Source organism: Vreelandella sp. F11, from assembly GCF_042466685.1.
Classification (GTDB): Bacteria; Pseudomonadota; Gammaproteobacteria; order Pseudomonadales; family Halomonadaceae; genus Vreelandella.
Window position 1 is genome coordinate 4,172,276 of sequence record NZ_CP170448.1, and the last position, 113,667, is coordinate 4,285,942.

Annotated in this window: 104 protein-coding genes and 1 riboswitch (2 of these 105 only partly in view); of the genes, 55 read left to right on the forward strand and 49 right to left on the reverse strand. The window is 56.0% G+C overall.

The features are described 5' to 3' along the window. The 3 genes in view from menD to ACFIOZ_RS19100 are tightly spaced (at most 28 nt apart) and all read right to left on the reverse strand, a layout consistent with a single transcriptional unit that may run on beyond the window. Positions 1 to 259, reverse strand: partial view of a 2-succinyl-5-enolpyruvyl-6-hydroxy-3-cyclohexene-1-carboxylic-acid synthase gene (gene menD, locus ACFIOZ_RS19090; RefSeq protein ID WP_386080478.1) — the 5' end (the start) only. The gene continues 1,493 nt to the left of window position 1, outside the view; 259 of the gene's 1,752 nt are visible here — the first part of the coding sequence; the start codon lies at positions 257 to 259; the stop codon falls past the left edge of the window. A 5-nt stretch (positions 260 to 264) separates the two neighbouring features. After that, positions 265 to 1,587 carry an isochorismate synthase gene (locus ACFIOZ_RS19095; RefSeq protein WP_386080479.1) on the reverse strand — a complete coding sequence of 441 codons (1,323 nt, stop codon included), beginning with the start codon at positions 1,585 to 1,587 and terminating at the stop codon, positions 265 to 267. Positions 1,588 to 1,615: 28 nt separating this feature from the next. After that, on the reverse strand, positions 1,616 to 2,119 hold the full coding sequence (locus tag ACFIOZ_RS19100) for a DoxX family protein (protein WP_386080481.1): 504 nt from the start codon (positions 2,117 to 2,119) through the stop codon (positions 1,616 to 1,618). A 142-nt stretch (positions 2,120 to 2,261) separates the two neighbouring features. Between ACFIOZ_RS19100 and menA the strand changes: the two genes are divergently transcribed. Together menA and ACFIOZ_RS19110 are read left to right on the forward strand one after the other, a co-directional pair. Next, entirely contained in the window at positions 2,262 to 3,188 is a 927-nt protein-coding gene (gene menA / locus ACFIOZ_RS19105) for a 1,4-dihydroxy-2-naphthoate octaprenyltransferase (RefSeq protein ID WP_386080482.1), read from the forward strand. Positions 3,189 to 3,402: 214 nt separating this feature from the next. After that, positions 3,403 to 4,998, forward strand: a complete 1,596-nt coding sequence (locus ACFIOZ_RS19110) for a hypothetical protein (protein ID WP_386080483.1) — start codon at positions 3,403 to 3,405, stop codon at positions 4,996 to 4,998. A 68-nt stretch (positions 4,999 to 5,066) separates the two neighbouring features. Here the strand turns inward: ACFIOZ_RS19110 and ACFIOZ_RS19115 are convergent, their stop codons facing one another. Beyond that, positions 5,067 to 5,369 carry an antibiotic biosynthesis monooxygenase family protein gene (locus tag ACFIOZ_RS19115; protein WP_088701944.1) on the reverse strand — a complete coding sequence of 101 codons (303 nt, stop codon included), beginning with the start codon at positions 5,367 to 5,369 and terminating at the stop codon, positions 5,067 to 5,069. Between the two features lie 150 nt (positions 5,370 to 5,519). On the opposite strand from ACFIOZ_RS19115, the gene ACFIOZ_RS19120 reads away from it, so the two are divergent. Then, positions 5,520 to 7,109 carry an FAD-binding domain-containing protein gene (locus ACFIOZ_RS19120; protein ID WP_386080485.1) on the forward strand — a complete coding sequence of 530 codons (1,590 nt, stop codon included), beginning with the start codon at positions 5,520 to 5,522 and terminating at the stop codon, positions 7,107 to 7,109. Between the two features lie 229 nt (positions 7,110 to 7,338). Here the strand turns inward: ACFIOZ_RS19120 and ACFIOZ_RS19125 are convergent, their stop codons facing one another. The 6 genes from ACFIOZ_RS19125 to ACFIOZ_RS19150 form a co-directional block, all read right to left on the reverse strand. After that, complete coding sequence (locus ACFIOZ_RS19125; RefSeq protein ID WP_088701946.1) at positions 7,339 to 8,064, reverse strand: sulfite exporter TauE/SafE family protein; 726 nt, start codon at positions 8,062 to 8,064, stop codon at positions 7,339 to 7,341. 5 nt (positions 8,065 to 8,069) lie between these two features. Beyond that, positions 8,070 to 9,002: a RimK-like protein gene (locus ACFIOZ_RS19130; RefSeq protein WP_088701947.1), complete on the reverse strand. Its 933-nt coding sequence runs from the start codon at positions 9,000 to 9,002 to the stop codon at positions 8,070 to 8,072. Next, a complete protein-coding gene (locus ACFIOZ_RS19135) occupies positions 8,999 to 9,202 on the reverse strand; it encodes a hypothetical protein (protein ID WP_386080487.1) in 204 nt (67 codons plus the stop codon). The genes ACFIOZ_RS19130 and ACFIOZ_RS19135 overlap by 4 nt, the downstream gene beginning before the upstream one ends. 358 nt (positions 9,203 to 9,560) lie before the next feature. After that, entirely contained in the window at positions 9,561 to 10,832 is a 1,272-nt protein-coding gene (gene gabT, locus ACFIOZ_RS19140; RefSeq protein ID WP_386080489.1) for a 4-aminobutyrate--2-oxoglutarate transaminase, read from the reverse strand. Between the two features lie 11 nt (positions 10,833 to 10,843). Next, entirely contained in the window at positions 10,844 to 12,295 is a 1,452-nt protein-coding gene (locus tag ACFIOZ_RS19145; protein WP_386080491.1) for an NAD-dependent succinate-semialdehyde dehydrogenase, read from the reverse strand. Between the two features lie 30 nt (positions 12,296 to 12,325). Then, entirely contained in the window at positions 12,326 to 13,741 is a 1,416-nt protein-coding gene (locus ACFIOZ_RS19150; protein WP_159177453.1) for an APC family permease, read from the reverse strand. 279 nt (positions 13,742 to 14,020) lie between these two features. On the opposite strand from ACFIOZ_RS19150, the gene ACFIOZ_RS19155 reads away from it, so the two are divergent. The 8 genes from ACFIOZ_RS19155 to ACFIOZ_RS19190 all read left to right on the forward strand — a co-directional run bounded on the left by ACFIOZ_RS19155 (position 14,021) and on the right by ACFIOZ_RS19190 (position 22,344). Then, the gene (locus ACFIOZ_RS19155; RefSeq protein WP_226246798.1) at positions 14,021 to 15,439 is read left to right on the forward strand and encodes a PLP-dependent aminotransferase family protein; all 1,419 of its coding nucleotides are present in this window, start codon (positions 14,021 to 14,023) and stop codon (positions 15,437 to 15,439) included. Positions 15,440 to 15,526: 87 nt separating this feature from the next. After that, entirely contained in the window at positions 15,527 to 16,207 is a 681-nt protein-coding gene (locus ACFIOZ_RS19160) for a lysozyme-like domain containing protein (RefSeq protein WP_386080493.1), read from the forward strand. A 31-nt stretch (positions 16,208 to 16,238) separates the two neighbouring features. After that, a complete protein-coding gene (locus ACFIOZ_RS19165; RefSeq protein WP_386080495.1) occupies positions 16,239 to 16,979 on the forward strand; it encodes a TSUP family transporter in 741 nt (246 codons plus the stop codon). 69 nt (positions 16,980 to 17,048) lie between these two features. Next, positions 17,049 to 18,236, forward strand: a complete 1,188-nt coding sequence (locus tag ACFIOZ_RS19170) for a M24 family metallopeptidase (protein ID WP_386080497.1) — start codon at positions 17,049 to 17,051, stop codon at positions 18,234 to 18,236. A 137-nt stretch (positions 18,237 to 18,373) separates the two neighbouring features. Next, complete coding sequence (locus ACFIOZ_RS19175) at positions 18,374 to 18,745, forward strand: hypothetical protein (protein WP_386080498.1); 372 nt, start codon at positions 18,374 to 18,376, stop codon at positions 18,743 to 18,745. A 172-nt stretch (positions 18,746 to 18,917) separates the two neighbouring features. After that, on the forward strand, positions 18,918 to 20,312 hold the full coding sequence (locus ACFIOZ_RS19180; protein WP_226246787.1) for a YfcC family protein: 1,395 nt from the start codon (positions 18,918 to 18,920) through the stop codon (positions 20,310 to 20,312). 18 nt (positions 20,313 to 20,330) lie between these two features. Then, on the forward strand, positions 20,331 to 21,032 hold the full coding sequence (locus tag ACFIOZ_RS19185) for a DUF1028 domain-containing protein (RefSeq protein WP_386080499.1): 702 nt from the start codon (positions 20,331 to 20,333) through the stop codon (positions 21,030 to 21,032). Between the two features lie 52 nt (positions 21,033 to 21,084). Further along, positions 21,085 to 22,344 carry an allantoate amidohydrolase gene (locus ACFIOZ_RS19190; RefSeq protein ID WP_386080500.1) on the forward strand — a complete coding sequence of 420 codons (1,260 nt, stop codon included), beginning with the start codon at positions 21,085 to 21,087 and terminating at the stop codon, positions 22,342 to 22,344. A gap of 20 nt (positions 22,345 to 22,364) precedes the next feature. On the opposite strand, the gene ACFIOZ_RS19195 is transcribed toward ACFIOZ_RS19190, so the two are convergent. Then, complete coding sequence (locus ACFIOZ_RS19195) at positions 22,365 to 23,120, reverse strand: FadR/GntR family transcriptional regulator (protein ID WP_027957091.1); 756 nt, start codon at positions 23,118 to 23,120, stop codon at positions 22,365 to 22,367. A gap of 182 nt (positions 23,121 to 23,302) precedes the next feature. On the opposite strand from ACFIOZ_RS19195, the gene ACFIOZ_RS19200 reads away from it, so the two are divergent. From ACFIOZ_RS19200 to ACFIOZ_RS19210, 3 genes are all read left to right on the forward strand, one after another. Then, positions 23,303 to 24,421 (forward strand): alkene reductase, encoded by a 1,119-nt coding sequence (locus ACFIOZ_RS19200; protein ID WP_386080501.1) that lies wholly within the window; start codon positions 23,303 to 23,305, stop codon positions 24,419 to 24,421. 131 nt (positions 24,422 to 24,552) lie between these two features. Continuing rightward, on the forward strand, positions 24,553 to 25,020 hold the full coding sequence (locus tag ACFIOZ_RS19205; protein ID WP_386080502.1) for a TspO/MBR family protein: 468 nt from the start codon (positions 24,553 to 24,555) through the stop codon (positions 25,018 to 25,020). 31 nt (positions 25,021 to 25,051) lie between these two features. After that, complete coding sequence (locus ACFIOZ_RS19210) at positions 25,052 to 25,651, forward strand: cell division protein ZipA C-terminal FtsZ-binding domain-containing protein (RefSeq protein WP_226246782.1); 600 nt, start codon at positions 25,052 to 25,054, stop codon at positions 25,649 to 25,651. Between the two features lie 29 nt (positions 25,652 to 25,680). Here ACFIOZ_RS19210 and ACFIOZ_RS19215 read toward each other — a convergent pair whose 3' ends face one another. Beyond that, the gene (locus ACFIOZ_RS19215; protein ID WP_386080504.1) at positions 25,681 to 27,270 is read right to left on the reverse strand and encodes an ABC-F family ATPase; all 1,590 of its coding nucleotides are present in this window, start codon (positions 27,268 to 27,270) and stop codon (positions 25,681 to 25,683) included. Positions 27,271 to 27,381: 111 nt separating this feature from the next. Continuing rightward, entirely contained in the window at positions 27,382 to 28,236 is an 855-nt protein-coding gene (locus tag ACFIOZ_RS19220; RefSeq protein WP_386080506.1) for a sirohydrochlorin chelatase, read from the reverse strand. A 127-nt stretch (positions 28,237 to 28,363) separates the two neighbouring features. On the opposite strand from ACFIOZ_RS19220, the gene ACFIOZ_RS19225 reads away from it, so the two are divergent. Then, positions 28,364 to 28,954 carry a gamma-glutamylcyclotransferase gene (locus ACFIOZ_RS19225; protein ID WP_386080508.1) on the forward strand — a complete coding sequence of 197 codons (591 nt, stop codon included), beginning with the start codon at positions 28,364 to 28,366 and terminating at the stop codon, positions 28,952 to 28,954. A 2-nt stretch (positions 28,955 to 28,956) separates the two neighbouring features. On the opposite strand, the gene ACFIOZ_RS19230 is transcribed toward ACFIOZ_RS19225, so the two are convergent. After that, positions 28,957 to 29,484 (reverse strand): HPP family protein, encoded by a 528-nt coding sequence (locus ACFIOZ_RS19230; protein WP_226246779.1) that lies wholly within the window; start codon positions 29,482 to 29,484, stop codon positions 28,957 to 28,959. A gap of 124 nt (positions 29,485 to 29,608) precedes the next feature. Then, on the reverse strand, positions 29,609 to 29,902 hold the full coding sequence (locus tag ACFIOZ_RS19235) for a hypothetical protein (protein ID WP_386084139.1): 294 nt from the start codon (positions 29,900 to 29,902) through the stop codon (positions 29,609 to 29,611). Positions 29,903 to 30,117: 215 nt separating this feature from the next. On the opposite strand from ACFIOZ_RS19235, the gene ACFIOZ_RS19240 reads away from it, so the two are divergent. The 7 genes from ACFIOZ_RS19240 (at position 30,118) to ACFIOZ_RS19270 (ending at position 38,223) form a co-directional block, all read left to right on the forward strand. Then, the gene (locus ACFIOZ_RS19240; RefSeq protein WP_386080510.1) at positions 30,118 to 31,791 is read left to right on the forward strand and encodes an isovaleryl-CoA dehydrogenase; all 1,674 of its coding nucleotides are present in this window, start codon (positions 30,118 to 30,120) and stop codon (positions 31,789 to 31,791) included. A 74-nt stretch (positions 31,792 to 31,865) separates the two neighbouring features. Next, a riboswitch (glycine riboswitch) is annotated at positions 31,866 to 31,967 on the forward strand. A 165-nt stretch (positions 31,968 to 32,132) separates the two neighbouring features. Next, positions 32,133 to 33,395 carry a D-amino acid dehydrogenase gene (locus tag ACFIOZ_RS19245; RefSeq protein ID WP_386080511.1) on the forward strand — a complete coding sequence of 421 codons (1,263 nt, stop codon included), beginning with the start codon at positions 32,133 to 32,135 and terminating at the stop codon, positions 33,393 to 33,395. Positions 33,396 to 33,462: 67 nt separating this feature from the next. Next, complete coding sequence (locus ACFIOZ_RS19250) at positions 33,463 to 34,389, forward strand: LysR family transcriptional regulator (RefSeq protein WP_386080513.1); 927 nt, start codon at positions 33,463 to 33,465, stop codon at positions 34,387 to 34,389. 126 nt (positions 34,390 to 34,515) lie between these two features. Then, the gene (gene dctP, locus ACFIOZ_RS19255) at positions 34,516 to 35,550 is read left to right on the forward strand and encodes a TRAP transporter substrate-binding protein DctP (protein ID WP_386080514.1); all 1,035 of its coding nucleotides are present in this window, start codon (positions 34,516 to 34,518) and stop codon (positions 35,548 to 35,550) included. A gap of 125 nt (positions 35,551 to 35,675) precedes the next feature. Next, positions 35,676 to 36,167: a TRAP transporter small permease gene (locus tag ACFIOZ_RS19260; RefSeq protein WP_386080516.1), complete on the forward strand. Its 492-nt coding sequence runs from the start codon at positions 35,676 to 35,678 to the stop codon at positions 36,165 to 36,167. Then, positions 36,164 to 37,438 carry a TRAP transporter large permease gene (locus ACFIOZ_RS19265; RefSeq protein WP_386080517.1) on the forward strand — a complete coding sequence of 425 codons (1,275 nt, stop codon included), beginning with the start codon at positions 36,164 to 36,166 and terminating at the stop codon, positions 37,436 to 37,438. The genes ACFIOZ_RS19260 and ACFIOZ_RS19265 overlap by 4 nt, the downstream gene beginning before the upstream one ends. A 20-nt stretch (positions 37,439 to 37,458) precedes the next feature. After that, positions 37,459 to 38,223 carry a M15 family metallopeptidase gene (locus ACFIOZ_RS19270; RefSeq protein WP_386080519.1) on the forward strand — a complete coding sequence of 255 codons (765 nt, stop codon included), beginning with the start codon at positions 37,459 to 37,461 and terminating at the stop codon, positions 38,221 to 38,223. Positions 38,224 to 38,252: 29 nt separating this feature from the next. On the opposite strand, the gene ACFIOZ_RS19275 is transcribed toward ACFIOZ_RS19270, so the two are convergent. The 4 genes from ACFIOZ_RS19275 to ACFIOZ_RS19290 form a co-directional block, all read right to left on the reverse strand. Then, complete coding sequence (locus ACFIOZ_RS19275) at positions 38,253 to 39,020, reverse strand: amino acid ABC transporter ATP-binding protein (protein ID WP_386080520.1); 768 nt, start codon at positions 39,018 to 39,020, stop codon at positions 38,253 to 38,255. Continuing rightward, complete coding sequence (locus ACFIOZ_RS19280) at positions 39,013 to 39,678, reverse strand: amino acid ABC transporter permease (RefSeq protein ID WP_386080522.1); 666 nt, start codon at positions 39,676 to 39,678, stop codon at positions 39,013 to 39,015. Before ACFIOZ_RS19280 ends, ACFIOZ_RS19275 begins: the two co-directional genes overlap by 8 nt. Positions 39,679 to 39,701: 23 nt before the next feature. After that, complete coding sequence (locus ACFIOZ_RS19285) at positions 39,702 to 40,343, reverse strand: amino acid ABC transporter permease (protein WP_022521643.1); 642 nt, start codon at positions 40,341 to 40,343, stop codon at positions 39,702 to 39,704. A 79-nt stretch (positions 40,344 to 40,422) separates the two neighbouring features. Continuing rightward, the gene (locus tag ACFIOZ_RS19290; RefSeq protein ID WP_386080523.1) at positions 40,423 to 41,280 is read right to left on the reverse strand and encodes a transporter substrate-binding domain-containing protein; all 858 of its coding nucleotides are present in this window, start codon (positions 41,278 to 41,280) and stop codon (positions 40,423 to 40,425) included. A gap of 290 nt (positions 41,281 to 41,570) precedes the next feature. Between ACFIOZ_RS19290 and ACFIOZ_RS19295 the strand changes: the two genes are divergently transcribed. Then, complete coding sequence (locus ACFIOZ_RS19295) at positions 41,571 to 43,058, forward strand: PLP-dependent aminotransferase family protein (protein ID WP_386080525.1); 1,488 nt, start codon at positions 41,571 to 41,573, stop codon at positions 43,056 to 43,058. Between the two features lie 8 nt (positions 43,059 to 43,066). On the opposite strand, the gene ACFIOZ_RS19300 is transcribed toward ACFIOZ_RS19295, so the two are convergent. Continuing rightward, positions 43,067 to 44,413: an aspartate aminotransferase family protein gene (locus ACFIOZ_RS19300; protein WP_386080527.1), complete on the reverse strand. Its 1,347-nt coding sequence runs from the start codon at positions 44,411 to 44,413 to the stop codon at positions 43,067 to 43,069. Between the two features lie 223 nt (positions 44,414 to 44,636). Here ACFIOZ_RS19300 and ACFIOZ_RS19305 point away from each other — a divergent pair, with 223 nt between their 5' ends. Then, positions 44,637 to 45,398 (forward strand): SDR family NAD(P)-dependent oxidoreductase, encoded by a 762-nt coding sequence (locus ACFIOZ_RS19305; RefSeq protein WP_386080529.1) that lies wholly within the window; start codon positions 44,637 to 44,639, stop codon positions 45,396 to 45,398. Here ACFIOZ_RS19305 and ACFIOZ_RS19310 read toward each other — a convergent pair. Genes ACFIOZ_RS19310 through ACFIOZ_RS19320 form a run of 3 tightly spaced genes read right to left on the reverse strand, consistent with a single transcriptional unit; the run spans position 45,395 to position 50,597 of the window. Then, positions 45,395 to 46,333: a GGDEF domain-containing protein gene (locus ACFIOZ_RS19310; protein ID WP_386080530.1), complete on the reverse strand. Its 939-nt coding sequence runs from the start codon at positions 46,331 to 46,333 to the stop codon at positions 45,395 to 45,397. The two genes, ACFIOZ_RS19305 and ACFIOZ_RS19310, sit on opposite strands and share 4 nt — an antisense overlap. 42 nt (positions 46,334 to 46,375) lie before the next feature. Further along, a complete protein-coding gene (locus ACFIOZ_RS19315; RefSeq protein WP_386080531.1) occupies positions 46,376 to 49,450 on the reverse strand; it encodes an efflux RND transporter permease subunit in 3,075 nt (1,024 codons plus the stop codon). Then, positions 49,437 to 50,597: an efflux RND transporter periplasmic adaptor subunit gene (locus ACFIOZ_RS19320; RefSeq protein ID WP_386080532.1), complete on the reverse strand. Its 1,161-nt coding sequence runs from the start codon at positions 50,595 to 50,597 to the stop codon at positions 49,437 to 49,439. Before ACFIOZ_RS19320 ends, ACFIOZ_RS19315 begins: the two co-directional genes overlap by 14 nt. A 101-nt stretch (positions 50,598 to 50,698) precedes the next feature. Here ACFIOZ_RS19320 and ACFIOZ_RS19325 point away from each other — a divergent pair, with 101 nt between their 5' ends. Continuing rightward, positions 50,699 to 51,349, forward strand: a complete 651-nt coding sequence (locus tag ACFIOZ_RS19325) for a TetR/AcrR family transcriptional regulator (RefSeq protein ID WP_386080534.1) — start codon at positions 50,699 to 50,701, stop codon at positions 51,347 to 51,349. 37 nt (positions 51,350 to 51,386) lie between these two features. Here the strand turns inward: ACFIOZ_RS19325 and ACFIOZ_RS19330 are convergent, their stop codons facing one another. From ACFIOZ_RS19330 to ltnD, 10 genes are all read right to left on the reverse strand, one after another. Further along, positions 51,387 to 52,259, reverse strand: coding sequence for an NAD(P)-dependent oxidoreductase (locus tag ACFIOZ_RS19330; protein WP_386080535.1), 873 nt, complete (start codon positions 52,257 to 52,259; stop codon positions 51,387 to 51,389). A 23-nt stretch (positions 52,260 to 52,282) separates the two neighbouring features. Continuing rightward, positions 52,283 to 53,743 (reverse strand): aldehyde dehydrogenase family protein, encoded by a 1,461-nt coding sequence (locus ACFIOZ_RS19335; protein WP_386080537.1) that lies wholly within the window; start codon positions 53,741 to 53,743, stop codon positions 52,283 to 52,285. Positions 53,744 to 53,793: 50 nt separating this feature from the next. Beyond that, complete coding sequence (locus ACFIOZ_RS19340) at positions 53,794 to 55,071, reverse strand: TRAP transporter large permease (RefSeq protein WP_386080538.1); 1,278 nt, start codon at positions 55,069 to 55,071, stop codon at positions 53,794 to 53,796. Beyond that, positions 55,068 to 55,631: a TRAP transporter small permease gene (locus ACFIOZ_RS19345; RefSeq protein WP_386080540.1), complete on the reverse strand. Its 564-nt coding sequence runs from the start codon at positions 55,629 to 55,631 to the stop codon at positions 55,068 to 55,070. Before ACFIOZ_RS19345 ends, ACFIOZ_RS19340 begins: the two co-directional genes overlap by 4 nt. Before the next feature lie 60 nt (positions 55,632 to 55,691). Continuing rightward, the gene (locus ACFIOZ_RS19350) at positions 55,692 to 56,711 is read right to left on the reverse strand and encodes a TRAP transporter substrate-binding protein (RefSeq protein WP_386080542.1); all 1,020 of its coding nucleotides are present in this window, start codon (positions 56,709 to 56,711) and stop codon (positions 55,692 to 55,694) included. 104 nt (positions 56,712 to 56,815) lie between these two features. Beyond that, positions 56,816 to 57,778: a D-erythronate dehydrogenase gene (gene denD / locus ACFIOZ_RS19355; protein WP_386080544.1), complete on the reverse strand. Its 963-nt coding sequence runs from the start codon at positions 57,776 to 57,778 to the stop codon at positions 56,816 to 56,818. Between the two features lie 44 nt (positions 57,779 to 57,822). After that, positions 57,823 to 58,620, reverse strand: a complete 798-nt coding sequence (gene otnI, locus ACFIOZ_RS19360) for a 2-oxo-tetronate isomerase (protein ID WP_386080546.1) — start codon at positions 58,618 to 58,620, stop codon at positions 57,823 to 57,825. A 43-nt stretch (positions 58,621 to 58,663) separates the two neighbouring features. Next, the gene (gene otnC, locus ACFIOZ_RS19365; RefSeq protein WP_386080547.1) at positions 58,664 to 59,323 is read right to left on the reverse strand and encodes a 3-oxo-tetronate 4-phosphate decarboxylase; all 660 of its coding nucleotides are present in this window, start codon (positions 59,321 to 59,323) and stop codon (positions 58,664 to 58,666) included. Then, positions 59,320 to 60,618: a 3-oxo-tetronate kinase gene (gene otnK, locus ACFIOZ_RS19370; RefSeq protein ID WP_386080549.1), complete on the reverse strand. Its 1,299-nt coding sequence runs from the start codon at positions 60,616 to 60,618 to the stop codon at positions 59,320 to 59,322. Before otnK (ACFIOZ_RS19370) ends, otnC (ACFIOZ_RS19365) begins: the two co-directional genes overlap by 4 nt. A gap of 4 nt (positions 60,619 to 60,622) precedes the next feature. Next, a complete protein-coding gene (gene ltnD / locus ACFIOZ_RS19375; protein ID WP_386080551.1) occupies positions 60,623 to 61,555 on the reverse strand; it encodes an L-threonate dehydrogenase in 933 nt (310 codons plus the stop codon). A 190-nt stretch (positions 61,556 to 61,745) separates the two neighbouring features. Between ltnD and ACFIOZ_RS19380 the strand changes: the two genes are divergently transcribed. Beyond that, positions 61,746 to 62,795, forward strand: a complete 1,050-nt coding sequence (locus ACFIOZ_RS19380; protein ID WP_386080552.1) for a LacI family DNA-binding transcriptional regulator — start codon at positions 61,746 to 61,748, stop codon at positions 62,793 to 62,795. 7 nt (positions 62,796 to 62,802) lie between these two features. Here ACFIOZ_RS19380 and ACFIOZ_RS19385 read toward each other — a convergent pair whose 3' ends face one another. Continuing rightward, on the reverse strand, positions 62,803 to 63,696 hold the full coding sequence (locus tag ACFIOZ_RS19385; RefSeq protein WP_386080554.1) for a LysR family transcriptional regulator: 894 nt from the start codon (positions 63,694 to 63,696) through the stop codon (positions 62,803 to 62,805). Positions 63,697 to 63,806: 110 nt separating this feature from the next. On the opposite strand from ACFIOZ_RS19385, the gene ACFIOZ_RS19390 reads away from it, so the two are divergent. Beyond that, positions 63,807 to 64,445: an NAD(P)-dependent oxidoreductase gene (locus ACFIOZ_RS19390; RefSeq protein WP_386080556.1), complete on the forward strand. Its 639-nt coding sequence runs from the start codon at positions 63,807 to 63,809 to the stop codon at positions 64,443 to 64,445. 510 nt (positions 64,446 to 64,955) lie between these two features. Next, positions 64,956 to 65,801 (forward strand): alpha/beta fold hydrolase, encoded by an 846-nt coding sequence (locus tag ACFIOZ_RS19395; RefSeq protein WP_386080557.1) that lies wholly within the window; start codon positions 64,956 to 64,958, stop codon positions 65,799 to 65,801. A gap of 93 nt (positions 65,802 to 65,894) precedes the next feature. On the opposite strand, the gene ACFIOZ_RS19400 is transcribed toward ACFIOZ_RS19395, so the two are convergent. Next, on the reverse strand, positions 65,895 to 67,190 hold the full coding sequence (locus ACFIOZ_RS19400) for an amidohydrolase (RefSeq protein ID WP_386080559.1): 1,296 nt from the start codon (positions 67,188 to 67,190) through the stop codon (positions 65,895 to 65,897). Positions 67,191 to 67,205: 15 nt separating this feature from the next. Continuing rightward, positions 67,206 to 68,075 carry a GNAT family N-acetyltransferase gene (locus ACFIOZ_RS19405; RefSeq protein WP_386080561.1) on the reverse strand — a complete coding sequence of 290 codons (870 nt, stop codon included), beginning with the start codon at positions 68,073 to 68,075 and terminating at the stop codon, positions 67,206 to 67,208. Positions 68,076 to 68,311: 236 nt separating this feature from the next. Between ACFIOZ_RS19405 and ACFIOZ_RS19410 the strand changes: the two genes are divergently transcribed. The 9 genes from ACFIOZ_RS19410 (at position 68,312) to ACFIOZ_RS19450 (ending at position 80,426) form a co-directional block, all read left to right on the forward strand. Next, positions 68,312 to 69,787 (forward strand): aldehyde dehydrogenase family protein, encoded by a 1,476-nt coding sequence (locus ACFIOZ_RS19410; protein WP_386080562.1) that lies wholly within the window; start codon positions 68,312 to 68,314, stop codon positions 69,785 to 69,787. A gap of 51 nt (positions 69,788 to 69,838) precedes the next feature. After that, on the forward strand, positions 69,839 to 71,170 hold the full coding sequence (locus ACFIOZ_RS19415; protein ID WP_386080564.1) for an NAD(P)/FAD-dependent oxidoreductase: 1,332 nt from the start codon (positions 69,839 to 69,841) through the stop codon (positions 71,168 to 71,170). Positions 71,171 to 71,338: 168 nt separating this feature from the next. Next, positions 71,339 to 72,013 (forward strand): haloacid dehalogenase type II, encoded by a 675-nt coding sequence (locus tag ACFIOZ_RS19420; RefSeq protein ID WP_386080566.1) that lies wholly within the window; start codon positions 71,339 to 71,341, stop codon positions 72,011 to 72,013. 34 nt (positions 72,014 to 72,047) lie between these two features. Beyond that, a complete protein-coding gene (locus ACFIOZ_RS19425) occupies positions 72,048 to 73,322 on the forward strand; it encodes an NAD(P)/FAD-dependent oxidoreductase (RefSeq protein WP_386080567.1) in 1,275 nt (424 codons plus the stop codon). Positions 73,323 to 73,485: 163 nt separating this feature from the next. Next, positions 73,486 to 75,126 carry an ABC transporter substrate-binding protein gene (locus ACFIOZ_RS19430; RefSeq protein WP_386080569.1) on the forward strand — a complete coding sequence of 547 codons (1,641 nt, stop codon included), beginning with the start codon at positions 73,486 to 73,488 and terminating at the stop codon, positions 75,124 to 75,126. A 265-nt stretch (positions 75,127 to 75,391) separates the two neighbouring features. Then, entirely contained in the window at positions 75,392 to 76,348 is a 957-nt protein-coding gene (locus tag ACFIOZ_RS19435) for an ABC transporter permease (protein WP_386080571.1), read from the forward strand. 14 nt (positions 76,349 to 76,362) lie between these two features. Next, a complete protein-coding gene (locus tag ACFIOZ_RS19440; protein ID WP_386080573.1) occupies positions 76,363 to 77,253 on the forward strand; it encodes an ABC transporter permease in 891 nt (296 codons plus the stop codon). Between the two features lie 4 nt (positions 77,254 to 77,257). Next, on the forward strand, positions 77,258 to 78,916 hold the full coding sequence (locus ACFIOZ_RS19445; protein WP_386080575.1) for an ABC transporter ATP-binding protein: 1,659 nt from the start codon (positions 77,258 to 77,260) through the stop codon (positions 78,914 to 78,916). Between the two features lie 49 nt (positions 78,917 to 78,965). Continuing rightward, the gene (locus tag ACFIOZ_RS19450) at positions 78,966 to 80,426 is read left to right on the forward strand and encodes an NAD-dependent succinate-semialdehyde dehydrogenase (RefSeq protein ID WP_386080576.1); all 1,461 of its coding nucleotides are present in this window, start codon (positions 78,966 to 78,968) and stop codon (positions 80,424 to 80,426) included. Positions 80,427 to 80,497: 71 nt separating this feature from the next. On the opposite strand, the gene ACFIOZ_RS19455 is transcribed toward ACFIOZ_RS19450, so the two are convergent. Beyond that, complete coding sequence (locus ACFIOZ_RS19455) at positions 80,498 to 81,424, reverse strand: 2-hydroxyacid dehydrogenase (RefSeq protein WP_386080578.1); 927 nt, start codon at positions 81,422 to 81,424, stop codon at positions 80,498 to 80,500. A 340-nt stretch (positions 81,425 to 81,764) separates the two neighbouring features. Here ACFIOZ_RS19455 and gabT (ACFIOZ_RS19460) point away from each other — a divergent pair, with 340 nt between their 5' ends. The 3 genes from gabT (ACFIOZ_RS19460) (at position 81,765) to ACFIOZ_RS19470 (ending at position 84,289) form a co-directional block, all read left to right on the forward strand. Continuing rightward, on the forward strand, positions 81,765 to 83,057 hold the full coding sequence (gene gabT / locus ACFIOZ_RS19460) for a 4-aminobutyrate--2-oxoglutarate transaminase (protein WP_386080579.1): 1,293 nt from the start codon (positions 81,765 to 81,767) through the stop codon (positions 83,055 to 83,057). Positions 83,058 to 83,088: 31 nt separating this feature from the next. Beyond that, entirely contained in the window at positions 83,089 to 83,733 is a 645-nt protein-coding gene (locus ACFIOZ_RS19465; protein ID WP_386080581.1) for a hypothetical protein, read from the forward strand. 67 nt (positions 83,734 to 83,800) lie between these two features. Then, on the forward strand, positions 83,801 to 84,289 hold the full coding sequence (locus ACFIOZ_RS19470; RefSeq protein ID WP_386080583.1) for an Lrp/AsnC family transcriptional regulator: 489 nt from the start codon (positions 83,801 to 83,803) through the stop codon (positions 84,287 to 84,289). 30 nt (positions 84,290 to 84,319) lie between these two features. Here ACFIOZ_RS19470 and ACFIOZ_RS19475 read toward each other — a convergent pair whose 3' ends face one another. Further along, positions 84,320 to 85,213: a LysR substrate-binding domain-containing protein gene (locus tag ACFIOZ_RS19475; protein ID WP_386080585.1), complete on the reverse strand. Its 894-nt coding sequence runs from the start codon at positions 85,211 to 85,213 to the stop codon at positions 84,320 to 84,322. 185 nt (positions 85,214 to 85,398) lie between these two features. Between ACFIOZ_RS19475 and ACFIOZ_RS19480 the strand changes: the two genes are divergently transcribed. Next, entirely contained in the window at positions 85,399 to 85,734 is a 336-nt protein-coding gene (locus tag ACFIOZ_RS19480) for a hypothetical protein (protein ID WP_386080586.1), read from the forward strand. An 88-nt stretch (positions 85,735 to 85,822) separates the two neighbouring features. Here ACFIOZ_RS19480 and ACFIOZ_RS19485 read toward each other — a convergent pair whose 3' ends face one another. Next, the gene (locus tag ACFIOZ_RS19485; protein WP_386080587.1) at positions 85,823 to 87,958 is read right to left on the reverse strand and encodes a PhoX family protein; all 2,136 of its coding nucleotides are present in this window, start codon (positions 87,956 to 87,958) and stop codon (positions 85,823 to 85,825) included. Positions 87,959 to 88,165: 207 nt separating this feature from the next. On the opposite strand from ACFIOZ_RS19485, the gene hemP reads away from it, so the two are divergent. The 4 genes from hemP (at position 88,166) to ACFIOZ_RS19505 (ending at position 90,125) form a co-directional block, all read left to right on the forward strand. Next, positions 88,166 to 88,351, forward strand: coding sequence for a hemin uptake protein HemP (hemP, locus tag ACFIOZ_RS19490; protein ID WP_386080589.1), 186 nt, complete (start codon positions 88,166 to 88,168; stop codon positions 88,349 to 88,351). 102 nt (positions 88,352 to 88,453) lie between these two features. Then, positions 88,454 to 89,509: a ChuX/HutX family heme-like substrate-binding protein gene (locus ACFIOZ_RS19495; protein WP_386080590.1), complete on the forward strand. Its 1,056-nt coding sequence runs from the start codon at positions 88,454 to 88,456 to the stop codon at positions 89,507 to 89,509. Next, positions 89,506 to 89,628 carry a hypothetical protein gene (locus ACFIOZ_RS19500; RefSeq protein ID WP_386080592.1) on the forward strand — a complete coding sequence of 41 codons (123 nt, stop codon included), beginning with the start codon at positions 89,506 to 89,508 and terminating at the stop codon, positions 89,626 to 89,628. Before ACFIOZ_RS19495 ends, ACFIOZ_RS19500 begins: the two co-directional genes overlap by 4 nt. Before the next feature lie 119 nt (positions 89,629 to 89,747). Then, complete coding sequence (locus ACFIOZ_RS19505) at positions 89,748 to 90,125, forward strand: YbaN family protein (protein ID WP_386080593.1); 378 nt, start codon at positions 89,748 to 89,750, stop codon at positions 90,123 to 90,125. A gap of 36 nt (positions 90,126 to 90,161) precedes the next feature. Here ACFIOZ_RS19505 and ACFIOZ_RS19510 read toward each other — a convergent pair whose 3' ends face one another. Both ACFIOZ_RS19510 and ACFIOZ_RS19515 read right to left on the reverse strand, forming a co-directional pair. Then, positions 90,162 to 91,427, reverse strand: a complete 1,266-nt coding sequence (locus ACFIOZ_RS19510) for a hydroxymethylglutaryl-CoA reductase, degradative (RefSeq protein ID WP_386080595.1) — start codon at positions 91,425 to 91,427, stop codon at positions 90,162 to 90,164. A 56-nt stretch (positions 91,428 to 91,483) separates the two neighbouring features. Beyond that, entirely contained in the window at positions 91,484 to 92,845 is a 1,362-nt protein-coding gene (locus ACFIOZ_RS19515; protein WP_386080596.1) for a tripartite tricarboxylate transporter permease, read from the reverse strand. Between the two features lie 398 nt (positions 92,846 to 93,243). On the opposite strand from ACFIOZ_RS19515, the gene ACFIOZ_RS19520 reads away from it, so the two are divergent. Next, positions 93,244 to 94,617, forward strand: a complete 1,374-nt coding sequence (locus ACFIOZ_RS19520) for a PLP-dependent aminotransferase family protein (protein ID WP_386080598.1) — start codon at positions 93,244 to 93,246, stop codon at positions 94,615 to 94,617. Positions 94,618 to 94,639: 22 nt separating this feature from the next. Here ACFIOZ_RS19520 and ACFIOZ_RS19525 read toward each other — a convergent pair whose 3' ends face one another. Then, a complete protein-coding gene (locus ACFIOZ_RS19525) occupies positions 94,640 to 95,341 on the reverse strand; it encodes a GntR family transcriptional regulator (RefSeq protein ID WP_386080600.1) in 702 nt (233 codons plus the stop codon). Positions 95,342 to 95,586: 245 nt separating this feature from the next. Here ACFIOZ_RS19525 and ACFIOZ_RS19530 point away from each other — a divergent pair, with 245 nt between their 5' ends. The 6 genes from ACFIOZ_RS19530 to otnC (ACFIOZ_RS19555) all read left to right on the forward strand — a co-directional run bounded on the left by ACFIOZ_RS19530 (position 95,587) and on the right by otnC (ACFIOZ_RS19555) (position 102,146). Further along, positions 95,587 to 97,011 (forward strand): NAD(P)H-dependent oxidoreductase, encoded by a 1,425-nt coding sequence (locus tag ACFIOZ_RS19530; protein ID WP_386080601.1) that lies wholly within the window; start codon positions 95,587 to 95,589, stop codon positions 97,009 to 97,011. A 50-nt stretch (positions 97,012 to 97,061) separates the two neighbouring features. Further along, positions 97,062 to 98,030 carry a Bug family tripartite tricarboxylate transporter substrate binding protein gene (locus tag ACFIOZ_RS19535; RefSeq protein ID WP_386080602.1) on the forward strand — a complete coding sequence of 323 codons (969 nt, stop codon included), beginning with the start codon at positions 97,062 to 97,064 and terminating at the stop codon, positions 98,028 to 98,030. A 113-nt stretch (positions 98,031 to 98,143) separates the two neighbouring features. Continuing rightward, positions 98,144 to 98,632, forward strand: a complete 489-nt coding sequence (locus tag ACFIOZ_RS19540; protein WP_386080604.1) for a tripartite tricarboxylate transporter TctB family protein — start codon at positions 98,144 to 98,146, stop codon at positions 98,630 to 98,632. A gap of 58 nt (positions 98,633 to 98,690) precedes the next feature. Continuing rightward, positions 98,691 to 100,181: a tripartite tricarboxylate transporter permease gene (locus ACFIOZ_RS19545; protein ID WP_386080605.1), complete on the forward strand. Its 1,491-nt coding sequence runs from the start codon at positions 98,691 to 98,693 to the stop codon at positions 100,179 to 100,181. Positions 100,182 to 100,203: 22 nt separating this feature from the next. Then, complete coding sequence (gene otnK / locus ACFIOZ_RS19550) at positions 100,204 to 101,490, forward strand: 3-oxo-tetronate kinase (protein WP_386080607.1); 1,287 nt, start codon at positions 100,204 to 100,206, stop codon at positions 101,488 to 101,490. Continuing rightward, the gene (gene otnC, locus ACFIOZ_RS19555; RefSeq protein ID WP_386080609.1) at positions 101,487 to 102,146 is read left to right on the forward strand and encodes a 3-oxo-tetronate 4-phosphate decarboxylase; all 660 of its coding nucleotides are present in this window, start codon (positions 101,487 to 101,489) and stop codon (positions 102,144 to 102,146) included. Before otnK (ACFIOZ_RS19550) ends, otnC (ACFIOZ_RS19555) begins: the two co-directional genes overlap by 4 nt. Here otnC (ACFIOZ_RS19555) and ACFIOZ_RS19560 read toward each other — a convergent pair. Beyond that, a complete protein-coding gene (locus ACFIOZ_RS19560; protein ID WP_386080610.1) occupies positions 102,143 to 102,652 on the reverse strand; it encodes an Lrp/AsnC family transcriptional regulator in 510 nt (169 codons plus the stop codon). The genes otnC (ACFIOZ_RS19555) and ACFIOZ_RS19560 overlap by 4 nt on opposite strands. Positions 102,653 to 102,862: 210 nt before the next feature. On the opposite strand from ACFIOZ_RS19560, the gene ACFIOZ_RS19565 reads away from it, so the two are divergent. The 3 genes from ACFIOZ_RS19565 (at position 102,863) to mgtE (ending at position 105,784) form a co-directional block, all read left to right on the forward strand. After that, a complete protein-coding gene (locus tag ACFIOZ_RS19565; protein WP_386080611.1) occupies positions 102,863 to 103,879 on the forward strand; it encodes a 1-aminocyclopropane-1-carboxylate deaminase in 1,017 nt (338 codons plus the stop codon). A 132-nt stretch (positions 103,880 to 104,011) separates the two neighbouring features. Beyond that, the gene (locus tag ACFIOZ_RS19570; protein WP_386080613.1) at positions 104,012 to 104,353 is read left to right on the forward strand and encodes a DUF6482 family protein; all 342 of its coding nucleotides are present in this window, start codon (positions 104,012 to 104,014) and stop codon (positions 104,351 to 104,353) included. 75 nt (positions 104,354 to 104,428) lie between these two features. Further along, positions 104,429 to 105,784 carry a magnesium transporter gene (mgtE, locus tag ACFIOZ_RS19575; protein WP_386080614.1) on the forward strand — a complete coding sequence of 452 codons (1,356 nt, stop codon included), beginning with the start codon at positions 104,429 to 104,431 and terminating at the stop codon, positions 105,782 to 105,784. 68 nt (positions 105,785 to 105,852) lie between these two features. Here the strand turns inward: mgtE and ACFIOZ_RS19580 are convergent, their stop codons facing one another. The 6 genes from ACFIOZ_RS19580 to ACFIOZ_RS19605 form a co-directional block, all read right to left on the reverse strand. Continuing rightward, entirely contained in the window at positions 105,853 to 106,974 is a 1,122-nt protein-coding gene (locus tag ACFIOZ_RS19580; protein ID WP_386080616.1) for a Gfo/Idh/MocA family protein, read from the reverse strand. Between the two features lie 74 nt (positions 106,975 to 107,048). Next, on the reverse strand, positions 107,049 to 108,551 hold the full coding sequence (locus ACFIOZ_RS19585) for a CoA-acylating methylmalonate-semialdehyde dehydrogenase (RefSeq protein WP_386080617.1): 1,503 nt from the start codon (positions 108,549 to 108,551) through the stop codon (positions 107,049 to 107,051). A 35-nt stretch (positions 108,552 to 108,586) separates the two neighbouring features. Then, entirely contained in the window at positions 108,587 to 109,489 is a 903-nt protein-coding gene (gene iolE / locus ACFIOZ_RS19590) for a myo-inosose-2 dehydratase (RefSeq protein WP_386080619.1), read from the reverse strand. A 31-nt stretch (positions 109,490 to 109,520) separates the two neighbouring features. Further along, positions 109,521 to 111,368: a 3D-(3,5/4)-trihydroxycyclohexane-1,2-dione acylhydrolase (decyclizing) gene (iolD, locus tag ACFIOZ_RS19595; protein ID WP_386080620.1), complete on the reverse strand. Its 1,848-nt coding sequence runs from the start codon at positions 111,366 to 111,368 to the stop codon at positions 109,521 to 109,523. 1 nt (position 111,369) lies between these two features. Next, on the reverse strand, positions 111,370 to 113,328 hold the full coding sequence (locus ACFIOZ_RS19600; protein ID WP_386080622.1) for a bifunctional 5-dehydro-2-deoxygluconokinase/5-dehydro-2-deoxyphosphogluconate aldolase: 1,959 nt from the start codon (positions 113,326 to 113,328) through the stop codon (positions 111,370 to 111,372). A 73-nt stretch (positions 113,329 to 113,401) separates the two neighbouring features. Beyond that, a protein-coding gene (locus ACFIOZ_RS19605; RefSeq protein ID WP_386080623.1) for a TIM barrel protein crosses the window boundary here: on the reverse strand, positions 113,402 to 113,667 show its end. It continues 532 nt past the right edge of the window; only the last 266 of its 798 coding nucleotides appear in the window; the start codon falls outside the window, past its right edge — the gene reads right to left on this strand; it ends in the stop codon at positions 113,402 to 113,404.

Genomic DNA, 113,667 nt, shown 5'->3' on the forward strand with positions numbered 1-113,667 from the left:
TAATCACCACCACGGGGCGATGACTGCCCCGGGCAATACCCAGTGCCATAAACCCCAGCCCCCGCTCGTCAAAATGGCAGTGGCAGCGTAGCCCGGCATGCTCGCTGGCGACCATGGTCAACGGCGATGAGCGAGAGCCGGGCGCCAGCACCACATCGCGCACGCCTAAGCGGTGGAGTTCTTCCAAAATCAGCGCCGCCCACACATGATTAAAGGTGGCATGCGCTTGCGCAAAACCGCTCGATGTAGAAGCTGTCATATGTGTTATCCCATCCCTAGCAGCGACATAATATCGGCGATTTTAGTATCCAGCTCCCGCCACTCTTCGTCCGGCTGGGAGCCCGCCACGATGCCCGCACCGGCATAGAGCCGGATCATTTCTGAATCGATATGGGCGCAGCGAATAGTCACGGCGAGGTCGCTACTGGCGTGGCTGATTCTCCCGAACACCCCGGAGTACCAACCGCGTTGATGGCGCTCATGCTGACGAATAAACGCTAGCGCTGACTCGCGAGGAACGCCGCCCACCGCCGGCGTCGGTGGCAGTGAGGAGAGCAAAGAGTGGTCGGTGACGCTATGGTGTAATTCGGCGTGGATCAGTCGGCGAATATGCTGCACCGAGCGCAGCTTAACAATATGCGCCTCGCCCATTTGGACTTGTGAAGAAAGCAGCTCCAGCTGGGTCAGGAGTTGCTGATAAACGCACTGGTTTTCCAGCGTGTTTTTCTTATCACCCAGTAGCTCAGCGGCAAGCGCTTGGTCTTGTGCGGCATCACGACCACGGCGTGTTGTACCCGCTAGCGCCTCGGTGGTTAAGTGCCTGCCTTTACGCTTATATAGCTGCTCGGGAGGGCAGCCAATGAATGCCTCGCTCGGTGTCAATTGGACGCCAAAGTGAAAGCAGTCGACAGCGCCCGACTGCCAGCGTGACAACAGCGCCCAGGGATTGGGGGGTTGCGGTGTGGTCAGCCGTGTTTCACGAGAAAGCACCACCTTGGGCGTATGCACTAGGTGGTCGGGGTTCGTCACCAGCCCCACCCAAGCCGCCCACTCCTGTTGGGAGGGGCGGTCTTCACGCTGGTAAACCAGAGGGTGCAGGCGAGGCAGCGGCTGCTCTGCTGCCAAGGCGTCTAAACAGGCATGAGCCTGGGCAATTTCGGCACTGGGGAAGCGGTCATCGAAACGTAGATTCAGTGACAGCGTCGCGACTCCTTGGTGACGTTTCAGCTCGATGCGCGGCAGCAAAAAGTGGCAGGCTGGAAAGTGCTCCCAACCCGGCGTGCCAGGGTCAAAGGCCATGCCGCCAAAAAAGTCGGGCTGATGGCCGCCAATATCGTTCAGCGCAACAAGATCAGCCTTCAATGCCGCTAGAGATTCAAAGGCGTTAACAGCCCCCAGCGTCGCATACTCAACGGCACCCACATCACGTGATTGCCAGTAGAGACGGGGATAAACGCGCTGCATGTTTAGCCACCCCATCATGTCGTTCACCTGACACGGGGTACTTAAGCGGATAACCCCTTTCTGGGCGGCATCACAAAGCGTAGCAAGCTGATGCCTGAGGGCTTCAATAGGGTTAGAGTGCATAGTTCGCCTGTTAGGCCAGCCTTTTCAATTACCTGCTGGCGACCGCTGGGTACCTTAAGCCTAGCTTCTTCTTGATATAGGGTAGCACCCAGCGATCGCCGCCAAGCCGACCGGCATTGGCGCCTGCTACCAGCAAAAAGAACGTCAGTGCAATCATCCATGGATTGGTAGACACCGTGCCCGCCATCAAAAAGGACATGTTCATCACAATGGCGAAAAACGCAGCAAACGAGGTCAACACACCAACGATTAAACCCAGGCCAACCAACACCTCCCCTAGCGGTATAATGACGTTAATAACATCCGCATAGGGCAGCGCGAAATTCTCAAGGAAGGCGACATAATTAGGGTAAACCGCGCTTCCTTCTCGCATCACGGGATTGGCCACGGCATTGCTTAGAAAGCCTTCAGCATTAAAACCACCGGTTATCTTTCCGATGCCAAGCGTCAGCCAAGTGATACCTAAATAGAGCCGTAGCAGTAACCAAACTACCGCCATATATTTGTTATGTCTAAATAAGTCGCCAATCATCGCGTAAACTCCTACTCAAGGGGTGCTTGCAGTGTGGGACAAGATGACGCGGCATATTTTGACGTAGATCTACTTTTTAGCAGTTAATCATACATTGCCGAATGTTTATTAAATGACAATGGTCAACAGGAATATCGACGTAATGGAACAAAACAGTAAGCGCCGCTACTACCAAGCATGGCTGTTAGCCGCACGCCCTCGCACGCTACCGCTGGCATGCGCTTCTATTCTTTTGGGTACTGGGCTAGCAGCGAGCGTGGATGCCTTTAATGGTGCGGTGCTTGTGCTCGCCCTGCTGACCGCCATTGCGCTCCAAGTGCTGTCTAATCTAGCCAACGATTACGGTGATGCCGCATCCGGCGCCGATGATGATCAGCGCATAGGCCCTGCACGGGCGGTCTCGTCTGGTTTGCTTAGCGCCGAAACAATGCGCAAAGGAATGGTGGTTGCGGCCCTCACTGCCGCGTTATTGGGGCTGTTATTACTGCTTGCCGCCTTCGGAAACCAGTGGGGGCAGATTCTCACCTTTATACTGCTAGGGGCGGCTGCGCTATTGGCAGCAGTCACCTACACCGTTGGGCTAGGCGGAACACCGTATGGCTACCGAGGGCTAGGTGATATTGCGGTCTTTGTGTTTTTCGGACTGCTCGGTGTGTTGGGCACCTACTACCTCCACGTACAGCACTTAAGCTGGCTGCCGTTGCTCCCCGCCGCCGCATGCGGGCTACTGGCGACCGCCGTGCTCAATGTGAATAACGTGCGCGATATTGAAAGTGATGCACGTAACGGCAAGATCACCCTGGCGGTGCGGCTAGGGCGCGCTAACGCGATTAACTACCACTGGGCGCTGCTGGGCATGACGCTGCTGCTTACCTTGATCTATTTGGTTGCCCTGCCGGTACCGCTGTTAGGGTGGAGCTGCCTGCTGGTGGCCAAACCGCTTTCTGATGCCGCCAGAACATTAAACCTTAGCCGTGATGGCGAGATTCTGACCGGCATGCTGAAGAAAACAGCCATTTCAACCCTGCTTTACAGCGTGCTGCTGTCTATTGGCTTGGCGCTGTTTTAAGTCTTAGTTAGCACTTAACAGCCGCCTAGCTCAAAACAGATCCACACTCTGGCGACCATGAAATCAGGTGCAGGGAAAATCCCAGCTTACTTAGGTAAACTAAGCCGCTCTAAATACGCCAACCGTACGAGTGTCTGCCTCAGTTGCCACTCTTCGGCACTAACTTTTGCAACACTTGTTGACAATATGCCTTCCATATCAAGGATGATGAAATATGACGTCTGAAATTTCTACACAGCTCTCTTTCACTAAATTTAAGCAAGACCTTATAAAAAAAGACAAACGTAGATTGCTGAGCTGGGCCAATTATGAACTTTATGTTGCCTTTCATCGCCATGAGTCGGGACAAGAAGCTCCAGCGTTGCTACAAGGAGAGAATGAAGCTCGATACATTGCAGCCAACGACCAAGAAACCCTACAACGTTTTTTAACTAACGCAAAATTTGCTGATGGTAGTGATCTCCTCATCAAGGCGCTGCCCCTCGCCGAGCTAGCTCGCAACGCCCATCTTTACAACTTGAGCATACAACTCATCGACAAGGAAGATCGTCTGACGATTGGGGGAGCCTTAATGCAGCTATTCGGCATAACGGCGATCCTGAAAGATGATGGGGGCAACGAAGTCATATACGAGGCCGATGCCTTCTTTTTCGAACCTGAGGGTGGCGCTGAAACCTTACCCTACGGTGCTGTTCAGCACTGGCGCGATATCGAACTCGAGTACACTTCTACCCAGGAACCAAGCGAGATTAAGTCGCTATACGTATTCGATGACCAACTAGATTGGAACAACCCTCACTTTCCTGAACTACCCGAAAATGCGAAGGCACTAAGCGAGCTATCCTCCAGCGCTAAGGCCTTTTTCGAGCATATAAGGGTGCCACCGCTAATGGGTTGGGAGGAAAAGCCTGCAACGCCACACGTGCCGGAATCTCCCTATCAGAACAGTCTGCTGGGAGCAGACAACCACGGCGCCTTCAACGTGCTGCGTGCCATGGTCGATAAAAATATTGTGCCGGCTGCCAACGACATTGTTCTGACGATCACCAAAGATTCCAAGCATGGTGACGAGCCTACCGACAGCCCCGAGCGCTGGGAAATACAAATCCGTTTCACAACGCCTTTAGGATTTAATGCCGTCTTCAGTCCAGACTGGGTCGAAGCTTCTCTATGCAAAGCCAATAAGGAACTACCCGATAACACAGGTACCCACCTCGCCAGCGAGAAACTACGCGAGCGTATCGTCAATCATCTTGCCTGGAACTTCTTTCAGCATGGACGCAGCTTCGTAAAGACACTCTTTAGTACAGATCTCCAAGGGTTACTACCTGGCTTCATTATCAACAGCTATGGGCCTTTTCAGCCTGATTACACGGATGAACGGTTTCCCTGTTTGGCACGCTTTCAGTGCGGTGAAAACGGAGTGCCGGTGCTTTTACTGGGGCCAAATGAAAGCAACTACGTCTGTATGCCGTTGGCGTTCGAAGAGATACCCGAATCAGATGTCTCCCCACTGATTCCTCGCCGCAACGAACTAATCAGCATGGAGTCAAAGAGTATGCTGCTTGCAGAGCGCTATGAGAGGTTGGTGATTCCCGCGTCTCTTATCGACTTCCCCGACCATTGGTATCAAGGGATACGGGTCAGTAATCAATATCTCAAAGCCAAGTTTATCTTCGGCATGCGCCTCAACACCCTGATGACCGAAATAGAGAACGAAAAAGCGACCGCTGCAGGTTCCTCGCTCAAATGGATAGTAGCGGGCTGCGCGGCGGCGCTTATTGGCGTGATGGTAGTGATGAACTTATAACGCTTTGTCGCCTGGATAACACGTGCATCACTTGCTTGTTGTCCAGCGCAAACGTTATTGGCTATGGCTTAAAGCACCACTTCATAACCTTCAAACTTGGGTGGGCCAAGATAAATACCTTCGGGAGATTTAGCATTGGCGTGAGCTTTGCGGAACGCGTCTGACTTGGTCCAGTCGCGAAAGGCTTCTTCCGACTCCCACACGCTGTGGGAGATAAACACGGTGTGATCTTCCTGGCTTTCACCCTGCAGCATTTTAAATTGCTTAAAGCCCGGCACTTCATCCAGGTGAGAATCGCGGTTACGCCACACCTCTAAAAAATCCTCTTCGCGGCCTGGGGCAATTCGAAAACGGTTCATGGCGATATACATCATTACTCTCCTACGGGTTTGTTCCTGCAGAGTTGATCCTGCTGGGTTGGCTCTGTTGGGTTGATTTGGCAAACGGTAGCTTGATGGTAACGTCACATTTCAGTGGCGAATAGACTTAGCGGCGAATAGCCCTCAACCGCAAGGTACGGCATGGCTAAGGCACCTATCCAGATTGTTTGGTTCAAACGCGATTTACGTATTCATGATCATGCGCCGCTTGCCAACGCCGCCATGGCAGGCCCAGTACTGCCCGTATTTGCCATTGAACCCGGCCAGTGGCAAGCGCCGGATAGTGCCCTGCGCCACTGGCAGTTTGCCGCGGACTCACTGATAGACCTTTCAAACGCATTGGAAACATTGGGCCTGCCACTGTGCATTTGGCAAGGCGATATTGTCGATTTATTAACCGCTTTGAAAGCACGCTATGGGGAGTTTGCCCTTCACTCGCATGAAGAGACCGGCAACGCCTGGAGCTTTGCCCGCGATCTTAGCGTCAAGGCATGGTGCCAACAGCAAGGCGCGCCATGGCATGAAACACGCCAGCACGGCGTAATACGCGGCCTGAAATCCCGGGTGGCAGAGCGCGATGCATGGGAAAAACAGTGGGAAGCGTTAATGACCGCTCCTACCTTCTCAGCCCCACAAAACGCTCAAGCGGCCGAGGGGTGGCAAGACTTTCATCACATTGACGTTGAACAGCTTCACAGCCTGACGCTAGGGTTTGATACCACGCCTTGCCCCGAGCGGCAGCCAGGCGGGCGTAGCGAAGGCCGCGCCCTGTGGCGTAGCTTTATTGCCCAGCGCGGGCGGCGCTATCGCGGCTCGCTATCTAAACCGCTGCTGGCCTGGGAGTTTGGCTCGCGGCTTTCGCCCCATTTGGCCTGGGGCACCCTCTCCATGCGCGAAGTAGTGCAGTCACTGCGCCGCCAACGGAAAAAGCATTCGGAAGACACCGCTTGGTCGCGCTCGCTGCGCGCCTTCGCCTCCCGGCTTCACTGGCACTGCCACTTTATTCAGAAGCTCGAAAGTGAACCAAGCATCGAGTATCAAACGCTGCACCCAGCGTTGCGCGGCCTGCGGGAGCGCGACCCTGAACACCCCAATCTGATCGCCTGGAAGCGTGGCCAAACCGGCGTGCCGTTAGTGGATGCCTGTATGCGCAGCCTGATCGCCACCGGCTGGATCAACTTTCGTATGCGCGCGATGCTGCTCTCTCACGCCACCTTTGGCCTTGGGCTGCACTGGTACGAACCTGCCCTGCACTTGGCGCGGCTTTTTACCGACTTCGAGCCCGGCATTCACTACCCCCAGGTGCAGATGCAGGCAGGTGCTACGGGCACCAACGCGCTGCGGGTGTATAACCCCATCAAACAGGCGGAGGATAATGACCCTAGCGGCGAGTTTGTCGCCCGATGGGTGCCAGAACTAACGCCACTGCCCCAGGAGTGGCGCGCTAAGCCTTGGGCGCTGCCGGAAAGTCTGCGACAACGATTCGGTTTTCAGCCTGGCGAGCACTACCCACTACCCAACGACTTTGAGTGTGAGGCGCGCCACTGGAAGAAGATGCTGTATGAGCTTCGCCGCACCCCGGACGCCAGAGACGCCAGAGACGCCAGCCAGGCCATTGTGAATAAGCTTGCTAGCCAGCGCCGGCCGCCCGCTCAGCGCGCTAAAAAAGCAAAACCCGCCAATCGCCAACAGCTTTCGCTGTTTGACGAGGGCGGGGTGGGGGATGGGTAGTGGTTATGCTTGGCTAGACATCACTAGTTTCTTCGACAGAAGGAATAGCTGTATTGGAAAATCTGGCTATGTATTTGCGCTACGAAAAGGCCCCTTTTAGTTCGCCAGACTGCAGATATTTTTAGTGAACTGCTTCAATAATGCCCCAGACTTTACCCACCCTGCGTCTTGTTTGAAGAGCGACCATCATGTTCGTACAAAGTTGGCAGGAAAGTGCCTAATGGGTCGATCATCGGTTGACGCTGCAACGCAGCGACAGCCCGATGTAGCCTCGAAGGGACGGAGCGACCTGCATCGGCTTTTCACATTTGATTACCATGCTAACACTTTCGTTGTTTGAAACGGTTTTAGTTGATTCTTCTTTCTGAGAAATGTTTGAGTATGCGCTATGAGTCAGTATCGACGACAAAATTAATAATGACGTCAAAAGCATTACGAACCCATTCCTAATACACAGATAGGCAACTTGATTCCGCACTTGCTTCACTAAATTTATGTTTTCTTGACCAATTAGTGCTTTAACTATCTCAGATGTGCCATTTTTTGACTTACGGTACTCATATAACGTTCCATATCCATAGGTTGGCATTAGCTTAAACGCTCCCAGCGAAATAATACCGCCTAGAAGCATATAGAGAGAACATATACTGAGAAACACAACAACCAAATATTTCAACTCATGAGCTGGGAGCAATTTTGCTACGACTGTTGCCGAAACGCCTAGAACTGTTAAACAGATGCTCAAACCTAGTGTAAACTTCGAAGTTTTATCATCAATTTTTTGTGAACGTTGGTGTTCTTCTTTAAGGCGATTAGATATGACTTCCTCTTCAAGCTTAAAATAATAGGAGTACTTATCGTTAAGCACCTTGTCTGCGTCCTGTAGCTTTTTATCATATATTCCTTTCAGATGAAGGAATGGCAATACTTCTTGGGTTATATGAATGAAGCGCATTAGACTCACCCGGCCAAAACATTAGCTATATCTTTCTCAATTGGCCGCTTTTCTGTCGAAAGCCACCCCCATTCGCCTGTAGGGTTAATTTCGATAAAATAGTAATTTCCATTGCTTTCGATTAGATCGATTGCACCAAACTTCAACCCCATTTCGCTAACGATATCCTTACAGTACCTACTTATAAGTTTCGGCAAACCAATATCGATATACTCAATTTCCTCTTTTTTAAGCAGCCTCCAGTCGTTATCGATACCGCGACCAGCCGATGTGATTTTGACTGCATGCAGCTTTTCTCCAACAACAGTGACTCTGATATCAGTTTTAGGGTAAACGTATTCCTGCACTGTTAATGGAGCTATCTTTGTATTTTCTTCGTTCAACTCTTTGGCAGTTATGTTTGACGTATATGTAAATAAACAATCTTCACCTTCACGAAGAAGAACAGTGTCCAAAGATTTTACAATTATCTCTTCATCAAATTTTTCAAAATAGCTAGAATCATTGCCAATCATCGTCTTAGGAACCATAAAACCTACTTTAGAGGCTAGCATCAACTGATATGGTTTTGATTCAGCAGAATAAGTGCTAGATGGCCAATTCATCCAAATAGCATCTTCGAACACAATAAGACCTCTTAGAAATGCAGCCCATTGAGATCTAACAAGCTGTTCTTCCAGAGAAAGTGGATATGCAGGGGCATTCCTAATGAAAACCGGCTGCCTAAACCAAACTGAGGTAATATTAGACACAGTTCTATTCTTTCCATGACCTTTTACCGTCAATACTTTTTTTACGGGATCAATATTTATCAAATAGTTAGACAGATCTTCCTTATTCAGGCGGATATAATCAATCCCTGTCTTCTCTAGCTCCTGAATGACAAGATCAACAGAAAAGTCATACTTGCTGCAAAGAATCAAACAAAGCTTATTCATTCTCCTTTTTGATCCTCACCGGTTTCAACATCACACTTCTTGGTAATCTGCACACCAAATTCAGAGCTATGCGACACTAAAACTTCATTTGATTTCGTCCAAAGGCCTCTATCATAGTCGTAGCTACATCCCTCAGGCATATTTGGTACGACTTCGTATGGTTTTCTCTTTGCTAGTGTAATTAATACGTGATCCGACATAATGACACCCTTATAATGATAAGATTTTGAAATTTAACAGAAATTTGACAACACGTCTTATGATTATACGAACACGCCAATATGATTATCCGAATAATGGCGCACTTCTATACCCCTTTAACCCTTTGATTCTTATATTTATTATTTTTTCATCAGGTTACATATCAAAATTTCGCACTCTTACTGGATTTCCCAACGCCTAAGCCTTGGGCTATCACTCTACCAAACCCAGCTTAGCATAAGTTCTTAGCACGGCTGTTTATCTTAGGTATGAGATTTCAACACCCACAAAAAACCCGCCCAACGCCAGCAGCTTTTGCTGTCTGACGAGGGCGGGCTTAGTGTTGCTTAGACGATTTTAGCTAAGCGCTTCCAGCGACTGCTCAATAATACTCAAGCCCTCTTCCAACACCGCAGAAGAGACGGTTAACGGCACCAGAATGCGTATGCTATTGCCGTAGAAACCGCAAGAGAGCAGGATCAATCCTTTCTCACGGGCTTTGGCACAGAGCGCGCCGGTCATCTGAGTATCTGGCTTGCCGTCGCTATCAAGCAGTTCAAACGCTGCCATGGCGCCTAGCTGGCGGCCATGGGCCACGGCGGGAAAGCGCTCTTCCCATACCGCGAAGCGCTCGGCCAGCATCTTGCCCATTTGCTCGCTGCGGGCCAGGATATCTTCCTCTTCGATCACCTCAATCACCGCCAGCGCTGCCGCGCAGGAGAGTGGGTTGCCGCTGTAGGTGCCGCCTAGCGAGTTGGGGCCGGAGGCGTCCATGACCTTGGCGCTACCCACAACAGCCGAGAGCGGCATGCCGTTGGCCAGGCTCTTGGCGGTGGTCAGAATATCCGCCTCGATACCGCTATGTTCGAGGGCAAACAGCTTGCCGGTACGGGCAAAACCGGACTGCACTTCGTCGGCGATCAGCAGAATGCCGTGCTCGTCACACAGTGCGCGCAGCGCTTTAAGGTAGTCCGGTGAGGCGATGTAGAACCCGCCTTCGCCCTGTACCGGCTCAATCACGATGGCCGCCGTGCGGTGCGGTGCGATATCGGTTTTGAACAGCGTACGAATGGCATTCAAAGACGCCTCTTCGCTGATGCCATGCAGCGGGTTGGGGAACGGTGCGCGGAACACGTCGCCCGGCATCGGGCCGAAGTCGTTCTTGTAGGGCAACACCTTGCCGGTCATCGCCAGGGTCATCATGGTGCGGCCGTGGAAGGCGCCGTCGAAGGTGATGATGCCGGTGCGGCCAGTGGCGGCGCGGGCAATTTTCACGGCGTTTTCCAGCGCTTCGGCACCGGTGTTGACCAGCATCGCCTTACGCTCAGGGCCGCGCACCGGGCTTAGTTCGCAGAGCTTTTGGCACAGCTGCACATAGGGCGCGTAGGAGATCACCGCGGCGCTGGTGTGCATAACTTTCTTGAGCTGCGCTTCTACCGCAGCGACGATTTTCGGGTGGCGATGGCCCAGGTTGAGTACGCCAATACCGCCCGCGAAGTCGATCCAGCGGTTGCCGTCGGCATCCCACAGTTCGGCATTTTCAGCGCGCTCGGCAAACTGGGTGGTTGGCGTGGCAGCACCGTTGGCCACGTAGCGGTTTTTTAGTTCGTTCAATTCTTGGTTAGTCATCATCGCTCTCTTTATAAGCCGCCAACGCAGACGTATTTCAGTTCAGTAAATTCATCAAGACCGTGGTGAGAGCCTTCGCGGCCCAGCCCGGACTCTTTCACGCCGCCAAACGGCGCAAGCTCGGTGGAGATCAGCCCTTCATTCACGCCGACCATGCCGTACTCCAACTGCTCCATGGTGTGCCAGATCCGGCGGTAGTCGGTGGCGTAGAAGTAGGCTGCCAAACCAAAGGGCGTATCGTTAGCCATCTGGATGGCTTCTTCATCGCGATAGAAGCGGAACACCGGCGCCACCGGGCCGAAGGTCTCTTCGTCGGCCACCGCCATCTTGGTAGTGACATCCGCCAGCACCGTGGGGGTGAAGAAGCGCTCACCCGCAGCGTGGGGCTTACCACCGCACAGTAGCCGTGCGCCTTGGTTTACCGCGTCTTCCACATGGCGCTGCACTTTATCCACCGCTGCTTGGTTGATCAGCGGGCCGATGATGCTGCCTTCCGCTAGGCCATCGCCTACTTTTAGCGCGTTCACTCGCTCGGTCAGCTTGCTGACGAACGCGTCGTAAATGCCATCCTGCACCAGGAAGCGGTTGGTGCAGACGCAGGTTTGTCCGGCGTTGCGGAATTTGGAGGCAATGGCGCCATCAACGGCGGCATCCACATCGGCGTCATCAAAGACGATAAACGGCGCGTTGCCGCCCAGTTCCATGGCGGTTTTCTTCACAGTGCTGGCACACTGGGCCAGCAGGTGTTTGCCCACCGGCGTTGAGCCGGTAAACGACACTTTGCGCACCCGTGGATCGGTGGTGAGTACCTCACCTACCGCTGCCGGTTTTGAAGCGGTAATCACGTTGATGGTGCCCGCAGGCAGGCCTGCCTCCAGTGCAAGGTAAGCGGCCGCCAGCGCGGTGAGCGGCGTCGCTTCAGCGGGCTTGATCACCACGGTGCAGCCCGCGGCCAAGGCCGGGGCGCACTTACGGGTAATCATCGCCAGAGGGAAGTTCCAGGGGGTAATTGCCGCCACCACACCCACCGGCTCGCGCAGCACTAGCAGGCGCTTGTCGGCACCGTGGCTGGGCAGGGTTTCACCCGCCATGCGCTTGGCTTCTTCAGCGAAGAACTCGATAAACGAGGCGCCGTAGATCACTTCACCCTTGGCTTCCGCCAGCGGCTTGCCCTGCTCCAAGGTCATCAGGCGGGCCAGGTCATCGGCGTGCTCAATGATCAGTTCAAACCAACGGCGCAGCAGCGCTGAGCGTTGCTTCACCGGCGTAGCGCGCCAAGCGGCACCAGCATTATAAGCGGCGGCCACCGCATCACGGGCATCATCCCCGTCCATATCGGCTACGCGGGCAATCGTTTCGCCGGTGGCGGGATTATCGACCGCAAATGTCTGTTTCCCTGCGCGCCACTCATCGCCAATCAGGCCCGCGACGCCATCGTGCAACCACTGTTCAATAAAGCTCATACATTGCTCCTGGGTAACGTGTTAAGAGGCTTACAGATCCACTTTCATGTGACGGTCGCTATATTCGCGCCCGTAAGTGCGCAACGCATGCAGGTACAGCACGATGCCCAGCGCCGCCCAACCGGCAAAAATAGTCCACTCCGCGACGCTCAGCGCCGCCGGGCTACCGGGCAGGTAGAGGCACGCCATACCGAAAGAGAGGATGATCGCAAGGATGCCGCACAGCTTGCCGTTATTCACTTTGAATGGGCGGGGCATATCCGGCTCACGCACCCGCAGCACGACAAAGGAGATGGCGACAAACAGGTAGGCCAACACGATGCCTAAGCCCCCCGCATTAACGATCCATACCAGCGCCGGGCGGCCAAAGAAGGGTGCCAAGCAGGAGAGAAAGCCCATCATAAAGATGGCATTGGTCGGGGTTCTGTAGCGAGGGTGCAGCTTGGCGAACGGCGCAGGCAGCATGCCTGCTTTGGCCAGGGCATAGATTGCCCGGGAGCCGCCAATATAGAAGGCGTTCCAGCTAGTAATGATCCCCGCAATACCCGCCATGACCATTAAGTTGCTGGCCCACTCGGCATTAAACAGGCTGCCCATGGCGTCCGGCACGCTAAGCGAGCTTGCCGCCAGCTCATCGCTATTCAACGCCAGGCTGGTGGCCAGAATGATCAGCGCGTACCACACCACCGCCAGGATCACCGACATCATCAGTACCTTGCCGATGGCTTTGTAGGGCAGGTTGATCTCTTCCGCCGCCTGGGGAATAACGTCAAAGCCCACAAACAGGAACGGCACCATTACCAGTACCGCCACTATGCCTGCGAACACGCCGCTATCGGCTTGAGTGAACAGCGGCATCATATTGATGGTTTCGCCTTCAAACAGCGAACCGGTGACAAACATCACCCCCACCAGCAGAATTAACCCGGTAACCACTTTTTGCAGCAACGCCGCGGTGGTCACGCCGAAGTAGTTGATGATCATCATGACCAGCGAACCGCCGACGCCTACCGCGACCCAGGTGGCTTTCACTTCCCAACCGGCAATCGTCCAGAGGTGGCCAACGGCGTAGTTGGGTGCCAGGTGTTCAATCACCGTGGGCAGGGCGACGGCTTCAAAGGCCACTACGCTTAAGTAGCCCAAAATAATCGCCCAAGTGCACAAAAAAGAGGGCAAGTGGCCTAAAGCACGGTAGCTGTAAACGTGCTCGCCACCCACTTTGGGCATTGCAGCGGCAAGCTCTGCATAGGTGAGCCCGACCAAGACAATCGCTAAGCCGCCGATAATAAAGGCTATAATGGCGCCTAGACTGCCTGCGGATTGAATGGCGGTTCCGGTGAGTACAATCCAGCCCCAGCCGATCATCGCGCCGAAAGCCAGCGCTAGTACATCGCCACGGGCCAATACCCGGACGAGCCCTTCCTGTTCTGATGAGGGTGTGGTCATTTGAAATGTCCTGCGAGTTATTGGATGTTGTCGTAGGCGCTCAGGGGCGCAGTATCCTGATCCTGTTTTAGCCGTCTCGCTTCAAGCAGGCGCGTTTTAAACGGTGTTGCTAAACACAGGATAGCCACAAGCTAGCAGGCGAGAGAGAAAACACGAATGCACCACTTTTGTGTTTAACTAGACCACTTTTTATACGCACCGAAAGGGTGCATTATTTTCATACGGCTTTCGTCTAAGTGCCCGCGGTTAGAGGGTTAAGCGGGATTAAGGGGTGTCCAGATGGATCGCAAGGAGGTCGTGCACCAACTTGTACAACTTTATGCACTCCAGCCGGAACGGTTGAGTAAGCAGGTGCGTATAGAGCAAGCATTGCGCCAGGCCATCACCCAGCAGTGGCCTTCCGGACTGCGGCTGCCCTCTCACCGGCAGTTGGCGGATGCCTTGGGCGTTGCCCGTCAAACCCTGGCACTGGCAATTCATACGCTACTCGAAGAGGCACTGCTTAAAACCGCACACGGCCAAGGCACCTGGACGAGCCGCCCCGTGACACCAAACTCTCCCCTGCGTGGCAATGCGCAGCTCTCTCAACGTGCCCAGCGGGTACTGGATGGCCCTGGCGCTAGCGCAGTTCAAAGCGGCGCCTTCGTGCCCGGTATTCCTGATATCGCCCAGTTCCCGATGCGAAAATGGCGGCAGCTCTACGCCAGTGTGACGGTGCCGCAGAACGCCCTGCTGCTCTCCTACTCCACCGGTGGCTACGGGCCGTTAAAGCGCGCCATCCGCGATTTTTTGGCGCGCTGGCGCAATATTAGCTGCGACACGGAGCAGATCATCATCACCGACGGTACCCATAACGGCATTGAGCTATGCGCCGTGGCGCTGGCTGATGTTGGCGATACCGTGGCTATGGAGTCGCCCTGCTACTGGGGGGCGCGCAATGTCTTTACCGCCGCTGGTTTGGAAATCGAACCGGTGGCGTGGCTGCCAGGACAGGGACACCGCCTTCCACCTGTTTCTACCTCGGTGCAATTGGCCTACCTGACCGGCTCGCACCACTACCCGCTCAGCGTGCCTACCCGCGCGGCGGATAAACAGCGCTTATGCGATGCCTTAGCGCCCGCATATATTGTCGAAGATGATTACGAGTTTAACCGCGACGACCATTCTAACCTGCTCTTCTATCCGCACTCGGAGCGCCACTTGCTGGTGGGCTCTTTTTCCAAGATGATGTTTCCAGGCCTGCGCTTAGGCTACTTAGTCGTGCCGCACCATTTAGCGGGGCCAATGAACCGCCTGCGCAGTGAACTCTTCCGCGAAGGACGCATGCTGGATCAGGCGGTGCTGGCACAGTTTATTTTTGATGGTGATCTGGACGTCTGGTGTCGACGCATTCAGCGCGACTACCTGGGGCGCCAACAGGTGCTACATGATCAGCTTCGCTCATTACCGCTAGTGCGCAGCGTTTCACCGCCCAGCAGCGCCATCAGCCTTTGCGTCGAGTTTGAACCGGGCGTTAACGATGTGGGAATCGCTCAGTCACTGCTGAAAGAGCATTTAATTGTGCGTCCATTAAGCCCAGTGTGTGCACCAACCGATCCGCGCGTCGGCTTAGTAATGGGCGTCGGCATGCTATCAGGGGAAACGCTGGTGCGTGAAGCACAGCGCCTGCGTCGCAGCCTGGAAGCACTGCTGCGCTAGGCGTTATTAATAGCGCACAGGTAAGGTAGGAAGTGTTTCTCAACACCTTATCCACAAGCTTTGAATGGTTTATACACAAGGACTTTTATGCATCACCCTGTTGATAATTTCATCGCCCCCTCTTCGGCTGCTTTCGCTAGGCTGCGCCTCTGGGCCTCATTAAGTCTTGTGCTCCTGCTCTCGGGTTGTGCCACCTTTGCGCCCAACCCACCCCAGGATCAAAGCAATATCTGCGAGATCTTCCGCGAGCAGCCTAGTTGGTACGACTACGCCCGGGAGTCGCAGGAAAAGTGGGGCACACCGATCGCCACCCAGATGGCGTTTATTCAACAGGAGTCATCGTTTCGCAGTCATATCCGTCCTGATCGCAAGTACTATCTAGGCTTTATCCCCGGCCCCCGCCCCTCTTCTGCTAAAGGCTACGCCCAGGCCCAAGACCCGGTTTGGGAAGAGTATGAGGATCAAGCGGGCAGCCTGTTTGCCCGGCGTACCCATATGAAGCACGCCACGGATTTTATTGGTTGGTACAACCGCCGCTCCCAGCAGCAGGCGGGCATATCGCTAACCAATCCTGAGCATCTCTACTACGCCTATCATGAAGGCGCGGGCGGCTACCAACGTGGAACTTATCGCGGTAAGTCCCACGTATTAAGCGCAGGGAGACAAGTAGCCGCTCGCGCTAATCGCTACCAAGCCCAGCTCAACAGCTGCGAAGCGGAGTTTCAGTGCCGCAAGTTTTATCAGGTCTGGCCGTTTTGCCGTCGTTAAGAAAGAGTAAAAAAGAGCAAGGAAGAACAGTATGAGCCTATGGATAGGCATTGCTTTTGTGAGCGTGGTGTTTTTCACCTCGATGCTGTCGGGTGTGTTTGGCATGGCGGGCGGTTTGGTACTGCTGTGGTTTCTGCTGCTGATCTTTCCCGCAGGCACGGCCATGGCGGTGCACGGCGTTATCCAACTCACCGCGAATGGATCACGAGCGTGGCTATCGCGGCGCTTTATTGTCTGGCGTATTGTCGCTTTTATGACGCTTGGCGTACTGAGTGCCGCGGGCTTACTGCTGCTGTTTAACTACAGCCCTAATGCCGCCAGCGTATCGATTTTGATTGGCCTAATGCCGATTCTGGTGTGGATACCCAAGCGCTGGTTTCATCTGGACGCCAACCGCGCCAGCCACGCGCTGTGCTGTGGGATCGCCTCCGGCGGTTTGACAATAGCGGCGGGGGTTTCCGGGCCATTGATCGATATTTTCTTTGTGCGCTCTCGCATGGATCGACGTCAGGTAGTCGCCACCAAGGCGATGATTCAGGTGGTGGCGCACAGCATTAAGATCATCTTCTACCTGGGTGCCGCCATGGCGCTTAATGCCGGAGAGTGGGGCATTGTGCTGCTAGCGGCGCCGTTTGCGATCTTTGGTACCCACACCGGCAACCGCATTTTACACCGTCTCACCGATGCCAACTTCCGCACCTGGACACGTTGGATCGTCACCGGTATTGGGGTCTTCTACTTACTACAAGGGGTCTTCCTACTCACTCGTTAGCGTTGAGGAAGAGCAAAGCGAGCTTCCGGCAGATGCCTATACTGTCCATAGCCATCAATGGAGGCCGCTATGGATTATCATCACTACCGCAAAGCCCTTGCGGAAACGCTCGCCCAGAGTGAACTGCCCTTTCCCGCCGTCGAATATCAGGCGCGCCTGGATAAAGTGCGCCATGACATGGAACAACAAGCGTTCGATGCGCTGCTTCTCACCGACCCCGCCGATATCAATTACCTCACCGGCTATCACACCTTTGAAGTCTCGGTGCACGCCTGTCTGGTCTGCACTCAAGAGCGGTTAGTACTTCAAGTCGCCTCGATTGAAACCGGTGCGGCAGTCGTTACCGCTCAGGTTGATGAGATCATCGGCTATCGCTGGGAAAACCTCGATGAAATCATTACCCCATTGGCAGATCTACTTACTCCCTGTCAAAAAATCGGTATTGATGGTTGGAGCAGCGGGCTACGCTTTGGCGTCATTGATGCGCTGATGCAAACCATTGGCCGTGAACGTTTTAGCGAGGCAGGTGCGTTAGTCGATGCCATCAAAATTATTAAAAGCCCTGCTGAACTGGAGATGTTACAAGAGAGCGCGCGCATAACCGCCCTAGGTTTAGAGATCGCCATACAGAGCATTCGCCCCGGCATGACGGATAACGACATTGCCGCCGCAGGTGCCAAAGCGTTGCTCGAAAATGGCAGCGAGTTTATGAGCCTGCAGCCCATTGTGACCAGCGGCCACCGCATTGGCGTGATTCACGTCAACCATAAACGGCGTGTCATTCAGGCTAATGAGCCGGTCTTTTTAGAGTTTGGCGCTGCTTATCAACGCTATACAGCCCCCATGATGCGCACCGCGGTGACAGGCGTACCAAGCCCAGCGCTCTCCGCCACCCGGGATCTGTGCCGCTCAATTTTTGAAGCGCTGTGCGACGCCATGCGGCCTGGCAACACCTTTGATGCCGCTGCCCAGGCGGCTGATTCACTACTCGCCCCCCAGCGCGACCAGTATTTCTTCTCCGGTGTATTTGGCTACGCCGTGGGCGCGCAGTTTCCACCTAGCTGGGTGGAGGGCACCGGCTTTATCGCCAAAGGTCAGAACCGCACCTTCGAAGCCAATATGGTGTTTCACCTGCCGCTCTGCCTACGTGTGCCCGGCCAGTGGGGCGTTGGCATAAGCGACACTGTGGTAGTGACTGAAAGCGGAGCCAAACCGCTGACCAATAACGACTGGCAGCTGTTTGAGGCGCGCTCATAGGATCTTGCGCCTTATAGTCACAGTATTGACAGCTCGATGGAGTAGCGCTATCGTCATCACAGATGCAAATGAGAAACACTATTTTTAGCTCTCTCATCTATATGAGGTGACGATCACTTGAGGTAAAGGTAAGTACTATGACCAGTGAGCAGCGCCAACTTCGCCAAACGTTGATATTTTTGCGCACCTCTTTTGAAGCGGTTCAGCACTCTATTGCTGGCCGCCTGGAAGACCCGCTGCCCTGCTGGCTCGATACCAGCATGCTTTCCATGCTATCGCGGGAGCTTACTCGCTGCTGCCAACAGTCCAAGCCGCTGTTTGCCCCAGCCGTCACCGAACAGCTCTATATCGCCTCCCAGCAGTGCGAGCTGCTACTCAAACAGTGCCCAGGCGTACTCAGCAGTGCAGTCTGCTATCGCCAACTGGGTGCCATTATGCTGCCACTTTCAAGCGCACTGCAGCAGATCGACACTCCCGCCAAGCGGCGTTGGCCTTGGCAACGACATTAATTCCCTTTTCCACAAACAAGCGTGCGATTAAGGCCTCCAAATCGGTCTAATCGGCGCGTTCCTGCCGTTTGAAAATTCAGCCTTGCTTGACCCTGCTATTTATCATGATAAATTCAAGGTGAGGCGCCAACGAGCGTCAACGCTGAGACACATCACAAGAAAGGGTATCCTCATGGCTGAACAACAAACCGCGGCAGCCTCTGGCTCGCGTAAAAAGTGGTATCAGGCGGTTCCCGACCCCATGGTACTAATCTTTATTATTCTGGTTGCTACCTATTTTCTGACCTTCATTATCCCCGCTGGTGAATTTGAACGAGTTACCCAAGATGGCCGAACGGTGGTGGTGCCGGGCTCTTTTGCCTACTTGGAAGACGTTGCCAACATCCCACTCTTCAATATTTTTGTGGCGATTCCTGAAGGGCTTATCTCCGCCTCGCAGTATCTATTTATCGTCTTTATCGCCGGTGGTCTGTTTCATATTCTGCAAAAGACCGGCGCGTTAGAGAACGCGATCGGCGTAGCGGTTAATCGTGTTGGCGTTGAGCGGCGTAACGTGATTATCGTCGTCGGCACCTTTATCTACGGCTTTTTTGGTGTCGCCGTCGGGTTTGAAAACAACATTGCATTAGTCCCCATTGCGGTACTCATCGCCAGCGCCATTGGCTGCTCCAGTTTGGTGGGTACCGCTATGGCCGTTGGTGGTATTGGGATCGGTTTTGCACTCTCGCCCATCAATCCCTATACCGTGGGGGTTGCGCAAGGGATCGCGGAACTGCCGACCTTCTCTGGCGCTTGGCTGCGTACGTTGCTGGTGCTTTCGTCACTGGCACTGCTCTCGCTGTATATCTGCAAACGCGTCGTCAAAATGGAGTTTGAAGAGCCGGATAATGCGGAAGCGTTGAGCAAACCGCTTAACGAATACCATCTTTCCAAACGCAACATTCTCACCATGGTCGTCTTTGTGGGCGGCCTGGTCGCTATGCTCATTGGCGTGTTCACTCGCGGTTGGTATATCAATGAAATTGCGGGCACTTTCCTGCTCCTGGCAATCATCATTGGCGCCTTAAACGGCCTATCGGCGAACGGTATTGTTAAACAGATGATGGAGGGTGCTGCCAGTGTAACCGCAGGCGCGCTGGTGATCGGGGTGGCAGCCTCAATTCAGGTCATCCTTGAGCAAGCAGTGATTATCGACACCATCGTTAACTCGCTGAGCGCCATGATCGACGGCATTCCGTCAATATTTTCCGCAATTATGGCCAGTGTGGTGCAGGGTATTATCAACCTCTTCATACCTTCCGGTTCCGGTCAGGCACTGGTGACAATGCCCATTCTGATTCCCGTGGCGGATCTTGTGGGAATGAGCCGTCAACTGATGATCACTGCATTCCAAGTTGGCGACGGCTTAACGAACCTGATTGTTCCCACGTCTGGCGGCACACTTGCCATGCTGGCGCTGGGTCGCGTCTCATACGCCCAGTGGTTGAAGGCGATTATGCCCTTTATGGCGTTGGTGTATGTATTAGCCTGGGTAGGATTGGTGATTGGCCACTTGGTGGGTTACTGAACAATAGAGGAAACCTCGATGACGCTTTCTCTCGTTCATTGCAATCCTGCCACAGGCACCGTCGCGGCCATCACCGCTACAGGCGGAGTGGCGGTGGGAGGCTATGTGCATCACTGCTGGCGAGGCACTGGGGCATGCGTCACCCAAGGGCGCTTTACCAACCCGTGGTACCCAGCTCGGATATATGAAGCACTTGCCAAGGGCGCCCGCGCCCGGCAGGCGCTTCGCGCCGCCGTTAGCGAGGATAGCGACTCAGGGTTCCGCCAATGTTTGGTGATGGATTCTCAGGGCCGCACATCAGCACACTCAGGTGCAGAGAATGTGCCGGAAGTGGCTGAAACCTGCTTCCCTAGCGTCGCTGCCGCTGGGAATATGCTGCAGAGCACCGAGGTCGTGAGGATTTTTGCAGAGCATTTTTTACGCCTTAGCGCCACTAATAGCAGCGCTGCCATTCAGCGCGACGAGTCGCCCCGCTTCCCTATTCATCACGACCAACATCTGCTTACGCATCTGATTGATGCTCTTGATGCTGCTCTATCAGCGGGTGGCGATAAACGCGGTGTACGCTCAGCCGCACTGCGTATCGAGTCGTTTCAGCAAGCCCCCATCGATTTGCGCGTCGACTGGTCGGAAGACGTCGTCGGCGCATTGCGGGCGTTAGTCGATGAGTTTATGGCCGAGAACTTTCAAGCCTTTTGGCGTCAACTGCCGCTGCGCTAAAAGCATTTCTACTCTTTTGCTGGCCCCTCTGCCAGCACCTATTGGAGAGTTTATGACCAACACGGTTGCTCACACTGCTTATAACCAAGGCGAGCTGGGGAGGGCATTAATTGACCGCCTGGACGAAGCTGCCCAATACTCTGAGCCAGGCCCCGGCGTCACGCGACTGTTCTGCTCCCAGGCGCATCGTCAGGTACTGCCGTTAATCAGTCGCTGGATGGAACACGCTGGGCTTACTCCCCAACTGGATGCCGCTGGCAATCTTGTGGGTCGCTGCCCCAAAGCTCAAGCAGGTGAGAAAACCTTCATTATGGGGTCTCATCAAGATTCAGTGATAGAAGGGGGCAAATATGATGGCATGCTGGGCGTGGCCCTACCGCTATTGGCCTTGGAGGCACTTAAACGCGAAGGCGTGACGCTGCCCTTCGGGATAGAAGTGGTCGCGTTTGGCGACGAAGAGGGCGTTCGCTTCCCTACCACGCTGGTCGGCAGTAAAGCGCTGGCTGGGAGCGTGACACCTGACCAACTGGAAGCCCAGGATGCCGAGGGAATCTCTCTGCGAGAGGCATTAATAGCCTTCGGTTGCACACCTGAGGATATCCCCGCTACCGCCCGCGACCCTGCCAACACCTTGGGATTTTTAGAAGTACATATTGAACAAGGGCCAATCCTGGAACAGCGCGATCATGCCGTGGGGATCGTTACGGCTTTAACAGGCATTGAACGCCACCAAATCACGCTAAGCGGCAAGGCCGGACACGCAGGCACTACACCGATGGGCATACGTCATGACGCGCTAGTCGGCGCGGCGGAAATGGTGCTTGCCATCGATAGCGTACTGCAGAATACCGATGAGTTGGTCGGCGTGGTGGGCAGGCTCGATGTCCATCCCAACGCGGTCAATGTGATCCCCGCCCAGGTAACGTTCACGGTAGAGTTACGCTCTCCAGAGTCGGCTACTCGCCAATATGGAAGGGAAGCCGTAACAGCAGCGTTGGAGACAGTGGCGAAACACCGGGGATTAACCATTAATATTGAAAACACCTACAGCGCCGATGCGGTGGCCTGTGCCGACTGGATGATGACAGCCCTCGAAAAGGCCTGCACCCAGGTTGGCCAACCGGCAGAGCGAATGTTTAGCGGCGCTGGGCATGATGGCTTAGCGATGCAGGCATTAACCGATATCGGCATGCTGTTTGTACGCTGTAAAGATGGGCTTAGCCACCACCCAGACGAAGCTATTACCGCCGAAGACGGCGAAGTCGCGACGCGAGTGATCATGGCATTTTTACAGCAGCTGCCACGTCCATAGCGTTTTCCGCCCTCAGCCCGTTACGCTAGTGGCTCAGGTAAAAAGCCTCGGCGTACCTGAGCCTCCTGCTGATTCATCACTTGTTGGGCATCGAGCATATGCTCGCGCATGATGTTATAGGCACTTTCGGCATCGCCAAGCTCAATGGCATCCAAAATTTCTGCATGATAACGACAGCCAGTCTGTCCTAAATCGTGGGTAACTGGCTCATAGAGACGGTGATAAATCGTCAGATCTGAGAGCACCTGGATGGTGAAGCGGATAATAAATGTCAGCAGTTGATTGCCACCGGCCAGTTCAGCGAGCATTAGGTGGAAATGCAGCGAATCAAGGTGTTGCTGACGCTCAGTCTCACTATCGTCCGCAGGGTCTGCGTAACTATGCAGGCTTTCACGTAAACGCACCATATCACTGGCAGCCACTTTACCGGCTAACGAAGCGGCCAATTCAGGCTCTAACGCCAAGCGTATCTGGTAGATATCCTTGATTGATATCTCTTTGAAAAACAGGTAATTGCTTAGTAGCGATACCGCTTTGGCCTCACTCATCTCACGAACGAATGCGCCGCCTCCGGGCCCTGTGCGGGTTTCGACCAACCCCTGGGCTTCCAGTACTCGGGTACTCTCGCGCACTGTCCCTTTCGACACCTGCAGGGTCTCCATCAGCTCCGACTCGCTAGGTAGCCGGTCACCCGGCTTCAGGTGCCTATCCACGATCCAGCATTTAATGGTTTCCGCCACCTGATAAGGGCGGCGCTGAGGGGCGTTTTTTAACATGCTATCAACAACATCCTGGGTAATAAGCAGCAAGAGTACCAGAGAGATCGCGAGTTTGGATGCCACATAAAAGGTTATCTAGCGCATAAATACGTTTAAAAATATCTGGCTGGCACTAACTAGTAAACTGGTCTATTCTGGTGCGTACTATTTCATCGAAGCATTCAAAAGGAGCTTAATTGATGGCTTTCGAAACACTATTTACTCCCCTCCAACTGGGCAGCCTATCAATCCCTAACCGCGTCATTATGGCGCCGCTGACCCGTTCGCGTACGCCAGATAGTGTGCCGGGCAAGATGCAGGAAGCTTACTACGGCCAGCGCGCAGGAGCGGGGCTAATCATTAGCGAAGCCACCAACATCTCCCCCACCGCCCGTGGCTATGTGTATACACCCGGTATTTGGACGGATGCGCAGGAAGCTGGCTGGAAAGGCGTCGTTAACGCGGTACACGCAAAGGGTGGCCGTATTGCCTTGCAACTGTGGCACGTTGGGCGTGTTTCCCACGAAATGGTTCAACCTGATGGCCAACAGCCCGTTGCGCCGAGTGCGCTGAAAGGCGAAGGTGCCCAGTGTTTCGTCGAGTTTGAAGACGGCACCGCAGGTCAGCACCCTACCAGCACGCCACGTGCACTGGAAACTGACGAGATCCCCGGCATTGTCGAAGATTACCGCCAGGCGGCCATTCGCGCCAAGCGCGCTGGTTTCGATATGGTCGAAGTCCACGCGGCGAACGCTTACCTGCTTAACCAGTTCCTGGCGACTGGCACCAATAAGCGTACCGACCAGTACGGCGGTTCGCTGGAAAACCGTGCTCGCTTCCCGCTGGAAGTCGTCGACGCCGTGATTGACGTCTATGGCGCTGACCGGGTTGGCATCCGCATGACACCGTTCATCGAGCTGTTCGGTTTGACCGACGACGAGCCGGAAGCCATGGCGTTCTACATGGCCGAGCAGCTTTCAAAGCGCGGTCTTGCCTATCTGCACCTGAACGAGCCCAACTGGGCCGGTGGCGATATCACCTTCCCTGACGGTTTCCGTGAGCAGATGCGTGAGCGCTTCAGCGGCAGCCTGATCTACTGCGGGAACTACGATGCCACGCTTGCAGAAGCGCGTATCGGTGATAACACTGCCGACGCCGTTGCTTTTGGCCGTCCGTATATCGCTAACCCTGATTTACCCGAGCGCTTCCGTGTGAACGCCCCGCTCACCGAGCCCAACCACGAAACCTTCTACGGCGGCGACGAGAAAGGCTACACCGATTATCCGTTTATGGATAATGGCTATGACCGTATGAGTTAAACAGCACACTATTATTGCTGCGACTCCCTTACGTTGGAAAAGCATCACTTAAGTGATGCTTTTTTTATATCTGCTTACAGTAAAAATGCTGCTAGGCTATTGATTCTTTCGTTTGAACACACAGGTGATGAATGCTTGGTTCGCTGTTAGCGCTGCTGGTGTCTCTACTGCTCGTCGGCGCTGCCGCCATGACCGGTGCGCGCTTTCGACCTGATGGTTGGTACCGCGAACTCAGTAAGCCAAGTTGGACTCCTCCGAATATCGCTTTTCCTATCGCTTGGGGCATACTGTATCTATTGATGGCTATCGCCGCATGGCGTATCTATATGGCGGATGACTCAGCATGGCGCTCGGCAAGCTTAGTGGCTTACGCACTGCAGCTTATGGTCAATGCCATGTGGTCATGGCTGTTCTTTGGGCGCAAGCAAATTGTCGCAGCGCTGGTAGATATCATGGCGTTGCTGGCATTAATTACGATTGCCATCGCACTGTTTTTCCAGGTAAACACCCTAGCCGCGTGGCTTATGGTGCCCTACTGGCTCTGGGTAGCACTTGCGCTAGCCCTCAACGCCACTATTTTGCGGCTAAATAAAGCCTGAGCGCTGATTAAAAACAAAGGGTTATGAGAGTATGGATCGCACCACCACTATAATAGTACTCGCCTTCATATCGCTGGTATTGGGCGCAATGGCAACGGCGATATTTATTTATGTCATTGTGCCCTGGCGGCGCCGACGGCGCGCAGCGAAAGAGAGAGCCGCTAACCCAGCACCGACTCAAGCGAATAGCCCTCCAGAACAGCCCGAGCCATACACCTCGGCCAAGCGCACGAGCAGTGTGAAACAGCACTCACTCTTTATTATTTTTGATCAGCCCAGTGAGCGTTCTGATAAGCAACTCAGCGAGTGGTTACGTGAGAAAGACGCTCATTATGAGCCGCTCAAAAAAGTCTTCTTAATCAACGGGCAGCAGCCCGCTAACCCCATTACTATTGCCAATGCCTTTTTACCGGGCGAGCTGCCGGATCTCTTCAGAGATGAGCGCGGCAGCGAAATGATCAAAGGGATCAGCCTCATCGTCAAGCCTCCTTTACGTAAACGCCGAAACCAGCAAATGGTTGTTTTTGTTGAACTCGCCAAGGAAGCGGCGGCGCTATTCAATGCCAATGTACTGGATACCGAGCATAAAGCGGCAACCGAAGAAACCTACGCCCAGATCATTGGTGAGTAGCCTTAGCGGTATTTCTTGTACCTATAGACTTACACCACCCCCTGGCTGCGCAGGTAGTCATCGTAGCTGCCGCTAAAATCGACAATGCCATCGGGCTGCATATCAATAATACGCGTGGCTAGCGATGAAACGAACTCGCGGTCATGGCTCACAAACAGCAGCGTGCCGGGGTAGTTCTCCAGGGCCAGATTCAGCGCCTCGATAGACTCCATATCCAGGTGGTTCGTCGGTTCATCCATCAGCATTACGTTGGGCTGAGTGAGGATTAACTTACCGAACAACATGCGCCCCTGCTCGCCACCGGAAATTACCTTCACCGATTTGCCAATATCATCGCTGGAGAACAGCATCCGCCCCAGAGCACCGCGAACTACTTGCTCGCCCCCCTGCGTCCATGCCGACATCCACTCAAATAGTGTGGCATCGACGGCAAAATCATCGCTGTGATCTTGTGCAAAAACACCCACCTCGGCGGCTTCGGTCCACTTCACTTCGCCAGCATCCGGGTGCAGCTCGCCCGCCAGGGTTTTCAGCAACGTGGTTTTACCAATGCCGTTGGGGCCGATAATGGCAATCCGCTCGCCGGCTTCTACGGTCATGGAGAGGCGCTCGAACAGCGGCTTGTCGCCCTCATAGCTCTTGGTAATGCCATCCACGTTAACGGCGTTGCGGTGGATTTTCTTGGCTTGATCAAAACGGATAAAAGGGCTTACCCGACTGGAAGGCTTGATGTCTTCCAGCTTGATTTTATCGATTTGACGCGCCCGAGACGTGGCCTGCTTGGCCTTCGAGGCGTTGGCAGAAAAGCGGCTTACGAACTGCTGCAGCTCGGCAATCTGGGCCTTTTTCTTGGCGTTGTCCGAGTGCTGGCGCTCACGAACCGCAGTGGCGGCGGTCATGTAATCATCGTAGTTACCCGGGAACAGGGTAATTTCACCGTAATCCAGATCCGCCATATGGGTGCAGACGCTGTTCAGGAAGTGACGGTCGTGGGAGATGATGATCATGGTGCTGCTGCGCGCTTTAAGAATATCTTCCAGCCAGCGGATAGTGTTGATATCCAGGTGGTTGGTAGGCTCATCCAGTAGCAGCACGTCCGGGTCTGAGAACAGCGCCTGAGCCAGCAGCACCCGTAGCTTCCAACCCGGTGAGACTTCGCTCATTGGGCCGGTGTGTTGCTCAATGGGAATCCCCAGGCCCAGCAATAACTCACCCGCGCGGGACTCAGCGGTGTAGCCATCCAGCTCTGCAAAGCGGACTTCAAGATCGGCGACGGCCATGCCATCCTCTTCGCTCATCTCGGCCAGGGAGTAAATGCGTTCGCGCTCGGCAGCCACCGACCACAGCTCTACATTGCCCATGATCACGGTATCGATAACACGCTCGTTTTCAAACGCAAACTGATCCTGACGTAGCTTACCCAGCCGGGTATTGCTATCCAGCATCACCTGACCGGAAGAGGGCTCCAGATCGCCACCAAGAATTTTCATAAAGGTGGATTTGCCGCAGCCGTTCGCACCGATCAGGCCGTAGCGGTTGCCGTTATTGAATTTAACGGAGACATTTTCAAACAGGGGCTTGGCCCCAAACTGCATGGTGATATTGGCGGTTGCGATCACAAAAAAAGAGCCCCGGTTAGCATATCTGTAACGACAGCTTTACAGTAAATAGAAAGGCTCGCGATTCTACGCGCTATTGAACGGGTATTCACCCATCAGACTTTAGTCACATCAACTGATTGCCGGGATATCGAGTAGAAAGCGTTCATCATCAATCGCTTGGCGAAATCGCGAGTGTAAAATATCGACGACGCCTTGGTGCTCCCCCACCAGTTGGGTCGTGGTAACGGAAAGCCCTGGATCCTGTTTTTCAGCGGCGGCGCATATTTCCGCAATATCGCCGCCCTCCCCGGCGTGGCGCCCCGGCGAAAGAAACAGCATCGCCAAGATAACCGGGCCTGTCTTGAACTCCGGCAGCGCCAGCAAGTTTTCCAGCAGTGGCTCGTTAAAGCGGTACTCCTCGCCCTCGCGGCGCTCCATGGAGGCAGCGGCAACACAGGCAACGTCATCGCCAAGCAGCACGCTAAGTTGCCCCGCTAGGCGGTTACGTACGGCGGTGACTTCAGGGATGGGGCTGCCGTGATCTACCAACGCTACGTGGGGTTTAGCACCTGGTCGAAGCTTGTCGCGCACGTTGTCGGCCAGCAGATGGGCTAATCGCAGGTCATTACTCCCGAATTCATCCACCAAGGGCTGGGCGACACGCACCTTAACGTGGGGAAAACGCTCCTGCATGGTCGCCATGCGTTCAGGCAAGTAACCCGTGAGTGCTTTGCTTGGCCCGAAAAAGAACGGCAGGATAATGATCTCCGTTGCCCCCTGCTCGGCGCTGCGTTCAGCGGCGGGGCCAAGGGTAGTGGCAGGGATACCATCGATCTCGTCGGCCGGAATCTTATTGGAGTGCAGCAGCGAAGCCGCCTGCACGGTTTCACCGATAAGCTTGCTAAGCGCAGCCGCCACGCGACGTAAGTTCAGCGTCGCCTGCGCTCGTAACGAGCCGTTATCCACCAGAAATATCGCGCGCATGCTTGCCTCTACTAATTGGGTTGAGTGAGCTGTCGGGTCAGTAATCACCAGTGGCATGGTAAGATGGCTGCTTTACAACGGGTGTAGCCCACGATGCTATTTGATGACGATATGTTGCTTGATAACCATGCTTGATACCACTGCTCTTAACCAGCAAAGAAACTTCTTTGAGGGCCATGCCGCTATTTGGCTATTTGGCTACGGCTCGCTGATTTGGAAGGCGGATTTTGCCTACTTAGAGCGTCGCCCGGCGTATATACACGGCTGGGAGCGGCGGTTTTGGCAGGGCTCCCACGACCACCGTGGCACCCCTGAAGCGCCTGGGCGGGTAGCGACGCTGGTTCGCGCCGAGGGTTCGATTTGCCACGGTATGGCCTACCGCATCACTCCGGAAGTGCTCGCCCCGCTGGATGTGCGTGAGAAGAACGGCTATTTGCGAGAAAAAGTAGCGCTGACGTTCGTTGATGAGAAGACGTCTGTTGCTGAGAAGAGCAGCGGAACCGAACAGAGTGAAGGGCTTATTTATCTGGCCAGTGAAGACAATCCGGCCTTTTTGGGCGACGCACCGCTTGATGAAATCGCCCAGCAAATTGCCAATGCCCATGGACCCAGCGGCCCCAACCGCGACTACCTGGTCAATCTGGCCGTGGCGCTGCGGGAGCTAGGCGCCAAAGATGCCCATATCTTTGCCCTGGAAAAGCAGTTGAGCCAATTTTAACATTACCAGTAGCGTGGATAGCGGCGGTGACGGGCAAGGTTATTGACCAATATGGCGATGACCAGCATCACTACACTACCCGCGCCGATTGGCAAAAGAGGATACCACCACCCCAGTTGATGAACGCTGGCACCTCCACCTACCGCAATCAGCGCCGCTGCGGCGCCCGGTGGGTGAACCGTATGGGTTAGCTGCATACCCAGTACCGACAGCGAGACGGCCAGGGCCATTGAGAGCGGTGTCGCCCCCAGTAGTTGGTAGCAAGCAACGCCAATACCCGCGGAGAGCACGCTGCCAAACAGTACATGGCTGGGCTGAGCAAAAGGACTTTCAGGTGCCGCATAGATGAGCACTGAGGTTGCGCCGAAGGAGCCTACGATCAGCAGTTGTTGTGACAGCCACGCCGAGCTTAACCAGCAAATGACCGCCATACCGGTAAAGGCCCCGAGCCATGACCAAAAAGCATCCTGCCAGCCTACCCAGGCACGCTTAACTGGCTGCCCCCGCATCTTGCCAAGATAAGTTTTCATTGCACTCGCTTTGCACAAAATGAGTGCAAATGATGCCAAAATGCACCAAATAAGCAAATGACAATCTGTCATGCTCCTGATGAAACTGACTCAGGAGAGTTTACTCTGAGCTAAAGAGACTTCTCTACATCATCAACCAGGAAAGAATAAACAGCCCCAACACGGTACGCACAATACCGCCTAGCAGCGAGCCGCGCAGAAACGCGCGCAAACCGCCCCACAGGATCAGCAGCCCGATCACTAAGACGGCAATGCTGAAAAAGGAATCGTTGATCCCCAGCGAACGCGTCAGGCCATCAATGAAATCGCCGAACGCACCGAAGAAGTTGGTGAAAATGCCTAACAGAAACTCCACCACCACGCGGATCGCTTCGCCGATAGTTTCGCCAATTTCGTCAAAAAAGCCATTTGCCTGCATCGCGTTTGCTTGCATTGATAGTACCCAAGACTGAGAAGGATGAGCGACATTGTCGGTTAAATACGCTGACTGAGCAAAGCAGGTCACATCGCTAACCACTTCGCTCCCAGTGTTTAGCGACTTTCCCATCAAACAACTACGCTCACTTAAACACTCCGAAATATAAGAGCCCTTAAATAATCACCATTACCGTCGTTACGCGCCAGGTGCTTATCATGACCCACTACTACCCATTGGCTGATCAACTTCAAGCTAGCACCCACCAAGTGGAAAACCAGCCGCCGACACTTGGAAACTACAACAGCTACACAACTGATCGCGCGCTTCAGGAAGGCGTTAAACGGGAAAGCGGGTCTGACGACGATGCCTCGCTCAAGACATTTGGCCAGTGGGCGGGCTCCGCCGAGGCGATTGCCTTGGGGGTTGAGGCCAACCGTTACTCCCCCCTGCTAGTGACCCACGACCGGCAAGGCTATCGGGTCGATTTGATTGAGTTCCATCCCGCCTATCATCGGCTTATGCAAACGGCGATAGAGCATGGTCTACACGCCAGCCCCTGGCGAAACCCTCAACCCGGTGCGCATGTTAATCGTGCCGCCAACTACTTTTTACAGACCCAGGTAGAAGCCGGTCATGGCTGCCCAATCACCATGACCTTTGCTGCCCTGCCCGCCCTTCGCCATCAGCCCAGCCTACTTGAAAGCTGGGGTGATAAAATCACCGCGCCACATTACGATTCGCGCAACGTGCCCTATTTCGAGAAACAGGGTCTCACTCTCGGCATGGCAATGACCGAAAAACAGGGCGGCTCCGATGTGCGCCTGAACACCACCCGCGCTTACCCGATAGGCCAGGGTGGGCCCGGAGAAACCTACGAGCTGGTGGGGCATAAGTGGTTTGTCTCTGCCCCCATGTGCGACGCCTTTCTGGTGCTCGCCCAGGCACCCGGCGGCTTGAGCTGTTTTTTGCTGCCTCGCTGGCGGCCCGATGGCAGCAAGAATCCACTCCACATCCAGCAGCTAAAGCGCAAAATGGGCAACGTATCGAATGCCTCTAGCGAGACGGAGCTTCGGGGCGCCTTTGCCTGGATGGTAGGCGATGAAGGCCGCGGTGTGCGCACCATCATCGAGATGGTCGCCATGACCCGCTATGACTGCATGATTGGCTCAGCTGCCGGAATGCGCCAGGCCATCGCCCAGGCGATCCACCACGCCTCTCATCGCCATGCCTTCGGGGCGCGCTTAAGCGAACAGCCACTGATGCAAAACGTGCTCGCTGACCTGGCCATTGAGAGCGAAGCCGCCACCACCTTAATGCTGCGCATGGCCCGAGCCATGGATCATCAGGACAACGAGCATGAGCGCCTACTTTCGCGAATTGCCACCCCCGTCGGCAAGTACTGGATCTGTAAGCGCACGACCCACCACGCTTACGAAGCAATGGAGGTGATTGGCGGAAGCGGCGTCATGGAGACCCACATAATGGCGCGCCTGTTTCGCGAGTCGCCCATCAACGCCATTTGGGAAGGCAGCGGAAATGTGCAGTGTTTGGATATCCTGCGCGCGATTGAAAAACAGCCCGAAGTGCTCGACGCCTACTTCGCCGAGCTTGCCAAAGCGCAGGGCGTCAATGGGCATCTTGACCGCTTTATCCTCCAATTACAGCGGCAGATACAGGATACCCAAGCGCTCCAGTACCGCGCCCGCCAGTTGGCGGACGGTATGGCTCTAGCGCTACAAGGCGCCCTGCTGGTTCAGCACGCCCCCGCTTATGTAGCCGATGCATTCTGCGCTGGTCGTCTTACCGACCGCAGTGGCCTCAATACAGGCACGCTGCCTACCGGGCTGGATTGCGCGGCGATCATCCAGCGTGCTCGACCTGTGGAATAAGCGTTCACGACCATGGTCGACTTTCATGCTAAAACTAAACGCGTTAAAACGAATCCTGTAAAACAATAAGCAGCATCGTGATAACGGGAGAGCTTGGCGCATCAATAGTCGATGACGCCAGCGCCGAAGGAGCAACAGCCCCGGAAACTCTCAGGCAACCGGACCGCTATCACCATCACTTTCCGAAGAGCGGCTGATGACTGCGTCACTCAGCCCACCGAAGGAGCAAGCGCACCCAAAGGATGCGTGAATCTCTCAGGTTCCATGACGGAAGGGGTACGCCCAGCAGCAGCTACGCCGTTAGGCGGGATCCCCGACGCTCATACAATCTGGAGAGAGTTATGCTACGCATTGCCGTTATCGGTGGTGGTATTACCGGCATCACCAGCGCCTACGCCCTGGCCAAACGTGGCTATGATGTCACCGTCTTTGAAAAGCACCGCTATGCAGCGATGGAAACCTCGTTTGCCAACGGCGGGCAGCTCTCGGCGTCTAACGCTGAAGTGTGGAACCACTGGCCGACGGTGGTCAAAGGCCTGCGCTGGATGCTTAAAAACGACGCTCCGCTGCTGGTTAACCCCCGCCCAAGCTGGCACAAGCTCAGTTGGTTTGGCGAATTTATCGCCTCGATCCCCCGCTATTCCGCCAACACCACGGAGACCGCACGGCTGGCCATTGCCGCCCGCGAGCACCTATTTCAATGGGCGCAGGATGAGCAGATCGATTTCGATTTAAAACAGAAAGGTATCCTGCATATCTACCGCGACAAGGCAGGCTATGAGCACGCCGCCAAGGTCTCCAAGCTGCTAAGCAAAGGCGGCCTGGAGCGCAGGGCAGTGACTCCCAATGAGATGCGTGCCATCGAACCCACCCTGGCGGGCAACTACTACGGCGGCTTCTATACTGAAAGCGATGCCACCGGCGATATCCATAAGTTTACCCATGGACTGGCGCAAGCCGCCGAACGCCGCGGCGTCACGCTTAACTATGGTCACAACGTGCAGGATATTGGCGCGGACGAACAGCACACCTGGATCACTGCCGATGATCTAACCGATCTCGGCAGTGAACCGGTGCGCGAAACCTTTGATAGCGTGGTGGTATGTGCAGGCGTAGGCAGCCGCGCCTTGGCCGCCAAGCTTGGCGACCGGGTCAATATCTACCCGGTCAAAGGCTACTCGATTACCGTGCAACTTGACGATGCCGCCTCTCAACAGGCCGCCCCCACCGTTAGCCTGTTGGATGATGAAACCAAGCTGGTCACCAGCCGTCTGGGCGATGACCGCTTCCGCGTCGCTGGAACCGCCGAGTTTAACGGCTTTAATCGCGATATCCGCGACAACCGCATCCGCCCGCTGATTCGCTGGGTGGAAGAGTGTTTCCCCGCGGTCAGCACTCGCCGCGTGGTGCCCTGGGCTGGGCTACGCCCGATGCTGCCCAATATGTTGCCCAAAGTCGGCCCCGGCAAACTGCCCACCGTGTTCTACAACACCGGCCACGGCCACCTGGGCTGGACACTCTCCGCCATCACCGCAGATATGCTGGCGGATGCGGTAGAGGATAAAAACATCCACTCTCAGCAAGCCACCCAGTCGCTTAGCTAGTCCCAACCATAACAAGTTCGGGCAGGCTTCCGGTAAGATATAAAACACTCCAACATAGGCGTGTTTTATGCTTAACCAGCGTGCATTAACCTACCTCAATGAAGTGATTCGCCGCGGCTCGCTCAGGCGCGCCGCCGCCCACCTCAATGTTGACGCCTCTGCCGTTAGCCGCCAATTAAAAGCGCTCGAAGAAGAGTTGGATACCCAGCTATGTGAGCGGCACGGAAGGGGGATGCGTGCTACTGCAGCGGGCCAGCTTCTGGTGCACCATTTTCATGCCCAGCGAGCATCAGAAGAGGCCGTACTATCCCAGCTCATGGCCCTTCAGAGCCTAGCGAAAGGGGAAGTTCGCATTGCCGTGGGAGAAGGGTTTATCGCTGACCTGATCGCCGCACCGTTAGGCACTTTTATGTCAGCGTTTTCAGGTATCAATGTCGAAATTCGCATGGCGGGCGTCAACGAAGCGATGTCGTTACTCAAAGATCGCGAAGTGGATATAGCGCTACTTTATGCACCGCCGGTAGACCCGCAACTTTTCTGCCACGTGGAAACACGCCAGCCACTGGATGTCATCGTGCCACCCAATCATCCGCTCAGCGAGCTAGATCGCCCTGTGACATTGCATGACCTCAAGGATTGGCCCCTTGCGTTAATGGATAACCCTTTCGGTATGCGGCAAATGGTCAATATGGTGGCCCACCAGGAGCGCATTCATCTTGAAGCGCGCCTGCATACCAATTCTGTTTCGGTGTTAAAGAATTTCGTGCGCTCAGGCATCGGCGTTACGTTTATGCCTGAGCTCACCGTAGCGGATGAGATTGAGCGCGGTGAGATCTTCACACTCCCCATGCAGTACCCGGTGATGAACGGTACGCGGGCACAAATTGTTAGCCTGAAAGGGCAGGAGCTCCCGGTCGCTTCAACCACCTGTATCGATCATTTGCACAAAGGCATGCGCTTTTTCTCCGCCGATGCACCGCGACTGTTGCAATAAAAGCCACAGTTTAGGTATTGCATAGTCAACACCTCAATACATAGTCTTCTAGTAGGCACTCCTTATAAATCCAATAACTCGCCCATAGCGCCCCGTAGCTCACGACAATAAACCAGGAGACTTACGATGTTTACTCAGCACTTTTCACCCAAACGACTCATCTCGGCTTGCCTGATTGGCTCTGCCATGATGGCAGGGAACACTCTTGCAGCCACCACCATTAATCTGAGTTACAACGGTGCCCCAGATCCCGAAAAGAATGCGGTTCACGTCTTTGCAGAGAACCTTAAAACGTTGGTAGACGAAAAAACTGACGGTGAGATCCAGCTTGAGCTCTATCCGAATAGCATGCTGGGCGAAGAGCAGGAGCGCATGGAGCAGACCATGAGCACGCCGATGCTCAATGTGGCGTCATTTGCGGGTGTCTCTCCTCTGGTTGATGAAATCTTTGTTAGCGCTATTCCGTTTCTGTTCGACGATTTTGCGGCGGCGCGTAGCTTCTTCGATGAAGGAGCGTATTGGCAGGAAGTCAGCAGTACCCTGCAGGAGCGTGCGGGTATCGATATGCTGGCGGTTGTCGAAGAGGGGGGCTTCTTAGCGTTCACCAATAACGAAAGGCCGATCAGCCATCCTGACGACTTCGAAGGTCTCCGCTTCCGCGCCATGGATCCTAGCCAGGTCGCTCTCTATGAGGCCTTCGGTGCCTCCGGCACGCCTATTCCCTGGACAGAAACCTACATGGCACTGCGCACCGGGGTGGCTGACGGCCAAATGAACCCGCCGATGTATATCATCCTAGGCAGCCTTTACGAAGTGCAGGACTACCTGACCCTCGCCAATATCCAGTACTCCGACCAATTCCTGGTAGGCAACAGCGAAATGATCGCGGGTTGGGATGATGAACTTCGTAGCGCCTTTATGGAGGCCGTCACCGAAGCCAATCACAATGCCCGTGAGCATAACGAAGAGCAGGTCGAGGCACGCATTGCCTATCTGGAAGAACAAGGTATGGAAGTGATTCGCCCTTCTGAAGAGGAGCTCGCCGCCTTCCGCGAAATCGGCCAGCCTGCTTACCTTGAGTGGCTCGGTGAGCGTGATATCGAGCAACGCTGGATCGATATGGCATTAGAAGATGCAGGCATGAGCGAACTGCTCGACTAACGGCTGTTAACACCGTTGTAACCATTGCAACGATGGCAACAACAGGGGCTGGCACCTTACTGGCCCCTATCTCCCGTACTTAATGTTCTAGTGCTTAACGTTTCTGTGCTTCATGGAAGGCTGCCATGTTCAATACGCTTCGAACCCGTCTTTTAGCAATCAGCCGCCCTGTTACCCTTACGCTTGCGGGCGCGCTGTTATCCCTCAATGTTGCGGCGATTCTATTTGGTGTGTTTTCCCGCTATATCGCCGGCGGCGCCCCTATTTGGACAGATGAGCTGTCGCGCTTCTTGATCATCGCCACGGTGATGCTTGCGGCAGGGGCCGTCTGGTCGGAAGGAGGGCATATGCGCGTTGGGCTGTTAGAGAAGCTGCTGCCCGCCCCCTTCGCTCGTTTGCTCAATGTGTACCAGTGGCTGCTCACCTTGCTGATTGCCCTAGGAGGAGCATGGGTCAGCTATCGCTATGCGCTCTCGGTCAGCATGTTTACCACCTCTGGGCTTGGCATTAGCCGCACGGTGCCACTGCTCTCACTACCCGCTGGCTTTTTGTTACTGGCCTGGCACGTGCTTCTTTATGGCCCTGCGCCGCTCAAGACCGTTGAGGACTCTTTATGATTGTGACCATGCTGGCGGTGTTCCTTGGCCACGTTTTGCTTGGGCTTCCTCTTTTCATCGCGCTACTGACCACGGCGATAGTGGGCTTTCTGTTTGTCGACCCTTCGATGATTCCACGTATGCTGCCCCAGCAATTTTTCAGTGGTATCAACGTTTTCTCATTGATGGCTATTCCGTTATTTATCTTCGCCGGCAACCTGATGAACGTCAGCGGCTTAACGGAGCGCTTGATGGGCTTCGCCCGCCTGATAGTAGGGCATTTGCGGGGCGGCATGGGCCACGTCAATGTGGTTTCAAGCGTATTCTTCGCAGGCGTCAACGGCTCAGCGGTGGCGGACACCTCGGCATTGGGGTCGCTTTTAGTACCTGCCATGGAGAAGGAGGGCTACTCACGGGCCTTTGCCGCTGGGTTGACCGCTGGCAGTTCGCTGATCGGCCCGATTATTCCCCCCAGTATCTTTATGATCCTTTATGCCTCACTGACCAACACCTCAGTCGGTGATCTATTTCTGGCGGGCGTCGTGCCGGGTCTGCTGCTAGGTATGGCCTTTATGGGCATGAACGCCTGGTATGCCTGGCGCCATCGGTTACCCAAAAGCGGCCAGTTACCCTCAATCGGCCAACTTGGAATAGCCTTCGTAGCCGCCCTGCCTGCGCTTATCGCTCCCTTCATTATCGTTGCAGGTATCGTGCTGGGCTTTGTGACGCCGACAGAGTCGGGCGCATTAACAGCGCTGTACGTAGCCCTGTGTGGCTTTGTGCTGGGCGGGTTACGTCTTAAAGAGTGCTGGCAGGCCATCCTCGATACGGCGCGCTTAACGTCAGCGATTTTTCTAATCATGGCAGCCTCAGCGACGATTAGCTGGCTGCTCTCTTACGCGCAGGTGCCCGCGCAATTTGTCTCGCTACTGTCTCCTTACATAGATAACGCCGTACTGATTCTACTGCTACTGAGTGCTATCACCTTTATAACGGGCATGTTTATGGAAGAGGTGTCGGCGTTGATGCTACTGACGCCAATCTTTGCGCCAGTGGCCTTGATGGCGGGTATCGACCCCATTCACCTGGGCGTCATCATCACACTGAACATTACCATTGCGTTAATCACGCCACCCTTGGGCGCCTGTGTGTTTGTGGCTGCCGCGGTCAGTCGACTAGAGATAGTGTCACTGTTCAGAACCATTTGGCCCTTTGTGCTGACGGCGATTGCGGTGCTTATTCTATTAATCTTTTTTCCATCACTGACGCTATGGCTGCCGACTCAATTTTGATAACACCCTCTTTGGATAACATGATGCCTTTGAACACACTCTTGAAGGCTTTGCCGCCGATACCCAGCCACCCAGCCCCCTGCTGGGAGCAGTTACGCCGTGCATCTATTGAAGATAACGGTGAGCGCCTGGTACCCATGAGCCTAGCCCCGGCACCAGTCAGCGTATTCCCCGCCTATGCGCGACTGGGCATTCCTGGTGCGGTACCGGAGTGTTTTGTACGTGAGGGGGTTTATCGGGCGTTACTCGCTGCAGCACGAAGCTTACCCGAGGGCATCGGGTTGATCGTACTGGATGGCTGGCGGCCATGGCGGGTGCAGCAGTACTTGTTTGATACCCTTAATGAAGCCATCCACCACCACCATCCAGATCTCAGCGAAGCGGAGCTATTGGAGCGTACAAGAGAATTCGTATCGGTACCCAGCCGCGACCCTTTAGCCCCAAGCCCACACCTCACCGGCGGCGCTGTCGATGTCACGCTCTGTGATGCCGACGGCCTACCGCTGGATATGGGCACCCTGTTCGATGAAGCGATTCCCTCCTCCCATAGCGACTATTTCGAAACGCTGGAAACACCTACTCCGCAGCAAGAGAAGGCACGGGATAACCGCCGCCTGCTCTATCACACCCTGCATCAACAAGGCTTCACCAACCTGCCCAGCGAGTGGTGGCACTTCGATTATGGCGATCAATTATGGGCCTACTACGGACTGCATGATCATGCCCACTACGGCCCGGCAGAGCTGGATACCATTGAGAACCGCTGGCGAAGGCAGTTGGGGTAATGATCTAGCCAGCGCCAGATTCAGTGTGCTCACACCGCAGGCGCTTCAAGTTCCAGAAAGCGCCGTACTCGGTCGGTTTTAGGATTCTCAAAGAACTCACTGGGGTGAGATTTTTCGATAATGATGCCTTTATCGAGGAACACCACTTGATCGGAGACCGCCCGAGCGAACTCCATCTCGTGGGTTACCAGCACCATGGTGTAGCCCTCTTTGGAGAGGTCTTTAATGACTCCAAGCACTTCACCGACCAGCTCGGGGTCGAGGGCTGAAGTGGGCTCATCGAACAGCATCACCTTGGGCTGCATGGCGAGTGCCCGGGCAATCGCTACCCGCTGTTTCTGCCCGCCCGACAGTGTGTAGGGGTACTGTTCGCGCTTATCGGCCATGCCGACTTTTTCGAGCAGCGCCATGGCACGCTCCTCAGCTTCCGCCTTACTAACGCCCTGCACGTAAATAGGCGCTTCGGTGACATTGCGCAGCACGCTTAAATGAGGCCAGAGGTTAAAGCCCTGAAAAACCATGCCTAAGCGCGCGCGCATACCCGCCAGCTCACGGCGCGACATCGGTTTGCCGGTATCGCTAACACCGATGCGGTCACCGTCAATACGAATGTCGCCGCGGTCAGGCTGTTCGAGCCAGTTTATGCAGCGTAACAGGGTCGATTTACCCGAGCCCGATGAGCCTAAGATGCTCACCACTTCACCGGGTTGCACTTCCAGCGATACATCCCGCAGCACCTCAATGCCATCGAAGCTTTTGGAGAGGTTACGGATACTAACAGCGGCGGTCTCAGGCATTTTCGAATCCTCGCTTGGCGCCAAAACGGCCAATCATTTTGATAAACAGTTCTAAACCAATGCTGATCAGCCAGTAGAAGCCGATCACCACGATGAACGCTTCCATGGGAATGAAGTAGGTGCTCGACAAACTGCTTGCCGCCGCAGTGAGTTCGCGCACGGTGATAATCACCAAAAACGCAGTGTCTTTGAGCAGGATAATCAGTTGATTGCCCAGCAAACCGCGGGTTTTTAATATCAGTTGCGGCAAGATAATACGCAGAAACATTTTGGGTTGAGAAAACCCTTGGGCGATGGCGGCCTCTACTTGCCCTTGGGCGAAGGTAGCGCGACAGCCGCGTAGAATTTCTGCAAAGTAGGCGCCGTGGTAAATCACCAGGGCAATAATCCCGGCCGTCCAGGCGCTCATACGAATGCCTGCACTGGGTAAACCGTAATAGAGCAGATACGCCAGGATCAAAAACGGCAGCATGCGCATGCCATCGATAAAAATCCGTAGCGGAATCTTCAACCGCGGGCGAGATCCTTCCAACAAAAACACCATACTGCTACCCATTAAAAAAGCTAGCACGGCGGATAAACCAAACAGTTTTAAGGTGTTATAAAAACCACTTAAAAACACATCGTAAGATGACCAAAGAATTTCCCAGTTGCTCATAATGGCTTCCTATAACGACCACCTTAGACGGCCAGTCGGCTAGCTTTACGCTCGGCCACGCGTTGAAACCACACCAACAGACTGATAATCAGCATATACAGCGCCGCAGCCGCTAAAATGGGTGGCAGTGGGTCGTAGGTAACCGCTGAAATGCGGTTGGTCACGCGGGTCAGATCGACCACACCGATGACCGCAATGGCCGGACTGCCTTTAATCAGAAACGACATCTCGTTGACCAGGCCCGGCAGGCTGGTAATGGTAATTTGTGGGAGCATAATGCGGCGGAAATAGACCCATGGGGTCATGCCAATCGCCAGCGCCGCTTCACGCTGCTCTTTGGAGAAGTTGTTAAATGCAGAGCGCCAAATTTCAGCATTAAAAGCGGTAGTATTGAGGGTTAGCGCGATAATACCGGCCACATTGCGGTTGAGGTTTACGCCCATGGTCGGCGCGGTTAAGAAGATAAACAGCACCAGCGTCACCAGCGGCGTGGCCCTCGCCAGGCTGATGTAAACGCCTAGCAACTGATGCAGAACAGGGATTTTGGCCACCCTTAGCAAAGCGATTAGTAGTCCCATTACCACACCGATGGCAATGGAGATGCCGGATATCCACAGCGTTGTCCAGGCACCCTGAATGAGAAGTCCCCATGCGCTACTGTCCATGCTCACTCACCCCCTGATTCGCTTGATGAAATAACAGCCGCCCAGATAACGCTCCTGGGCGGCAGGCGAAGGTGATGGCTTACATACCGGCCATTTCGTGGAACTCTTCTACTGAGGTTATCGGTGTTGTCGGTAGGTCATCAAAGGACTCGCCAAACCACTTTTCCTGCAGCTCGGCCAGGCGGCCGGAATCGCGCAGATGGCTCATAAAGTCGGTGATATAGGCCAGCAACTCTGGACTGTCTTTAGGCATTGGCCAGGCCACGAAGCCTGGGCCGGAAACGGCTTGGCCCGCCTCAAATACGTCAGAGCGCTCCCGGATCAGGTCATTCACCGGCACGATAGAGTTAATTACGTAATCGACACGACCATTGGCGAGATCCGCATAGATTTCTGGATAGGCCTCATACTCCATTACATCGCCCAGCTCGCCACCGCTCTCTTCCAGCATGACTTCCAACTCGGGCAGCCGCGAAAGCAGTGCACTGCCCGCCTGAACACCTAGCGTCATACCGCTTAAATCTTCAACGCTGTTGATACGGTCATCGCCTGCCCGCTTGATGTAAAAGTGCTGAGCCGAGGCAAACGGCGGCGCGTAGTTAAATACCCGCAGGCGTTCATCGGTCACTGATGCACCGGTGAGTGCCATGTCGTACTGGCCCGACGAAACCGATGCCAAAAGCCCTGTCCACGGCAGAATATCCTGGCGGACTTCAAAGTCAGCGTAGTCTTCCAGCTCAATCAAGATGTCTTTGATAAAGCCATCGGGGTCGCTGCCGCTCATAAAGTTGAACGGGGCGTAGTTATCTTCAGTGGCCACGCTCATATAGCCGCGGCTCTCTATTTCATCTAAATCCGCAGCGGAAACCGTCAGTGAAGCACTTAAAGCAAGTGCGCCGATGCTTATTGCGGAGGCTAAGGCCGTTATTTTTTTCATCGTCCGATATTCCCTAGGTTTTAGAAAAACTCGTTATAGAAAAATACGCTTCAAAAAATCACTCGCCTGTTTCTACATCCAGTGTGGCTGCAAACGTTTCGGCGACACGCAGAAGCTGACTTCACCCTAGATTTTTATCCTCTCAGCGATTAGAGCCAGTTAGCGCAAATTAAAAGGACAGTTACCGCACCCCATTGCCGATATGAGAGCTGGCACGAAAGATGCTTTGTTTAAGGAGAGATGCTTGAGTGAATGGGCTATACGGCCAGGATTTTGTAGAGGGGATGTGCATGACAACGCTGTGCCTTGAGGTCGACCCTAACGCTGGCACGTGCCTGCAAGAGCAGCTACGCAAAACGCTGTTAGAAGCCATTCGTATGGGCAGTTTACCCAGCGAGGATGCGCTGCCCTCCTGCCGCAAACTTTCGCAACAGTTGGGTATTTCACGTAATACGGTGGCGATTGTTTATGAAAAGCTGGTCGAGGATGGCTATCTAATAAGCCGCCCCCGTAGCGGCTACTATTTACACCCTGATTATAACGACCCTCCCTCAACGCTTGATTCATCACTATCAGCGCTAACCGACACCCATAACGACGCGGTAAGTGCACCAAACTGGCACAAACGCATTACTCAGCGCCCTACTAACTACCAAGGGATTCTCAAGCCCGGTAATTGGTCGGAGTATGCGTATCCGTTTATTTATGGCCAATTAGATACACGCCTTTTTCCGTTAGCCCAGTGGCGCGATGTTTCTCGGCGTTTACTAAGCTCACAGCGCGATAAACCGTGGCTGCGAGATCGTATTGATCAGGACGACCCTTTGCTAATTGAGCAACTGCGTAAACATATTTTGCCGCGCAGGGGGATTTTTGCTCGCTCAGAAGAGATTCTGATCACCATGGGAACGCAGAATGCACTCTATTTGATTGCACAACTGCTCTGCCATCGGGGCACTCGCGTGGCTCTGGAATCCCCCGGTTACCGCGAGGCGATGAACGTGTTTTCTCACCGCGGCGCCAGCCTGCAGTTTCAAACCGTGGATGCGGATGGCATGTGCCTTGAGGGATCTCAGCAGTGTGACTATCTGTACGTCATGCCTAGCCACCAGGTCCCCACGGGCGTCACCATGAGCCGCGAGCGACGGGAGGCCCTGCTGGCCCAACTCCCCCACCGCGACCAAATCGTCATTGAGGATGACTACGACGCCGAGATTCACGGCGACCAGTTCGCGCTGCCCGCGCTCAAAGCCAGTGCCCAGAGCGCGCGAATTATCTATATGGGCAGCTTATCCAAAGCACTCTCACCCGGGCTGCGCATGGGTTATGTCGTGGCCGATGCTGAGGTGATCGACGAGCTGCGGGCGCTGCGGCGTATGATGTACCGCCACCCACCCGCTGCGTTACAGCACCAGTTGGCGCAGTTTATTTCGCAAGGCTATTACGAGCGCTACCTCAAACTTCATGTGGAGGAGATCGACCAACGCCGGGACGCCATGCGGATTGCCATTGATCAGGCATTGCCCGGCTGCCTCAGTCACAGCAGCCGTCGCTCCAGCGCCTTCTGGATGGAAGCGGATGCTAGCATTGATACCCAACGTCTAGCCTGGCATGCCGCCCAGCGGGGTGTGCTGATCGAACCCGGCTTCCAGCACTTCTTCGATGCCGCCCCGCCGCGGCGCTTTTTCCGGCTAGGGTTTGGCGCCATCGAGAGGGAGCGTATCGACCCAGGCATACAGCGCCTGGGCCTAGCCTACGATAACGCCCTAAGCACTTAACCCCCCATCTAGCGTGATGCCGTATAGTTTTTCAATACGCGATCCAGGATGGCTAACCCCTCCTCCACTTCAGCAGCCGTCACAATACACGGCGGCACCACATGGATGCGGTTCTCAACGGTAAAGACCAGCAGCCCGTTTTCCATTAATTGCTGCTTGAGTTTCAACACCTCCGCCCCTGGTAGTGGCGTTTTGTAAACCGGGTCGCTGACCAGCTCCAAAGCGTGAAACACACCAACCCCCCGCCAATCACCAATGATGGCGTATCGCTCGGTAAGCTGTTGCAAGCCTGCGGCTAACGGGCCATTACCCATCGCGTCAGCGTTTTCAACCACGCCCTCTGCTTCCATTGCATCCAAAGTTGCAACTATCGCCGCCATTGCCAGCGGGTGACCGGAATACGTTAGGCCACCGACAAAAAAGTGGTCATCGAAATAGCGTGAGATGGGTTCAGAGATAATCACGCCCCCGGCGGGCACATAGCCTGAGTTAACCCCTTTGGCGAAGACGATTAAGTCCGGCGCCATGTCGTAATGTTCAAAGGCGAACCAGCGACCCGTGCGACCGAAACCGGCCATTACTTCATCGAGAATCAGCACAATGCCGAACTCATCGGCGAGTTCTCGAACGCCCTGAAGATACGCCTTCGGGGGTAACAGTACGCCAGCGGTACCCGGGATGGTTTCCAGCAGGATGGCCGCGACCGCGTTAGCACCTTCGCACTCAATCACCCGACGTAGATGTTGCAACGCCCGCTCGCACTCCTCCTCTTCATCCCGCGCCCAGAACTCGCTGCGATAGAGATAAGGGTTGAAGAAGTGCACGTGGCCACTAGCATACTCGTTGGGCACCCGTCGCCAGTCGCCGGTGGCGGCAATCGCTGAACCGGTATTGCCGTGATAGGAGCGGTAGGCGGATAGTATTTTGCTTCGCCCGGTATACAGCCGCGCCATGCGAATAGCGTTTTCATTGGCATCGGCCCCCGCATTGGTGAAAAACACCTTACTAAAACCCGTGGGCGCTTTGGCGATAATGCGCTTAGCAGCCTCGCCGCGGGCTAAATTGGCATGGGCCGGGGCAATGGTACACAGGCTTTCGGCCTGAGCTTGAATCGCGCTCACTACCTTGGGGTGCTGATGGCCAATATTGGTATTGACTAATTGACTGCTAAAATCCAAATACGAGCGCCCCACATAGTCCCATACGCGACACCCTTCAGCCCCCGCGATCACCATGGGGTCTAAACTGCCTTGCTGTGCCCAGGAGTGGAACACATACTGACGATCCAAGGTGTGTACATAAGTATTATCCACACCGCTTACGGGTGGATGTGAAGCGGCAATGTTGGTATTCATAGCAGGCACCCTGATTAATCCGTTAACAAATAGCGTGCTTGCCAGCCTAGTGAGTCAACCGGATAGGCTGTAGGGCCAGTCGTTACATACCAGAGGGACAGACGAGTGATGTCACAGTGACAGGCACTAACTGGCTCTAAAGGCTTGAACCAGCGTTACTTACAGTGATGTCAGAACTCGTCCCATCGCCTTTTAATCATTTGAATAACGTGGAGAAACTGCAATGCCTAGCGTACTTATTACCGGAGCGACGTCAGGATTTGGTAAAGCGGCGGCCCAGCGGTTTGCCAAAGCAGGCTGGTCGTTGATTTTAACCGGGCGACGCGTTGAGCGCCTCAAAGCCCTTGAGGAGGAACTCTCTGGGCAGGTGCCCGTGCTGACACTGGCGCTGGATGTCCGTGACAGCGACGCAGTGACAGCGGCGATTAGTGGACTGCCTGAGGAGTTTCTACCGCTCACCTGTTTGATCAACAACGCGGGGTTGGCCCTGGCGCCGGAACCGGCACAAAAGGTAGCGCTGGAAGATTGGCACACCATGATCGATACCAATATAACGGGCTTGGTCAATGTGACACACGCGGCGCTGCCGCTACTGCTGAAAACCGGTAAAGGGGCGAGCATTCTCAATCTCGGCTCGGTGGCGGGACAGTGGCCCTATCCGGGCGGGCATGTGTATGGGGCATCAAAAGCGTTCGTTCAACAGTTCAGCTATAACCTGCGCTGCGATCTGTTAGGTACTGGCGTGCGCGTCACCGATCTAGCGCCCGGCATGGCCGAAACCGAGTTCACACTGGTTAGAACCAAAGGCAACCAGGCCGCTTCGGATGCGCTTTACCGAGGCACAACGCCACTTCAAGCGGAAGATATCGCCGAGCAGCTATACTACCTGGCGACCCTGCCCGACCATATCAACATCAATCGCTTGGAAATTATGACCGTTCGTCAGGCTTGGTCAGCGTTCGCGATTGATCGCGACCAAGATTAAGCTTGCTTAACAGAAGGCAATAAGCCACCCGTTGAAACTTGATCACGCCCTTCCTCTTTCGCGAGGTAAAGGGCGTTATCCACTCGCTTCATGACGTTCTTGATCGATTCTTGCGCATAAACCTCCACAACACCAAAACTGGCCGTAACGCCGCCTTGAATAGGAAAGTCAGCATGTTTAACGGCGGCGCGGACTTTTTCTGCGAGCCGCACGGCCTGCTCAAGGGAGGTTTCAGGGGCTAATAACATAAACTCTTCACCACCCCAGCGTGCGCAACAATCCGCTTTACGTAGATTGCGCTTAAGCAAATGGGCAAGCTCGACCAGCACTTGGTCACCGACATCGTGGCCATAGCCATCGTTAATGTTTTTAAAGAAATCGATATCCAGCATGATTAAAGAGAGTGGTCGAGCGTAGCGGCATTGGCGGTTGACCTCGCTTTTCAGTACTGCATCAAACTGTGACCTATTCACCAGCCCCGTAAGCATATCGGTGGTTGCTAGCCGTTCAAGCTGCGCCTCTTTTTCCATTTGCTCGGTTACATTACGCTGGGTTAACACGAGAGTAATGGTGTCATTGTGGCGCACACCCATCGCCGTAATTCGCCATTCAACATAGCGACGCGTCCCATCATGGCGGCGATTGACTTCCAGCCCTCCAATACCCTCAAAAAAATTTTCCGCATCATTGAGCAAGGGATTCAGCGCATCGTGCAACTGGTCAAAAATTTGCCGGTTGGCTGCCTCTTGCTGAACGATAATAGGCGCTGCACCCAGCCACTCTTCACGGCTGCCACCCCAGAGCCGCTGATAGTCGGTATTAACGTCGACAATATGAATTCCAGGCGAGCTTCCTTGAACGCTGAGAATGGCCACCGCGTGGCCGGGCTCCTCACCATCGGCGTCCTGCCCTGGTCTCGCATAGTGCTGATACATGCTATTTACTCATCCTTGTAAAATAGTCGTGAGGTCACGGTGCTAAACGTCAGTTGGCCGTGATATCCAGAGCCGGTAAAGCGCTGGGGTAAAGAAAAACGACACTAGCGTCGCTAAGAGTAGTCCAAAACCAACCGTTTGCGCGAATGGTGGCCAAAGACCTCCTGAAGCCACCATCAGCGGTATTAGACCCGCAAAAGTGGTAATCGTGGTCGAAACGATATGTCGACTGGTGGGGCCACTGATCACCGCCAGCATGGCATCGATATCACCTCGACGGGCGGCTTCATCGTCATCAAAGGCGGCAATAATGATAATGGTGGCATTAATCGCCACCCCCACCAGCCCCATAATGCCGACGATAATCACAAAGCCAAACGCATGCCCGCTTAGCAGCAGTGCCACGATGCCCATGCCCATCGCTTGTGCTCCGGCAATAAACACAATGGCGGCCCTCCGGAAGGAATTAAAGGCCAGCACCACGGTGGCCACCATGGCGATGACCAGCAACACCACCGAGGCGAGCAACTGGCCCACGGCTTCATCACGCTCGGCGGCTTCGCCACCGGTTTCGATACGGTAACCTGAAGGCAATTTAAACGCCCCCGACGCCAGCGCCGCCTGAAGTTTGTCATCCAACTGGGCCATAGAGACCGCTGGCAGAGCATCAGCCACCAGGTAGCCTTGTACCAACTGTACCCGTTCCGCGTTACGCCGGGTAATCACGCTCCAGGCAGGCGTGAGCGACACCTCTGCCACCGCTGCCAGTGGCAGACCCTCAGCCACTTGGTCGCTGACCAAGCGCAGCGCCGCCAGCTGTTCGGCGTTAGTGCGCCACTCATCGGCGTAGCGCACCCGCACCGGCAGTTGCTGGGTGTCTTCCAGCAGCATGCCTGCCGATTGCCCCGAGAGGGCGGCCCCCACTTGTTCCGCTAGCCGCTGCGGCGTTAGCCCCGCATCACTCAGTGCAGTGTGATCGATATCCAAGGTTAACCGGGGCAAATCACGCTGCATGCCCGCCCGCACGTGAGTCACCTGAGGCAGTTGGTGCATTAGGCCCGCCAATTCAAGCCCCAGCGAAGAGAGCACCGCTAGATCATCACCATAGACACGAAGTTCAATCGGCGCTTTAAAGGGTGGGCCCTGCTCATACTTGCGCACCACGCTTTGGGCCTGGGGGAAACGCTGATCAAGCGCCTGCTGCAAAGCGGGCACTCGTTGATTCGTGGTCTGTAAAGATGCCGTGTCCACCACCAAGTGCAAAAACGCTGGGTTGTTATCCTCATTGGTGAGCACGTTGTAGTACATCATCGGTGCGCTTTCACCGACAAACGCCGAAACGCGGGTAATGCCCGGCAGCTCACGAATCATCGCCTCGACTTCATGCGCCAGTGCTTCGCTGTTGGCCATACTGCTGGCGGGAGGCAGGCGCACCTCGATGTGAAACTGGTCGCGGTCTGCGGGAGGAAAAAACGCCACGTCCAGCGTAGGCATCAACGCCATGCCACCCACTGGTACGCACAGGGTGATGATCATGGCGGCCCAGGGGTGACGCAGCGCGCTGCGTACCGTGCGGCGGAAGCCGCGCTTGAGCATCCCACTGACGCCGTTATTTCGAGGCGTTGGAGGTTTATCAGCGACCCTGGCTAACAGCATGGGTGACAGCGCGGGCACCAGCAGCAACGAAACCAGATACGAACTTACCAGTGCGACCATCACCGCCATGGCCAGGGGCCCTACGAACTCCCCCGCAGGGCCTGGCATCAGCACAATCGGCATAAACGCCAATATAGTGGTTAAGGTGCTGGCCAGCAGCGGCACCGCTAAGTGGCGCAGTGTGTCCCGGGTAGCGGCAAGCGCTGAATCGCCGTTTAAAAAACGCTCGCGCAGGGCGTTGGTCATCACAATGGCGTTATCGACCATCAGCCCCAGCGCCACGATAATGCCGGTAATGCTCATCTGGTGGATATCGATACCCAGCGGCTTGAAGAGCGCCAGGGTGAGCAGGGCCGTGGCGGGAATCGCCAATCCCACCGTCACCGCCGAGCGCCACCCCATGGTGAGGAACAGGATCGCCACCACCAGCACTAGCCCCATCAACAGGCTGCCTGCCACGTCACTTAAGCGCTGGTTGGTGTAACTGGCCTGCTCAAAAACCTCTTCAACCGCGATACCGACAGGCAACTCATCGGCAAATACCGCCAACTGCTCTTGCGCTTTTTCCACCCAGCTATCAATACGCTGGCCAGGGGCCATGCGTGCACCCACAAACACCGCGCGTTCGCCGTTTAGCATTGCCACCGCCGCTGGCGGGTCTTGCACGCCGCGGCGTAGCTCGGCTAACTCGCCAAGCCTGACGGTTTGCCCTTGACGAGTCGCTACTTCTATATCGCGTAGCCTATCGAGCGCATCGAACTCGCCGCTTAAACCCACCGTTAGCCGGTGACCGTCGGACACCACTTCACCTGCGGTACGCCGACCATCGCTTGCCTCAATGGTGGTCGCTAACTGCCCGACGGAGAGCCCCAAGGCGTTCAGCTCAAGCGGGTCAACCTTTACTTCTACCTGCTCCCCCGCCACACCGAAGCGGTGGGTATACTCCGTGCCCGGAACGTTTCTAAACGCTGCTTCCAAGCGTTCAGCGTAGCGCTCCATCAGTTGGGGGTTGGGTGGGGAATCCAGCGTCCAGCGCAGTGCGGCCACGATGCTAAATGCGTAACCGCGATCATCCAGCAGCTCCGGCGTTTGCACGCCGTCAGGCAGTGTAGGGGCGACATCGGCCAGTTTGTCGCGCACGCGACTCCACACCGGCGTCACGTTAGTCACTTCGTCCTCAAGCTCAAGGCTAATCACTGCAATGCCCTGGCGTGAGGTGGATTCCAGCACGTTAATCTCAGCGATAGTGCGTAGTTCATCCTCAATGGGTCGCGCCACCAAGGCTTCGACCTGCTCTGGGGTCGCGCCAGGGAAAGGCGCGAGAACAGTGGCCATGCGCGCCACCAAATGGGGGTCTTCCGCGCGTGGCAACGTTTGAATGGCCGATAGCCCGGCGACAACGAGAAGGCCAAGGGCTAGCGCTAACAGTCGACGGTTAAATAACCACTCAAGGCGCTTCATAGGCCACTTCCTCGCTTAGCGTGACCTGCTGACCTGGCGTTACACGGTGGGTGCCACTGGTAATCAGCCGCATGCCCGGCGCCAGTGTGCCGCGTACAAAGGCTTGGTCGCCTTCGCTATGCAGCAGTTCCACGCTGGCCTGGGCCACACGGTAGTGATCGTTCTCTAGCGGCTCAGCCACCAGTACGTTCCACAGGCCACGGTCAGCGGCTTGCAGGGAATCCAACGGCACCCAGTAGCCGCTTGCGGGCTCTGTGATGGTATAGCGCAACTCTGCCAGATCGCCGGGCACGGCGTGGTCTGGGGCTTCCAGCGCTACCACCAGCGTCTGGGTACGGCTGTCGCTATCAACCTGGGGGAGCCGGGCACGCACCACCCCGTTGACCTCCTCGCCATTGACGTTCAGCTCAACGGCCTCATTTGGAGTAAACGTCGCGGCCAGCGCGGCGGGTAGGCCAAGGTGCGCTTCTAACTGCCCGATATCGATAAGATCGAAAGCGGTAGTACCGCTACTCACCAGGCTACCGACACTGACATGGCGCTCAATCACTCGTCCGGCAAAGGGCGCTTTCAGCGTACTGTCATCCAAATCGGCGGTAAGGCTATCGCGCTCAGCTGCCAGCGCCGCCAAGCGAGCCTGGAGAGTCAGTCGATCTGTCCGGGCCTGATCCAGCGCCGTGCGGCTGGCAAAGTTATTCTGGTTGAGCTGCGCTTCACGCTCCTCCTGGCGCTGAGCCAGGGCAAGACTAGCGCGCGCTTCTTCGCTGCGCGCGGCTACCTCCGCTAAGCGGCTTTCCAGGCGGCGGGTATCCAGCGTGGCAAGCACATCCCCCTGTTCAACCGCATCGCCTCTGTCTGCTGACACAGCACTGACCCGGCCCGCGGGTTCAAACGCTAGTGATACCGACTGGCGCGCCACCACACGTCCGGTTAAGCGTACATCGCGTTGCAGTTGTTCGGCTTGCTCCAGGGCCTCGGTCGCCACCTGTAGCAGGGAGTTATCAGCGCCTTGCTGGCGGGCCTGCTGAGCACTGCTGTGCTGACTGGATAGAAAAAACACCGTCGCCAGTGTGGCACCTACCATCAACAGCGCTGCCAGCATGCCGCGAAACCGGTGGTTCCAGGAAGTTTTTAGAGGAGTGCCCATGTTGGCCTCGAAATGGTTTATTCTTGAACGATACCGTTCACTATAATATTTGTACGCTCACGTTCAATATTTATTTACTCAATGGGCATGGATTGCACCGGATGACAGAGCCACAACATACATCGCCTGAACCAAAGCGCCGCGCTGGCCGACCCAAGGATATGGCTAAACGAGATGCCATGATGGATGCGGCGGCGTGTCTGTTTTTTCGCTACGGCTTAGAGGGGGTAACGATGGAAGCCGTTGCCCGAGAAGCGGGTGTTTCCAAAGTCACAGTCTACGGCCACTTTGTGACCAAAGAGGCACTGTTTGGCAGTGTGATCCGTCGTGAAACTGAAACCATCCGCAGGGGGTTAGATAAGCTGCCCGATACCCACGAGGGGGTTCGCCAATCACTGATCGACGTCGGCATGAGCTTAGTGCACTTTCTGTTGGAGCCCCATGTCTTGGCGGTTGAGCGGGTGATGAATACTCAGGGAGAGCAGCACCCTGAGTTGCTACAGGCTTTTTTTGAGGCAGGCCCTTGGGCCACTAAGCAGTGGCTGCAGGAGAGATTGGAGGGGCTAGCCCAGACCGGGCATTTAACGCTTGGCGTACCCACGCTTGCCGCCAACCACCTGTGCAGTATGTGGCAAGGCATGCTGGTCACAGAAGTCCGCATGGGCGTTCGCCACCTCCCCAGCGATGAAGAGCTGCATCACCAGGTCAGTAGCGCCGTGGATGTGTTTTTGGCGGCGTATGGGAATACCTAGGCCAAACACAGCCCATTGAAAAAAGTCACGACCTGTTTTAACGCCGCTCTAGCACACCGATTAGCGCGGGTATTGGCAAATTTTGATCCTCTACCGATTGATACAGGTTGCGGACGGCTTCAGCGATACCTCCCTCTACGGCGAGATCTTCGGTCATCGTATGGTAGTAGCCCAGGTCTTTGCTGGCATTGGCAACGCTAAACTTAAAGCCTGAAGGATCATTATCAGCGATATAGGGGCGCAGCCGTTCGAGCACGACGCCACCTCCGCCTCCAGCCCCTAATACCTCCAGCAATGCGCTATCACTAATACCCGCTTTACGAGATGCCGCTGTAGCCTCGGCCAAGACTGCCGAAAATCCCAAAGAGACAAAGTTGTGCAGCAGTTTAAGGGTATGCCCTGCGCCTACCTCGCCCGCATGGGCAATGTTTTCGGCAAAGCCTTCCAATAGTGGCAGCGTTTCATCAAACAGCGCCTTCGGCGCGCCGACGATCAAGTTGAGCCGCCCTTCCGCCGCCTCTTTTGGGGTGCGCGTCATGGCCGCATCCATAAAGCGCCCACCCGCCTCTGTGACTCTGGCAGCGACGTTTTCTGTTGAGCTGGGCAAGGCAGTGGAGCAGTCCACGACAATACTACCGGGCGTTAGCCCTTCCAAAACGCCGTTAGGTTCAAATAGCACCGCTTCTACTTGGGGTGAGCCGGTCACGCACAGAATCACTACCTCAGCGCTCTGTGCTACCTCTCGGCCTGAATTCAACGCGGTGGCACCGGCGGCCAGCAGGTCATCTACGGGCTGGTTGCCCGAGTGATTAAGAAAGCTGACTTGGTGGCCTGCGCGCAGCAGGCTGCTGGCAATCCCATGCCCCATAAGGCCTACGCCGACGATGCCTACTTGGCGTGATGTTGTCATTGTCATTGCTCCATTAATGGTGATTAGTCGTGCTTAATAGCAACCGTCTTAATTCGGGTATAGCTACGCAGACCTTCAAAGCCTTTCTCTCTGCCATGGCCGGAGCGACCAACGCCACCAAAAGGTAGCTCTATGCCACCGGCGGCGCCGTAGTTGTTGATAAATACCTGGCCACTGCGAATACCTTTAGCCAAACGGAGCTGGCGACCACCATCCCGTGTCCAAATACCGGCACAGAGGCCAAAATCGGTGGCATTAGCCAGCGCCAGCGCTTCGGCTTCATCCTCAAACACCTGCACCACCAGCACTGGGCCAAAAAGCTCCTCGTGAAGCACTTCATGCCCCTCAGGAATATCGGTGAGTAATTGGGGCATGACGAAGTGGCCGCCACTTGGCGCGCTCACCGCTAACTGGCCTTTTGCCGCCACGTGGATACCGTCGGCTTCGGCGGCGGCCAAGCGCGCTTCCAGCTTGGCTTTTTGACGCGCATTGATCAGTGGGCCACAGTCAGCGTCCGCTTCGCCTGCGTCGCAGCGCAGGGCAGCGAAGCGTTCGCTGAGGTTAGCGACTACGCTCTCAGCGATCTCCCGCTGCACCAGCAGGCGGCTGCCTGCGGAGCAGGTCTGCCCGGCATTCTGGATAATGCCGCGCACCACCGCAGGAAGCGCTGTATCGAGATCCGCATCAGCAAACACTAATTGGGGAGACTTACCGCCAAGTTCCAGGGTGACGGGCACATGGTGCTGCGCGGCCGCCTGGGCGACATGGGTGCCGGTCTCTGGCGAGCCGGTAAAGGAGAGGTGATCAATGTTGGGGTGGGCAGCAAGGGCAGCGCCCGCTTCAGCGCCAAGCCCTGGCACTACGTTGAGAGCACCCGCCGGAAGGCCATGATCCACTGCCAGTTGCGCTAAACGCAATACGCTCAAACAGGCATCCTCTGCGGGCTTGAGCACAACGGTATTACCTGCGGCCAGCGCCGCCGCAACGCAGCGCCCGAAGATCTGCGAAGGGTAATTCCAGGGAATAATTTGCGCACACACGCCGTAGGGCTCACGCAGGGTCATTACCGCGAAGTCGGTCTCAAAGGGGATGGTTTCACCGTGAAGTTTATCCGCCGCCCCGCCATAAAAGCGAAAGTAGCGTGCGCAAGCACCAATATCGCCTCTGGCTTGAGTCATGGGCTTCCCGGTATCAGCACACTCAAGCTGTGCCAGTTGCTCATGGTGCGCCTCGATAATATTTGCAAAGCGTAGCAACCATTCGCTGCGCTGCCTCGCAGACCACCGGGCCCACTCACCTAGCTGGCCAGAAAAGGCCCGTCGTGCAGCTTGTACCGCTGCCTCTACATCGTCTCCTTGGCAACGGGCAATACGAGTCAGCGGTTCACCACTGGCCGGGGCTTCCACCTGAAGCGTCGCGGTGGTGTTCACCCACTCTCCAGCCACCAGCGCCTGCTGAGGTGGCAACGTTAATGCATCTGGCATATCGCACTCCTCTTATTATGATTGTTCTATTGCCGTTAAAAACGGCGGGATTAGCCGTAAAAAGCAGTCACCAGCCCCATGGAAATCCACGGCATATAGGTAATCGCCATTAGGCAGGCCAGCACCACCAGCACAAAGCGCACCAGCCATGGCAGCATTTGATCGATCGAGATTTTGGCAACCGCACAGGCAGCAAAGAGGTTTACGCCTAGCGGCGGCGTGATCATGCCAAGCGCCAGATTAACCACCATCACCAGCCCAAAATGGACGGGGTGGATACCGAACTGCATTGCAATCGGGGTCAAAATCGGCGCCAACACCAGAATGGCGGCGGAGGTTTCAATAAACATACCGACAACCAGCAGCAGCGCATTGACCACCAGCAGAAACATCAGCGGGTCATTGATGGTATTGGTGACCAGAGTGGCAATTTGCGCGGGCAGCCCCGTTCGACTGAGCAGAAAGCTAAACAGCGAGGCGGCGGCGATGATCAGCATGACCGCAGCGGTAGAGACAACGCTCTGGCGCATAATCGGCCATAGGTCATCTAGCTTCAGCTCGCGATAGTAGAAACCGCCGACGAGCAGGGCAAAAAATACCGCCACGGCGGAGGCTTCGGTGGGGGTAAATATCCCGCCATAGATACCGCCAATCACGACCACCGGCATCAGCATCGCCACCCAGGCGCGCTTTACCGATATCATAAAGCCGGTGCTGTCTTTATAGTCGTCCTTGCCGTACCCGCGCACTTTGCAGAACAGGTAGAGAAAGAGTATCAGCGCGCTGCCAATCAAAATGCCGGGGCCAATGCCGGCAAGGAACAACTGACCAATGGACGTATCGGTGCTCACGCCATACAGAATGAGAGGAATCGACGGGGGTATAAGCACGCCCAGCTCAGCGGATGACGCCTGAATGGAGGCAGCCAAGGGCTTAGGGTAGCCATGTTTCACCATCGCCGGAATCAGGATGGCGCCAATCGCGAAGGTGGTGGCCACACTGGAGCCTGACACCGCCGCAAACATCATGCAGGTCAGCACGCAGGACATCGCCAAGCCACCCTGCACCTTCCCCACGATAGATTTGGCTAAGTCCACCAAGCGCTGGGAAATGCCCCCTGCGGCCATCAAATTCCCGGCAAGAATAAAAAACGGGATCGCCATCAGCGGGAATTTATCGATACCGATAAACATCTGCTGCGGTACCAACAACAGCGGCAGACGCGTGAAGAATTCGATACCGATAATCGATGCCAGGATGATCGAAATCGCGATCGGCACGCCGAAGGTGAATAGAATGATCAGCGAGAGGCCAATAACCATATTCATGACTGCGCCCCTCCTTTAGGGAGGTGGCCATCTTCAACCAACGCCTTTTCAGGGGTAATTTCGCTATTCTCTGGCCCTACCTTTTCACGTCCACTGAGCTGCGCTAAAAGCCGAGCCGCAACAGCCACAATGGCAAAACTTGAACCCGTGGGAATCGCCGCATAGGCCCAAGACATCGAAATATTCATTCCCGACATGGTTTGATTGCTCACCCGCATCGTCATTTGGATGCCGTAATGGATAAGCACCCCAAGCACCAGCAGGCAGCACACCACAATGAGCACCTCTAAAAGGGTAAGAAAACGTGCAGGCACCACTTTATAAACGACTTCCACCGCCATCATGTAACCGCCCCGGAAGGTGGCGGCAGCGGCCATAAATACGCACCAGATCATGGCGGCGCGGGAGGCGACCTCCGTCCAGGTAGAGGGGGCGTTAAACACAAAGCGGGTGAGCACCTGATAAAAGCTGAGGGTCACCGATATCGCCAGCATCGCCACAGCGATCAGCATCGCAAGCCGGGTTAACTGATGCTCAAAACGAAGAAATACCGCTAGCATAAGAGATCACCATGCCAAAGCGGCCTCCAGCAACGCCGAAGGCCGGGGAGAAAGAAGCACTCAGCAGCTGCTGGCTTTGTCCTGAATGCGCTCCAGCATTTCGGTTCCGTACTCAGAGGTAAATATCTCATAGGCGGGCTGAACCGCTTCCTGGAAAGGAGCAACATCAATGTCGGTCTTTACCGTCATACCGTTCTCTTCCAGCAGCGCCACACCTTCACGCTCTAGCCGCGAGACCTCTTCACGGGTTGCTTCAGCAGATGCGACAGCGGCTTCCTTAAACCACCCACGCTCTTCGTCACTTAAGCCGTCGAGCAGAATGGGTGACCCCAGTACGATGGCCGGCGAATAGACGTGTCCGGTTAGCGATAGGTAATCCTGAACTTCCCAGAAATTAGTCGCCACGATGACGGTAATTGGGTTCTCCTGACCATCGACGGTGCCTTGCTGAAGTGCGGTGAACAGTTCCGGGAAAGCCATAGGCGTTGGCCGGGCCCCCATTTGGCGAAATGCTTCCTGATGCACCGCATTCTCCATGGTGCGCACGCGCAGGCCCTCGGCATCTGCCGGTGTGGCGATTTCTCGCTGGCTATTGGTCAGGTGACGAAAGCCATTTTCTGTCCACGCCAGGCCGATCAAATCGTGATCACCCATTTTTTCCAGTAGTTCGTCGCCAAGCTCACTATCCAGCACGCAGCGCGCCTGGTCGTAGTTTTCGAACAGGAAAGGCAGGTCGAGCACATAGGTTTCAGGAACGAAGTTACCCAGCGGGCCGGTGGAGGTAATCACCACATCGACGGTGCCAATTTGCAACCCTTCGATCATCTCCCGCTCGCCGCCCAGCGACCCCGAGGTGTGCTCGGTCACCGTGAACTCGCCATCCGACAAACGCTCCAGCGCCTCTTTAAAGGCGTCGGCGCCCACTGAGTAGTGGGAGCTGTCAGAAAGAGTGTGCCCCAGGTTCACTTCCGTCGCCGCATGGGCTTGTAGTGCAAGTCCGACGGTAGCAATACCGCTAATCGCCGCCACCAGAGCATGGCGTGTAATTGTGGGTGTCGTTGTAGAGTGTTGCTTAGTCATTGAAGTGCCCTCTTTATGTTGTTGTGAGGGTGGAGTGTGGAGCGACACGCGCTATTGCTAGCGTCGCCCCAGGCTGTTGTCTGCCGCATGCGGCAGACCGGAACTCACGACGGTTCAGTAACGAATGCATCAATAATCTGTTTAAAGTTGTCATCGCCAACAAAACCAAGCTGTTTGGCTTTCGCGGTGTCAAAACGCGCCGGCCAGCTCGCCACAATGGCTTCAATCCGCGGGTCAGGCTCATGGCGTACCAGCGCAAACGCTTTCTCGCCGGCCACATCCCGCAGTGCTGCCAGCATATCGGCCACCGTGACGGTAATACCCGGCAGCATAAAGGCACGAAAAGGCGCCAGAGCTTCGCGTGGCACCTCCGCACCATGAATCAGCGCCGCCACCACTCTGCCCGGTGACATCACAAACATCGGCAGCTCGGTAGGCACCGGGCAAACCGCCTCTTCGCCCTTGAGTGGCTCACGCAGAATACTGGAAGCAAAGCTTGAGGCCGCGGCATTAGGCCGGCCGGGGCGAATCACGATCGTCGGCAGGCGCAGCACTAGGCCATCGATAAGCCCTCGGCGGCTGTAATCATTGATGAGCAGCTCGCACATGGCTTTCTGGGCGCCATAGGAGTTTTGCGGATGGAGTGCCGTCATATCATCCAGCACCTCCGGCAACTCACCGCCATAAGCCGCCACGGAACTGGCCATAATCAAGCGGGTATTGGTGAGTTGCTGCTCCCGGCAGCCTTCCAGCAGCGCCCGGGTGGCATCGAAATTAACCCGCATGCCAAGCTCTAAATCGGCTTCCGCCGCGGAGCTGACGACCGCGGCTAAGTGATAAATAACGTCGGGCCGCTGCTTTAACACGCTATCCAGCGCGCCGGGTTGGGTAATATCCAGCGCCACTGATGTCACAGCAACGCTTCCCGCCGCGGGCTGCGGCGCTTCCACTTGGTCAAGTAGCGTTAACCGGGTAATTGGTTGCTGTTGAAGCTCACCACGCTCAAGCAGTTGCTTGACTAAACGCTGGCCGAGAAACCCAGCAGCACCGGTAATGACAATATGCATCGTGAGGATCCTGTTATGGTGTTGTTATTGTTCATTCAGTTGGATCAGTGGGTGGTTAGGCCCCATGCCTCGCCCCATCCCAGCCCCGCGCGAGTGCCGGCCTCGGGTCGATACTCGCCGCCGACCCAGCCGTCATAGCCCAGTGCGCTTAAGCGCTCGAAGATGGCGGGATAGTGCACCTCCCCCACGTCAGGCTCATGGCGCCCGGGGACGCCTGCGACTTGAATATGCCCAATGGCGCTGAACTGACGTTCAAGGTGGCGAATCAGGTCGCCATCCATAATTTGGCAGTGGTAAATATCAAACTGTAGCTTTAGATTTTCTGCCCCTACTTCTTCCAATACCGCCATGGCCTGGGCCTGGCGAGAGAGAAAAAAGCCGGGCATATCGCGCGTATTAATCGGTTCGATCAGTATGTCCCGGCCAACCTTGGCCGCTTCACTCGCAGCAAAGCGCAAATTGCGAATATAAATGGCGTGGTGTTCAGCCTGGGTCGCAGCATCGGCATCTTCCGGGAGCAGTCCCGCCATGGCATGCACCCGAGGGCAGTTGAGCGCTTCAGCGTAACGTAGCCCTTCAACCACCGAGTCACGAAACTCCCCTTCTCGACCCGGCAAACTTGCCAAGCCTCGCTCACCTGCATCCCAATCGCCTGGAGGCAGATTAAACAGCACTTGCACCAGCTGAGCTTCTTGCAGTGCCTGATGCAGCTCTTCCGGAGAAAACGCATAGGGAAACAGGTACTCAACGCCTTTAAAGCCCGCCTTCGCAGCGGCGGCAAAGCGATCCATAAAGGCGTGCTCGTTAAACAGCATGCTGAGGTTGGCGGCTAATCGAATCATCGTGATGCTCTTGTTGTTAAGTACGACCTTGTTAAGTGTGTCGTTAATCCCGTGGAAAGCGTGCTTCCAGCTCCGCCACCTGTTCCGGCGTTAGCCCTCGCGGGTTTTCGCCCCTTAACAGCAGGTAAAGCTTGGCGGTCTCTTCCAATTCTTCGGTGGCATATACCGCTGCCTCGAGGGTTTTCCCCGCCACCACTGGGCCGTGGTTGGCCAGCAGCACCGCGCTATGCTGCCCCGCTAATCCCCGCACTGCATCGCCCAGTTTTGGGTCGCCGGGAATGTGGTACGGCACCAGCGGTAGCTTGCCCACCCGCATCACGTAGTAGGCAGTGAGTGGTGGTATACAGTCACAGGGATTCACATCGGGCAGGCAAGAGACCGCCACCGAGTGAGTGGAGTGCAGGTGAACAATCGCACCGGACTGAGGGCGCTCTTCGTACATTGCCATGTGCAAAAACTGCTCTTTGGTGGGCTTATCGCCACTCAGCAGCTGGCCGTTGTTATCAAGATGGGATATCCGCGCAGGATCCAGCCGCCCCAAGCAGGCGTTGGTGGGTGTCATCAGCCAGCCGCCATCGTCTAGCCGCACGCTGATATTGCCGCTGGAGCCCATGGTCAGGCCGCGATCAAACAGCGATTTCCCTAGAGCGCTGATCTGTTCCCGCAAACTGTTCTGGGGATGGCGATGTAAGTGGATGCTCATACCAGCACCTCAAACGCCCGGGTAAAGAAGTCGACGCCACCAAAGTTGCCAGATTTCAGCGCCAGAGAAAGCGGCGCTTCGCGACCCGCCATTGGGGTTTGCGTCCAGGGCACGCCAGGGTCGATCTGCGCACCAATGCGCAGGGTGGTAATGCCCAACGCCGAGACTACTGCACCTGACGTTTCCCCCCCGGCGACCAGCAGCCGGCCAACGCCTTCATCTACAAGCTTGACAGCCAACTGGCTCAGCGCCTCTTCCACCAGCGCGCCTGCACGCTCTACCCCCAAGGCTTGCTGGGCTGCCCCCACCTTGTCGGGAACAGCCGATGCGTAAAGTAATACCGGCGCCTGAGCAGATAGCCGCTGCCGAGCGAATGCCAGCGCCAGCTCCTGCTGTTTTCCTCCTTCGGCCAACGCCAAGGGATCAAGGGCGAAGCCACCATCAGGGTGCTTGGCCAGAAAATCCTTCACCTGGGCCAGCGTGGCCTGGGAGCAACTGCCGGAGAGCACCAGCGCTCCGCCCGTAGCAGGCGATAAACGCCCCGGCTCACTGATCGTGTCTAGCCAGCCCTGGGCACGGTACTGAGCGGGCAGCGCCTGCCCCAAACCAGAACCGCCTGTAACTAAAGGCATCGCAACGGTAGCTTCAGCCAGAATCTCCAAATCCTGCTCGTCCAAGGAATCACAAATAACATGGCGAACCCCCTGATCTGCCAACATCATTAAGTGAGTACGGGTCGCGTCTGCGCCTTGAACCAGCACCGTGCGGTTGGCTAAGCCCACCGAGTGCGGCGTTTGGCGGGAGAGTACTCGCACGAGATCCGCGTCCTGCATGGGGGTCAGTGGGTGGTGCTGCATACCGCTGTCGTTGAGCAAGCGGTCGCCCACAAACAGATGGCCCTGGTAGACCGTGCGGCCATTAATCGGAAACGCAGGCACCATCACGGTTTGGCTATATCCAAGGGCTTCGAGAAGCGCATCCGCCACCGGGCCGATATTGCCCTGATCGGTAGAATCAAAGGTGGAGCAGTACTTGAAGAACAGCTGCCGGGCACCCTGCTTTTGCAGCCAATCTAACGCAGCGAGCGAATCATTAACTGCTCCCTCTACCGGGCAGGAGCGGGATTTGAGCGCCACGACCACCGCATCGATATCAGCGAGGTCGATCTCTTCTTGCGGCACGCCAATCACCTGCAGGCAGCGCATGCCACCGCGCACCAGGTTATTGGCAAGATCGGTCGCCCCAGTGAAATCATCGGCAATGGCGCCCAGTACGATGCTCGCTCCCATTCCCATTTTATTAGGCTCCCTGGGCGTCGTTGGCAGCTTCTGGCAACGCGATGCCCGATAGCCGCTGATAAACCTTGATCACCGCAGAGTCATCTTCGCGACCAAAACCTGCACCGCTGGCAGCGGTAAACTGCTGCAGAGCGCTAGACGCTACCGGTGTTGCCAACGCCAGCTCGCGGCCGGTTTGATGCACGATATTGAGATCTTTGACGAAAATATCCACCGCCGAAAGCGGCGTGTAGTCACCACTCAGGATATGCGGCACGCGATTTTCGAACATCCAGGAGTTGCCTGCCGAGTGGGTAATGACGTCATAAATAACCTCTGGGTCGAGCCCCAATCGAATGCCCAGCGCCATGGCTTCAGCGGCGGTGGCGATATGCACACCTGCCAGCAGTTGATTGACCAGCTTCATACTTGAGCCAACGCCAGGCGCATCGCCAAGGCGATAAACCTTGGCAGCCATGGCGTTTAGCACCGCTTCGGCGTAGGTAAATGCCTCCGTTGCCCCAGAGGCCATCACCGATAGTTCACCACTTTTGGCTTTAGCAGCACCGCCGCTAATCGGCGCATCCAGCAGCAGCAAACCCTCTGCCGCCACACGCTCACCAAGCTGTTTCGCCTGACTGGGCGCCACCGTGGCGCACTGTATGATCAGACTGCCCCGGGCCAAGTGACTTACCACCCCCTGCTCACCGAACATTACTTGCTCAACCTGCGCTCCGTTAACGACAACCACCAACACGATATGGCAGTGAGCTAGCTCAGCAGGAGTGGCTACGCTTTGCCCCCCTGCTGCCGCGAAGGCATCGCGTGCCCCAGCGGAAATATCACACCCGGTCACATTAAATCCCTGCTTGAGCAAAGCGGTGGCCGTACCCATGCCCATGGCGCCCAGGCCAATAAGACCTACTTGAAGTGATTGCTTATCGTGTTGACTCACCAGCCGACACCTCGCTGTTGTTGTGTATTGCTGTTGTGTGTCTTGCTATCGTCGCGGTGCTTTTCTCTTTCCTTGTCTTTCCTTTATCCATCATTATCAGGGAAATGGTAGCGCTGTCATGATAGCGCTACCATTCGTTTTAGATTACTGTTGCCGTTACGACAAGCTGAAAATCAGGGACGTGCGACCAATGTCTAAAGACTCGCCCAACGCTGCCTCTCCAAGTCCTGCAAGGCAGCGCCGAAGCTCCGACCAAGTCACGCTCAGCCAAGTGGCGCAAGCGGCAGGGGTATCACCGATTACCGCATCTCGAGCACTGAACTACCCTGATAAGGTCAGCGATAGCGCACGTCTGAGTGTTCTACAAGCCGTAGAGAAACTGGGCTACGTTCCCAACTTGGTAGCCGGTAGTCTGGCCTCTTCCCGCTCGCGGCTGATTGCGGTGATTGTGCCGTCACTGATCAATAGCGTGTTTGTGGAGGTCATCAAGGGGCTGCAGGAGACGCTGGAAGCCGAGGGCTATCAGATACTGCTGGGTAACACCGACTACGATCTAGATCGCGAGTATCAGTTGGTGCGTACTTTTCTGGGCTGGTCATGCTCTGCACTGGTCACCGCCGGGCTGCGCCATAACAAGGCATGCCATACGCTGCTGGCCAACTGGGATCACCCCATTATGGAGGTGATGGAGTTGGGCAAAGGCATGGATCTTAACGTTGGGCTGGATCACGTGGCGGCAGGCCGCTGTATGGCCGGCCATCTGCTCGACAAAGGCTACCGCCATATTGTTTATGTGGGCGCCCGGCTGTCGCAGGATTATCGCGCCAGCATGCGTTTTGATGGACATAAAGCGGTGCTAAAGGAGAAAGGGATCGACGCGCCACTACTGGAACTAGATACCCTGGGCAGCCTGCAGGCAGGCGCGGAAGGGCTGGCCCAAGTGCTTGCGCAATACCCTCATACCCAAGCCATTCACTTTGCCAACGACGACCTGGCGGCAGGTGCCCTGCTGGCTGCTCAACGTCAAGGGCTAAACGTGCCAGGGGATATCGCCATTGCCGGGTTTAACGGTCTGCCCCTTGGTCAGCACGTAACCCCTCAGCTCACCACCATTCTCTCACCCAGAGAAGAGATGGGCCGCTTAGCCGCCAAAGAACTCATTCGGCGGCTAAGCGGCCAAAACGTCTACCGCCGCCAGCACGATGTGGGCTTTACGCTCCAAACCGGCGGTAGTACTTAGTGCTGGCTTATAACCAGGCGTCAAAAAAGGCCATAAAGGCGCGCGCTTTGGCGGTTATGTGCCGCCCTGGTGGATACACCGCATAAACGCCGCCTTCAGGCAGAGCCCACTCATCAAGCACACTCACTAAACGCCCGGCGGCTATCTCAGGTGCCGCGGTAATATCCGGCAATACTGAGAAACCACCGCCAGCGACCATTAGCGCAACTAAACTCACCGTTGAGTTGGCTGCCAACCCCGCGCTCATTTGCACCTCACACCGCTCATCCCGTCGCTGAAAAGCCCAGGTTAATGGCGCTCTTAACGGTGCAAAGGCGATCCATGCATGGGTTTGCAGCGCCGATGGGTGCGAGGGCGTGCCGTGGCGTTTCAAGTAATCAGGCGCAGCCACCACCTGTTGCCGAAAGGCGCCTAGCCGACGGGCACGCAGGGTGGAGTCTTTTAACCAGCCTAAACGAAACGCCAAGTCGATACCCTCCTGCACCATATCGCTTATCTGGTCGCCGCTGCGTAGCTCTATATGCAGCGCTGGGTGCAAGCGGCTGAACGCCACTACAGCTTCGCTCAATACCCCGGCGGCGTAATCTTCAGGTGCCGTGATACGCAGTTCGCCATGCAACTGTTGGGTGTCACTCACGGCACTGGCAAGCGTCCCCTGTAGCTCTGTTAATAGCGGCTGACATTGATGATAAAGCGCATCGCCAGACTGGGTAAGTTGAACCCGTCGCGTGGTGCGAAGGAACAGCGTTACGCCCAGGCGCGTCTCCAACTGGCGAATTTGCAGGCTTACCCGGGTTTTCGTGCAGCCTAGACGCTCCGCCGCTTTGGTAAAGCTACCTGCCTCCACCAGGGCGATAAAGATCGGTAAAGCGTTTAAATCGAACTCGCTGGCGGTGGTCATTTAACGCCCTATTGTCATGAAATCAACAACAGTAAATTACGTTAACCGCTATTTTTCAAATCAATAACGCGTACGACAATACAGCGACTACCCACTGAAGGAGTACTACGATGAAGATTGCACTGATTGGCGCTAGCGGATTTATTGGCTCCGCCCTGTTAACCGAAGCGCTCTCCCGCGGCCATCACGTGACGGCGTTAGTGACTCGCCCTGAACGGGTGGCAGCACAGGAGAATGTCACTACTGTTAAAAGCGATGTGTTAAATACCGAGGCACTTACCGAGCAGCTCCGCGGTTTTGAAGTTGTTATCAGCGCCTTTAGCGGCCATGCCCAGGAGAACGTTTACGACTACTATCTCAAAGGCTTTAATTCGATTTTGGCCGCCTCTCAACACGCCTCTGTGCCTAGATTACTGTTAGTAGGTGGCGCGGCCACACTTGAAGTAGCGCCAGGTAAGCTTTTGTTAGAGGCACCGGGCTTCCCAGCAGAGCACCGGGCCACGGCGGAAGGCGCGAAAACGGCCCTTGAAACGCTGCGCGGGCAAACGGCGCAAGCGTGGACGTTTCTCTCCCCCGCCGCCGAGATTTTCCCCGGCGAGCGCACGGGTAGTTTCCAGCTTGGCGGCGATACGCTACTCACCGATAGCGAAGGTAATAGTCGTATTTCCGTGCAGGATTATGCTATCGCCATGATCGATGAGTTGGAAAAACCACGACACATCAATCAGCGTTTCTGCGTCGCGTATTGATTGAGCCACAACTTAAAGTCGTTATGCCCCCCCTCACTGGAGATAGGTGAGGGGTTACCTCTTTTTTCTATTTCCCCGCCCCTCTTCCCATGACCCTCTTCCCGTGACCCTCACCTATTTACTTTTCCACCTATTTACTCTTTCACCTTTTTGCTGAACTTATCGATCATCGCTGCAAAACCATCAGTCATATTTAACAATGTTAATTAATCCAATCTCACTTGACCACACACTACGTAACAACTGTGTATTAAAAAATTACTCATAAGACATTTCTTACATAAATATAGCGAATCTCTTACAAATGCTGTCAGCAATATCCTACATACGCAGCCGCCTATACCTATAACAATCAGGTAAACACAAATAAAGAAATACTAAAAAAATTGCACACTTGTGACAGCTAATGAACTTGAGCGGTTCAGAATCAATTACGCAGACATGCACGCGCATAGAGCTCACATTAATAGAACTCGCATTAACTGACCCAATTACTGCAAGGAAAACATCATGAAAGCCGACACCGAATTCGTTAAAATAGGCAATCATTGCGTGCATGTAGAAATCTATCAACAGCCACAAAATACTGAAAGTATTATTATGGTCAACGGCGCGTTAGCCACCACCGCCTCTTTTACCAACTGTGTCAAATATTTGAGTGACGGGTTAAATGTCATCCTGTTTGACTTGCCATTCGCTGGCCAGTCGAAAGCGCATAACCCTGTGGGTGGCATCATTACCAAGGAGGATGAAGTCAATATCCTTCTAGACCTGATTGAACGTTACCAACCAACGTCGTTACTTTCCGTTTCTTGGGGAGGCTATGCCGCTATGATGGCATTGGCGCAATCCCCCTCATCAATTAAAAGAGCAGTGTTAGCCTCATTTTCCACTCAGCTTAATGACGGCATGCTGCGCTATATCATTGGTGCTCGCCATTATATTCAAATTGGCGATGTCAAAACCGCGGCTAACCTGCTTAATGAAGAAGTGGGCAAATACTTACCCCGCTTATTAAAATATATCAATTACCGGCACCTCTCACGGTTAGATGATCAAGAGCTTCAACAGGTCTGCTTTCATATTGAGCAAATACTCTCCATGAACGACACCGACTACGAGCAGCTACTGGGTAATATTGAGATACCGACGCTGTTCGTGAATGGCAAACTGGATGAGTACACAACGCCGGAAGACATCCTGACCGTCGACGACTATATGCCGAAATGCGAGTTCGAAGTCGTGCCTAATGCAGGACATTTTCTTGACCTTGAGCATGCTGACGCAAGGCAGCGAATGGAAAAAATCCTGCGCGGCTTCTTGATTCCTGGCGAGGTTGAAAGGGAGGTTGCCTAATCCAAGACGGAGCTGGCTATCACTGCGCTTCGACAACACCTCGCTATGCGCAATAGCCGCTTAGCGAGGTGTTTTGATATACCCTTCAGCAAATCAAGGATCAAGCGCTATCTGCATCAATGCGCCAACTGCCAGTGGCATCACTGTCTCATCAAAGTCAAAGCAGGCGTGATGATGGCCAGCCGCAAGATCCGCACCGAAAATCATGTAGGTTGCCTGGCCACCACGCTCCATCACCCTGGCCATTAGCGAGGTGGCATCTTCTGAGCCCGAGGGCGTCACATCGCGCCTCACTAACTGGGTGATGCCAGGGTAATCCGCGAGGCAAGCGGCAATTTTCTCTACCAGATCAGGGCTGGCCGCGCAGGCACTGGCAGCGCCGACGCGCTCGGTAGAGATGCTTACTCCCTGCATAGCGGCAGCCCCTTTGAGCACCTCAAACGCACGGCTTTCCATATAGCTGTTTATGGCCGCAGTGGCACCTCGGGTCTCCAGCGTTAATAGCGCGCTATCAGCAATAATATTGCGCCCACTCCCGGCATGCAGCTGACCAACATTAAGTCGCGCGGCGCCTTGGCTATGTGGGGCAATGGCATGCAAACCAAGCGTCGCCTGGGCGGCAGCCAGTAACGCATTGTGGCCAATCTCCGGCTGCCCGCCGGCATGGGCCGCCTTGCCTGAAAAATGAACATCCAGCTTGGTGGTGGCAAGAAAGCCATCGGCGGCGCATATCACCTGGCCGCTAGGGTGCCCAAGGCCCAAATGTGTGGCGACCAACCTGTCAACGTCATCGACGACACCCGCCTCGACCATCGACTGGGCGCCCCGCACGCCCTCTTCGGCGGGCTGGAAAATCAACTTTATTTTGCCGCACAGCTGGCTGGAAAATTGGCTCAGCAGCTCTGCCACCCCCAACCCAATGGTGGTATGGCCATCATGGCCGCAGGCGTGCATGGAACCTTGGTTGAGCGAGTGAAAGCCCGCTTGGTAAGGACGGTGATCACCCTCGTTGGACTCAACGATTGGCAGGGCATCAAGGTCAAAACGGAATGCCTGGGTCGGCCCCGGGCGCTGCGTATCCAGCGTACCCACAACGCCGGTAAAGCCCCCTTCCAGGGCAGGCAGCCAGCGCTCAACAGCGCCCTGAGTGCGTGCACGCGCCAAGGCGTCGTTCAGGGTTTGTGCATCCGGCACGCCCATACGTGCGCGTTCACTCACCACCGCTTGCCCCAACTGAACGCTGAACCCCAACTGACTAAGCCGTTCAGCCACAAGGCTGGCGGTACGAAACTCCGTCCACCCCTGCTCGGGGTAGCGGTGAAAGTCACGTCGCTGGGCAGAGAGCTGAGGAGCGAGGGCATTCGCGGCATCCACGATATTCGCGTTCATAAGCTGCCTCCACCGTTAGCCCAGCGCCTGGGTCAGCATGCCAAAGCGCGTTAACGGTTCCTCCTCGACAGCCTCGCCACAGCGCATGCGGGTAATTTGATCGACACAGGTGAGCCCTAACGCCGTCAGCCAGCTATCGTCGCCGGGATCGACTAAATCAATGCGTATAAAATCACCCTCCGCATCCGTCAGCAGCGCCAACACCAGCGCCTGCGCCTGTTCGGCACTGCGCGCCAGAATGGGGCCAATATGCTCGCCGCGCCCATAGGTACGCTTCAGCGCAAACCCTTCAATCACGCCTCCCTTTTCAATCACCACCCCTCTATTAGCCGATTGAACGGCCACCGCATGAGCCGGACTGTCGGGTGAGAGCGCGATCAGTGCCGCCTGATCGCTTGCCGCCATCGGACGTAAACCCGGCTCACGCGGCGCAGGCGGTGCGCCGGTGACCACTCCTTGGTATTGGCAGATGCGATTGCACGGTTCAAAGCCCAGTTTTTGGTACAGCGGCTGGCCCGCTTTCGTGGCGACCAACATCAGCGTTCGTGGGCCCGCCAGGGCCATCAGCCGTGCCATCATCTCGCGCCCGAGCCCGAGGCCCTGCCAATCGTCGCTAATAACCACCAGCCCTAGGGTGGCCACAGCCCCTTGATTAAAGCAGAGCCCAGTGCCTACCAGTTCGTCGACGCTTTCCAGCACGACGCCCTCACCCACCTCAAGCATCTGGCGCCAATCGTCAACACGATGAGGCCAGCCGAGGTTGAAGGACAGGCGATGCGCTGCCTCCAGATCGTTAACGGTCATTGTTCGCCACGTTAAGTTCTCACTTTCAAAGCGGGCGGGAGCGCTAGCTAAAGAAGCAGACATCGAAAGGGAGTCAGTCATCGCACTATTTTCCTTGAGCTGATGTTGTTCGGTTTGCCGCTACTTTGGCACTCAGGGAGGCGCTGTGCCACGCCGAAAAAGGGCGTTTGGTGCAATTCAGCAGATTTAACCGTCGCGGCTATAGGTGAGCGCATCCCCTGCGCCCAAGCACCCTGTACTCAGCACCCCATGCTGGGGCATCCGACCTAGGATGGTAGCTAAACGAAAACGTTACTGAACTAACTTCAAGGACTCTCATGCCAAGTTTCGATCCTGCCCGCATTGCCTTGCCCTGTGCGCACTTTATTCAGGGCCAGCGCGTAACTGACCCCAGCGCGCTGAGCGTATCCCGCCCCTCCGACGGGGCCGTCTATGCCGAGCTGCCCCTGGCCGATGCCAGTCGCATCGATGATGCCGTCACCAGTGCCCACCAGGCGTTTATGCGCGGTGACTGGTCACGCTGTGCGCCGCGGGAGCGGGCACGTATTATGCGCCGCTGGGCAGACCTGATTGAAGCCGATATTGACTATCTCGCCCCGCTGGAATCGCTTGGTTCCACCCGGCCGATTGATCAGACCCGGGCCTGGGATGTGCCCTACACCGCCGAGGGTATTCGCTTCTTTGCGGAATTCGCCGACAAGCACGGCGGCGAAGTAGCGGCGACCGCCCACGACCACCTGGGTATGCAGATTGCCGAGCCGCTGGGCGTCGTTGGCGCGATCGCACCCTGGAATTTCCCCCTCAGCATGACCTGCTGGAAAGTCGCCCCCGCTTTGGCCGCAGGCAACACGGTGGTGCTCAAACCCTCCGAGATGACCCCTTTCACCGCCGTGCGGCTGGCCGAGCTAGCCATTGAGGCGGGCATGCCGCCAGGGGTTTTCAACGTCATTCAAGGCAACGGACCGGTCACTGGCGATGCGCTATGCCGCCACCCCTATGTGGCCAAGGTCACCTTCACCGGCTCAACGGTGACCGGTCGCACCATCATGGGCGCCTGTGCTGAAACTGGCCCCAAACCGGTGACTTTAGAGCTCGGCGGCAAGAGCCCCCAACTGGTGTTTGCCGATATCCCGGATATTGATCGCACCGCCAAAACCCTTGCCGCCGCCATTACCGGCAACGCCGGGCAAGTGTGCGTCGCCGGCTCACGGCTATTGATCCAACGGGAACTGCTTGAGCCTATGGTTGAGCGGCTTAGTGAGCTTTTCAAAAACCTCACCCCTGGTCACACCTGGCAGGCAGGCGGCTGGTTTTCGCCAATTATTTCCGCTACCCAGTTGACCCGCATTGAATCCATTGTGGCGCGTTCCCGTGAAGCGGGCGCTGAGCTGCTGAGTGGCGGAGAGCGCTTTGAGCGAAATGATAACGGCCACTTTTACCAGCCCACCCTGCTGCATACAAACGACCGCCACAACCCTGCCGTTGAGGAAGAAATCTTTGGCCCGGTGCTAACGATTCAAACCTTCGAAACTGAAGAAGAAGCCTTAGCGCTGGCCGAGCACGATGTTTACGGTTTGGCTGCGGGCGTTCATACCGCTGACCTGGGGCGTGCGCTGCGCACGGTAAGAAAACTCTCGGCAGGCACGGTATGGGTGAACCGTTACGGTCGCAGTAACGATTACATTCTGCCCACTGGCGGCTACAAACGCTCAGGGGTGGGCCGGGACCTGGGCCGTGCTGCCTTTGACGCCTGCCTGCAGCATAAGAGCGTATTGATTGATCTCAACCAGTGAGTGACACCGCGTATTGTATGGTGACTTTATCTACCAACTAGAGGTAGCAGCATGTTTATCAATGTGGATGCCGTGCACGATAGCCCGGCCCTTCCCGAGCAGGTGGATGTGGTGGTGATCGGTGGCGGTATTGTGGGGACAACCGCCGCCTATGAACTGGCGCGCCAAGGAGTGTCGGTTGCGCTGCTGGAGAAGGGGCTTATCGGCGGCGAGCAGTCAAGCCGCAACTGGGGCTGGGTGCGCCAGCAGAATCGCGATATGTTCGAACTGCCGCTGGCCATGTATAGCCTTGACCGCTGGGAGGCGTTCTCCCAAGAGATAGGCCGCGACGTGGGGTTTCGGCGCAACGGTATCGTTTACACCACGGATAGCCAAGCGACCCTTGCCAAGTGGGAAGCCTGGGGGCAACAGGCCCAGGAACGAGGTTTTATCAGCCATATGTTGAGCGCCGGAGAAGCCCGCAAGCGCGCCCCGGGCACCACCTCAACCTGTATTGGCGGCGTCTGGTCACCCAGCGATGCCCAAGCCGAACCTTCGATGGCCTGCTCGGCCATCGCCACTGGTGCCCGTGAGAACGGCACCTACCTTCACCAAAACTGTGCCGTGCGCGGCCTGGATCTGCACGACGGGCGAGTGAGTGGCGTTTGGACGGAGCACGGATTGATCAAAGCCTCGACGGTCATCTGTGCAGGCGGGGCCTGGAGTTCTCGCTTCTGCCGTCGCCACGGCGTTGAGCTACCCTCGGCCAATATCATGGGCACCGCGCTTCAAACCACCGCCGCACCAGAGGTCACACCGGGCTGTCTGATCACCCCCAAGGTCGCGCTGCGCCGCCGCCTGGATGGCAGCTACACCTTGGCGCTTTCAGGGCTGGGCCGGGTGGAAATCAGCCCCCAAGGGCTACGCTACGCGAGCAAATTCTACGCTGCCTACCGCAGTAAATTAGCCAAGAAGCTGCAGATACGCATCGGTGCGTCTTTCTTTAACGGGCCAGAGGCAGCGGGCAGTTGGCAGTTTGATCAGGTATCGCCGTTTGAGCGTCAGCGCGTGCTTGACCCGTCCCCTGACCTGCCCCAGGCACGGGCCGCCCTGGCTGCCCTGCAGGCAGAGTACCCCGCACTAAAAGGTGTCCATATTGCCCGCGCCTGGGCCGGGATGATCGATACCACCCCAGATATGATACCGATCATCTCCCCGGTTGAGAGTATCCCCGGATTTATCGTCGCCGCTGGCTGTAGCGGCCACGGCTTTGGTATTGGGCCTGGTGCGGGCAGGCTGGCGGCGGATATGGCGACCAATGCAACGCCCGTGGTCGACCCCACGCCTTACCACATCAAACGCTTCTCCGATGGCAGCCGTATCCGCCAGCCAGAAATGATGTGAACGGGCTGCCGCATTCTATGCTGCATCAATCCCAAAAAAAGGCGGTTTGTGTTAGCCGGGCGCGCACTTTCAGCGTCTGGCGCCTGCTCAAGAGTGCTGTAATGAAATGAGTCGCTGCGCTAAAGACTCTCCCATTACCCCAATCATGACAAATGAGGATCAAACACCATGAGCGAGATTATGCGCCCTAAGTACATCACCTTTGATTGTTACGGCACACTCACCAACTTCCAAATGGGGCGCATGACCCGCGAAATTTTCGCTGATCGCATCCCTGATGCCGAGCGCATGGAGCGCTTTGTGCAGGATTTTGGCGCCTACCGTTACGACGAAGTGCTCGGCGAGTGGAAGCCCTATGCGGAGGTTCTCTGCGCGGCGCTGGAGCGCACCTGCAAACGTTGGGGTATCGAATACCGCGACAACGAAGGCATGCTCTATTACAACGCCGTCCCTACCTGGGGCCCACACCCGGACGTGATTGAGGGGCTGGCGAAAATTGCCGACAAAATCCCTCTGGTGATTTACTCCAATGCCGATGACAGTCAAATCATGTCAAACGTGCAAAAGCTTGAGGTGCCCTTTCACAAGGTTTTTACTGCCGATACGTTCAAAGTCTACAAGCCACGTCTAGCCGCCTTCGAAGCCATGATCGACAGCCTGGACTGCCACCCCGAAGAGCTGTTGAACGTCTCCTCAAGCTTCCGCTACGACCTTATCTCAGCCCACCTGATGGGCATCAAAAATAAGGCGTTTGTGGCGCGTAACCACGAGCCCTATTGCGACGGCTACGGGGCGACCAAAATTAACGACATCCGCGACTTACCCGCGCTAGTTGGCCTTTAAACTGACTATTTCGCGAACCGTGCAGGAGTCGCCCATGCAACTCAACTCCTATTGGCTCTCCACGGCTCCCGCCTTTGGCGGCGGTCAGCAGGCCCTCACCCAAGAGCACTACGATGTGGCGGTGGTGGGCGGCGGCTTTACCGGACTATCGGCTGCCCGCACGCTGGCCCGGAGCGGTGCCCGCGTAGCGCTTCTGGAGGCGGGCCAAATCATTGGTGAAGCCTCCGGGCGCAACGGCGGTCAGTGCAATACCGGCGTGGCCCAAGACTACGCCAGCCTGGTCGAGCAGCTTGGCCGTGAGCAGGCGATTGCCCACTACACCACCTACGCCGAGGCGGTCTCCAGCGTCGAGCAGGTGATGGCCGAAGAGACAATCGACTGCGACTACCTGCGCCACGGCAAGCTGAAGCTGGCGGCTAAACCGGAACACTACGACAAGCTCGCGCGCACCTGCGACGCCATTCGCCGTGATGTGGATAGCGACGTAGAGATGCTCTCTGCCGCCGCCGTTAGAGAGGAGGTCGATTCAAAGCTCTACCATGGCGGGCTGCTACAGCGTAACGGCGGCCAGATGCATATGGGGCGCTTCGGCGTCGGCTTGGCCGAAGCAGCGGCCAGGCATGGCGCGCATATTTTTGAACGTACGCCGATGACTCGCGTCACCCGCGAAACCTCAGGGTATCGATTAGGCACGCCCAGCGGCGATATTAGCGCCGAAAACGTGCTGCTGGCCACCGGTGCTTCACAAACAGGGCCGCTGAGTTGGTTTCGCCGCCGCCTGGTGCCGGTGGGCAGTTTTATCGTCGTCACCGAACCGCTTTCAGCCGCCCAGTGTGCCCAACTGCTGCCCCAGCGACGCTCCTATGTTACCAGCCGTATCGTCGGACACTACTTCCGCCTGACCGCCGATAACCGACTGCTGTTTGGCGGGCGGGCACGCTTTGCCATGTCTGGTAGCCAATCGGATGCCAAAAGCGGCGAGATACTGCGCAGCGGCCTGGAAGAGGCCTTTCCCCAACTTAAAGGGATACGGCTCGACTACTGCTGGGGTGGTTTGGTCGATATGAGCAAAGACCGGTTTCCCCATGCAGGACAGCACAAAGGTATGTACTACGCCATGGGCTATAGCGGCCATGGGGTACAGATGTCGGTGCACATGGGGCATGTAATGGCCGACGTCATCCTGGGCAACCGCCAAAACCATCCTTGGCAGGATACCAAGTGGCCAGCTATCCCCGGCCATTTTGGCAAACCGTGGTTTTTACCCCTGGTGGGCAGTTGGTACCGACTACAGGACCGATTGCATTAAGCCACCATCCTAGCCCGCACATTGCAAACAAGACTCACCAAGAGAGCGACTAACCAAAACAGCTATTAACAAAAAACAGCCACTAACAGAAATGGCTATAAAAAAAGCTAAGCACGCGCTGCCAGACTCACAAAAACACTTAATCGCAGTAAGGAGAAGGCTTATGACACGTGAAAAAAATCCTGATGATCTGTTTGTTTCTCCCGAACAAAGCATGCAGGTTTACAACGCCATGCGGCGCGGGCTGTCTCGACGCGAGGCCATGAAAGTTATTGGCGCGGCGGGTGTCTTTGCCGCTGCGTCTGGCGCCTTTCCCGGTTTCTCTTCAGCCTGGGCGGCGGATAGCGAAAGCGCACCCCCCCAGTACGGCGGCCGTATCCGCATAGCGGCACACTCGGCATCCACAAAAGATACCCTGGATCCCGCCTTAGGAGCGACGGCCATCGACTATGTCCGCGCCTACATGTTTTATAATGGCCTGACCCAGTACGATGAAGATCTGACGCCCCAGCCCTGCCTGGCGGAGTCGTTTGAGAATACCGATAACGGCAGCCACTGGATCTTTACCCTGCGGCGCGGCGTCACCTTCCACGATGGCAAACCGCTGACACCCCAGGATGTGATCTTTTCGATCATGCGCCATCAGGATCCCGCGACCGGTTCAAAGGTCGCCTCCATGGTCGAACAAATCGACAGTATCAGGGCACTGGATGATCACCGCGTCGAATTCAACCTCTCCTCTCCCAATATCGAGTTGCCCTCTATCCTGGCCGTTTCGCACCTAGTGATTGTGGCAGACGGCACGACCGACTTCTCGAAAGGGCTGGGAACCGGCGCCTTTAAGTGCCAGGAGTTTACCCCCGGCGTGCGTTCAATCGGCGTTCGTAATGAGAACTACTGGCGTAATGGCCACCCCTATCTGGATGCCATTGAGGTGGTGGGGATTAGCGACGAATCATCACGGGTCAATGCACTGCTCTCTGGCGATGTGCAGATGATCAATGAAGTCAGTGGCAACTCCGCAGAGCGCTTGAAAACCAGTGACGGCTACCAGGTAAAAGCGACGAACGCCGGTAACTACACCGACCTGGTCATGCGCTTTGACCAGCAGCCCACCAGCCGCCCCGAATTCCGCGAGGCGATGAAGTACCTCTTTGATCGTGAGCAGATCAAACGTGTCGCCCTGCGCGGTTATGGCGAGATCGCCAACGACCAACCGATTATCTCCAGCTCCCCCTACTACTTCGATGGGCTACCCCAGCGAGAGTACGACCCAGAGCGGGCGGCCTCCTTGCTTGCCAAGGCAGGCCTGGCAGGCGCAACCGTACCATTAGTAGCGTCTCCAGCAGCTTCCTCGTCGGAAGATATGGCCGTGCTTCTCCAGCAGTCCGCGGCTCAGGCAGGGCTCAACCTTAATATCAACCGGGTTCCCTCTGACGGCTACTGGTCTAACCACTGGATGAAACACCCGCTGGGGTTCGGCAATATCAATCCCCGCCCCACGGCGAATATTTTGCTTTCGCAGTTTTTCCTCTCCAGCGCAGCCTGGAACGAATCCGGCTGGCACAACGAGCAGTTTGATCAATTGTTGATTGCCTCGCGGGGAGAGCCGGATTTGGCCACCCGTAAGCAGATGTACGCCGACATGCAGACCATGATCCATGAAGAGGGCGGCATCGGCATCCCCGTCTTCCTAAGCAGCATTGAAAGCTTCGATTCCCGCATTGGTGGCATGGATCGTACCGTCCCCCTGGGCAGTTTCATGGGCTATATGTTCGCCGAGCATATCTGGTGGAAAGGTTAGGAGCCTGTCCGACTTAACACTGATCTACTGCGAATCCCGGTATTTTGGCCAACTTTATTCGATCGATTTCGTTAAATAGCGCGCTATTCGCCTCAATCGATCGATAAATTTGGCTCAAAATCCGTGCTTCTCGCGACGATCGGCCAAGCCGGACAGGCTCCTAGTTCCTGCTCTCCCTACTGTGATCACGAGCCATGGGCATTTCACAAAAGCGGCTAACGACGCTTGGTGATGACGAACATGGCTCTTGAGCCGGAGAAGAAAGATGCGCGACTCACTCTTTGGACTGGTACTAGGTCGCTTAGCCTCCAGTCTTATTACCCTGCTGATGGTATCGCTGGTGATCTTTGCGATTACCTCGCTGCTGCCAGGGGACACCGCCCAGCAGGTGCTGGGGCAGTTTGCCACGCCGGAACAGGTAGAGGTGCTGCGTGCCCAGCTAGGCCTTAATCAGCCGCCCTTGCTGCGCTACTGGCAGTGGCTAAGCGGCTTTGCCACCGGCGACCTTGGCCGCTCCGCCAGTAATGGCGTGGATGTCATACAGCTGGTCAATGACCGGCTCCCCAATTCGTTACTGCTAGCCGCGATTACCACCGCTATCTCAGTCCCTGTGGCGCTGACTATGGGTATCGCCGCCGCCATGCGCCGGGGTGGCGTGCTTGACCGCACCCTGAACCTGATCACCCTGTCGATGGTGGCGGTACCCGAGTTTCTAGTCGCCACCCTGGCGGTACTGATTTTCGCCGTGCAACTCGGCTGGTTACCGGCACTCTCCTACGTGTCCACCGTCGACAGTTTGGGCGCCTTTATGAAAGTGTACGCCATGCCAGTGCTCACTCTTTGCAGCGTATTAATTGCACAGATGGCACGTATGACGCGGGCGGCCTTAATCGATCAGCTCGACAGCGCGTATGTGGAGATGGCACGGCTCAAAGGCGTCCCACCGATGCGGCGTGTCCTGCGCCATGCGCTGCCTAACGCCGTCGGCCCGATTGCCAATGCGGTAGCGCTTAGCCTCTCCTACCTGCTGGGCGGGGTGATCATCGTTGAAACCATCTTCAACTATCCAGGCATCGCCAGCTTAATGGTCGATGCGGTTTCCAACCGCGATCTCGCCCTGGTACAGGCCTGCGCCATGATCTTTTGCGGCGCTTATCTGCTGCTGGTCATGCTGGCCGACCTGTGTGCGATCCTCTCCAACCCGAGGCTGCGAAACCGATGAACGACACCAAGACAATGCCTGCTAGCAAGGGCAAACGGCATTCCTATGTCTCGCCAAGAAGCCGCCTGCCGATAGCGGTACCTAAACAGCGCAATCGTTCAGGGTGGCAACTCACCCGCTGGATCGGTTTCAGCTTGTTCAGCTTCTGGCTGTTAGTGGCGCTGTTTGGGCCACTTTTCGCGCCCTATCCCATGGGGGCTTTTGTCTCTGATCAGATATACGGCGGCGCGAGCACAGCCCACCTGCTGGGCACCGACTATATGGGCCGCGATATGCTCAGTCGCATGCTCACCGGGGCGCGCTACACCGTGGGACTGGCGCTAGTGGCCGCGTTATTGTCAACCCTGGTTGGCGCGGGCTTTGGCATGTTGACGGTGCTGCTGCCGCGCTGGCTCGAGGAGAGCGTTCGGCGGGTATTCGATACGCTGATCTCGATCCCCAGCAAAATGATGGCACTGGTCATGGTCTCCGCCTTTGGCACCTCTATCCCACTGCTGATTCTGGCGGCGGTACTCAGCTACGCGCCAGGCTCTTTCCGTATTGCCCATAGCCTGGCCAAAAATCTCGCCACCCTGGAGTACGTTCAAGTCGCCCGTACTCGTGGAGAGGGACGGCTGTATATCGCCGCCGTGGAAATTTTCCCCAATATGATCCAGCCCGTGCTCACCGATATGGGCATGCGCTTTGTGTTTATCGTACTGCTGCTCAGCGGCATGAGCTTTCTGGGCTTAGGCGTGCAGCCGCCGGTCGCCGACCTGGGCTCCCTGGTGCGTGAAAACATCGGTGGTCTTAGCCAGGGGGCGTTGGCAGTGATTGCCCCAGCCCTGGCGATTGGCTCATTAACCGTCGGTGCCAACCTGTTGATCGACAGCCTCTCGAACAGCCGCGATAACCAGAAGGAGTGATGCCATGCAAGGTGAATCGCTGATCGTACGCGATCTTGATATCTGTGCGACCCCGCCTGGTGAGGAGGAGCGCACGATCGTCAGCCAGATCAATTTTGCGCTTAAGCCCGGCGAAGTGATGGCACTGATCGGTGAATCCGGTTCCGGCAAGACCACCATTGCGCTGGCCATGATGGGTTACGCCCGGCGCGGCTGTCGGATCGCCGGGGGCAGCGTGCAGCTGGGGGAGACTGACATACTCACCCTCTCCGCCGTGGAAACCCGCGCGTTGCGCGGCCACCGGGTGACCTACATTGCCCAAAGCGCCGCGGCCGCCTTCAACCCCTCGCGCCGCCTGATGGATCAGGTCATCGAAGGCGCACTTATCCATGGCGTGATGGATCGACAGCAAGCGCAGCAGAAAGCCATTCAGCTGTTTGGCGAGCTGGCCATGCCCGACCCAGAACATATCGGCGACCGCTACCCCCACCAGGTCTCCGGCGGCCAACTACAGCGCCTTATGGCCGCCATGGCCCTGATTACCGACCCCGCGCTGGTGATTCTGGATGAACCGACCACCGCACTGGATGTGACCACCCAGGTCGATGTGCTGCGGGCTTTCAAGCGCGTTATGCGCGAGCGGGGTACCACGGCGCTGTATGTCTCCCATGACCTTGCCGTGGTGGCGCAGATTGCCGATCACGTGCTGGTGCTACAGGCCGGGGAGGAGCAGGAGCAAGGGCCCATTGGGCAAATCCTGGACAATCCCGGCCATGCCTACACGCGTAGCTTATTGGCAGCGGCGCGTCCGGAGACCCGCGTGCCCTCTGGCCTTCCATCAAGCGACGACGAATTGTTGCGCATTGATGATCTTCAAGTGGGCTATGGGCGCTGTGATCGTAATGGGCTGCCGAATAATGTCGTGCTGGATCATATCCAACTGCGCATTGATCGCGGCCAAGCGTTAGGCGTGATTGGTGAATCCGGGTCGGGCAAATCAACGCTTGCCCGTGCAGTCGCTGGCCTGGTGGCACCGTCACGGGGGGAAGTTCAGTTCAATTGCCGTGAGCTACCGCCGACGCTGCGTGGCCGCACCCCCGACCAGTTTCGGCGTATCCAGATCGTTTTCCAGAGCGCCGACAATGCGCTCAACCCCGCCCACTCGGTTAGGCGGCTACTCAACCGGCCGCTGGAAACCTATTTTCAGATGAGTCGCGATGCCCGACAGCGGCGGGTCGAAGAGTTGATGGACTTGGTCAAACTGCCGCGCACGCTGCTCGACCGCAAGCCCAGCGGGCTATCGGGTGGCCAGAAGCAGCGCGTCAACCTCGCCCGGGCGCTGGCCGCGGAACCCGACCTGATCCTCTGCGACGAGGTGACCTCGGCGCTGGATACCGTGGTGGGCGCTGCGATTCTCGAGCTGCTGGCCGAACTGCGCCGTGAACTGGGCGTTGCCTACCTGTTTATCAGCCACGATATCTCGACGGTGCGCTCGCTGTGCGACGACGTCATGGTGCTTTACCAGGGGGAGTGTGTGGAATTCGGCCCCTGCAGCACGGTGCTCAACCAGCCACAGCACGACTACACCCGCAAGCTAATCGGCTCGGTGCCTGAACTAAAGCCTGGCTGGCTGGAGGGGTGCCAATGGTCGACCCATACGCAGCCGTCAACCGCGCCCGTTTAATCACTAGCGCTATTGATGACCTAGCCCTATTAATGACAAGGAGAAAAGCATGCCGACGCTGTCCCTCAATGACCGTGACCTGCTACGCGAGCAGGCCTTTATCAACGCACAGTGGTGCGACGCCGACGATGCGGCCACGCTGACTGTCACCAACCCCGCCAGCGGCGAAGCGCTGGCTAGCATACCCAGCATGGGTGCCAACGAAACCCGCCGGGCAATCGAGGCCGCCGAAGCGGCGTGGCCAGCTTGGCGTGCGCAAACAGCGGCAGCGCGCGCAGCACTGCTGGAGCGCTGGCATGCCCTAATCCTGGAAAACAGTGAGGATCTGGCGGTATTGATGACCCTGGAACAGGGGAAACCGCTGGCCGAATCACGAGGAGAGGTTCAGTACGGCGCAAGTTTTATCAAGTGGTTTGCGGAAGAGGCACGCCGTGCCTACGGCGAGACCATCCCCTCCCCCAGCGCGGATCGCCGCATTGTGATCCTCAAACAGCCGGTGGGCGTGTGCGGGGCGATTACGCCCTGGAACTTCCCCATCGCCATGATTACCCGCAAGTGCGCGCCGGCGCTGGCAGCCGGATGCCCGATTGTGATCAAACCCTCGGAGCTGACGCCACTGTCAGCACTGGCCTTGGCAGTACTTGCAGAGCGTGCGGGTTTCCCCCCCGGGGTGGTGAATATCGTCACCGGGCTGCCCGAAGGGATTGGCGGCGAACTGACCTCAAACCCCACCGTGCGCAAGCTCTCGTTCACCGGTTCGACCCGGGTGGGCAGCCTGCTGATGCGCCAGAGTGCTGACGACATTAAGCGCCTCAGCCTGGAGCTGGGCGGCAATGCCCCGCTGATCGTGTTTGACGATGCCGACCTGGAACTGGCGGTGGCCGGGGCGATGGCGAGCAAGTTCCGTAATGCCGGTCAGACCTGCGTTTGCGCCAACCGCATTCTGGTTCAATCCGGCATCCATGACCGCTTTGTGGCCCGCCTGGCGACCGAAATCGAGGCGTTGCGCTGTGGCGACGGCATGCAGGAAGGCACCACGATCGGCCCACTGATCAATGACCAGGCCGTGAGCAAAGTCGCCCGCCATCTCGATGACGCCTTATCCCATGGTGCTGAACGGGTGCTCGGCGATGTACCCAGTGGTCAGGATCGCTTTGTGGCGCCGGTACTGCTCACCAAAGTCACCGAAGCCATGCTGGTCACCCAGGAGGAGACCTTTGGCCCCGTCGCCCCCATCATGCAATTTGACAGCGAAGAAGAAGCTATTCGTATTGCCAACGCCACGCCCTTTGGGCTCGCCGCCTACTTCTTCACCGAAAGCGTGCGCCGGGCCTGGCGGGTCGGCGAAGCGCTGGAGTTCGGCATGGTCGGCCTCAACACCGGCTCCATTTCCATGGAAGTCGCGCCGTTTGGTGGCATGAAACAGTCTGGCCTGGGCCGCGAAGGCGCCCATCAAGGCCTGGATGAGTACCTGGAAGAGAAAGCGTTCCATATGGGCGGTCTGAACTAACGCGGACTTAACGAACGCCGACATACCCCACTCGCTCGCCGATACAGAGCGAGCGAGTGGGAAACGCTATGCTAGTAACCACGCTGCAGATCGACACGGCCAACCATTGGTTCACCACGTTGATAACGACGCAGGTTGTCCAGTAGAACCGGGAAAGCGCTATCCGGCTGGGTCATCGCAGCCACGTGGGGGGTCAGTAAAATGCGCTCGTCCCGCCAGAAGGGGTGATCGTCAGCAGGCGGCTCTTCGCTCAATACGTCCAGTACCGCCGCACTCAGATGCCCCTCGTCGAGGGCTTGCGTCAGGTCGTGGTCAACCAGGTGCTCGCCACGGCCGATGTTGATCAGGGCCGCGCCTTCGGGCATACGCGCAAAAAGGTCGCTATTGAGAATACCGCGGGTGGCGTCGGTCAGCGGCAACACGCAGATCACAATATCGCTTTCAGCAAGGAACCCATCCAGCGCTTCCTGGCCACTGTGGCAGTGAACATTCGCCACCTGTTTTGGCGAACGCGACCAACCGTGCACGTCAAAACCGTAACCTGCCAGATGGGTGGCGATGGCGCAGCCAAGCTGGCCTAAACCGAGGATGCCGATACGTCGTTTTTCAGTCGGCACAAGCATATGCGCCTGCCATTTTCCCTCGCGCTGCTGGCGAACATAGTCGCCCATGCGGCGGTGCAGCCATAGCGTTGCAAAGGTGGCGTACTCAATCATCCCACTCTCAATGGCAGGGTCGAGCATCCGCACGACCGGCAGCTCTGGAGGCAGTGCGTCAAAATCAAACTGATCGACACCCGCAGAGGTGGCAAACAGCACTTCAAGGGAGGGCAGGCACGCCATGATGTTTTCTGGGGGCATCCACGCCAACAAATAGCGGATCTCGTTAGGGTCGCCAATATCGGGCCACTGGCGGAACTCAATATCCGGCGCGTGTTGGGCAAAGAGTTCTTTCCACCGGGCCCCGCGCACCGGGTCAGATTTATACAGCAGTGCCATAGCGCGTCTCCTTAGCTAAAACGTCATCCTACGGTGGTTTGAGAGGCATCGGATACCGTTTTGGCAGTGGTGAAGCGAAGCCATGGGCCTAAATCCGCTCTCAAGGCGCAGATTACACTGCGCTCCCCCATGACAGTGGATGATGCTGCGCAGGCTGGTAAATACGAAGGATTACGCGGTTACCGGCACCATGCCAAGCGTATTTAGCTTGCTAACAACGGTAAGCTCAAGAACGTATGGGTATTGGCGCTCGTTCTCTCGTTCTATCTAAAAGCGGCGCCAACACACCACAACATGAACATAGTGACTATAACCGTGAATATGTTTAAGGAGCCCGCAGATGAAGACCGACGCCCACCCTTCCCACGCCATGCTAAGCCAGCGCGAGCAGTGCATTCCCCGCGGTGTGGTGAACGCCCACCCTATTGTCATTTCTCATGCCCGCGGCAGCGAAGCCTATGACGTCGACGGCAATCGCTATTTGGATTTTGTGGGGGGTATCGGCGTGCTCAATGTCGGTCACAATCACCCGCGGGTGGTGGCGGCGGTTCAGGCCCAGGTGGAACGTATTTCCCATATGAGTTTCCAGGTGGCTGCTTACCCTGGTTATATAGAACTCGCGAACAAGCTGGCCCAGTTGGTCGGCGATGGCAACGCCTACCAAAGCGTGCTCTTTACCTCCGGTGCTGAAGCGGTGGAGAACGCCATCAAAATTGCCCGTTCCCACACGGGCCGCCCCAACGTGATTGCCTTTCGCGGCGGCTTTCATGGACGCACACTGTTGGGCACCACGCTCACTGGCATGAGCCAGCCCTATCGACAAAATTTTGGCCCCTTTGCCCCCGCTGTCCACCACGTGAGCTACCCGGATGCGCTGCGTGGCGTCAGCAGTGAGGACGTCCTTGCCGAGCTGGATACGCTGTTCGCCACGGAAGTCGTTCCCGAGCAGGTCGCCGCTATCCTGATCGAGCCGGTGCAGGGTGATGGTGGCTTCCTGCCTGCGCCGGTCGAGTTTATGCAGGCCCTTCGCGCCTTGACCGAACGCCACGGCATTGTGCTCATCGCCGATGAAATTCAGACCGGCTTCGGGCGCACGGGCAAGATGTTTGGTTTTGAACACAGCCATATCCAGCCAGACCTGGTCACTGTCGCTAAGAGCCTGGGCGGAGGCTTGCCGATCTCGGGCGTGGTTGGACGTACCGAGATGATGCAAGCTCCCGCGCCGGGCGGGCTCGGCGGCACCTATGGCGGCAGCGCGCTTAGCTGTGCGGCGGCACTGGCGGTGCTGAATATTTTTGCCGATGAGCAACTGCTTGAACGTGGTATCGCCATGGGCAAACGCCTGGAAACAGGATTGCGCCAGTTGCAGGCCAAGCACCCTTTGATTGCCGAAGTACGCGGGCAAGGCCCCATGCTTGCCATCGAGCTTCTCAACGGCCCGCGGGCCACACCTGAAGACGCTGCCCTGGTGCAACAGGTCATCGATCACTGCCGTGCAGCGGGCTTGCTGGTGATCAAGTGCGGTGTTCATCGCAATGTCATTCGCTTCCTGGCACCACTGAATACCAGCGACGAACACATCGACGAAGCAGTGGCGATGTTGGACAACGCCTTATCGAACACCACTCACTAATTCATCGCCGATGCCAGGAGAGCAGGACGTCATGCAATTGACCGACTATACGACGCTATGCATGGATGCCCATGGCGTGCTGATCGATCGCGATAGAGATATTGCGCGGGGCCTATCGCCACTTTTAGCGATGCTGCCAACACCTCCCTCACAGGAGCAGGTATTAGCAGACTATGTACAGGCGCTGCATGAACTCACGGATGAGCAGATGGGCGCAGTTTCGGCTCACTGTACTGTCTATCGCGCCCTGGCCAACCGCTGGGGGCTGGAGGTGGATTGGCAAGAAGGGATTGAGTTTGCCAGCTCACTTGGCTTTGGCTCACTTTATGAAGATGCCCCTGGGGCTATCCACTATCTGCGCAAGTTCTATCAACTCAGAGTCGTGACGTCCCTCAATGAGCAGGAGTTCTTTACGTTTAACCAGCGCATAGGCCTTTCAGCGAATGAGCGGCTCACCACCGGCAGCTTTGTGGCTGCGCGAGCCAAACTTCGGGAGATGGAGGCAGAAAGAGAGGTTCTGCTCCTAACGGCAGGCCCAGCTGCGAAGAGTAGTCGGGGGGGGCACTGCCTTATCACTCGAAATGCCAAAGCGGATCAGCCCCATAGCCCGTCGTGTGTCTCACTCAGCGATTTTATTTATCAGCATCAGCTTGCTCTACGCGGCGAATTGCTTTAGACAAAGGTATGAGTTCAAATCAACGGGGCGTTGTCTAACGCCCCCCCTAACAAGCAAAGGACTTTGCATGGTGGCTAGCGTCCGTCTTGACCGTATCGACATCAATATTCTTGTTCAGCTACAAGCAGATGGCAGAATGACCAATGTCCATTTGGCCGATGCTGTCGGGCTATCGCCCAGTCCCTGCCTACAGCGCGTCAAGCGACTAGAAGCCGCTGGCTATATCACTTCGTTTCAAGCCCGCCTCAATCTATCGAAAATGATGGAGAGCGTGACCGTTTTTACAGAGGTCACCCTGTCGGATCACCACCGGGAAGATTTTCTGCGCTTTGAACAGAAAATTCGCCAGGTTGATGAAGTGATGGAGTGCCACCTTATTAGTGGCGGCTATGACTATTTACTGCGCTTTATAGCGCGCAGTATTGCCCATTATCAAGGCGTGATGGAGGCACTTATTGAAGACGAAATCGGCATTGAAAAGTACTTCAGCTATATCGTTATCAAGACGCCTATCAATAAAGAGCAGCTTCCGTTGCGCACTTTGATGGAGGGTTAGCTACCCTATTTGCCACTAATAGATTGCACCTCATCCCTCCCGAAATGCTTCGATCACCCGCTCGGCCAACACCTCGCTGGCATCACCACTGCCTGGGCGCTTTACCAGTGCCACTTGGTAATCGCCTAATGGGGGCAGCGATTCGTTATGGAGGCGCTTGAGTGGCGGGCGAACCAAGCTTTTGGGGAAAGCCGTCACGGCCAAGTCGGCCAACATGGCGGCCTCCTGCCCGGCACAGTGGTCGCAGGAGTAGGCAATTCGGTATGCAATCCCCGCTTGATCAAGGGCATTGAGGGTAATTCGACGCCACGCACACCCCTGCTGGGCCAGGGTCACAGGCAGTGGCGTTCGCTGCACAGCAACGCCATCCTCACGGCCCGCCCACACCAGCGGTTCGTTGTGGACAATCTCCCCCCGCGCCGCCTGACCAGGCCCTCCAGCCATCACCAGGGCTAGATCAAGCTCACCCTCGTCCAACCTGGCGAGCAGGTCTTTGCTGCGCCCCACCTCGACATCAACCTGCACCGCCGGGTGCGAGCGGGCAAATTGAGCCAATACAGTGGGCAGGATACGCCCCACCACGTCGTCGGTTATCCCCAGCCCCACGCGCCCCTCTATGGTAGGGACTAAAAACTGGGTCACGGCTTCCGCGTTGAGTTTAAGCAGCCGACGACCATAGCCCAACAGCACTTCCCCCTCGGCCGTCAGGCGGACATGCCGCGCCTCGCGCACAAACAGCGTTTGGCCGAGGATCTCTTCCAGGCGTTTGATCTGCATGCTCAGGGCGGAAGGAGTGCGAAACAGCTGCTGGGCGGCGCGGGTAAAGCTGCCGCTCTCAGCAATCGTCACAAAGGTGCGCAGTACCTCGCTATCCAGTAGCGGCAAGGCGGCCCGGCTGGGCGCTATGGTAGAGAGTTGATTCATCACACCCACCTTTCAGAAAATCTTAACCCACAGTGTAGTTCTTTTCGTTTGATTGATCCAAGGTAAAGCACCAAGCTGATAACCAGAGGTCGCGACCCTCCTACTTATTAATCACAGTTCACACCTGCCCAGTCGGTGGGTAGGCACCGCTTAGTGTAAAGCGGAGGTGACGATGGAGGTGCGCGATGAAGTTCGAAAATCCTACCCAACATGCCCATAACGCCTGGGAAAAGGCCAGCCAGTTGGCGCCGCCGCCCAAGCCGCCACAATTGCAGTTTTACATGCCTGCCATGCCGCCAATGGGGCTGATTAGAGCGGTCGATATGCGTTGGTGGCGCTACCAGCGTCGGCGGCTATTTCGACGCCATATCTTGCCGCTCCTGGCTTACGACGAACAGGTGTTGCAGGATATTGGACATTGCCGCGAAGATATTCTCTGGGCCAACCAGCTGCCACTAAAGGTCGATGCCATTCAGGCGTTAAAGGCTCGGCAGAAAAAATGCCATGTACCGCAACGCTAGCATCAAAAAAAGCGTCGAACCTGGGAGAGGTTCGACGCTTGTATAGGCTTGCTACTGCGTATTTAAGCCTGGTGTTAAAGCCTGGCTTTTAAACGCCTACCGGCCCACCGTCACGCTTCTGAATCACCACAGTCGATGCCCGCGGGCGGACTTGGCCGCTAGCGGCAACGGTGGCGTCTTGTACCAGTGCGTTATCATCCGCTGGCCAGTTACCTGGGTGCTGAATATTAATGAACAGCGCGGTTTTATCCGGCGTGGCAAAGATACCTGTCACTTCGCAGCCGTTCGGCCCCACCGCAAAGCGCTTAAGCTGTTGCTGGTTGCTGCTGTTGACCACCGGGCCGGTTCCCTGGATATCGTCCAGCCCATTGGGGACTACTGCAAGCAACTGGTCGTTGGTGTACTCCGTGATGCCTTCGTAGCCGTTATCGGTCTGAATCCAAAGAATGCCCTGACCATCATCGCGCTCGTCAAACCAAAGCCCATCTGGGCTGGCAAACTGGTTCATTTCGGTCAAGCCCGAGTGATTATCTGTATCATCAGCGGCAGCACCAAACACAAACACTTCCCAAGTAAAGGCATTGGGCAGCCGGCTTTCCCGCCAGCGAATAATATGCCCCGCTTCGTTATTGGCGCGAGGGTTGGCGGCATTGGTGGGCGCTAAATCGTAACCAACACCTGCTTGTTCCAGGTGCTCACCGTCATTAGTGTAGGTTGGGGCTGTCTCTTCAGCGGTACGCTGTGTGTTATTGGTGAGGGTGAGATACACCTCACCGGATGCAGGATCGACGGAAGCCCACTCAGGACGATCCATTGGCGTGGCACCCAACAAATCTGCTGCATCACAGGTGTTGATGATGATACCTGCCGCATCGTCGTCGGCTAGCCCCAACGCCGCCGCCAGTGTGCGACCATCGCGCGTTTGGGTGCTAGGCGTTAGCGGCAGCCATTCGCCGCTGCCGTCAGCATGGAAACGGGCCACATAGAGGGTGCCGTTATCCAAATATTTGTTGCCAATGGCAAGACGATCGTACGCTTCACCGGGGCGGTTGGCATCGGCGGAATCCCAGGCAGCGTCGGAGACGTATTTGTATACATACTCGTTGCGGGCATCGTGCCCCGAGTAGTAAACCACTGGCTGACCGGCTTCCAGCTTCCCTAACCAACACCCTTCATGGCGGAAACGGCCGAGTGCCGTACGCTTAACCGCCAATGCATCACTATAGGGATCCACTTCCACCTGGTAGCCGAACGTGCGTGCTTCGTTACGATAATCATCTTCGGCACGCTCGCCGCGCGGGGTAATATCGAAGCGAGCAAATTCGTCATTCTGTTCTGAGGCATCACCTGCCGAAGTATCCCAACCATAGCGGCTTTTATCGGTGGGAATACCAATCCGCGCATCGTCCTGGAAGCGTTCGCCGCGGTTCACAAAGATATCGGGCCAGTTCTCTTCACAGGCTATATAAGTGCCCCAGGGCGTTACCCCGTTACCGCAGTTATTGTTGGTACCACGGGTTTGGGTACCCTCAGGCGAAAAGCGCGTTTTGACGTAGTCACTGCCCGCCACGGGGCCAGCCAGATCCATTTCCGTTGCGCTGGTAAAGCGGCGGTTATAGAGGGAGCCCGGCACATGCGCCCATTGGCCGCTGGCGTCTTTTTCCACCTCGACAAGGGTGACACCGTGAGCATTGATTTCGGTGCGTGACTCCTCGGCCGGACGCTGGCCCTCATCCGCATTGGTGGGGCCGCCCTGGGGCGCCCAGAGTGCCGACTGGTCGATATACTCATTGTTGAGCGCCAGCACAAAACGCCGTGAGGCGTTGTCGGTATCCAGGGCAAAACCGGCCATGCCGTCGTGGTGCATGCCCACACTCGAGGCTTGGCGCTCGGCGGTCATTGGCTGGTCAGGCTGCCAACTGTCGCCAGCGCTTAACGGCGTCCCCCAGGGCACCAGGACTTGGGCCACGTAACCTTCTGGCACCACCACAGCATCAGTAAGTGATCCTTGAACCGCCTCAAACGCCAGTGTCAGGGGTGTTTTTTGGGCTCCGCTGGAGGCAAGCGCTTGAGCAGCACCGCCAAAGCTAAGCATCGAGGCAGCCGCCATGCTCAAACCACCGCGCATCACATCGCGCCGGGATACATGGTGCGCCAATACTTCCGCGAAAGGTTGATTGCCGCTGTGGTTAAACAGGCGATGATCTTCGATCTCTTTACTCATTGTGGTCTCCCCCTGATCGTTTGTAGGCCAACAATTGAACGTTAGGAGACACTAAAGAAGCTAAATGACAACACGATGACGACGTGGCTGCATTTAGATGAAGAACATTGGGCTAGGCGCCCCAACTCCCCAAATCCTATTGAGAGATACCGGCAACTCTGCTAAATTAACGCTAATAGTTATCATTAACACAGGAGTTATCCTCTCATGCAGCTCGCCGATAAGGGCACTCGCCAGGGGGATACGCCCCAGAGGGATACGTCAGCCTCAGCGCCCCGCGAAGTAGATAGCAGCGAATTGCTTGGTAGCTCAGGCCAACTGGTGATTCACCATGAACAGCGCCGCTATGTGTTGCGCCGCACTAAAAGCGGCAAGCTAATCCTCAACGCTTAACGCTGTTAACACTTCAAGCCCTGATTCATTTAAAGATTTATACAGCAACGCCAGCCAGGTAGCCCATCGCACCCAGCCAGTGAACCATAAAAGAGGTGCGTCATGACTTCCTCCCAACAGATCGCCATTATCGAAGCCCTTGACGCGGCGCGCGCCGCAAAGCCACGCCTTCCTGCCATTGAGATTGCCGAACGCTTAGCGATCAGTGAAGGTGAACTCCAAGCCGCTCGTTTGGGCCGCGATGTATTGACGCTGCCGCTTACGCCCAACGAGCTTGCCGCCTACCTGCCCCAGTTGGGACGGGTGAAGGCGTTGACCCGCTCCCGGCTGGCCGTGCTGGAACAGACCGGCGATTATCCTGAACTCAGCGGCGGGCCGCAAACTGGCTTGCTGCTCAACCCCGGCGGCCTGGATCTACGCTTGCTCTACACCCACTGGCACTGGGCCTGCTTGATCCGCGACCCTGTACCTTCCAGCAACGCAGAAGAGCCGAAGTGGCGCTGGAGCCTGCAGATATTTAACCAGCATGGCTGCGCCGTGCATAAATGCTTTGCTCTGGAAAACCCGCTGCCGCGCCCTTGGGGCGCACTGGCAGCCTTGGGAACGCGGGACACGCCGGCGTTTACCCAGAGCATGCCCCGTCTCAAGCGCCCACTCCCCGAAATACCTTCCCTTACCAGCGAGTGGGCCGCGATGCGCGATGTGCACCAGTTCTTTGCCCTTCTCCAGCGCCACCGCCTGGAGCGCATTGAGGCCAACCAACTAATGGAAGGCCGCTATACCCAGGCGTTACCTACGCACGCACTGGAGATGGTGCTTCAGCAAGCCAGCCAGCGCGGGCTGCCGCTGATGCTGTTTGTCGCCAGTCCCGGCTGCGTGCAGATTCATACCGGCACACTGCCCGCTCCACAGCGCGCCCGTGGTTGGCTGAACCTGTTTGGCGAGCATTTCACTCTGCACCTTGATGACGCCGCAATTGACCAGGTTTGGCAAGTCAGCAAGCCCAACCGCGACGGCGGCGTGACCAGCATTGAGGCCTTCGATGCCCAAGGCTCGCTGGTGCTACAGCTTTATGCAGAGCGCCAGGAAGGCCGCGCTGAGCGCCGGGACTGGCGGCAGTTGCTGGATGAACTCGGCGAGCAAGAGGCGGTGGCATGAAAGCATCCCGCCTGATACGACGCTCGCTGGCAGCGCTGCTGATTGGATGGCTGACTAGCGGGGCCGCATTGGCCAGCGAACGCTTGGGGGTCGATATCGCCGAAATCGTGGCGCCTTAATGGCGATCTAAAGTGACCTTCATGCTAGGTCACCACTGCTGACGGCGCGCCTCAATGTGTTCATACTTAATCCATGCAGCACGTTGTCATTTGCACAGGTCGCCAATTTAGGAGCAGGAATGAGACTGATCCGCCTCATGTGGGTGGTGCTGGCAGGAGTTAGTTTTAGCATCGGTGTACTGGGCATTTTTCTGCCTCTGCTGCCCACCACTGTGTTTATGCTGATGGCGGTTTACTGCGCCTCCAAAGGCTCGCCGCGCTTTGAGGCCTGGATTCGCTCCCGCCACTATGTCGGCCCGCTGCTGGTCACCTGGGAGCAGGAGCGTGCCATCCCCCGGCGTGCCAAGCTGGCCGCCGTTAGCATGATCGCGTTGAGTGCGCTGATTACCGGCTGGTCACTCGGCCCCGGCTGGACACGCTGGGGCGTGATCGCTCTACTAATGCTGATTGCCGTTTGGCTGGCTACTCGGCCAGAGCCTTCGTCTTCTAATGAGTAAAGCTTGGCAGTGCTCGCGCTGTGGATTCAAGCCGTTTTATTCAGGTTTATATCGTAGCTTCGCTAACTCCACCTGCGCTAGATCAACACGCACGCTACCCTGCTTCACAAGTGCTTCGGCTACCAGGCCAACTTCTGCCCCTTCTGCTCCTGCCATCAAGGCGATATTTTTAGCGTGGAGCGCCATATGCCCTTTTTGAATCCCTGTCGTGGCTAACGCTTTTAACGCTGCAAAGTTCTGCGCTAAACCAACGGCGACAATGATTCGCGCTAAGCGATCAGCGCTGCTCACACCTAGAATTTCAAGACACCGTCGTGCAGTAGGGTGCGCTCGAGTGGCGCCGCCGATTAATCCCACTGGCATGGGCATCTCAAGGGCACCCGTGAGGTTTCCATCGTGATCTGCCTCCCAGTGGGTAAGTGAACGGTAGCGTCCGGTACGAGCTGCATAGGCATGAGCCCCTGCTTCTACTGCGCGAGTATCATTACCCGTCGCCAACACCACCGCACTCACGCCGTTCATCACCCCTTTATTATGAGTAGCTGCTCTATAGGGATCTAAGTCTGCAAAGCGGTAAGCCGCCAATATACCGTCGCGCACCGACTCCCCGCCTATTTGGTCAAGATGCCAGGTCGCTCTGACTCTTGCCAAACGACGGTCAGCCAGGTTGGACAAAATGCGCAAACGACTCTCGCCTCCCGACCACGCTGCTAACGACGGCGCTACCGCTTCAGCCATCGAGTTCACCGCATTGGCACCCATGGCATCGCGCACATCCACCAGTAGATGCACAATGACCATGTCTTCAAGAACGCGCACCTCTATATCCTGGAAACCACCACCGTGCTCTAACAGCACCGGATCTGTCGCATCACAAATACGTTTAATCTCGTCGCGGGCTTCTAATAAACGCAGACGGGCAAAATCAGGATTAGCGACACCTAGTAACTGAACCTGAGCAATCATAATCGGGGAAGAGGTATCCGTATAAAAGCCACCTGATGCACGACACTGCCGCGCCGCATTACATACGGCAGCGACCACCGATGACTCTTCGGTTGCCATGGGCACCAGCGGCTCTTCACCATCAATCATTAAATTAGTGGCAACGCCAATCGGTATGTTTAAAGTGCCGATAACATTCTCGATCATGCTATCGGCTGTTTCTGCTGGCAGGTTACCGGTGTCTGCCAAATGGGCTTCCCCTGTCGCATCTAAGCCACTTAAAGCGGCCACTTTACGCAACCGCTCACGTGGTGATAGTTGGTAAAATCCTGGAATCCGCGATGAATTTATTGTCATAACCGTTACCTACAATGAATAAAATATTGGTGTAGCGTCACTTAAAAAGGGAGTGTTCAAGCCAACCAGCCCATTAGCCAAGGGGCGGCATAAAGAGTCATAAACTGCACCCCATAGTTCACGCCCCAGCGGTTTAGTAGCCCCGCCACAAGTGCTAACACCGCGACTCCCAGAATGCCCATTACACCTGCATCCATATAAGCCAACAGCACGACCAGCGAGAAGAACATCGCCAGGAAGGCCTCATGAGGAATACGCTGAAAAACAAACACGCAAATGTGCCGGGCATAGCGAACAGCGATGGGATACGTAATCAACAGCGCCACCCCAGCGCCCAAAATGCTGGCAACAGCGATTTCACCAAAGCTCATTAAGTGGTGAGCATTCTGCTCCAGCGTAAGTACTGGCGGCGCATTAAAGAAGGCGTTACCTGGCCCTATCGCCATGGGGCTCATGGGGATACCTAACGCCGCCAGTGGAATCAGAATGCCTGCGATATAAGCGGCATTGGTGACCGCATCCATTGAAGAAAGCGCACGACTGGCTTTTTCGACGGTACCCTTCACCCAACTGGACATTACTTCGCCCAGGAAAATGGTGATTCCCACCGGGCTCATAAAGAAAGTGGCCGAACCGAGCACCGAGCTGGCGGTTGCCGAAATAGCTTCTTGCCGGGTCAAAATACGAAAAGGGTTAGGGAAGCGGCTCTTATCATCACTATCATCGGCAGCATAGATTTTGATCGCTTTAGGTTCACCGGTAGCCATTTTTTTACGCTCTTCGCGCACGGTTAGCTGTGCCAAATTGAAGATCATCGGCCCTATCGTGATACCCAGAAAGAACGAAATGAATACCACCTGACCTTCAGGGATTACCCCCATTCCCCAGTAGAAGTGGCGCAGCGCCTGTATCAGCGCAGCTAAGATCACGATACTGATTATGCTGATCACTTTTTCGCGGCTCATTAACGCCAGAAATATCGCGCCGACAAAAAATATTTGGCTAGCGTACTGGCTTAGCACATCCGCCAGGGGTGTTAGCAGGAAAGCCAGTAGCAAGCTGACGGGAATGGCAACGAGGGTGCCGATAACCGAACCCGACGCCATTTTGCGAATTGCCAACGTGGCGTGCCCTTCACGCTTCAGTATCATTGCGTGCTCAACCATGGGGGCTGACATCACACCACCGGGTATCCCCGCCACTGAAACGGGTATTGAGTCGGTAAGCTTTTTGGCTACGATAGCAGCCATAAAGAACGCCAATACCACTGGCAGGGGAAGACCTGCCACTACCAGCGCTAACGTCACCGGGGCAAGTACAGCGGTCTCATCGGTACCTGGCGCCACACCAATCGCGGTATAAACCACCACACCAATTAAGGCAGCCATTAACATCTGCAGAAGTAATAGAGCGTCCATGATTACGCCTCCCCATCAGTGTCGAGGCGTCGTTTCGGGCGTAAACAAACCGCATTAATAACAAACCCCAGCAGGGCGCCGCATAAGCCCACTATTAGAGGCATTGGCGCTGGCCCAGGGGTAAGAATGAAACCACCTAGTGTGAGAGGAGTGGAAATTACTAAGGCAAGCAGCAGGTCTCTGCCGGTCACCGTATCGTCCCAAACAGTTAGGTAAGAATTTATTTTATTTGGCATGCCCATTCTCCGTGGAGATCATTATTAGTGTTGTATACCCAAGTAGGCTGGCCCTAGCTTGTGGAAAGACAAGGCGCTGAGTAAGGTACAGTGGTGCAAAGTGTATGAAGTACTGTACCTATAAAATAACAGGTACAGTTCCACCGCCATTGAGAGATATTCATGTCAAAATCTAATCAGGTAGCCACCGTTCTTCTAAAAGCCATTGAAGAGGGGCGCCTCTCGCCTGGTACCCGAGTGGCTTCCATCAGAGAAGCCGCTAAACAATTTGGCGTATCGAAAAATACCGTGATTGATGCTTATGACCAGTTGGTAGCACTTGGCCATTTGAGCGCTCGTCAGGGCGCAGGCTTTTTTGTTTCTCGCCCTCGCCCATCACCTATTGATGAGCCTACTCACGATCTTTCAGAGGCGGTGGATAGCGTTTCGCTTCTTCGCGAGCAGTTAGTAGGAAATTTTGCGGTACGCGTGGGCGACGGCCGAGCGCCTGCCAACTGGATGGGTGGAGCGGAGCTAACGCGTCTAATAAGGCGACGAACTGGCTTACCTGATGAAATGAGCGATGTCGAATACGGCATGCCCCAGGGATACTCTCCACTGCGCGAGAGTTTAGCCATGACATTGGCCGGGCGCTCCATCCACGCATCACAGGATCAAGTCATGATGACCTTTGGTGCTAATCATGCCTTCGACTTAATCATTCGCCACTTAGTAGCCGCAGGAGAGAGTGTTCTGGTTGAAACACCGGGCTACTATCCACTGTTTGGAAAGCTTCGTCTCGCTAAAGCGAAACTGGTGGGCGTTCCACGCACGATCGATGGCCCCGACCTAGAAGAGTTTGAGAGAAAAGCCAAGCAGTACCGACCTAGGCTTTTCTTCTTGCAACCCAATGCCCATAACCCTACCGGTAGCACCATGTCGCTGAGTAATATGCATCGCCTGCTAAAGCTCGCCGACCACTATGGTGTCACCCTAGTAGAAGATGACGTGTTCGCTGACATTCTGCCCAAAGGCAGCGCCCACCTAGCTGCACTTGATGGATTAGAAAGAGTTATTTACGTAGGCACTTTTTCCAAAACGCTCTCCACCGGCTTGCGCTGTGGCTATATCGCTGGAGGCAGATCGATCATTCGCGCCCTGGTCGATATTAAGATGCTCACTGTCGTAAACACTTCAACTTTCAATGAGATGATCGTGCATGAGCTATTAGCCAGAGGCCGCTACCGACGCCACCTCGCACAACTGCGCGAGAGAGTGGCTAAAGCTAGTGCTACGGCGGCAAGAGTATTGGAACAAATAGGCGTTCATGATGTGATTGGCCCCGGCGGTGGCTACTATTTATGGGCCAAACTGCCACCCCATATCAACACCACTGAGCTGGCTAAACGCGCCTCTGAGAAAGGTATTTTTATTGCCCCAGGCGCTATTTTTTCACTGCGTCCCGACAGTACCGATGCCAACTCAATGCGTATAAATATTGCCCATGCCAACGACTACCGGTTTTTGGAGTTCATCAGTAGGGCTCTCAACGAATAAACGTACTGTATAGCGAACAGTGCTAAGCCAACGGTTCCCCATTAGCATACTTAACCCACGTCTTGCCCAGATGATTACGTAGCTCGTGCCCCACACGTTTACCATCCCGCGCTTCCAAAGCAGCAAGAATAGCTTCGTGCTCTTCCATCGCCGTTGCCCACTTTTCATTTTTTTGATTTGAAAGGTAGCGGACACGATATAGCTGACGGCTGAGGTTGGCGTGCATATCAATCAGCGTCGCATTTCCCGACAGTGCCACAATCCGGTTGTGGATATCTTGGTTTAGGCGAAAATAGTTCTGCCGGTCACGTCGTAAGAATGAAGCCTTCATCTCATAGTGAAGCGCCTGCAACTCCGCAATATCATCATCACTGGCGTTGGCGCACGTTAGCTCTGCTGCGGCCTGCTCAAGCACACTCAAGACATACGCTTTCTCTTTCATATCGGCGGGACTTACATCCGCCACCACGGCACCCCGGTTTGGCGATATCACCACCAGCCCTTCCGCAGCTAGAATTTTCAGCGCCTCCCGTAACGGTGTACGCGATACTTGAAGTTCAACCGCCAAAGTTCGCTCAGGCAAACGTTGGCCAGGCTGAAAATGGTCCATCACGATATGTTCACGTAAATAATTCGCGACTTTCTCCACAAGTCCGGGCTGATTTGGCTGAGCGACTTCTTCCATTGGCATGTTCACATAGTAAGTGAACGCCAAGAATGGCATACCAAAAAAATCCTTTCAAACAAATTACGTTAAAACGATCATTTTTTAAATCCATATTTATCAATACTATAAATAAAAAAAAGACCTACTCAATACCAAAGTATTAACATCAGCCAATTGACCCTCAAAATGGTATACCACTACATTTCATACATAGGATTTCTGAAAGGCTCACCTCTTTAGCGCCATGACGATAGAAAATGTCATCGCAGCAGTTTTACCAGTAAAGGGAATACCAACACCTTATGAACTACTTACAACATTTTGAAAAAGGCAAGGTTGTTGAGGCCTGCATCGCGGGCGCTGGTGACTTTGGGCGTGGCGTTTTGCGACAAGCGCGCCAAATGGAAAAACTATCAGCACGTATTGCAATCGACATTAATCCTGAAAAAGCAGCCGAAGCGTTGCGGCATGCAGGCATTTCTGATGCTCAGATAATGGTATGCCATTCTAAAAGTGACGCTGAAAAAGCGTGGCAAGAAGGGATGTTTATCGCCACGGCTGCCTTTGAAACAATTCAAGCCCTGCCTTTCGATATTTTAGTGGAATCTACTGGCATACCTGACGCAGGAGCGCGCTATGCAGAAGCCGCTCTGCTCGCAGGTAAACACGTTGGCATTGCCACCAAAGAGACGGAATCTGTGGTTGGCCCCTATTTGACTAGCCTTGCCTATCAACAGGGTCGCCTATTCACTCCGTTGGATGGTGACCAGCCTAGCCTGCTTATTGGCCTACTTACTTGGGCCCACACCCTTGGTTTTGAGATTATTGCAGCAGGTAAAAGCAGCGAATACGACTTCATCTGGGATGAGGCAAACGAGACCGTTACTTGCAACGGTACCGCCTTTCCTGCCCCTGGCTTGAGCGGACTTTGGGAATTACCGGCAGGCCGCGAACGCGATGTGGTGGAAGCGCGTAGCAAGCTACTTGCTGCGATTCCACAAATCTCAGTGCCTGATCTGTGCGAAATGGTCAACGTGGCCAATGCCACGGGGCTACGTCCTGATCGCCCTGAATTTCATGCCATGGTGCTGCGCACAGCGGAAGTACCTACCCTTTTGGACATTCAGAGCCAAGGTGGGGTACTGCAAGGGCTTGAGCGCTTGGAAGTGTTTAATTGCCTACGCCAACCAGACGAGCTGAGCTTTGCAGGAGGCGTTTTTGTGGTCGTGCGCTGTGAAGACCCACATGTATGGACTCTACTGCGGGATAAAGGCCATGTACTGAGCCACAGCGGCAATAGCGCGATGATTTACCTACCCCGACACCTGCTTGGCTTAGAAGCACCGATTTCACTTCTCGATGTGGTCATCAATGGTCAAACCTCCGGCGGTGGTCACGCTACGAAACCCAGGTTCGACCTAACAGCGCGGGCAACCCAGCACATGAAAGCGGGCCAGCACCTCGAAATGCGCGGCCACCACAGGCACATCGAAGGGCTACGTCCAGAGCTGCATCCCGCCGCGGCGCTAGCACCAGAAGCAAAAGTGCCTTTTTATCTACTGCCAGGCGCTCAAGTGATCCGAGACATTGCCCCCAATCAGCCCATTACCTTAGCGGATGTGGCACTGCCTGAATCAACCTTAAAACAGCTTCGTGAAAAGCAGGATCAGTTGTTTCAACAAAATACCTTAGTTCCTAAAGCCGCTATCGACAGCGCGCTAAATTAAACTTCCCTAACGGGAATTAAAAGCAATAACAATCAGATAGGAGAAACACTATGCTCACTAAACCCACTCTCAAAATGGCAACGCTCTGCGTCGCGCTGGTTAGCGTCGCCACAACTGTCAACGCCGATGATGCAGCGGATTATCCGACAAAGACTATCCAGTTTTTGGTAGCGGCAGGCGCTGGTGGCGGCACGGATAACTTCGCTCGCGTGGTTCGCCCAATGTTTGAAGAAGCCCTGGGCGGCGCAAATATTACCGTTATTAACCTGCCCTCCGCCTCTGGTGCATTAGCGCACCAGCGCACCGCTACTGGCGCAGCTGACGGCCATACCCTTGATTTCGCTTCCACCACCTTAGTGACGTCTTTAGCAGCAGGACAAAACCCAATCGGCTTAGATCAACTCACGCCCGTGGCACGGATGCAGTCAGATGTAATGGCACTATTTGTTAATCCAGAGCGCTACCCGGATTTTGAGTCGTTCTTGGAATACGCTAAGGAAAACCCAGGCGAGGTCACTGTGGGCGGCACCCACACCGCTAGCCCTGACCACGTTTCATTTCTGTCGTTGCGTGATGCATCCGGCCTGGATATGAATTTCATTCCTTACGACAGCACAGGCAATGCCACCGCTAATGTTCTGGGCAACAATATCGACGCGACCACCACGTCACTTAGCCCTTTGCTGAGTTATATGGACGCGGGCCAAATGATGCCAATACTGGTATTCAGCGATGAGCGTTTGGCCGATTATCCTGATGTTCCAACGACAGCTGAATACGAGTGGGATCTAACCGATGGCAACGACCGTGCAATTTTTGTCCATGCCGATACACCTGAACCGCTTCTGAAACGCTTAGAAGATACTTTCAAAAAGGTTTACGACTCTGAGGAGTACCAGACATACGCCGAGCGAGTAAACCTTACTTATCGTGAAGGCTGGATGGGCAGCGACGAATATCGTCAGCGCCTGGAAAATAACTATGAACTCTATTCGCGCCTACTTAATAACGATCAATAAAAATCGAATTAAGTGCTAAGTGAAGGCAGGCAATAAATTTGCCTGCTTTTTAACTCACTGGCTGGGACTATTTTTATCAGGTAGGCCCTGCCACATTCCCTTCGGGGTTTATCATGCACGCCAGGATTTCTCTCTTCGCATTCGCGGTGGTGTTGCTAGCACTGGTCAGTTTAGTGCCCACACTGCAGTTTCCCAGTTCCGCTGAGGTTTCTACCTTTATCGGCCCTCGCGTATGGCCTCTGACGCTTGTAATTGCGCTTCTTGGGTTGGGTAGCGCACTCCTACTGATCACTTGGCGTGATGCAAGACGGGGCACAATTTATGACGATGAATCGGAAGAAAAGCCTCTTCCTCAGAACGATCCAGTCACAGCTCAACGCTTTACTCTAGCGTCCACGCGCCACTGGTGGCTGATTGCCGCCACCATTATTTACACCTGGTTAATCGGCATGGTGGGCTTCTTAATCGCCAGTATCGCTTTCACGTTGGTAGGTACGCTGCTGCTTGGGGCTCGCTCCTGGCGCGCAATTCTAATTACCGTGGTGGTTGCCACGCTGCTGATGCAGGGTGTCTTCGTCATGCTGCTTGGCATCCCGCTATGACACTTGTTGTTAAGAAGCTTGCCGATAACCGCTACTGCTACCTGTTTCGGAGTTGATGATGCTAGAGAATTTTCTAGGCGGGCTGGCTGTAGTGATGCAGCCACTCAACCTGCTACTACTTACTTCAGCCGTTTTTATCGGATTTATCGGTGGTGCGTTACCCGGCATCAGCGGCGTTATTCTGGTGGTTATCCTGCTACCCGTTACCTATGGCATGGACTCCACTACGGCCTTTATGTTGCTGACTGCCATCTATGGCGCGACTGTTTTTTCTGGTTTGATCACCGCTATTCTCTACCGTGCCCCTGGGACGCCAGAGGCGGTAATGACTGCCTTCGATGGCTACCCGATGACCCAGCAGGGCCAGGCAGGTAAAGCACTGGGCATTGGTGTGCTGAGCTCTGCGATTGGGGGCTTGGTGGGTACTATTGCGTTGATTATTTTTACTCCTATGCTGGCGAAGGTGGCGCTGAAATTTTCTTCTCCTGAGTATTTTGCCCTTGCCGTCCTAGGTTTAACCGTGGTGGCGTCTTTAGGTGGGCGCCTGATCTACGGACTGATTGGCGCTACTCTTGGCTTGTTTATCGCCACCGTTGGTATTGACCCACTGACCGGCACCAGCCGCTATACCTTCGATAACCTGAACCTTATGGAAGGGGTGGGACTGATACCGATGATCGTGGGGCTGTTCGCCATTTCTGAAGTGATGAAACGCTCCCTAGATCAAGACAGCCATCAGCCGATTACGAAAGTAAAAGTTAAAATCTTTGATCTACCTATCTTGCGCCAAATCGGCACAACGCTTACGCGCTCTTCTATTATTGGCGTAATCATTGGCATCTTACCGGGCATTGGCGCTAGTACCGCCGCCATGGTGAGCTATAGCGAAACAGTGCGTTGGTCTAAGCATCCCGAGAAATTTGGCAAAGGGGCCCCGGAAGGTATTGCAGCGCCAGAGTCGGCGAACAATGCCGCTGCCATGGGCGCCTTAGTACCGCTGTTTGCCCTCGGCATTCCGGGCAGTGGTACCACGGCGGTAATTCTTGGGGCATTTATCATGCACGGCCTGCAGCCTGGCCCAATGTTCATGATGACCCACAGCAGCCTAATCTATGCCGTGTTCGCGGGTCTGTTTATCGTCAACTTTATGATTTTGTTGTTCTCCAAGCCATTTATCACCCTGTTCACCAAGCTATTGAATGTGCCCTACTCGGCGCTCGGCCCGATCATTATTATGTGTTGCATCGTGGGCACCTACTCGGTGCGCAACTCCATGTTTGATGTGTGGTTGATGCTTGGCTTTGGCGTCATGGGCTACCTGCTGGAAAAACTAAAATTCCCGCTGGTTTCGATCATCCTAGGCCTAGTACTAGGCCCCATTGCAGAGAGCGAGCTGCGCCGTGCGTTGTCGATGTCTCAGGGAGATATATCGATCTTCTTTACCCGCCCCATCAGCGCCACCTTACTGGCCATTGCAGCACTACTGTTGGCAGTGACGATTATCTCGCCACTGATTAAACGCGCTCGCATGAAAGCCGCCACTCCCTGAACCCTGACAACGGATGCAACGTATGACAATTGTATTAGGCGCTATTGCCGACGACTTCACTGGGGCCACGGATCTTGCAAATAACCTGGTGCGCGGCGGTATGCGCTGTCTGCAGGTGATTGGCGTCCCCCAGCAAGAGATCGACCTCACTGATATCGATGCGGTGGTCGTGGCGCTGAAATCGCGCTCCTGCACGGTGGACGAAGCCGTGGCGGACTCTCTGGCCGCCCTTGAGTGGCTTCGCCAGCAGGAGGCCCGGCAGTTGTTCTTCAAGTACTGCTCCACTTTTGATTCCACCGACCAGGGCAATATCGGCCCGGTTACGGATGCGCTGCTGGAAGCGCTAGGAGCGCATCAAACGGTGATGGTGCCCGCTTTCCCGATTAACGGCCGTACGGTTTACCAAGGCCATCTATTTGTCGGTGATCGCTTACTGAACGACAGCGGCATGCAGCACCACCCGCTAACCCCCATGCAAGACGCGGATTTAGTCCGTGTACTCTCTCGCCAAACACCACACCCGGTGGGCTTAGCCAATCGCGCCATACTAGCTAAAGGGGCGGAGGCCACCCGTGCGCATTTATTATCACTGGCCGAGCACGGCATGCGCCATGTGATCTGTGACTCCTTGAATGAGCAGGATTTGGACGTGCTGGCCGACGCTACCGTCTTGATGCCGTTAGTCACAGGTGGGTCTGGTCTGGGGCAGGCGCTGCCTGCTCAATACCGTGCCCAGGGCTGGCTAGAAAGGATCACTGAGCCGGGCCGTTTATCTCCTGCTTCAGGCGGTGCGCTGGTACTCTCCGGCAGTTGCTCCCGGGCGACGCTGGCCCAGGTGGCGGATTTTTTGGCCAAGCACCCCGACGGTGGCTTTGCCCTGGATCCGTTATCGCTAAGTGAAGGAGACAAGCAGTGGGAGCAAGCGCTGGCCTTTGCTCTGGAGCGTTTATCCAGCAACGCTCCGGTATTGATCTACGCCTCAGCGGATCCAGAGAGAGTGAAAGCCGCACAAGCCGAACTGGGCGTGGAACGTGCAGGTCATCTAGTCGAAGAGGCTTTGAGCCAACTGGCTGTCACGCTGGTCAACGAAGGCGTGGGCCGCTTGCTGGTCGCCGGGGGTGAAACTTCCGGCGCGGTGGTCTCAGCACTCGGCATTACTACCCTACGGATTGGTGAGCAGATTGATCCAGGCGTACCTTGGACTCAAGCCCCACTGGCGGTACGCGAGGCACCATTGTCGCTTGCGCTGAAGTCTGGTAATTTCGGCGGCGTCGACTTCTTTACCCGGGCGTTTGAGGTGTTGGCATGAGCATCCACTTGCATCGCCATTCTCAGAACAGTATGCGGGAGCAGATCAGCACGCTGGGGAAATCGCTATTTGACCGCGGCCTGACCATGGGCTCCAGCGGCAATATCAGCGTGCGGCTAGACGATGGCGGCTGGCTGATGACACCCACCAACGCCTGCCTGGGGCGGCTGGATCCTGCGCGGATTTCTCATCTTGATAACAGCGGCCAACTGCTGAGTGGCGATAAGCCTACCAAAGAGCAGTTTTTGCATATGGCGATGTACGAAGAGCGTCCGCAATCCGGTGCGATTGTGCATCTGCACTCCACTCACTCGGTGGCGGTCTCTTGCCTGCCCGAAGTGAATCCCTGCGACTGCATACCACCACTCACCGCTTACTATGTGATGCGGGTAGGGAAGCTGCCGATGGTGCCATATCACATTCCCGGCGACCCAAAACTGGGCGATGCACTGCGGGGGTTGGCCGGCAAGCATAGCGCGGTACTGCTGGCCAACCACGGCCCAGTGGTTGCGGGGAAAAACCTCGAAGCGGCGGTGTATGCCACTGAAGAGCTGGAAGAGACCGCCAAGCTTTACCTATTGCTGCGGGGCGAGAACCCGCGGGGGCTAACGCAGGAGCAAGTGGCCGAGCTGGAAGCGCGCTTTCCAAAAGATTAAACCAACACCTTATGGGTAGAGACCACCTGTCGCAGCCCCATAAACGAGCGGATCTGGCGCACGCCGGGCAGGTAGAGTAACTGTTCGGCGTGCAGCCTGTTGAAGCTTTGGCTGTCCCGAGTGCGCACCAGCATAAAGTAGTCAAACTCACCGGTGACCACGTGGCACTCCATACAGCCAGATACCTTCTGGGCCGCCTCTTCAAAGGCGGCGAAGGATTCCGGCGTCGAGCGATCCAGCACCACGCCAATTAATACCACCATCCCCGCCTGGAGCTGCTCCGGGTCTAAATGTGCCACCACACGGCTAATCACCCCGTCCCGCTTGAGCTTTTCGACTCTTCTCAAGCAGGCCGCTGGACTCAAGTTCACCTGCTCCGCCAGTGCCACATTGGAGAGCGTGGCGTCGTCCTGAAGCAGTTTGAGAATGCGCCGGTCTGTACGGTCTAGCTCGGCCCACTGGTCATCAGGCTCAGCGCCCGTCCGCACCGCTTTTGAACGCACCATTATTTACCTCAATCACTTTTAAACACTATTTAAGGACATAATTTACCTTTTATAGCATTTTTTATTGCTTACAAGCAGGCAACTTTGCAACACAAAAATATCGGCGAGCACTTACTATTAATAGCAGAGAGCACGCCAACTGTTCACACAGACCCTCGCCTAGCAACTTTATATACACCGCACTCAAACTCTGAGCAGCAGGAGCTTGTTATGAACCTCAAACGCTTCCCCCGTTACCCACTCACCTTTGGCCCCTCTCCCATTACGCCGCTCAAGCGGCTAAGCGAACATTTAGGCGGTGAAGTAGAGCTCTACGCCAAGCGCGAAGACTGCAACAGCGGCTTGGCCTTTGGCGGTAATAAAACCCGCAAGCTTGAGTATTTGATTCCAGAAGCGCTGGAACAGGGCTGCGATACGCTGGTATCCATTGGTGGTATTCAATCCAACCAGACCCGCCAGGTTGCCGCCGTTGCCGCTCATTTGGGCATGCAGTGTGTGCTGGTACAGGAGAACTGGGTCAACTACTCCGACGCGGTGTATGACCGGGTGGGTAATATCGAGATGTCGCGCATCATGGGTGCCGATGTGCGCCTGGACGACGCGGGGTTCGATATTGGCATCCGCCCCAGCTGGGAACAGGCCATGGAGGATGTGCGCCAGCGCGGCGGCAAGCCCTTCCCGATTCCCGCGGGCTGTTCCGAGCACCCTTACGGCGGTTTAGGCTTTGTGGGCTTTGCCGAAGAGGTGCGCCAGCAGGAGAAAGAGCTAGGCTTCACCTTTGACTATATTGTGGTGTGCTCGGTCACCGGCAGCACCCAGGCGGGCATGGTGGTGGGCTTTGCCGCTGATGGCCGTGCCCAGCGAGTGATTGGCATTGACGCCTCTGCCAAGCCTGAGCAAACCCGCGAACAGATCCTGCGCATTGCACGCAATACGGCCGAGCTGGTGGAATTGGAAGGCGGTATTAGCGATGACGATGTGATTCTGGATACCCGCTACGGCGGCCCGGAGTATGGCTTGCCCAACGAAGGCACGCTGGAAGCCATTCGCCTATGCGCCCGTCTGGAAGGCGTCCTCACCGACCCGGTTTACGAAGGCAAATCCATGCACGGCATGATCGATAGGGTGCGCAACGGTGAATTTCCCGCGGGCTCCAAGGTGCTCTACGCCCACCTGGGCGGCGTACCTGCATTAAATGCCTATAGCTTCCTATTTCGTAATGGTTAAGTAGTACAACACCTATCTCTAACCGTCTGATCCAGCGCTTAATAAATAGGGCCACTCAGACGGTTACTGCTGTACAAATAGAGCACACCCTTTAGGCTTGGCGTATAGGATATTCACTTATGAGGATACGCCATGTCTTCAACACTTCCCGCACACATTACCCTTGACGATCTTGCGCACTGTTCCGCGCCGCTCCCCGAGGTTGAGGTACATGGACTCGATTTGGGGTGGTACATCGTGCGCTTGCACCAGGGTAACGCTACTAGTTTGCTCATTGACCACAACGGTGAGACGCAACGTTTCACCGGCACCCAGTGGATTGGCCGCGCGCTAGCGCCGCTTGGCTTCACACACGGCACGCTGACCTGGGCCGAAGCCGCCGATGAAATGATAGGTAGTGATGTGCCCTCCGTCTCCGCTCACCAACGCCTAGTCTACGGTGTTCGCGTGGCTTTCAACCAAGCCAGCCTATAAACTCACCAAAGCGAGCCGCCGAGAGTTTGCAATTTTATTGCCATGAACACCTAGTTTCCAAAAAGGACGGACGCTATGCGCGATGATGAAAAATATAGCAATAACGAAGAGCAGCTACTCTATCTACAAAAGCTGTTAGACACTTCTGACACAGCGGCTCTACAAGCGTTCTTCACTGAACTCGATATTTTAGACATTGCGCGAACACTTGAATCCTTTCCGGCCAAAACACGTGACTTCCTTTGGGAATACGTACCTGACGATGTAATCGGTGAGGTGCTTGCCGAAGTTGATGAAGATATCCGTGCTGACTATATCGAGGATTTATCGGCCAGCGACGTAGAGCAAATTGTTAAAGGTTTGGATGCTCAAGAAGTTGCGGAAGTACTGGATGTTGCTGACGATGCTATAAAAACCAGCGTTTACGCCAGCCTGGATCAGGATATTCGCGCCCAGGTTGAAAATCTTCATGCCTATGAAGATGACGTAGTCGGCCGTTACATGGATCCTGAAACGGTCAATGTAAAACAGGGCGTATCGTTAGAAGCCGTGCAGCGCTATATCCGCATTCATCACTTGCTTGACGATGAGTCACAGCAGATCATGATTACCGATAAGGATAAGCGTTTACTCGGCACTTTGACCCTGATTGATTTAATCAAACAACCACAAGATGCCGTGGTTGATGATTATATGGATGATTTTTTCACCCTCAATGATCAAATGAAAGTTAGTGATGCAGCAGCATTACTGCGCTCAAAAGAGCTTCACTTTGTGCCCGTTTGCGATAGCGATGGAATATTAGTAGGGCAACTAAACTCTGCCGATGTTTTAGAAATTACCCAAGAAGATGCTGACATGACATTGAAGCACATGTCAGGCGTCAGTAATGAAGAGGAAGTCTTTACGCCAATTACCCGAAGCGCGAAAAGCCGTGGTATTTGGCTGGGCATTAATTTGTTAACAGCTTTTTTAGCCGCGTTCGTGATCGGCCAATTTGAAGCCGTGTTGGATCAAATTGTAGCCCTGGCCATTTTGATGCCGGTGGTAGCAAGCATGGGCGGCATTGCCGGTAGTCAAACGCTCACCGTGGTCATACGCGGCCTGGCGCTGGGCCAACTGGCGGGTAACAACGTTCGCTGGCTGTATAACAAAGAGATGTGGGTAGGTATGAGTAACGGCCTGGTTTGGGCGTTAGTGGTGGGCTTAATTTCCCATCTCTGGTTTGGCGACGCCATGATTACGCTGGTGATCACCCTGGCCATCTTTATCAATATGAGCCTCGCCAACTTATCCGGCGTATTGATTCCCATGGTATTGAAAAAACTGCAGATTGATCCCGCGTTATCCGGTGCGGTAATTTTGACAACCGTTACCGATGTGGTCGGCTTTTTGTCGTTTCTGGGGCTCGCGACGCTGATTATTCTGTGACCTCTTCATTCCCGGCAGGCGCTGGGTTCTTTGGAAAACAGCGCCCGCACTTGGTCAAGTAACCACGACTATACCGCCACCCACTGCCCCGTCTTATCTGATGTTTCAATAGCCTCAATCAAGCGATTAACCCGGGCCGCTTCTCGAAAATCAGGGTAGAGGGGGCGGTCGTTAATAATGCCTTCGACCAGATCACGCACCTCGATAATTTTCTGATCGTTATAGCCCAAGCCATGGCCTGGCGCGGGACTAAATGAGGCATAGTCAGGGTGTTCGGGGCCTGTAAACAAGGTGGTAAAGCCGCGCCTCCCTGGAGCATCACCATGGCGATAGAGCTGCAGCTCGCTCATGCGTTCCTGGTCAAACACAATGGCGCCTTTGGTGCCCGTTAGCGTGTAGGCCAAGCCCATCTTGCGGCCAGCGGCTACCCGAGACGTTTCGATATTACCGATTAACCCCCGGTCAAAGCGCAGCATGGCCTGGGCCTGATCGTCGTTTTCCACTGCGGCCATGCCGCTGCCGTCAACCTTGGGTCGCGAGGCGATAACGGTCTGTAACTGACCGCACGCCTCGGTAATGCGCTGCCCGGTCAAGAACTCGGCCATATTGAGAATATGCGACCCTACATCGCCTAATGCACCGGCACCCGCTGTTGCCCGCTGTGTATGCCAGTCGTGGGGCTTTGCTGGGTCGAGCAGATAATCCTCATTGTGCCGGCCACGAAAGTGAATCAGCTCACCAATTTCACCGCTGGCAACAATCTGGCGGGCCAGCTGGGTGGCGGAATTGCGAATATAGTTAAAGCCCACCAGGGTTTTGACGCCCGCCTTTTCAGCCGCCATGACCATCTCGTCGGCATCGGCGCTGCTTAGCGCCAGCGGCTTTTCAGCGTAAACATGTTTGCCCGCGGTAATGGCGGCCAGCGCCATCTCTTTATGCAGAAAATTGGGCGCGCAGATATCCACCACGTCCACGTCACTGTCTGCCACCAGGGCACGCCAATCGTCGGTGGCGCGGGCAAAGCCCCAGGCCCGCGCCCGGCTCTCTGCCGTAGCAAGATCAACATCCGCCAACAGTTCGCAAACGGGCTTGGCGGGCAGTTCAAAAACGCTGGACGCCGCGTTAAAGGCAATGGCGTGGGCTTTGCCCATAAAGCCGGTGCCAATTAGGCCAATCTTGAGGGTTTTCATTGTGATTATCCCTATTTTAAAACAATAACGCCGGGCTGGGCCCGGCGTTAACTAGTGAGCCGCTATTAAACTGTTTACATGGTCGGCATGGTGAAGTGGTTGGTCTCTTCACGAATACCACTGGGCCAGCGCTGAGTGATGGTTTTCATGCGGGTGTAGAAGCGTACGCCGTCGGGACCGTGCATATGCAGCGGGCCAAACAGTGAGCGTTTCCAGCCACCGAAGCTGTGGAACGCCATGGGTACCGGGATGGGGACATTGACACCTACCATGCCTACCTGAATCTGCTCGCAGTACTGACGGGCTGCGTCGCCATCACGGGTAAAGATTGCCGTGCCGTTGCCATATTCATGGGCGTTGATCATGCTGACCGCTTCGTCGAAACTCGCCACGCGGGCAATCGCCAACACCGGGCCGAAAATTTCTTCAGAGTGAATGCGCATCTTAGGCATCACATGATCAAATAGTGTCCCGCCAATAAAGTAGCCATCACCTGCGCCATCGATGCTTGTCTGACGGCCATCCACAACAAGCTCGGCGCCTTCATCGACACCGGTTTGGATATAACCCGCCACTTTGTCGCGGTGCTCGCGGGTGATCAACGGCCCCATATCGTTGTCTGGGCCATCGACCAGGCCAGGCCCGACCGTGAGTTTATCCAGTTCGGCCACCAGCTTTTCCCGCAGGCGGTTGGCGGTTTCTTCGCCCACGGGTACCGCGACGGAAATCGCCATACAACGCTCGCCTGCCGAGCCATAGGCCGCGCCCATCAGCGCCCCCACGGCTTGATCAAGATCCGCATCGGGCATGATCACCATATGGTTTTTAGCCCCACCCAGGGCTTGAACGCGCTTGCCATGGGCGGAGGCAGTGGCGTAGATGTACTCGGCGATGGGCGTGGAGCCCACAAAGCTGACTGCCTGGACACGCTCATCGGTGAGGAGCACATCCACGGCTTCTTTATCGCCGTTAACGACATTAAAGACGCCATCTGGCAGGCCCGCTTCGCTTAACAGCTCAGCTAGGCGCAGCGGCGTGGAGGGATCTTTTTCAGAAGGCTTCATTACAAAGGTGTTGCCGCAGGCCAGCGCGATGGGGAACATCCACATGGGTACCATGGCGGGGAAGTTAAACGGCGAGATACCCGCACAGACGCCCAGCGGCTGCATCATCGAGTAGCTATCGACACCGCTACCCACGTTCATGGAGTGCTCGCCCTTCTGCAGGTGAGGAATGCCACAGGCAAATTCGACCACTTCCAGGCCGCGAGTCACTTCGCCTTTAGCGTCAGAAAACACCTTACCGTGTTCGCTGGATATCAGCCGCGCCAGCTCATCGGTGTGCTCCTCGACCAGCGCTTTGAACTTGAACAGAATACGCGCGCGTTTCAGCGGCGAGGTTTTTGACCAGGCGACAAAGGCCTCATCGGCGATACGCACCGCTTCGCGGGTCTCGGAGGCAGAGGCCAGTGACACCTGGGCGCTCTGTTCACCGGTGGCCGGGTTGTAAACCGGCGAAGTGCGCTGGCTCTGACCGGCAGAGAACTGACCATTGAGATAGTGGGATATCGTCTTCATACAAACTCCTGATTCAAGTGCGGCGCTGGCGCTATTTAGCTGGCAACGTTAAAACCCGCCTGCTCGGCAAGTTGGCGTAAGTTGCGGTAGCCCATACGGGCGTAAGTCAAGGGGTGGGCGACTTCGGGGTCTTGTTCGGCTTCCACCACCAACCAGCCTTGATAACCCTGCTCGCACAGGTGAGTTAAGGCGGGAAGAAACGCCACATCGCCATCCCCGGGCACAGTAAACAGGCCGTCCAGCACGCCGTTTAAAAAGCTTTTGTCACGGTTGCGCACTGCGTCCAGCACCGGGAAGCGCAGGTCTTTGCAGTGCACATGGTGGATACGCTGGCTGTAGCGTTTGGCGATGGCGAGCGGGTCGCCGCCAGCGCCGCGCAGATGACCAAAATCGAGCAGCAGTCCCACGCCTTCGCCGGTGTTGTCCATTAAGCGCTCTACGTCGGCTTGGCTCTCAATCACCGTGCCCAGATGGTGGTGATACACCAGTTGAATGCCCTGAGATTTCAGATAGTCGCCGACCACATCCAGGCCATGCAGCAGGCGCTGCCACTCTTGCTCAGAAAGATGCGGACGTTGGGAGAGCGGGCGTTGCTGGTCACCGTGTACACAGTGGGTGACTTCGCACAGCACCATGACCTTGGCGCCACACTGCTTAAGCAGGTTCATGTGGTCTTGAATGGCGTCAATCTCTTCTTCTGGGCTACGCTCCAGCAGGTGTGCGGAGTACCAGCCTGAAATCAGCGCCAGATCATGAGCACCCAGCACCTGGTTCAAGGCGTCAGGCGTGCGGGGGAATTTATTCCCCAGCTCAAAGCCGCTAAAGCCCGCTTCGCGCCCTTCTTGCAGGCAGGTTTCCAGTGGCGTATCGCCACCCAGGCTGGGCAAGTCATCGTTCGTCCAGGTGAGCGGATTAATACCTAAAGTAACCGTTGGCATGGCGTATTCCTTGTGAGCATGTTTGTTGGCATTAATGGCGTTGGCGCTGCTTGGCCTCGCGATACCCTTGGTAAGCAGTATTGACTTCTTCACGCTCGGAAACCTCGGGCACGGCCACGTCCCACCAGGCACCGCCTTCTTGGGTGCTGGGTAACGGGTCGGTATCCAGGGCAATCACGTAGGTTGATTGGGCGGCGCGAGCGCGCACCAGCGCCTGTTCCAGTTCGGCAATGCCGCTCACCGATTCAGACTCACAGCCCAGGGCTTTGGCGTGAGCAGCAAAATCGGTTTTGGGGGCGCCAGCCTCGACAGTGCGACAATCCTGCAGCAGGTTGTTGAATCCGGCGCCGCCGGTGGCCTGCTGCAAGCGGTTGATACAGCCATAGCCGCGGTTATCCAACACCACGACGATCAGCTTGTGGCCCAACATCACCGATGTCGCCAGCTCCGAGTTGTGCATCAGGTAGCTACCATCGCCCACCATCACCACCACTTCTCGCTCGGGCTTGGCCATCTTGACGCCCATCCCACCGGCAATTTCATAGCCCATGCAGGAGAAACCATACTCCACGTGATAGCTGCCAGGGCCCGAGCACTGCCAGAGCTTATGCAGCTCGCCGGGCAAGCCACCCGCCGCGCAGACCACAGTGGTGTCGTTACCGGCCTGGCGGTTGACCGCACCGATCACCTGGGCATCGGTGGGCAGCGACAGCCCTTGATCGGCGGTTACACGATGTACTGCCTCAGCCCATTCACGCTTGAGCGTATCGGTCTGCTCGCGCCATTCATTGCTGCCGCACCAATCGCCTAATGCGTCATCAAGCTGCTCAAGTCCTGTCAAAGCATCGCAGGTCAACGGCAGTGCCAGATGCTTAACGCTATCGAAACGCCCAACGTTAAGGGCGATGAGCGTTTTATGATCGCTTTCAAATAGCGCTCGGGAGCCAGTGGTAAAGTCCTGCAGACGTGTGCCTATGGCGAGGATGACATCCGCCTGCTCCGCCAACTGATTCGCGGCTGCGCTGCCGGTGACGCCAATGGCACCCACCGCACAGGGGTGGCTATCCGCCAGCGCGCCTTTACCCGCCTGGGTTTCAGCTACCGGGATGCCCCGTACTTTGGCAAACTCGGCCAGGACGTCGCATGCAGTGGCGTAATGCACGCCGCCGCCGGCAATGATCAGCGGGCGTTTGGCCTGTTGAAGCGCGCCGATTACTTGACGGAGCTCATAAGCCTCCGGCGGCGGGCGGCGAATACGATGCACCTTGGGTTCAAAAAAGGCTTCGGGGTAATCGTAGGCAAACGTCTGAACATCCTGGGGCAGCGCCAAGGTCGCCGGGCCGCAGTGCTCAGGGTCTAGCAGAGTAGCCATCGCCTGAGGCAAGCTGGTGAGTAGCTGCTCTGGGCGGCTGATACGGTCAAAGTAGCGCGACACGGGACGGAAGCAGTCGTTGACGCTAATCGTAGGGTCGCCGAAATGCTCCACCTGCTGGAGAACCGGGTCGGGTTCGCGGGTGGCAAAGGTGTCCCCCGGCAGCAGCAGGATCGGCAAGCGGTTGGCGTGAGCGAGCGCTGCGGCGGTGACCATATTGGTAGCCCCTGGGCCAATCGAGCTGGTCACGGCCATTAAGCGCTGGCGGCCATTGGCTTTGGCAAAGGCAATCGCCGCGTGGGCCATGGACTGTTCGTTATGGGCACGAAAGGTCGGCAATTCGTCTTGCACGTGGTAAAGCGCTTCGCCTAACCCCGCCACGTTGCCATGACCAAAAATCGCAAACACGCCTTCAAACAGCGCCACTTCTTGGCCATTGATCTCAATACGCTGAGCGGCAAGGTACTTGACCAGTGCTTGAGCCATGGTGAGTCGAATGGTGCTCATCTTACGCCTCCTCGGTATGGGCCAGCGTTTGCGGCTGCGCCTGCCTTAATTGCCGCCACGCCGTTATCAGTTCGGCATAGTTTTGGGCGACCCGCTCTACCAAGCTGGAATCGTCGATACTCCCCGCCAGCCAGTCGCGACTGGCGCTGGCAAATAGCGTGCGTCCGACGGTAAACCCTTTACAGCAAGGGTGTTTAGCAGCCTCTTCAAAGCCGCGTTTCATGTCGTCCATAGGGGCGTCCAGTCCGAGCAGAACCACCCCTCGGCAGTAGGTATCCTCGCGCTCAATCGTCTCACCCACCGCCTGCCAGGCAGCATCTGACATGGCGGGAAGCTTCCACCAGTCGGGGCGAATGCCCAGGTTATAGAGCCGCTGCAGGCTGCGTGGCAGCGTAGTGTCATCGCTGGGCATATTGGCAGGGGGAATGACTTCAACCAACAACTCCAGCCCATAAGCACAGGCCGCCTGATAGAGCTGGCGCAGACGCTCTTCCTGCTCCAGGCGCAGCGCAATCTCGTCGTCGGGATGGTAAAACACCAGGCATTTGATGATTTGTTCTCTAGGCCAGTTGCGTAGGCAGGCACCTAAGTCATCGCCATGCTGGAAGCGCAGCGGGCGTGAGCCTGGCAGCTCTACCGGTCGACCAATCCACCAGCCTTTGCCGCTGGCTTGATTAAGCGCTTCCTGACCCAGCACGTCATCTACCAGAATCGCGGGAGTGGGAATACCACCCAGCTTTGCGCCCTCTTCGGCGGCGGTGACCAGGAGTTTTTTGAGTGCCGGTAGCCGGGCACTGTCGGCATGCTCTTCGCGGGCCATATCGGTGAGCTGGCGGCGGTGGTCAAATGCCAACCCCAGCACTTCTGGCCATTGGGTCGGCACGCGGGTGGTGACCCGATGTAAATGGTTCAACCGTTGATCGATATCCGGGCGGAGAGCCTCATCACGCCTGTCGAGATAATCAAATAACTCGTCTTCGGTGGGCATGGCCGGGGCACAGCCGTGCCGGGACACCACCAGCGCGCCGCAGGCGTTGGCATAGGCGGCGCTGGTCTGCCACGGCTCGCCGCGTAACCAGCCCCGCAGCAGCCCGCTCATAAAGGCATCACCGGCACCCAGCACATTAAGCACTTCGACTTGCACGCCTTTGACCAAAACACCGTCTTCGATGCGGTCAGGAATAGCGCCTTCAAACACCACGCAGCCCATGGGCCCGAGCTTGCATACCAGGGTAGCCTCGCTAACCTCTCGCACTGCACGCAGGGCCGCCAGGGTGTCCGTACTGCCTCCGGCAATATGAAACTCCTCTTCGGTGCCCACAATCAGGTCGAAATCCGGCAGCCAGCGCTGCAAATCGGTGGTCACCTTGTCATCGGCGATAAAGCGGGTTTCGCCATCGCCAGGATTGGTCAGCCCCCACAGCACGGGGCGGTAGTCGATATCCAGCACTCGCTTCACGCCATAATGGGCAGCGGCGTCCAGTGCTTTGCGGCAGGCCCGGCGAGTCGTATCAGTAGAAAGATGGGTGCCGGTAATCGCCAATGCCTTTGAGCGGGCAATGAACTCAGGGTCGATGGCGTCAGCATCGATGCCCATATCGGCGCAGTCGCGACGGTAAAACAGCAGCGGAAAGCTTTCGCGGTCTTTTAGCGCCAGCAGTACCAGGCCGGTGTGGCGCTCGGGGTCGGTTTGTAGCGCGGTGGTATCTACCCCCACCCGCTCCAGTTCCTCGCGTACAAAGTTGCCCATCTGCTCGTCGCCCACCCGCGAGAGCATGGCGGACTTCAGCCCTAGCCGCGCGGTACCGTAGGCCATGTTGCCCGAACTGCCGCCCAGGTACTTGGCAAAGCTCGCTACGTCTTCTAAACGGCTGCCAATTTGCTCAGCGTAGAGGTCAACCGCCACGCGCCCCAGACAAATAAGATCAAGCGGTCGGTGTTGCATATTGTTGTTCAGCATAAACGTCTCCCCACGTTATAACTTCGTGGTATCGGACAAAAGATGACTCTGGGCGTAAAAGCGTCTTGGGTGGCTAAAATGAGAAGGCAGCACGGAATCGGTCAAGAGCGAGACCGTCGTCGCCAGAGGCCCAGCCTTCCAGCCCTATGGTGCCGCGGTAGCCTATGTTGTTAAGCGCTTTGGCGATGGCGGGGTAGTTAATTTCACCTGTTCCTGGCTCGCAGCGCCCCGGCACATCAGCCACCTGCACTTCTCCGATGTAAGGCCCACAGCGGCGAATCAATTCAATCAGATTACCTTCGCCAATTTGGGCGTGATAAACGTCTAGCATGATGCGCA

Bases quoted from the DNA above. Each gene is read 5' to 3' on its own strand.
- otnK (WP_386080549.1), bottom strand. From the start codon at position 60,618: ATGGGAATGGGAGCGAGCATCGTACTGGGCGCCATTGCCGATGATTTC.
- ACFIOZ_RS19305 (WP_386080529.1), top strand. From the start codon at position 44,637: ATGCCTAGCGTACTTATTACCGGAGCGACGTCAGGATTTGGTAAAGCG.
- ACFIOZ_RS19430 (WP_386080569.1), top strand. From the start codon at position 73,486: ATGACACGTGAAAAAAATCCTGATGATCTGTTTGTTTCTCCCGAACAA.
- gabT (WP_386080579.1), top strand. From the start codon at position 81,765: ATGAAGACCGACGCCCACCCTTCCCACGCCATGCTAAGCCAGCGCGAG.
- ACFIOZ_RS19455 (WP_386080578.1), bottom strand. From the start codon at position 81,424: ATGGCACTGCTGTATAAATCTGACCCGGTGCGCGGGGCCCGGTGGAAA.
- ACFIOZ_RS19350 (WP_386080542.1), bottom strand. From the start codon at position 56,711: ATGACTAAGCAACACTCTACAACGACACCCACAATTACACGCCATGCT.
- ACFIOZ_RS19505 (WP_386080593.1), top strand. From the start codon at position 89,748: ATGAGACTGATCCGCCTCATGTGGGTGGTGCTGGCAGGAGTTAGTTTT.
- ACFIOZ_RS19200 (WP_386080501.1), top strand. From the start codon at position 23,303: ATGGCTTTCGAAACACTATTTACTCCCCTCCAACTGGGCAGCCTATCA.
- ACFIOZ_RS19190 (WP_386080500.1), top strand. From the start codon at position 21,085: ATGACCAACACGGTTGCTCACACTGCTTATAACCAAGGCGAGCTGGGG.
- ACFIOZ_RS19345 (WP_386080540.1), bottom strand. From the start codon at position 55,631: ATGCTAGCGGTATTTCTTCGTTTTGAGCATCAGTTAACCCGGCTTGCG.
- ACFIOZ_RS19235 (WP_386084139.1), bottom strand. From the start codon at position 29,902: ATGCAGGCAAATGGCTTTTTTGACGAAATTGGCGAAACTATCGGCGAA.
- ACFIOZ_RS19225 (WP_386080508.1), top strand. From the start codon at position 28,364: ATGCTTGATACCACTGCTCTTAACCAGCAAAGAAACTTCTTTGAGGGC.
- ACFIOZ_RS19470 (WP_386080583.1), top strand. From the start codon at position 83,801: ATGGTGGCTAGCGTCCGTCTTGACCGTATCGACATCAATATTCTTGTT.
- ACFIOZ_RS19330 (WP_386080535.1), bottom strand. From the start codon at position 52,259: ATGACAACATCACGCCAAGTAGGCATCGTCGGCGTAGGCCTTATGGGG.
- ACFIOZ_RS19500 (WP_386080592.1), top strand. From the start codon at position 89,506: ATGAAAGCATCCCGCCTGATACGACGCTCGCTGGCAGCGCTGCTGATT.
- ACFIOZ_RS19480 (WP_386080586.1), top strand. From the start codon at position 85,399: ATGAAGTTCGAAAATCCTACCCAACATGCCCATAACGCCTGGGAAAAG.
- ACFIOZ_RS19315 (WP_386080531.1), bottom strand. From the start codon at position 49,450: ATGAAGCGCCTTGAGTGGTTATTTAACCGTCGACTGTTAGCGCTAGCC.
- otnC (WP_386080609.1), top strand. From the start codon at position 101,487: ATGAGCATCCACTTGCATCGCCATTCTCAGAACAGTATGCGGGAGCAG.
- ACFIOZ_RS19405 (WP_386080561.1), bottom strand. From the start codon at position 68,075: ATGACTGACTCCCTTTCGATGTCTGCTTCTTTAGCTAGCGCTCCCGCC.
- ACFIOZ_RS19325 (WP_386080534.1), top strand. From the start codon at position 50,699: ATGACAGAGCCACAACATACATCGCCTGAACCAAAGCGCCGCGCTGGC.
- ACFIOZ_RS19290 (WP_386080523.1), bottom strand. From the start codon at position 41,280: ATGAAAAAAATAACGGCCTTAGCCTCCGCAATAAGCATCGGCGCACTT.
- ACFIOZ_RS19160 (WP_386080493.1), top strand. From the start codon at position 15,527: ATGCATCACCCTGTTGATAATTTCATCGCCCCCTCTTCGGCTGCTTTC.
- ACFIOZ_RS19125 (WP_088701946.1), bottom strand. From the start codon at position 8,064: ATGCGCTTCATTCATATAACCCAAGAAGTATTGCCATTCCTTCATCTG.
- ACFIOZ_RS19170 (WP_386080497.1), top strand. From the start codon at position 17,049: ATGGATTATCATCACTACCGCAAAGCCCTTGCGGAAACGCTCGCCCAG.
- ACFIOZ_RS19535 (WP_386080602.1), top strand. From the start codon at position 97,062: ATGCTCACTAAACCCACTCTCAAAATGGCAACGCTCTGCGTCGCGCTG.
- iolD (WP_386080620.1), bottom strand. From the start codon at position 111,368: ATGAGCACCATTCGACTCACCATGGCTCAAGCACTGGTCAAGTACCTT.
- ACFIOZ_RS19165 (WP_386080495.1), top strand. From the start codon at position 16,239: ATGAGCCTATGGATAGGCATTGCTTTTGTGAGCGTGGTGTTTTTCACC.
- ACFIOZ_RS19395 (WP_386080557.1), top strand. From the start codon at position 64,956: ATGAAAGCCGACACCGAATTCGTTAAAATAGGCAATCATTGCGTGCAT.
- otnC (WP_386080547.1), bottom strand. From the start codon at position 59,323: ATGAGCATCCACTTACATCGCCATCCCCAGAACAGTTTGCGGGAACAG.
- ACFIOZ_RS19410 (WP_386080562.1), top strand. From the start codon at position 68,312: ATGCCAAGTTTCGATCCTGCCCGCATTGCCTTGCCCTGTGCGCACTTT.
- iolE (WP_386080619.1), bottom strand. From the start codon at position 109,489: ATGCCAACGGTTACTTTAGGTATTAATCCGCTCACCTGGACGAACGAT.
- otnK (WP_386080607.1), top strand. From the start codon at position 100,204: ATGACAATTGTATTAGGCGCTATTGCCGACGACTTCACTGGGGCCACG.
- gabT (WP_386080489.1), bottom strand. From the start codon at position 10,832: ATGACTAACCAAGAATTGAACGAACTAAAAAACCGCTACGTGGCCAAC.
- ACFIOZ_RS19110 (WP_386080483.1), top strand. From the start codon at position 3,403: ATGACGTCTGAAATTTCTACACAGCTCTCTTTCACTAAATTTAAGCAA.
- ACFIOZ_RS19525 (WP_386080600.1), bottom strand. From the start codon at position 95,341: ATGCCATTCTTGGCGTTCACTTACTATGTGAACATGCCAATGGAAGAA.
- ACFIOZ_RS19565 (WP_386080611.1), top strand. From the start codon at position 102,863: ATGAACCTCAAACGCTTCCCCCGTTACCCACTCACCTTTGGCCCCTCT.
- ACFIOZ_RS19485 (WP_386080587.1), bottom strand. From the start codon at position 87,958: ATGAGTAAAGAGATCGAAGATCATCGCCTGTTTAACCACAGCGGCAAT.
- menA (WP_386080482.1), top strand. From the start codon at position 2,262: ATGGAACAAAACAGTAAGCGCCGCTACTACCAAGCATGGCTGTTAGCC.
- ACFIOZ_RS19450 (WP_386080576.1), top strand. From the start codon at position 78,966: ATGCCGACGCTGTCCCTCAATGACCGTGACCTGCTACGCGAGCAGGCC.
- ACFIOZ_RS19540 (WP_386080604.1), top strand. From the start codon at position 98,144: ATGCACGCCAGGATTTCTCTCTTCGCATTCGCGGTGGTGTTGCTAGCA.
- ACFIOZ_RS19135 (WP_386080487.1), bottom strand. From the start codon at position 9,202: ATGTCGGATCACGTATTAATTACACTAGCAAAGAGAAAACCATACGAA.
- ACFIOZ_RS19510 (WP_386080595.1), bottom strand. From the start codon at position 91,427: ATGACAATAAATTCATCGCGGATTCCAGGATTTTACCAACTATCACCA.
- ACFIOZ_RS19320 (WP_386080532.1), bottom strand. From the start codon at position 50,597: ATGGGCACTCCTCTAAAAACTTCCTGGAACCACCGGTTTCGCGGCATG.
- ACFIOZ_RS19530 (WP_386080601.1), top strand. From the start codon at position 95,587: ATGAACTACTTACAACATTTTGAAAAAGGCAAGGTTGTTGAGGCCTGC.
- ACFIOZ_RS19145 (WP_386080491.1), bottom strand. From the start codon at position 12,295: ATGAGCTTTATTGAACAGTGGTTGCACGATGGCGTCGCGGGCCTGATT.
- ACFIOZ_RS19240 (WP_386080510.1), top strand. From the start codon at position 30,118: ATGACCCACTACTACCCATTGGCTGATCAACTTCAAGCTAGCACCCAC.
- ACFIOZ_RS19275 (WP_386080520.1), bottom strand. From the start codon at position 39,020: ATGCCTGAGACCGCCGCTGTTAGTATCCGTAACCTCTCCAAAAGCTTC.
- ACFIOZ_RS19515 (WP_386080596.1), bottom strand. From the start codon at position 92,845: ATGGACGCTCTATTACTTCTGCAGATGTTAATGGCTGCCTTAATTGGT.
- ACFIOZ_RS19295 (WP_386080525.1), top strand. From the start codon at position 41,571: ATGACAACGCTGTGCCTTGAGGTCGACCCTAACGCTGGCACGTGCCTG.
- mgtE (WP_386080614.1), top strand. From the start codon at position 104,429: ATGCGCGATGATGAAAAATATAGCAATAACGAAGAGCAGCTACTCTAT.
- ACFIOZ_RS19205 (WP_386080502.1), top strand. From the start codon at position 24,553: ATGCTTGGTTCGCTGTTAGCGCTGCTGGTGTCTCTACTGCTCGTCGGC.
- ACFIOZ_RS19335 (WP_386080537.1), bottom strand. From the start codon at position 53,743: ATGCCAGATGCATTAACGTTGCCACCTCAGCAGGCGCTGGTGGCTGGA.
- ACFIOZ_RS19195 (WP_027957091.1), bottom strand. From the start codon at position 23,120: ATGTTAAAAAACGCCCCTCAGCGCCGCCCTTATCAGGTGGCGGAAACC.
- ACFIOZ_RS19095 (WP_386080479.1), bottom strand. From the start codon at position 1,587: ATGCACTCTAACCCTATTGAAGCCCTCAGGCATCAGCTTGCTACGCTT.
- hemP (WP_386080589.1), top strand. From the start codon at position 88,166: ATGCAGCTCGCCGATAAGGGCACTCGCCAGGGGGATACGCCCCAGAGG.
- ACFIOZ_RS19155 (WP_226246798.1), top strand. From the start codon at position 14,021: ATGGATCGCAAGGAGGTCGTGCACCAACTTGTACAACTTTATGCACTC.
- ACFIOZ_RS19150 (WP_159177453.1), bottom strand. From the start codon at position 13,741: ATGACCACACCCTCATCAGAACAGGAAGGGCTCGTCCGGGTATTGGCC.
- ACFIOZ_RS19495 (WP_386080590.1), top strand. From the start codon at position 88,454: ATGACTTCCTCCCAACAGATCGCCATTATCGAAGCCCTTGACGCGGCG.
- ACFIOZ_RS19445 (WP_386080575.1), top strand. From the start codon at position 77,258: ATGCAAGGTGAATCGCTGATCGTACGCGATCTTGATATCTGTGCGACC.
- ACFIOZ_RS19465 (WP_386080581.1), top strand. From the start codon at position 83,089: ATGCAATTGACCGACTATACGACGCTATGCATGGATGCCCATGGCGTG.
- ACFIOZ_RS19300 (WP_386080527.1), bottom strand. From the start codon at position 44,413: ATGAATACCAACATTGCCGCTTCACATCCACCCGTAAGCGGTGTGGAT.
- ACFIOZ_RS19130 (WP_088701947.1), bottom strand. From the start codon at position 9,002: ATGAATAAGCTTTGTTTGATTCTTTGCAGCAAGTATGACTTTTCTGTT.
- ACFIOZ_RS19280 (WP_386080522.1), bottom strand. From the start codon at position 39,678: ATGAGCAACTGGGAAATTCTTTGGTCATCTTACGATGTGTTTTTAAGT.
- ACFIOZ_RS19340 (WP_386080538.1), bottom strand. From the start codon at position 55,071: ATGAATATGGTTATTGGCCTCTCGCTGATCATTCTATTCACCTTCGGC.
- ACFIOZ_RS19600 (WP_386080622.1), bottom strand. From the start codon at position 113,328: ATGCTGAACAACAATATGCAACACCGACCGCTTGATCTTATTTGTCTG.
- ACFIOZ_RS19310 (WP_386080530.1), bottom strand. From the start codon at position 46,333: ATGTATCAGCACTATGCGAGACCAGGGCAGGACGCCGATGGTGAGGAG.
- ACFIOZ_RS19385 (WP_386080554.1), bottom strand. From the start codon at position 63,696: ATGACCACCGCCAGCGAGTTCGATTTAAACGCTTTACCGATCTTTATC.
- ACFIOZ_RS19390 (WP_386080556.1), top strand. From the start codon at position 63,807: ATGAAGATTGCACTGATTGGCGCTAGCGGATTTATTGGCTCCGCCCTG.
- ACFIOZ_RS19285 (WP_022521643.1), bottom strand. From the start codon at position 40,343: ATGGACAGTAGCGCATGGGGACTTCTCATTCAGGGTGCCTGGACAACG.
- ACFIOZ_RS19380 (WP_386080552.1), top strand. From the start codon at position 61,746: ATGTCTAAAGACTCGCCCAACGCTGCCTCTCCAAGTCCTGCAAGGCAG.
- ACFIOZ_RS19115 (WP_088701944.1), bottom strand. From the start codon at position 5,369: ATGTATATCGCCATGAACCGTTTTCGAATTGCCCCAGGCCGCGAAGAG.
- ACFIOZ_RS19545 (WP_386080605.1), top strand. From the start codon at position 98,691: ATGCTAGAGAATTTTCTAGGCGGGCTGGCTGTAGTGATGCAGCCACTC.
- ACFIOZ_RS19120 (WP_386080485.1), top strand. From the start codon at position 5,520: ATGGCTAAGGCACCTATCCAGATTGTTTGGTTCAAACGCGATTTACGT.
- ACFIOZ_RS19175 (WP_386080498.1), top strand. From the start codon at position 18,374: ATGACCAGTGAGCAGCGCCAACTTCGCCAAACGTTGATATTTTTGCGC.
- ACFIOZ_RS19210 (WP_226246782.1), top strand. From the start codon at position 25,052: ATGGATCGCACCACCACTATAATAGTACTCGCCTTCATATCGCTGGTA.
- ACFIOZ_RS19265 (WP_386080517.1), top strand. From the start codon at position 36,164: ATGATTGTGACCATGCTGGCGGTGTTCCTTGGCCACGTTTTGCTTGGG.
- ACFIOZ_RS19100 (WP_386080481.1), bottom strand. From the start codon at position 2,119: ATGATTGGCGACTTATTTAGACATAACAAATATATGGCGGTAGTTTGG.
- ACFIOZ_RS19220 (WP_386080506.1), bottom strand. From the start codon at position 28,236: ATGCGCGCGATATTTCTGGTGGATAACGGCTCGTTACGAGCGCAGGCG.
- denD (WP_386080544.1), bottom strand. From the start codon at position 57,778: ATGCATATTGTCATTACCGGTGCTGCTGGGTTTCTCGGCCAGCGTTTA.
- ACFIOZ_RS19580 (WP_386080616.1), bottom strand. From the start codon at position 106,974: ATGAAAACCCTCAAGATTGGCCTAATTGGCACCGGCTTTATGGGCAAA.
- ACFIOZ_RS19400 (WP_386080559.1), bottom strand. From the start codon at position 67,190: ATGAACGCGAATATCGTGGATGCCGCGAATGCCCTCGCTCCTCAGCTC.
- ACFIOZ_RS19185 (WP_386080499.1), top strand. From the start codon at position 20,331: ATGACGCTTTCTCTCGTTCATTGCAATCCTGCCACAGGCACCGTCGCG.
- ACFIOZ_RS19260 (WP_386080516.1), top strand. From the start codon at position 35,676: ATGTTCAATACGCTTCGAACCCGTCTTTTAGCAATCAGCCGCCCTGTT.
- ACFIOZ_RS19435 (WP_386080571.1), top strand. From the start codon at position 75,392: ATGCGCGACTCACTCTTTGGACTGGTACTAGGTCGCTTAGCCTCCAGT.
- ACFIOZ_RS19250 (WP_386080513.1), top strand. From the start codon at position 33,463: ATGCTTAACCAGCGTGCATTAACCTACCTCAATGAAGTGATTCGCCGC.
- ACFIOZ_RS19425 (WP_386080567.1), top strand. From the start codon at position 72,048: ATGCAACTCAACTCCTATTGGCTCTCCACGGCTCCCGCCTTTGGCGGC.
- dctP (WP_386080514.1), top strand. From the start codon at position 34,516: ATGTTTACTCAGCACTTTTCACCCAAACGACTCATCTCGGCTTGCCTG.
- ACFIOZ_RS19420 (WP_386080566.1), top strand. From the start codon at position 71,339: ATGAGCGAGATTATGCGCCCTAAGTACATCACCTTTGATTGTTACGGC.
- ACFIOZ_RS19475 (WP_386080585.1), bottom strand. From the start codon at position 85,213: ATGAATCAACTCTCTACCATAGCGCCCAGCCGGGCCGCCTTGCCGCTA.
- ACFIOZ_RS19440 (WP_386080573.1), top strand. From the start codon at position 76,363: ATGCCTGCTAGCAAGGGCAAACGGCATTCCTATGTCTCGCCAAGAAGC.
- ACFIOZ_RS19520 (WP_386080598.1), top strand. From the start codon at position 93,244: ATGTCAAAATCTAATCAGGTAGCCACCGTTCTTCTAAAAGCCATTGAA.
- otnI (WP_386080546.1), bottom strand. From the start codon at position 58,620: ATGATTCGATTAGCCGCCAACCTCAGCATGCTGTTTAACGAGCACGCC.
- ACFIOZ_RS19560 (WP_386080610.1), bottom strand. From the start codon at position 102,652: ATGGTGCGTTCAAAAGCGGTGCGGACGGGCGCTGAGCCTGATGACCAG.
- ACFIOZ_RS19230 (WP_226246779.1), bottom strand. From the start codon at position 29,484: ATGAAAACTTATCTTGGCAAGATGCGGGGGCAGCCAGTTAAGCGTGCC.
- ACFIOZ_RS19270 (WP_386080519.1), top strand. From the start codon at position 37,459: ATGATGCCTTTGAACACACTCTTGAAGGCTTTGCCGCCGATACCCAGC.
- ACFIOZ_RS19415 (WP_386080564.1), top strand. From the start codon at position 69,839: ATGTTTATCAATGTGGATGCCGTGCACGATAGCCCGGCCCTTCCCGAG.
- ACFIOZ_RS19585 (WP_386080617.1), bottom strand. From the start codon at position 108,551: ATGAAGACGATATCCCACTATCTCAATGGTCAGTTCTCTGCCGGTCAG.
- ACFIOZ_RS19180 (WP_226246787.1), top strand. From the start codon at position 18,918: ATGGCTGAACAACAAACCGCGGCAGCCTCTGGCTCGCGTAAAAAGTGG.
- ACFIOZ_RS19570 (WP_386080613.1), top strand. From the start codon at position 104,012: ATGTCTTCAACACTTCCCGCACACATTACCCTTGACGATCTTGCGCAC.
- ACFIOZ_RS19245 (WP_386080511.1), top strand. From the start codon at position 32,133: ATGCTACGCATTGCCGTTATCGGTGGTGGTATTACCGGCATCACCAGC.